Genomic DNA, 112,022 nt, shown 5'->3' with positions numbered 1-112,022 from the left:
AAAAGAGACGGATGCGTCAACGCCATGGCTTTATCAGGCGCTCTCCACGGGCAAGACGCTGAAGTCTGCAGAGCTGAAATTTTATCGCATCAATCACGCAGGTCAGGAAGAAGAGTATTTTAATACCCTTCTTGAGAACGTTAAGGTTGTTACCGTGCTTCCTTTGATGCATGACGTAAGAAACCAGAAAAAGAGCCAGTTCAATCATATGGAGGCGGTGGAACTGCGCTATGAAAAGATCACCTGGCATTATCTGGACGGTAATATTATCCACTCGGATAGCTGGAACACACGAAAAATGGTTTAACAGGTCGCTGCACCAAACCCGACCGTCCGCAAAAAGTAGTGCGCGGACGGTCACTTCTGAAAAATGGCATTACACGGAACGGTAAACCGGCTCCGCTGATTGTCTCAGCAACGGGTGACCTTGTTTTGATACGCTGCATTGCTAAATTCAGGACGACTGGTCAACGCCAGAAGCAGGATAATCAGCCGTCGTACGTGGGCGCATTCCCCCAACCATCTGTTCACCCCCTCCTACCTTTTTTCGCAGTTTTATTCGTCCGATCCCCCCACACCGCTTCTTGTATAATCGACGCACTATGGCAGGGATATCAGGAACAATAATGACAAAGGCGCCGGTTTTAGGGATCGACCTTGGCACAACCAACAGTGCGGTCAGCCTGTTGCAGGAAGGTAAGCCCGTATTGATCCCCAATCAGTGGGGAGAGGTGTTAACGCCGTCGGTGGTGGGGCTGGGTGACGAGGGCGAGATCCTCGTGGGGCGTGCGGCCCGGGATCGTTTACAGAGCCATCCGCAGATGACGGTGGCCAGCTTTAAGCGCTATATGGGCACCGCCGTTCAGCTCTCTCTGGGGTCGCAGCTGTTTCGGGCGGAGGAGTTATCCGCCCTGCTGCTGCGCCAGCTAAAAGAGGACGCTCAGGCCTGGCTGGGGCAGGCGTTAACGGAGGCGGTGATTACCGTTCCGGCCTATTTTAACGACGTTCAGCGCCGGGCGGTGAAGAACGCTGCCAGGCTGGCGGGGTTAAGCGTGGCCCGCCTGCTGAATGAGCCGACCGCGGCGTCGCTGGCCTTTGGTCTGCTGGAGAACCGCGAGCAGAAGTACCTCACCTTCGATCTCGGGGGCGGCACCTTCGACGTGTCGATTATCGATATGTTTGAAGGGGTGGTGGAGGTCCGGGCCAGCAGCGGGGACGTGCGGCTGGGCGGGGATGATTTTTCAGAGGCGATCCTGCAGTGGATGCTGGCTCAGCATCCTGAACTGAAGGCCGCCTCTTTGTCCGTCAGGGCGGAGCTGCTGGCGAAAGCCGACGGTATCAAGCAGGCCCTGAGCCATCATCCTGAGGCGGAAGCGACGCTGGAGTGGAACAACCAGAGCTGGCACTGGCGGATGGATGAGGAGCAGCTTGCCGCCTGCTGTAAGGCGCTGCTGACGCGGCTGCAGCGTCCGGTGCAGCAGGCCCTGCACGATGCGCGTTTTTCGCTGCACGATCTCGACCATATTCTGCTGGTGGGCGGCGCGACGCGGATGCCGCTGGTCCGGCAGACCGTGGCCCGGCTGTTCGGGCGCTTCCCGCGTCACGACCTGAATCCCGATGAAGCCGTCGCGCTCGGGGCGGGCGTGCAGGCCGGGATGGTGATGTCGGACGCCGCCGTGGAGGATATTATCCTCACCGATGTGATGCCGTTCTCACTGGGGCTGGAGGTGGCCAAACGTCATCAGAGCCAGCTGGAGTCGGGCTTTTTCCTGCCGCTGATTGAGCGCAATACGTTTCTGCCGGTGAGTAAGACCGAGACGGTGAATACCGTTGAGGATAACCAGACTCACGTCCTGCTAAAAATTTATCAGGGTGAAGGGCGGAAGGTGCAGGATAACGTCTTCCTCGGGGAGATGCGTATCGATGTTCCGCCCCGGCCTGCGGGCGAGGTGCTGCTCGATGTGCGTTTCACCTACACCCTGGACGGGCTGCTGGAAGTGGAGTGCCACCATCAGGGCAGTCCGGCGGTGTCGCGCCTGGTGATTGAGAAAGTACCGGGGCAGATGAGCGAGGAGCAGATCGCCGAAAGCCTGCGTCGTCTGGCCGATCTGAAACAGCATCCCCGGGACAGGCCTGAGAACCAGGCTCTGCTGGCGCGCTGTTCGCGTCTGTATGAGCGTCTTCTGGGCGAGGAGCGGGTCTGGTTAGATCAGGGCCTGACCGCGTTTGAGCAGGCGCTGGACAGCCAGGATCTCCGCCGTATTGCCACGCTGCGGCAGCAGGTTGAGCAGTTCCTCGAACGCTATGAGGCGGGGGATCTGCTATGAGTATCTGGCAAACTCTGGAGATTGCCCCCACCCGCGATGAGTCAGAAATCCGCCGGGCCTATGCGCGACGGCTGAAAGTGTGCCGTCCGGACCGCGATCCCGCCGGGTATCAGGCATTACGCGAAGCCTTCGATGAGGCGAAACAGTGGGCGAGCAACGACCTTGTTTTTGTTGAAGACGAGATACTGCTGACGTCGGAGCCGGAGCCGGAGCCGGAGCCGGAGCCGGAAGAGCATGATGCGGTTGTTTCGCTTTTGCCGCCGGAACCTGTGGAGACGCTGCCGGAGACGACCGTTTTTTATAGTGAAAGCGATATCCAGGCCCTGGCGAGCCAGCTGGTCGCCACCGAAATGACGGGCATTATCCGGCTAACTCAACTCTGGTCGGCAATCGCCGACAGGGGAAGTCTGGGGCAGCAGCAGCGTTTTCATCAGGATCTGGCCTCCGCCCTGGCGGAAGAGCCCGGGCTGACGGAGGGGCTGCTGGAACGCGTAGCGGGGATGCTGGAGTGGCGGCTGGAGGACTACGACAACAGCCATATTATCCCCCAGCATATCCAGTATGCGCTGCAAAACCAGCTCCGGGAGACCGAGCTGGCACGCGCCCGCAGGCAGATGGACATTGATGAGAAGCACGGCTCCATTCTGAACCGGATCGCACTGAGACTGATGCGAAGCGAGCGGCAGACCGTCCCGTTCTGGCTACGTCTGGTGCCGGGCGCTATCACCCGGCTCTCCCGGCAGGTTAATGAGATCCTCTACTACTACCCGGAAATGGCTTCGGAGCTGAACCCGACCCTGCTGGCGTTTTTGCAGCAGCCGAGGATGGCGCTGAGCTGGCAGGGAATTTTTCTGCTGGGGTTCTGGTACGTGGTATTTAATGGCGTGCTGAAGCTCTCTGAGGTCAGTACGGCGGTTGGCGCTGTGGCCGTCGCGATAGTGCTGTTTTACCTCTACGTCAGCGATGCCATCATGATGGGGCTTGAGTCGAGACCGAAACTGCTCGGGCGCTTCCTGGTGGCGGAGTGTCTCTTCTCTGTCGGGGTGATACTGCTCTTCTTTGGCGGGCTGATGGGCGCGGCAGCCCTCTCCGTGCCAGCGACCGGACACGGGCCACTGGCGCTGGTCGCGGTGATTTATATGCTGTTAGTGATGATTGTGTTCTGGGCGGCGTGGCCGAAGAATGTTCCCCTTATCCGCAAGCCGGGGATCGTGATGAGCCGTATTTTCTCCAGCCCGTGGGGGATGATGGTCTGGCTGAATTTCGCCTGGTTTTCGCTGCTCTGGGTGGTGATCTACTGCGTATTGTGCACCGTTGTTTTTGCGGAACTGCTTAAGCCGTTTTCCTGATTGATTAGGCATTACAACGACGCTAAGGGCTGTTTATGCCCTTAGCATCGCATCACTTACAGAACGTCAACCCTGCTTTCAGGCAGCGTAATCACGCCAGGAACGCGTTTTTGTGGCAGGATTTTTGCCACGTCTTCAAACCCAGACAGGCTCTGCCATACGCGCGGATCGCCAATAACAAAAAAATGCTTTTTGGCCCGGGTGAGGGCGACGTTCAGGAGATTGGGTTTGCTGGACGCCCATATTGCCCCACCGCTATTCTGTTCATCGCACCCAAGTACAAAAATAACAATGTCGTTCTCTTTACCCTGGAAGGTATGGACGGTGCCGATACCGCGCTTTTTCCATTCGTTGATGTGTTTACTTTTTAGCAGCGGCGCGTAGCGCTGCCACTCTTTCAGACTGCGTTGCGCGATAAGTTCTGATAGCGCCGACTTAACGGCTTTAAACGGAGTGATAACGTAAATTGACTGCAGCGCGACCTGCTCTGATAGCAGGAGGTCTATTAACGCCAGCAGGCTGATACCATGGCTGTCACGGTACTGTTTGCTGCCCTGTCCACCTGCTGATATCAGCCAGTGGTTCTCCAGTTGTGCAGTGACAGGCTGGCTCCGGATTTTTTCTGCATCAAGGCCATGAATCATTCGGTTGTTATAGGCCATCTTATTGGCCAGGCTGAACATCGGTTCAATACAGCGGCGATGTACCCACAGGGGAATGCCAACCCTGATATTGATATTCATGACTTCCAGTTCACAGCCCCAGCGGTTGGCGCGGTCGGCGATTTGCTGTACGGATAACGTTGCCGGATCCCAGTCATTAGCATGTTCATGCAGGACATCCTGACAAAGACGTTTTACCAGGGCAGGAGAGGCCGTGAAGACGGGTTCAATCTGTAATGGATCGCCGACGACTAATACGCGCTTTGCGCGCCAGATAGCGCCGACGGCCTGTTGTGGGGATGCCTGACCGGCTTCATCGATCATAAGCCACCCCAGCTCTTCTCCTTTGACACCCTGTAACATGCGTCCGACGGAGGCGAAGGTTGTCGAGAGGACCGGAACAAACATCGATAATGTTTGCCACCAGCGTAACGGACGGGTTTCTAAATGAGGTTGGCTTAAAAAATTGCCTAACCTGTAGATATTATTTCTGAAACGCTCGATCCCCATCGCCTCATAAAGCCAGGCCTGATGTAATTCAATTGCCGCTACAAACAGTCTGGAACGCAGGCGGTTTATGTCTGCGTTTTGCCAGAATGCGCGGCGCTGTAAGTCCGGATCGTTGATTGCTTTCCCGCTATCGGGTAATGCCATACCTGAAAACTGCTTTTTCAGCGCCAGCAGGGTCTGATTTTCATGGGCAATGTGTTCGATATCCTGCTGGAGACTGCGTTTACGGGCTTCTGTCTCATTAAGACACTCACGTTGAGCTGCAACGTGCTGTGTCTTCTGCGTCAGCTCCCGCGTTTGTGTTAACTGGAGCTGCCGGAGCGTACGTAGCTGTTCCTGATAGGTACGATATTTTTGCCGTTTTAGCAGAACGGACAGCCAGCCAGGGGCGTTTTCTTCCAGCGCTTTTAACTGCTGCGCGCTGTATTGCACCTGGGCCGCAACCACATCTCGTTCCGCCTCAGCCTGCAACAGTTTTTCATGATATTCGGCGCGTAACGTTTCCGTCTGCGCCAGATTGAGTAACAGCGTTTCGCGTGAGGTTTCCGAGTGTTTATTCAGCAAGTTGGCAAAGGTTTTTAACTGATTTTGCAGGTCTTCAACCTGTTTCAGGCAATCCTTAAAATGCATTTTCGCTGCGGCAAAAGAGGTTGCGCGATGTAACTCTTTCCAGCGCCACAGAGTGAGAAAGTTTTCATTAGCAGGGCGGGCGTCTTCAGCGGGTGTTTTACGCAGGAAATGTTCATTAATCAGCAGTCGCTGCGCGAACTGTTCGCGGTTTGCTTTTTTCCCCAGGGCGGCTGAAATTAAACCCCAGCACTGTTTTTCTTCCTCCAGAGGGCGAAAAAGATGGTAATCGCGCTCTTTGTCTTCGCCATTTTTACCTCTTTTTTGGGCATCTTTGGCAAGGCGTTCTGCTGCGATTTGATTTGCTGTTGGTGCAAGATAATCAAGAGAGCGGAATTCTTCCGCAAGGGATTTCTTTTGCGGTAACTCCCTGGATATATTTTCCACTGCGGCATTGTTTGACGATGCAACAATCATTTCATAGCCGGTGAGCCGGGAAACGATAAAACCTTCGCGATCCAGCGTGGCATCGACATTATTGAATTCACAAAGTATTTTTGCGCGTTCAACAACATTATTGGCCACCAGGTCGCGGAGTAGGGTCGTTTTGCCCGTCCCCGGAGGTCCATTTACTGAGAGTAATCCCCCCTCCGCGAGCTCTTCTATCGCCGTATTGATCGCAAATTGCTGCATAAGCGACATGGCATGCTCAGGTTCAGCAGGCCAGCGCCCCATGGGCATCTTATCAGGATGTAACTTATCAATAATGGCGCTGAGCCCTTCCGACGAGTAGAGGTCCGTCTGCCTGGGTACAGGCTGCGAAAGGTACGCCGTGAGAGCTTCAGGCTTCTCAATATGAAAAGTCCTGATGGTTTTTTCCAGGTCCTCAAAGTAGAAGCTATTCAATATGGGAAGCGCCAGGGCTTTTTCACCCTCGCTCAGGCTCTCTTCCTCTTCACTCTCTTCTTCCTGAGGGGAAACGTTGGTGTCTCTGCTGCCACCAAACCAGTCGATTTGCAAAGCGCACTGCCATTCTGGCGAAAAATCTGCCCATTCGGTTAAATGCGTCGTTAATAGTGTCAGAATATCGCTGGCCCGGAGTACCCTGGGACCTTTTTCACGAGCCGGCTTTAAGGTGATCGAGAAATTTTTAAACGTATTCGCAAGGTGCATACAATCAGCTGCAAATATGCCGGATTCCAGCTGTTGAAATCGTTGTTTATCCAGATGACCCAGCGCCCAGGGAAGTGAGCTGACCGAGAATGTATCCACTATCGGTGCACCTTCCTTATCCAGCTGCAGCTTAGCAAAACAGGTTGTTCCTTCCTGGTTCAGACGCTGTTCACACTCTTGTTCATCATGCCCTTCGTTTGGGCCAAATACGCGAAGGCTAATGGCATTGGCGATGCTTTTCTCAAACAAGCCAATATGCAGCGTAAACGACGCTTTGGGCGGGATTTCATATAGCTGACGTAACTCTGCGGAAAGCCAGGGGAGGGCGTTATCACCCGCGCGTAAAAGCTGGCTCATTGGGATACGCAGGCTTTTATCTTTTTTTTCAAGAGGGTATGGCTGGAAAAACTCAATGCGTTGCCAGGCACGAAGGATATTACTCGGGTGAGGGGTCATGTCCATATGAGCTCTTTGGTCATTGCCTATAAAATATCAATGTCAGTGAGGGTACTCCAATCTATACAGGTTTTACAGTGCAGACTCTGATATCCATTTACCCGTCACAATCGCCATCAGGTATGTTTTTCCGGGCATAAAAAAGCCGGGTTTCCCCGGCCTGATCGGCTTTAGTTAAACCGCGCGCTCACCGCCGCAATCCGCTCGCCAAATTTCACCGCCGTGTCCAGGTCGCCGGAGGCCATCGCCTCGACGCCCGCATCGGACGGGGACTGGACCAGCAGCCCGACGGAGCCGCCGAGGTTGTTGAGATCCTGACGGGTGGCCGCCTGGGTGTTGGCCGGCAGCATCCCGAGGCTAATCCAGATCCCGCCGTGCTGGGAGGCGAGGGTCTGCAGATACTGGAGGGAGACCTGCTTGTCGCCGTTCAGGCTGGCGCTGTTGCTGAACCCGGCGAAGAGTTTGTCCTGCCAGGCGCGGCTGAACCAGGGTTTGGAGGTGGCGTCGGCAAACTTCTTAAACTGCCACGGAACGCCGCCCATATAGGTCGGTGCGCCGAAGATAATGGTTTTCGCTTCGTTAAGCTGCTGCCAGTCGCTTTCCTGGATATCGCCGTTGTTATCGATGGCGATAAGGCTGGCGTTTGCCCCTTCGGCGACTCGCTCCGCCACGACTTTGGTATGGCCATAACCTGAGTAATACACCACAACAGTTGTCATTTTGTCTCTCCGTTGATGAATTGACTGCTTACTTTTCTTTTCCGCCGAAGAGGGCGTATTTGCCCGCGCCGAGGAACATGATGCACAGCCCGCCGAGGAAATAGAGGGCTTCGTTTTCCAGACCCCACGCGCCAACTTTAGTCAGGGTGAAGAATTTATCCATCCCGACCAGCAGCGTGGCGACCAGCAGGTTAAACGCATAGATAAACGCCGCCTGGCGGGTGAAGAGGCCGATAATAATCAGCACCGGCGTAATAATTTCCCCGACAAAGACGCCGTAGGCGATAAAGCCCGGCAGCCCTTTGGCAATCAGCATAGCGGCGATCCAGTCGACGCCGTGCTCAATCTTCGCCACGCCGTGGAACAGCATCAGAATACCAAAGGTGAGGCGCAGCAGCAGCTTGCCAAAATCCGGGTGGCTGGTGGCGCGAATAAATGCGTTATTTAGCGAAGCGATCATGCCTTTTTCCTTAAAAGCCCTGGCGGGCGGCGAGAGTTTTTGCCATTTCTGGCGCCTTAGTATCAAATAGAAACCTTGCTCAGGGTTATACACGGCCCGTCCGGCTTGCGAAAGAAGGCACCCGGAGGGCACTACGTATCCTCAAGGAAACCTGCTAAGAGAGTTGGCCGTCATGACAAAGCCGTTTATGCCGTACGATATTTACGATAACCGCTGTCCGACGCGCGATATGCTGGCGCGTCTGGCGGATAAGTGGGCGCTGCTGGTACTGGCGCGTCTGGAGAACGGGCCGATGCGTTTTAACGGCCTGAAGCGCGATATCCGCCAGATCACGCAGAAGGTGTTAACCCAGACGCTGCGCAAGCTGGAGCGCGACGGCATTATCGCCAGAGAGGTGTTCTATACGGTGCCGGTGGCGGTGGAGTACAGCCTGACCCCGCTGGGCCGCACCCTGACCGAGACGGTGTCGGTCCTGGCCCACTGGGTGGAACATAATATGGATGCGGTGCTGGCGGCGCAGACGGCATACGACGAAGCGAATCGCCCGCAGGCTGCGGGCTGAGAGACAGTTAGCGGCGATTGCGCCTTGCCACGCGTCGGTACAGGCGTTTTATGTGGCAAAGGATCGGACGCAGCAGGGTTATCGCGTCCCTGAAGGTGAATAATCGTCCGCGTGGGTTTTCCTGAAATTCCATATTTCCTCCTTGTTGGTTCTCTGCTATTCCTTTAGTCGATATCCAGCCGGAACAGGCGCTGCAGGGCGCGCCTGCCGCCGTCGGTGATGCTGACCTCCCGATACCCCGGGGTTCGCTCTATCCAGCCCTTTTGCTCCAGCAGCGTCAGCAGGGCTGAACCGGCATCGCCGCCCAGGTGGAAGCGTCGTTCGCTCCAGTCCAGACAGGGGCAGCAGGCTTTGCGACGTGGGCGCGGATCAAGGGCTGCGCCGAGATCCTGAAAGTGCGTTTTGCCCAGCGGCGTCAGCGCGGTTCCGTCGGCGGTCAGCCATTTTTCATCCAGCATAAAGGCGTAAATCTTCACGGCGACCTCCCCGGCCAGATGGTCATAACAGGTCCGGGCATGGCGGAGATGGCGGGGTGTACGGGTCGCTGGCGTCCGACTGGGGCGCATGGAGATGCCCATCAGATTTTCCAGCAGTCCGGCGATCTCATGCCCGGCCAGGCTGTAATAGCGGTGCCGTCCCTGAGAAAGGCAGCGAATCAACCCGTTGTTGAGCAGTCGCGTCAGGTGCCCGCTGGTGGTGGATGGTGCGATCCCGGCGACGGCACTGAGTTCGGTCGCGGTCCAGGCCCGGCCATCCATAAGGGCGCAGAGGATACTGACCCGGGACGGGTCAGATATCGCGGCGGCGACGGAGGACATCGCTTTTTCCAGGGAACCCTGTGGCTCCTTGTCATCATCGGTTGTCAGAAGACTCATTCCGCTGTGATTTCCCATTGGCGCGTCACTTCACCTGCCCGGACGTCATCTTCCGTAAGAAGGATCAGCCGGTTACTGTGATCGCTGTACTGTACCAGGATGCGAATGCCGCTTTGGGCAATCGCCTCCGCGATGTCGCCCAGCTCACCGGGGCGTTTTTGAGGAAGCTTTCTGATCAGCGGGCGGCAGACGTTTTTAACATTGAAACCGGCATCGGCCAGCACCTGAAGGGCTTTTTCACCGTCCTCCACCAGGAAATGCGCGTGCCCGCCTTCCGGCGTCGAAAATACGCCTCCGCCCTCCAGACCGACGCCGTTGCGGCCCAGCAGTTTACCGAGTGCGGCAAGCGATCCGGGCGCATGGCCGAGAACAATATGAATATCATACATGGTGGTGGGTCTCCTTATCCGATGTGTAATCCCTGAACACGCGGGCGACGCGTATCCGGTAAAATGAAAAAATCGAGGTCTTTCCTTCCTGCTGCGCGGCCTGATGCATCAGGTTACCTTTCCAGCGGGCCACGGCGGCCTCGTCTTCCCACCAGGAAAGCGACAGGATCTTGCCCGGGGCGCTCAGGCTTTGAAAGCGCTCAATGGCGATAAATCCCGGCACGTCGGCCAGTAAAGGTCCCAGCTCAGCGGCGATCTGGAAGTAACGCGCCTGCGCGTCGGGGCGGGCTTGTGCTTCAAAAAGTACGGCAATCATCTCTTCACTCCGTAGGGCATCTGTCGCCAGCATAGAGCGGCCTGATACCCCTTGCTTCGGCCAGGACCGAAATATGCCCGGCCATGAGTACTGCTTTGTTCCCGACGGCCAGTAAGTTATGCTCCGTATCGATACTAAAATTCGTTCACTGCGGCTGGCTTCGCCGCCGTTGAACGCTGTGCAAAATCAAGGATTTGACGAGAATAATGACGGACAGAGGATCGACGGCAAATACCGTGCAGCGTAAGCCGCAGCATAACCAACGGCTCAAGGCGCTGCTTGAGCAGGCCGCGCAGGATATTGAAGCGGCAAGGTCTGAGGACCAGCTGGTGGCCGTGATTGAGCGGGTGAAGGCCTTTGATGGTCCGCTGGTCTATCATTTTGTCTGGTCTAAAGCGCTGATGATTGTGCCCTGCGTGATTGCTGGGCTGATGAGCCTCATTCATATCGCTATTGCCAGCCCTTCGATCTCCGAAGAGTTCCTGCTGACGATATGGTTCCCCTGCGGCGTGATTGCGCTGTGCGGCTTTATGTATATGTCGGGTAAAAACGGACGGATACGCAAGCTGAGCGAACGGCTTTATATCCGTAATTTGCTGCTTGATAACCGCCTTCGGGAGCTTGGGGCGGAGCTGCCCGCGCTGCAGCAGCGGCTGCTGACAGATTTTTTTGAGCTCCGGCGTGGGAATCACTCTCGTCAACTGAAGGCGGGCTATGAGGGATACTATCAGGGCCATACGCACGCGTTTACCTACCGTTTTTACCATCTTCACTATGTGGACAGGCGTACGGAAACCTATACCGACAGTAAAGGGAACAGGAAAACGCGCACGGTCGATACCCATTTTGACCGCTACGGCATTGTGATGCCGTTCCAGTTTGTCAGCCAGATGGCGATCCTCAGCACCCGAGTTGATGGGCTAAAAGGCGTCTCTTATCAGCCTTCATCTAACCGCTTTAACCGGCAGTTTAAGGTGCTTGCGGGCACGGAAATGATCGCGGCACGCTTTTTAAAACCGACAATTGTGCTGGCCTGCGAAGAGGCGGCCAGCCGCTTTAAGGCCTTAAACCTGGAGTGTAATGCCCAGGCCAGTCTGTGCATGTCCTTCGGCAACGGCGAGTGGATCGCCAGCGCCCGACAAAAATATGACTTTAAGACGCCTGACGCCTTTATTGCCGAAGTGAAGGAGCACACCGTGCTGCCTGAGCTTCATGCGGCGTTAGATTTTATCCATACCTTGATGGTGTATTCAGACAGCAATTTTCAAAAGGCAGGTGAATAATGGACGTGATTATCCTGGGTGGGCTGGCGGTAGTGATACTGCTGGTGGTAGTGATTTATAACGGTATTATCAAGCGCATGAACGCCGTTGCGCGGGCCTGGGCCGATGTGGTGGTTCAGGAGCGGCAGAAGAACAATGTGATCCCGGCGCTGGAAAAAATCGCCGGCGAGTACAAAGAGTATGAGGCGTCCATCATGACCCAGGTCACCGAGCTGCGCGCGTCCCTGAAGCGGCTGGATACCCGGGAGGTGGATCTCGGAACGCTGGCGGAAACGCGGACCAAAACGGTATCGCTGCTGAGCGGTCTGTACGCGGTCGCGGAAAACTATCCTGACCTGAAGGCGTCGGATCTGTTCCGCAATCTGATGACGGAAATCACCGAGCAGCAGGAGAATGTCGGCGCGGCGGTGCGTATTTTTAACCGCAACGTCGAGGACTTTAATAACGGGATTGAAACCTTCCCTAACTCTCTGGTGAACGGGGTGCTGAATAAGAAGAAGAAACTCGATACCTTCAGCGACTCTCAGGCCGAAAGCGGTTTCGAATACCGGCCGAATATCCACTGATTGTCCTGTATCCCGCGGCAATATCGCTCCGACAGGTCGGACGTGCTGCCGCCATTTCCCCTTCTTTTTGTAAGTATAATCCGAATATTTCCCTTAAGTGGCTAACACTATGTTTTTAATCGACAATTAAACCGATCGACTAAAGACGGGAGCCGCAATAGATGGTTTAATAATGTACTTTACCAGCTCGCCGCAGAGGGAGAAGTATGAAAAGGATTGTCGCACTGGCCATCGGTCTGGGAATGAGTTCGTCCGCACTGGCCTGGGCTATTGCTGAAAAACCACACTATGAGCGCCAGGAGTCCGTCGAGTACGTTCATGGTCAAAACGATGATGATGATAAAACACAGGCAGTCCATCGTTCTGACCAGGACCGTAGTACCGGGCGCTATCACAGCGGTCAGCGCTTTGGCTGGCAAATCCAGAATGAGCAGGATCAACAGCAGCAGTAGCCCGTCTTAAATCAGTTTAATTCCGCTATCGGTGATGTGGTGCTCTGCCGGGCTGTCGTCCAGCCCGAGCAGGTTGATAAACTGGTTGAGCTCCGCATCCCCCCGCGCATCAAATTTCTCCATCAGCCGGTATTTATGCGTATACACGGTTTTGGCCGACACGCGCAAAATGCGGGCGATACACTGAATGCTGTAGCCCTGTCGCAGATACTTCACGATTTGCAGTTGATTACGCGACAGGTGGCGGCATCGACACCTGGCGCAGCTCGGTGGCGAAAAGGTGCAGGATGTCCCCGCTCGCTGTCGCATCAGCCTCTGCGTCAGGCGTGTCCGAAGCCGGGACCGCGCTTCATCGCGGCGGACAATAATGATGTCCTGAAAGCAGGAAGGTAAATCCTCGCTGAGGAGGATTCCCTGCTTGTTATGCAGGCTAATCAATACACTGTGCGGTTTTCTGAACCGGAAATTTGGGTGGCAAAAATAGAGCAGCAGCGACGGTGAATTCATCACGATAATGTCTGCCTGACTGATACCGGCCGCGGAAAAGTCATCGCTTATCCGCAGGTGGGTTTCAGGCCCCATAACGCTGCGGATGATGGCGATTAATCCGTTCATCAGGTAGTAATTGTCATTCTGGCTGAGTATCAGCACATCATCGCGGTATGTCATCGTCTCTATGCCCGCGTAAACTCGTCTTCGTGGCTGAGGCGTCCTCTTTCCAGCGTCAGTTTTCCGCTGTCTTTTAGCTCCTTCAGTACCCGGCTTATCGAGCTTTTGGACAGATAAGAGCTGTGCTCAATCAGGTACAGGGCGGAAAAACGTCGTTTTAAGTGCGATGGGATCTTTTGCCAGCGGTCGAGCAGCGCGATGACCTGGTCATGTGAATTGCTCTTGCTGAGCAGGATGTAATTCATCAGGTCGGTATACTGACCTGACATGATCGACATCACGTCGTCGAGGAGGTCTTTTTCCAGCACCCGTTTCCAGAAAAAATCATACTCGACATAGCTCACTTTGCCGTAGTCCACTCTCTCCAGATAGAGGGGAGGCGCGTCCAGCGACGGGTTGACGCCCATCACAAAGGGGGCTGAAAGAATATTTAATATCTTATTTTCGGTCTGCAGCTTAAGTAAGAAATCGCCTTCAAGGATAAAAAACACCCGTCGTGCATCACCCTGACAAAAGTGGTAGCGGCGCTTTCCGCGTGATATTTCATCCGGATTGGCTACCTGCGCGTGACCGGCAAAGTAATCAATCACGCTTTCATGATTCTTAATCACTCTGTGCATATTCCACACTCCATACGGTCATCCTTAATTGCGGATAATATGAAATTAGCCATCAGATAATACCTCATGTTCGGTGTCATTAATTACACACTATTCTTAGTGTGTTTTTGAATGTTTCGCATAAAAGCTTATACACGCAGATTATTAAATCGCGTATTAACCGCTGGTGTTGTAAACCTATTCTGATTTTAGAATGGGTATTTGGGTGCATTTAATCAGCCGGGCACGATTTTCGCCACCCTCCACAGCATCAAATTTTATATTGCCATAATAGATCCCGTGTTGTTGCTTTGTTTAATTGAGAGCAGACCAACAGATTTTCGTATGACAACCTTTAATGATGACAATATACAATCCATTTTGGGGTGAGATGTTAAGTTGCGTATTCGCACCTCATCGATGAATTTGTTCGGGGTGGCAAGCTCACGGGGTATACGCTAGCTAAAATTGACGGCATGGTAAACGTTAATTCTAAATTATTTCCATATTCATTATTTTAAGCTGGCATGATTGTCATAATTGACTTTTTGTCCCGTTCGCTCTGCGGCAAGAGGGTCAGGGACGGGCGACCCGGCGTACTATCGTACTCGGCCGCGATTGTCGAGGAAAGCGTAGCGTCCCGCCCTGGGAAATAGTCGCTTCCTTTTTGGGGTTGCTGTTATCGTCTTGTATGTAAAAACATTATAACTTATATAAATCAATGCATTACTTGCATTTGATTCTGCGCTATTTCATTCTTGCGCTCGCGCTGGCAGCCAGTGATGCATTCCTGGTGACGTCGCGTATACTCTCTGTACTTCCGCCACTTTTTATTCGCAGGTAGCTGAATGCTTTACACTATTTCCGAGGCGATCGTCTTTAATTCCGATGACGGGACGCTGACCCGAGTCCAGGATAATGACGTCGTTAAGCTCAGTATTCCTGCCGGCCGCCTGCTGGAGGTGCTGCTGAATGCGCCAAATGGCTTTATCGATCGCGAATCCCTGTTAACGGAAGTCTGGGATAATTACGGACTGCGCGGCTCGCACGGCAACCTCAATCAATATATCAGCATCCTGCGTCGTACCCTCGCCGCCATGGGGTGTGAAGAGCTGATCGTGACCGTCCCCAAAATGGGGTTCAGGATCAATCCGGATATTCCCGTAACGGTGACGGAGCCCGCTCTGCCCGCTCTGATTGATGCGCCGGTAGACGCGATGCCGGACGCACAGGTTATTGAACCGCTTAAGGAGCAGGCCGTTATCGCGGTACCGCCCCCTTCGACGTCATTTCTGCGACGCCAGCTTGCGCCGATCCTTCTGTTCGCGCTGGTGCTTGGCCTTGCCGGTTTTGCCGCGATCAAGCACCGGGAGTGGTCCGTTCGCGAGATTATACCGATTGGCAGCAGGATAGATGAAAACTGCCGGGTGCTCTATTTGCAGAATCTCGGGCCGAAGGACCGGGAGAAGATGAATACTCAGGTAAAAGCGATCTTCACGGAAAATGCGCTGGTCTGCGATAAAACCCGGCTGGTGCTGGTGGATAACTACACCTCTGAATCGACAACCAACCTGGGACGAACCTTACTTTCCTTCTGTCGGATAGGTTCGAACAGAGAGGTGGTGGATTGCCAGAACTTTTACTATTACGACCGGAGGATCCAATGAGCAAAGCCAGACCCTTTATTCTGGCAGGCCTGGGGATTCTGGCCGCGCTGCTGGTTGCCTATTTAGGCTATGGCTACAGTCGCTACCCCAGCATGCCCTTTAAATGCACCACCTTTACCGTTTACGACCTCAGCCGCGATCGCCAGGCGTTAGTCCTGCGACTCTCTCAGGATCTGCGCTTGCAGGATCGGGATTCAGGTTATTTCCTGGTGAAGGGATATGCCCTGAGCCAGGGAACAACCCTGGTCGTCAATCGCATGCTTAACCTGAAGGATGGCGGTCCGGTGGATAGTGATACCTTCCGCTACCGCATCAGCGATATCACCAAAGGCCCAAACGACACGCTGCCGGATGCGCTATTTGAACAGTGGCTGAGTGAGATTATCACCCGGCCCGGCGTGTTTCAGATCGACGTGGTGGAAGCGCCATCCGGTGCCTGGCTAATTGGGAGTCCGGTGTCATTTTTGTTTACCTGCAAACCTTATTGAACGGATATGGATATTGAGGGGTAAATTCATCAGGGCAGCTTAATAATTACGAGTGCCTCCGGAGGTGATGTTAATATCAACCTGCGGAGGTTTTTTACCTGTGTAAGTAAGATCTTAATTCCAGGCTCTTTCAACGTTTCGGGTGCCTGGGGGTTAAGTTAGAGATGAAATTAATATTCATTTAAAATGATATTTTCACTTTTTTACCTCACTAAAATGATGGGGTTGCCCCTTTTTTTCAGTAAAATATTGCACTTGTTATTAGGATATTCATTCCCTAACCTATTAACGCTTTTAATTAACAGGAAGTTGAGAGGGAACTTATGCGTAAATGTATTTTACATTCAGCTATTGCTATCATTACCGGCTCCGCATGCATGGCGGGTTATGCCGCAAATTCTGCCAGCCTGTCCATTACCGGGACGATTAATCCGGTAACCTGTGATGTCACCTTAAGTGCGCCATCCATTGACCTTGGCATTATTCCGGCATCAACCCTGGCGCTGAGGAACAATATGCTGGAGGGGAACGACGTGACGGTCGACGTTGACTGCGGTGGCCCGGCGACCATTGCCATCCAGACGACGGATAACCGTCGTACCAGCGCGATGACCGTGGCGGAGGTTGCGGACGAATTTGGTACTCAGTCGGCTGCTTTTAGTGACCCGATGTTCTTCGGTTTAGGGGTCGACAGCGCCAGCAAAAAAGTGGGCGCGCTGATGCTGGGGCTCACCGCCGCAAGCGTGGATGGCGCAACCAACGCCCATATTCTTGTCGGCACGGATAAACTGGCCTGGACGAAGAAAACCGCCTCAACCACTACCGCGCTGTTCCTGGATAAAGACGCGTACTTCGCCTCGGCGGCCGATGCGAATGCCAGCGAACCGATGGCATTTACCCGAGCGGCCTACACGCTCTCTTCGGGTATTTTTCTGAGAAATGCCGATAAATACCCTGCCGGTGAAGTCGTCAATATCGATGGCAGCATCACCTTCTCCGTCGTCTATTTATAATCACTCAACCGCCCGGTGAAGGTGATAAACCCTCGCCGGGCGCGGGCACGGCTATGTCTATTCTGATTAAATTTCTCTCGGCGTTTTTTCTGAGCGCTTTGCTGATGACCGCTGCCCGGGCGGCCGGGATGCGGCCGGAAGTGCCGGTCGTGTTTCTCGACGACGGCCTTCGCGAGGCCACCATTACTGTCATGAACACCGACAGCAGTCCGGCATTGCTCCACAGCAGTCTGCAAACCCTCCCTGAAGATCGTGAAAATCGGCTGATTATTACGCCACAGCTGGTTCGCGTGGACGGGGGCAAAAAACAGCAGATACGCGTGGTGTTGAAAGACGGCATTACGCTGGATACACAGCGAATGCAGCGGATTCAGTTTACCGCCGTCCCGCAGGATGACGGCAAGACCAACCGGACGCGGGTGCTGATTGGCCAGAATATCCCGGTGATCATTTCCCCGGCGGATTTGCCCCTGAATACCACCCCGTGGACCGGGCTGACACTCCGGCGCGTGGGTTCATCGCTCAGCATTGCTAACCCGACGCCGTATATCGTGCGCTTAACCCGTGAGGTTGATGTGCTGCCGGGCCGGCACTCGGTCACGCTGCCGAAAACCTATATTCTGCCGGGTGAACGCTTTTCCCTGCCGCTGCCCGACGGCGCGCTTTCCGTTCGTCTGCATCCGGTGACCCGCTTCGGGATCCTGACGACGCCGTTTGACGTCCGGCTGTGACGGGAGCGGCCGTCGGTGATAAAAAAGATCCTGTTCTTCAGTACGTATCTGGTTTCTGTCGCTGCCGCGGGCGGCAATCACTACGATCGCGAAATGCTCAGCGCGCTTGGCTACGATACCCAGGCGGCAGATTTACTGGATGCCGGGACGCACTTTCTGCCCGGTGAGCATCCCACCCATATTGTCGTTAACGGGCAAAACAAAGGTCTGCACCGCATTACCTTCGGCCAGGCCGGTGTGCCCTGCTGGTCCGCTGGGCAACTGCGTAAGCTGGGTATCGATCCGCACAGTTTTGATGTTATTGACCAGACCTGCCTGACGCCGTCGCCCGGCAGCAATATCCGTGTTACGGAGCAGGTCGAACGCAGCAGCCTTGAGCTGCAGATCCCCGCGAATAGCCTCCTGAGCGATGTGCAGTATGCGACCGGCGGCAGGGCGCTGATGGTGAACTATGACGCCAGACACTATGCCTGGCAGGCCCGTTCCGGTGGGGATCACAGTGCGCAGACCCTGACGTCGGAAGTGGGGGCCAATATCAACCACTGGATTATCCGCAGCGGCCAGAGCTACACCCGGCAGGACACGCAACGTCACTTCACCCGTCTCTATACCTGGGGCCAGCGCTCCATTCCCGGCTGGGCCTCCGTGTTGCAGATCGGCGAAATCACGACTGACGATCCGTTATTCTCCGGGATTGCCCTGACCGGGGCGCAAATCGTGCCGGAGCGGGCGCTGCAGAACGGCGGTGGCAATCGGGTCTCCCTGGATATTCTGCTATCCCAGGCGGGAACCGCCGAGGTCTGGCAGGGCAATATTCTGTTGAAAACCTTCCCGGTCACCGCCGGGATGAACCGGCTGGAGGGGATACCTGCGCTGAACCCGCAGGAGGATTTTGTAGTGATCAGTCATGACGAGACCGGCAGCCGTCGGCAGCAGACGATCCCCTGGATTCAGGCCCGGCCTGATAACGCGATGATGGTCACCGGCACCTCACTGGCGGTGGGGCAACTGCGCTTAACCCGGCAGGACTGGCCGCTGCTGCTGGGGTCTACCGGGGTTTATCACCGTCAAAACCTGGACGTGGCGGCGGGCGGACTGATTGCAGAAACCCGGCAGGCCGTCTCCTGGCGGGCCAGTATGCGCCTGACCGAACGTCTGCTGGCTACCCTCTCTCAGACCGGGACGCTGGCCCGCGACGGGAGAAAAAGAAAAGGATTTAGCCATCAGCTTGGTCTTGGCTATCCGGTCACTCAGCGGCTCTCCCTGTCCGCCTCTGCGAATTTCCGCAGTCGTGATTATGTGGAGGCCGGCAGCGCGTGGTCGGTACAAAACGGAACGGGAACGGGGCAGGTCAAAGCGCAATATGCCGCCGGAGTGAACTATAGCCAGCCCTGGCTCGGGGCGTTTTCGTTTTCCGGTAGCCTGTCGCAGACCCGGCAGGGGACGGAAACGATGGGCTATACGCTGGGATGGGGAAGAACCTTCGGCAACGTTAACCTGAATCTGGGCGTGCAGAAAAATCGCCTGGCGGACGACCGCGGCCGGCATGATACGCACTACGTTTCTCTGAATATCGCCATTCCTCTTGGTCCGGGCCGCAGCCTGCGAAGCTGGGTCACTCATGACGGCGAACGGACGCGGACGGGAATGGGCTACGACCAGACGCTCAGTGACAAATTTGCCTGGAGCCTGTCGGGCGAAAAAGGTCAGCGGCAGGCGTCCTCGATTGCCAGCTCCGCCCTCTGGACCAACACATACAGCCAGCTAAGCGCTGGCGTTGCCCGCAGCGACAGCAGCGTCCGCTATAACCTGGGCGCACGCGGCGGGGCGGTACTGCACGATGAGGGGCTGACGTTCACGCCGCGTAAGGTGGGGGACACTTTCGGGGTGATTTCCCTTAACGGTCCCCGGCCAGACGTGGAAATCCGTACCCCGGCGGGGAAGGTCTGGAGCGACGGTAGCGGTCACGCGATCGCCTCATGGACGCCGTGGCAGAAGAATACGCTGCAGATCAACAGCCACAGCCTGCCGAAAAACGTCCAGGTTCTGAGTGGGATTGCCGACGTGACGCCCTGGCGCGGGTCGGTGGTGCCGGTATCACTCCCGGCGTTCACCGTACGCCGGGCGCTGGTCACCTTTCCGTCGGGTGAAGGGCCGGCAGCCGGCAGTGCGGTGAAAAATAAGGGTGGCGCGCTGGTTGCCTTCGTCAACGAAGACGGCAGCCTGTTCTTTGACGATTTACCGGACGGGACGCTGTTCGGGCAGTTGCAGGACGGTACGCGCTGCGCTATCCAACTGACCTCGCCCTGGGTGGCGGACCCCGGCTCTCTTTATGCTTCACTTTCCGCGAGATGCGTCTTATGAATCCTTTATCCCTGCTGCTGACCGTTGGGTTGCTGAGTAGCGCCGCCGCCTGCGCGGAATGTGATATCCAGCTGAGCGATGCTCAGGTGAACTATGGCCAGACGACTCGCAGCGAGTTGCTGGCTCAGTCGGGGAATAGCTTCTCCTCCGGTGAGTTGCGTGTTGGCGATGCGCGGGAGCTGGAGGTGATGGTCAGCTGCGATCGCCCGACGCCGCTGACCCTGCAGTTTATCGGGCCGGAAAAAGCGAGTGACAGCTATCGCTTCGGCGCATCCGGTCGCGTAACCCTGGTACTGCACGATGTGATGATTGACGATCGACGGGCAGAGATGGTTCGCGGCGAGACGCGCGACGCGAAAATGGCCTTTCGCGCCGGTCAGCCGCTGAGTTTCTGGTCTGCCGGTAGCCCGGCCAGCGGGCGCGTTCTGCGCGCCAGCCTCACCGTCACCGCCTGGATGCCCTCGGCGGCGACGCGGGTGACGGATAGCGAGCTATGGCGACTGGACGGCAGCATAGTGGTTGGGGGGACTGAATAACCGACGTTTCAGGCCTGGGTTGTCGCCAGATAAGAGAAGGTGCTCAGCAGTCGGATAAGGGTCTGCATATTCTGTGCCTCGTAGCTGACGGTTACGCCATCTTCCCGCACCACGCCGGGGACCAGCTGGAACAGATCCGCCAGTACCGGACGTGACGCCAGCAGCTCCAGGCGGTAGGGCGCGGTAATGCGGGTGGTGTTCGTGGCGCTTATCTCATGCAGCGCCTGCTGGGCGGCTTTGCGTATCCGGGTCTGCGCCTCGTGGGGGCTGAGCGACTCGGCGGCGGTATGGGCGATGGCCCGCTTTACGCAGGCGTAGCCGGTTGTCGGGTAGTGCTCGGCTATCCAGCCCTGGAGCACATCATCCCCGGAGACCAGCAGCAGCGGGACGCCGTGTTCCGCGCCCGCTGCGGCGTAAATATCGGTTTCGCCCATCACCAGGCCATTGATCTTAATCCGCCAGAAGGCACGGCCATTAATGGTATGGGCCAGCACGCCATGCTCCCCGGCCGCGCTGTGATAGCCAATAAACATCATCCCGTCGAAGCCGCCCTGTTCAAGGCCATCCACCATCGACAGCAGGCGCGGTTTGCCCTGCACCAGCCGGGCGCGGGCGTCGATATTCTCCGCCCGCAGGTTGGTCATCTGCGCATGGCTGTCCGCTACCACAACCTCGGTTGCGCCGCCCATAAACGCGCCCTCAATGGCCGCGTTGATCTCCTGCTCCATCAGGCCACGGGCAATCTGATACTCCGCATGGCCGGGCGAACACTGCTCCGGGCGCATCACGCCGGCAATGCCTTCAATATCGGCGGAAATAAAAATCTTCATGGTTTATCGGTCCTTATCAAAGAGTAGAGGCCAGGGTATCAAGCACCGTGCGCAGGCCGGGACGGTGATGCTGGCGAAAGCCGGTGACCGCATCGGCGCTAAGCAGAGCGTCCAGCACCGCAAATTCAGTGGCCTCGGAGGCTGCGGCCAGCATTGGCTCAAGCGCCGCATCGTCCGGTGGCACAGGCTGCCGCTGGGTGGAGAAAGCGACCGCAATATCACCGGAGCCGTGGCCCCAGTAGCTGCCGGTACGACCAAGTCCCGCTCCGGCGCGGCGGGCAATGCGTTTGAGCTGACGGGTATCGAGCGGGGCGTCGGTCGCCATCACGATAATAATAGAGCCAGCGTCCCGCTGCGGCGCCAGACCCGGCAGCAGGGGCGCAATACGATCGCCCATCGGCACGCCGCCGGGCGTAAAAGCGTTCAGGGCGCCGTAGTTGGCCAGCACCAGCACGCCGAGCGTGGCATTCAGCGAGGGGATAAGACGTGAGGCGCTGCCGATCCCGCCTTTCATCGCAAAGCAGCTCATCCCGCGTCCGGCACCGACGCTGCCGCGGGCAAAATCCGCCCGCGCGCTGTCCAGCGCTTCCAGCGCCATTGTCTCGCTGACCGCGAGGGCCTGAATGTCGTTCAACCAGCCGTCATTGCACTCCAGCGCCAGCGGGTTCACCGTCGGCAGACTGCGACCCAGCTCAGGATTGCGGGCGATCGCCTGTTTGACCAGGGTGGTAAACAGGGTGCCGACCGCCAGCGTATTGCTCAGCAGGATTGGGGTCTGCAGCAGGCCCAGCTCCTCTATTTGCACCAGTCCGACCGGCTTGGCAAAGCCGTTCAGCACGGCGGCGGCGCAGGGCAGCGGCGCGGTAAACAGATTCTCCTTCGACGGCATAATCGCGGTGACGCCGGTCTGGATCTCGCCGTCGGCCAGCGTGCTGTGGCCGACGGTCACGCCCGGCACATCGCTGATGCGGTTATGCCCGCCCGGCGCGGTACGCGGGTGGCCCAGCGTGCCTTCCTTCCGCCACTGTTGCAGCAGAAGATCCTGCTGCTGGCGTAAAAACTCCGTCATGATTAGCCCCGTGATTTTGGATCGAGCGTATCGCGCAGGGCGTCGCCCAGCAGGTTAAACGCCAGCACGGTGACAAAAATGGCCAGTCCCGGGAAGACGCTGACATGCCACAGACCGGCCATCATCATACTGCGGCTCATCGCCAGAATATTGCCCCACTCCGGCACGTCCGGCTCCGGACCGAGGCCGATAAAGCTGAGTCCCGCAGCGGTCAGAATACTGGTGCCAATACGCATGGTGAAGTAGACAATAACGCTGGAGAGCGTGCCGGGCAAAATATGGCGCAGCAGGATCACCCGGTCGCGGGCTCCGGCGCAGCGCACCGCTTCCACGTAGGCGGCCTGTTTTAAGGACAGGGTCGAGGCGCGGACGATGCGGGCGAAGACCGGCACGCTGAATACCGCCACCGCGATAATCACGTTGTTCAGCCCCGGCCCGAGGATGGCCACCACGGCGATAGCCAGCAGCATGCCCGGAAAGGCGAACAGCACGTCGGAGCCGCGCATAATCAGCATATCGACCCAGCGGCCATAGTAGCCCGCCAGCAGGCCGAGCAGCACGCCGACCACCATGCCTAACGTTACGGAGACCACGCCGACGTACAGCGAGATCCGCGCCCCGTAAATAATCCGGCTTAAAATATCGCGCCCCAGCTCGTCGGTACCCATCCAGTGCGCGGCGGACGGCGGCGCGGAGAGCGCCATCCAGTCAGGCGTCATTGGGTCCGAGGGCGCCAGCCAGGGGGCAAAAATCGCCACCAGCACCAGCAGAACAATAAAGCCGCCGGAGACCAGCGCCATCGGGTGGCGCAGAAAGGTCTGCCAGAAATCACGCCACGGGGAACGGATAGTTTCCGGGGCCAGGGACGTCACGGGGAGGGGGATTCCGGGTTGACTCATCACGACTCCTGCTGCAAACGGATCGCCGGGTTCACTACCGCATACAGCAGATCCACCAGCAGATTGATAACGATAAATTCAAACACGAACAGCATCACCAGGGCCTGGATCACCGGCTGATCCTGGGTTTTGATCGACTCGATCAGCAGCCAGCCCAGACCCGGCCAGTTAAAGACGCTCTCCACCACAATCGAGCCGCCGAGCAGAAAGCCGAACTGCAGACCGAGCATGGTGATCACCGGGATCAGCGCGTTACGCATAATATGCTTCCACACCACCAGCCGACCGCGCAGCCCTTTAGAGCGGGCGGTGCGCACATAATCTTCCTGCGAAACCTCAAGGAAGGAAGAGCGGGTAAAGCGCGCCATCACCGCCGCCACGCTGGCACCGAGGGTGAGGGCGGGCAGGATGATATCCGCAGGCTGATGGAAGCCGCCGACGGAAAAAATGCCGAAGGGCATCGCCACAAACTGGATCAGCAGCAGCCCCAGCCAGAATGTCGGCATTGAGATGCCGCCAACGGCGCTGCTCATCAACAGCCAGTCGAGCCACTTTCCGCGCTTTAGCGCAGAGATCACGCCCACGCCCAGGCCCAGCACCACCGACCAGGAAAACCCGGCCAGCGCCAGCCAGAAGGTCGGCATAAAGCCCTGACGGATCACCTCGACGACCGGCTGCTGGGTGCGGAAGGTCACGCCAAGATCGCCGCGAAACAGTCCCGCCAGCCAGTTAACATACTGCTGAGGCAGCGGATCGTTGAGGCCAAGATGTTCCCGGGCGGCGTCGATCGCCTCCCGGCTCGCGTCCGGCCCGGCATAGATCATCGCCGGATCGCCGGGGAGTAATTTAATAAAGCCAAACACCAGCAATGAGACCACCAGCAGTACCGGGATCATTTCCAGAAGGCGTCGGATAATGTAAGTCACCATGGTGGTTTCTATCCTGTTACGGATGCCGCGATCGGGGCCGATCGCGGCATAAGGTCTTATTTAAATTCGGCCTGGGTATAGAGCAGGTTGCCGTCCGGCAGCATCGAGACGCCGGTCAGGTTTTTGCGCTTGCCGACCAGGTTATCCGGGGTGCCGAGGAAGGTAACCGGCGAGGCTTTCCACAGCAGCTGCTGGGCGGTCGCGTAGGCGGCTGCGCGCTTCTCCGGGTCCGCCGTCGCCAGTCCGTCGGCAATGGCTTTATCGACCGCCGGATCGCTGAAGTAGGAGGCGTTATAGGATTTCGGCACCCAGGATTCGGTGGCGAACAGCGGGCGCATGGCCCAGTCCGCATCCCCGGTCGAGGTGGACCAGCCGCCGTAGTAGAGATCAAACTCGGCCTTTTGCGGGTCGCTGACGCTCCACAGCTTGCTGTTGCGGGTCCCGGAATCCATTGGCGTGACCGTCACGCGAATACCCGCGGTGGCCAGCTGCGCTTTCAGGAACTGGGCCGCCCGCACGCTGGCGGTGGCGTTGGTGCTCCACAGCTTCAGATCGATCCCGTTCGGATGTCCCGCTTCTGCCAGTAGCGCTTTGGCTTTGGCCGGATCGTAGCTGTAGTGCGGCTCCGCCTGCTTCTGATAGAACTGCACCCGCTCCGGGATCGCCGAGGTCGCCGGAGTGCCCATACCGGCAAACACCACCTTCAGCCACAGATCGCGGTCAACGGCGTAGTTCAGGGCCTGGCGCACGCGGACGTCGGCGAGGGTCTTATTGCCGGTGTTCACCGCCATATAGTAGAGATAGATGCTGGGATCGCGCTGAATACTCAGCTTGCTGTCGCCCTGGACACTATTGACCAGATCCGACGGCAGGGGATAGATCGCATCCACCTGGCCCGATCGCAGCGAGGCGACGCGGGTCGCATCTTCCGGGCTGGGGGTAAAGGTGACGTTATCGACCTTCGGCCAGCCTTTATTCCAGTAGTTTTCGTATTTGGTGAAGCGCACTTCTTTGCCCGGCTGCCAGCCGACAAATTTAAACGGGCCGGTGCCGACCGGGTGCAGACGCAGCTGGGATTCCTGTGGATACTGTTTCAGCACCGCCGGGCTCCACATCACCGCCGACGGGTGGGCGAGGGTGTTAATAAACGCGCCAAACGGGCGGTTGAGGGCGATCTTCACCCGATCCGGTGCCAGCACGGTGACCGTCTCGATCATGTTATACAGGCTGTTGCGCTTCAGGCCTTTGGACTGATCCGCCAGACGATCAAGGTTGGCTTTTACCGCTTCGGCATCGAAAGGCGTGCCGTCCTGGAAGGTCACGCCCTGGCGCAGGGTGAGCGTGAATTCGGTGGCGGTGTCATTGTTCGTAAAACCCGTTGCCAGCCACGGCGTCAGCTTCATGGTCGGATCGAACTGAAACAGTCGCTCGAACATGCCGCTTTGCACGGAATAGCTGACGTTATCCGAGGTGTCGTGCGGATCCAGCCCGGTAATATCGGCATACATAGAAATACGCAGATCCTGAGCGTGGGCGACAGCCGCCAGACACAGGGACAGCCCGAGGGCGAGAGAACTGCGGCGAAAATGTTTCATGTCGTCTCCTGATGCGAAAAGGATGAAGGAAAAGAGAAAGCGCCGTCGATGACCCAGTGTTCCGGGCCCACCTGACGGTAGGGGGGTTTTGTGACCACCTCTCTGATTTTGCGCAGCGGCGAGGGCGGCTCATGGTCTTCGAACTGACGCTCCGGGCGCTGCGTCGGGTCCGCCACCGGCACCGAGGCCAACAGGCGGCGGGTATAGGGATGGGCGGGATGATTAAATACCGCCTGGCGCGGGCCGGTTTCCACAATCTGGCCGAGGTACATCACCGCCACGCGGTTGGCGATACGCTCCACGACCGCCATATCGTGGGAGATAAAAATCCACGCCACGCCGGTCTTCTGCTGCAGATCCATCATCAGGTTGATCACCTGGGCCTGAATCGACACGTCCAGGGCGGATACCGCCTCGTCGGCAATAATAATTTTCGGCTTCAGAGCCATGGCGCGGGCGATGGCGATACGCTGACGCTGGCCGCCGGAAAATTCATGCGGGTAGCGGCGGGCATGTTCCGGCTGCAGGCCCACGCTTTTCAACAGGGCGTCGACCTGCGGCGTGGCTTCCTCCAGCGAGGCGACCAGACCGTGCAGCAGCAGCGGTTCGGCAATGGTAAACCCGACGGTCAGGCGCGGGTTCAGGGAGGCGTATGGATCCTGGAAGACCATCTGAATTTCACGACGCAGGGGCTGAAAATCAGCGCTGCTGAGGTTGGCAATCTCTTTACCCTCGAACCAGATACTTTCAGCCTCGCTTTTCAGCAGGCGCATCAGGGCGCGGCCGGTGGTGGATTTGCCGCAGCCACTCTCGCCGACGATGGCCAGGGTTTCGCCCGGCCAGAGGGTAAAATCGATCTGCTCCACGGCGTGGACATGGTGGGTCAGGGCCGAGAAAATACCGCTGCGCACCGGGTAGTAAACCTTCAGGCCGCGTACGTCCAGCAGGGGTTTTTCATCGTAGCGGGCGGTCTGCTGGCTGCCCTGCTGCTGCGCCTGGCCGGGCAGGGGAAAACGCTCCGGCCAGCGGGTTTCTTTCATATCGCCGAGCTTCGGCACCGCCGCCAGCAGCGCCCGGGTGTACTCATGCTGCGGGCGATGAAAAACGTCCTCCACGCGGCCCTGCTCCACGACTTCCCCGCGCAGCATCACCACCACCCGATCGGCCACTTCCGCCACCACGCCCATATCGTGGGTGATAAACAGCACCGACATAGCCGACTGCTGCTGCAGGTTTTTCAGGATCTGCAGAATGCGCGCCTGGACGGTCACATCCAGGGCGGTAGTGGGTTCATCGGCGATCAGCAGGCGCGGCTCGCAGGCCAGGGCCTGGGCGATCATCACCCGCTGGCGCATTCCGCCGGAAAGGGAGTGCGGGTAGCTCTCCATGACGCGATCGATATCGGCGATCTTCACCTGGCGCAGCAGCTCGCGGGCGCGATCCTGAGCCACCTTACGTGAACAGAGACGATGATCGAGCAGGGCTTCCGTCAGCTGATCCCCTACCTTCAGGACCGGGTTCAGGGAGGTCATCGGCTCCTGGAAGATCATGGCGATCTCCCGGCCCCGCTGCTGACGGCGCTGCTCTTCCGACAGGGTGAGCAGATCCTGTTGAGTGCCCTGGCGCGACTGCCAGAGGATCTCACCGCCATTAATAGAGGCCGAGTCGGCCAGCAGCCCCATTACCGCTAACGAGGTCACGGATTTTCCGGAGCCGCTTTCGCCGACCACCGCCACCACTTCCCCGGCGTGAATATCCAGCGAGACGCCTTTTAGCGCCTGGCTGGTGCCGCTGCGTCCGTGAAAGCTGACGTCCAGATGGCGGATCGACAGCACGGGCGTATTTTCGGAATCGGCGTCCGTCATAGGATTTCCTCGTTGGGTTACAGCCAGATCTGGCCTTGTGAGTACGTCAGAAAAGGGGAACTGTCGGCGGCCAGCCAGATGGGGCCGTCGAGATCGACATGCTCGGCAAAGACGGCCACCGGCAGGGCGGCCTCCATCGCCAGGGACGAGCCCAGCATGCAGCCGACCATCAGGCGCATGCCGCACGCTCTGGCCGCTTCCACCATCTGCAGCGCTTCCGTCAGGCCGCCGCACTTATCGAGCTTGATATTGATCATCTCGTAGCGATCCTGCAGGGCGGCAATATCCTCGCGGGTATGGCAGCTCTCGTCGGCGCAGACCGGGATCGGGTGCGGGAAATCGGCCAGCGGCCTGTCTTCTCCGGCGGGCAGCGGCTGCTCGATCATCGCCACGTCGTACTGCTGCAGCGCCTGAAACAGCGGGGGAAGATCGAGCCCACCCCAGGCCTCGTTGGCGTCGATAATCAGCTGCGCCTCGGGAGCCGCGGCGCGAATGGCGGCGACCTTGTCGAGGATCTGCTCATGGTTGAGTTTGATCTTCAGCAGGATCGCCCCGCGTGCGGCCGCGTCTCCGGCGGCGGCGGCCATATTCTCCAGACCGTCGAGGCTAAGCGTTTCTGCGGTCACCGTTGATGTCGGTGCCGGGAGCGCCAGCCGCTGCCAGAGCGTCTGGCCCGCGAGGGCGCACTCCAGCCGCCACAGGGCGCAGTCCAGTGCGTTGCGGGCGGCACCGGCGGGCATTAGCTGCTGGAGCGCTTCGCGGCTGGTCCCTTCTTCAATAGCCGTTTTGGCCGACTGGAGCTGGGCGGCGACGGATTCCGGCGATTCGCCGTAGCGCGGCGTGGGCGTGCATTCGCTCAGCCCGATAAAGCCATCCTGCTCCAGGGTGACCCGCACCACGGTCACGGCGGTGCGGGTGCCACGGGCGATGGCAAAGGGACGCGCCAGCGGCAGGGCAAGGATCTCGACCTGCATATCCCGCATCTTATCCGTGCTCCTTCAGGCGCAATGCGATGTCGGCGATGCCGAAGCGCACCGGATCGGTGGCCGGAACGCCAAACTGGGCGCTAATCGTTGCCAGATAGTCGCGGGCTTCCTGCTCGCCGTAGTTGGACGAGTTGATGGCGAAACCGGCCAGCTCAACTCGCTCGCTGGTCACTTTCGCCACCCGCATATTCGCCTCCACGCACTCCTCAAGGCTCACCATTGGCTGGTGGGGCAGGTGACGCATATGCGGACGGCCCATTTCATGACACATCAGCAGCCACTGGGGCTGGGCGCCGTGGATAAGCCCGGTGCTGACGCCCGCGTAGGACGGATGGAAAAGAGAGCCCTGGCCTTCGACGATATCCCAGTGGTCATCCTCGTTAGCCGGAGAGAGGTATTCGGCGGCCCCGGCGATAAAGTCGGCGATCACCGCATCAATGGCGATCCCTTCCCCGGCGACCAGGATCCCGGTTTGCCCGGTGGCACGGAAGTCGGCCTTCAGACCGATCTCGCGCATTGCCGCTTCCAGCGCCAGGGAGGTGTACATCTTGCCCACCGAGCAGTCGGTGCCGACGGTGAGCAGGCGCTTGCCGCTGCGTTTTTTGCCGCTGCCGACCTGCAGTTCCGGGCGCATATGGCGGATGTCGAACAGTTCGACGCCTTTTTCCGCTGCGAGGGCGCTGAGCTCTGCATCGTCGGCCAGTCGGTAGTGCAGGCCGCTGGCGACGTTCATGCCTGCCTCAATGGCGGCGCGCACCGTGCCTTTCCAGTGTTCCGGCAGAAAACCTCCGGCGTTGGCGGTGCCCAGCACCAGGGTCTGCGCCCCGCGAGCTCTGGCGGTGGCGATATCCAGCTCGTCGAGGCCCAGCGACACGGTGCCGCCCGGCAGGCGCATTTCACCAATGCACTGCTCCGGACGCCATACGCTAATGCCCCGCGCGGTTTTCGCCGCTAGAGGGTCGGTGACATCGCCGAGAAATAATAAATAAGGCTGAGGTATGATCATGGTTTATCCCAATCCAGTCGGTCATAGAGTTATTTTGAAAATTCCATTTTTCATCCACAAAAACAAATTCAAAAATGTCGCAGGGGTATAACCTGACGTTATAGCCATATTCAGCGATAAGAAATTTATGCTGTGAATACGTTTTTATTTAATTATTTACCCAATAAATTACTTTAAAATCTGCGAGTTATGAAAATAACACGATTTCAGGCTTCACATTTTTTGTTTTTACTGAATATGATGTTAATCACCTAAAACATTATTCATGGAACATTATGAAACCCGTTATTGTTATTCACGGCGGCGCAGGAGCATTAACGCGTCAGGCGATGAGCCCGGAGAAAGAACTGCGCTATCTTGCGGCCCTGCAGGACATTATTTGCCAGGGCCAGCGTCTACTGACAGCCGGGGCATCGGCGCTGGATGTGGTGACGGAGGCGGTAACCATGCTGGAGGATTGCCCGCTGTTTAACGCCGGGCGCGGGGCCGTGTTTACCCATCAGGGCACGCACGAACTGGATGCCAGCATTATGGATGGCCGGACGCTGGAGGCGGGGTCTGTGGTCGGTGTGCAGCGTATTCGTCACCCGATTCAGGCCGCCCGCAAAGTGATGGAGCATAGCGCGCATATCATGTTTACCGCCGCAGGTGCGGAGGCGCTGGCCCGTGAACAGGGGCTGGAGATGGTCGAGCCGGACTATTTCTCCACCGACGAGCGCTATCAGCAGCTGCTGGCGGCGCAGCAGGGCGCGGGGAAGGTGTTGCTCGATCACGATGCGCCCCTCGATCCCGAGCGCAAATTTGGCACCGTCGGGGCCGTGGCGCTGGATGCTGAGGGCAACCTTGCCGCCGCCACCTCGACCGGCGGCATGACCAACAAACAGGTTGGCAGGGTCGGGGATTCGCCGATACTCGGCGCGGGCTGCTATGCCAGCAACCGCACCGTGGCCGTCTCCTGTACCGGCACCGGGGAGACGTTTATGCGTACGCTTGCCGCCTACGATGTGGCGGCGATGATGGAGTACGGCGGCCTGAGCCTGGAGAAGGCCGCTGACCGGGTGGTGATGGAAAAAATCACTTCGCTTGGCGGCAGCGGCGGGCTGATTGCCGTCGACGGGCAGGGCAATATCGCCCTGCCGTTTAACAGCGAGGGGATGTATCGCGGCTATGGCTATGCCGACGACAAGCCCGTGGTGGCGATCTACCGTTAAGTGCACGGGGATGGTGCAGGCGCACCCTGTTCGGGCGGGCAGGTGACGCCCGGACCGCAGAAACCCGCGATACACGCGGGTGGCGAGATTATTGCATAGCTTTTTGCCGATCCCCGTCCGGCATCCTGCGGGCGGCGTTATGCAAGGATGACGCTATGCGTTTACGCCATATCGAAGTATTTCAGGCCATTGTTCAGACCGGCACCATCAGCGCTGCCGCCCGGGCGCTGAACGTGTCCCAGCCCAACGTCAGTCGGGTGCTGAGCCACGCCGAGCAGCAGCTCGGCTTCGCCCTGTTTGAACGCGGCACTCAGGGGATGACGGTGACCGAAGAGGCGACCCGGCTGATGCCGATGGTGGACGATCTCTACGCCCGCCTGCAGGCGATTACGGCCCTGACGGAAAATATCCGCCGGGCGCAGGAGCAGCGGGTACGGCTCGGAGCGGCCCACGCCTTTGGTCAGATGATTGTTGCCCCCGCGCTGGTGGCGTTTCATCAGCAGGCGCGCAGCGTCAACGTCGAGCTGGTGACCGAGCATTTCAGCACCCTGTGCCAGAATATCCTTCAGCGCGAGCTCGATTTTGCCCTGGTATTTGGTCAGCAGGTCCCGGCGGATCTGCTGGCGGAGCCGCTGTTTCAGTCCAGCATGGTGGCGGTGGTGCCGAAAGACTCGCCGCAGAATGGCCCGGTGTCGCTGGAGTGGCTGTGCGATAACAATTTGCTGATGATGCAGCCGCAGGATCCGTTGGGTCAGGTGCTGCATCGGGCACTGCGCAACAAAGGGCTACGTCCGGTAGTCTCGCTGTCGATCAAAACCTATTCGGTGATCGCCGATATGGTGCTGGCGGGCGGCGGAACCGGCGTGGTCGATCTCTTTACCGCCTGTCGCTATGCGGATCAGCTCAAGATCCTGCCCGTCGATCAGCCCCTGCCGTTTGAAGTGATGATTATTGGTCGCCGGGATACGCCCCAGTCGCGGGAGGCGCTGCAATTGAAGAAAGTGCTTAAGCAGAAACTGCGCGATCTGGCCCTGCAGTGTTCGACCCTGATGCATCGCGACGTGCTGCCGCTGGCATCGGTATAGCCCCGCCGGGAGGCGGGGCCATTGATTGTCGGTCAGAAATCCATCTTAACCGTAAACTGCACTTCACGCGGATCGCCGATCTGGTTGCCCAGATTGTTGGTGCCGATAGACGAGGTGTAGTAGGTCTTATCGAAGAGATTCTTCACGTTCAGCTGGAGCGTTACCGGATACTGCAGCTTCATTTTGTACGCCGCGAAGGCGTCCGCCACAAAGTAGCCCGGCAGATAGTAATCCGCCCCGTTGGTCGCCGAACGACGGTTTACGCCGTGGCCGCCGCCGCCCAGGGTCAGGGTATTGTTGCCAACCAGGTTGTTAATGTCGTAGGTCAGGAACAGGGAGCCGGTATGGCGCGGCACGTTCGGCATCGGCTTCCCGGCGTATTTCGGGTCGTCCGTCACCTTCGCCGCCGTGTAGCTATAGCTGGCGATCAGGTTCATATTCGGCGTCAGCGCCCCGGCCACATCCACTTCCAGGCCACGTGAGCGCACGCGCCCGGCGGTTTTAGCGACCGTCTCATCGTTGACGATTTCGCTATACATTACGTTGCGCTTATGAATATCGAACAGGGAGATATTGGCGGTCAGCCCGTCGAACAGGTCAAACTTGGCCCCGATATCGTAAGCGTTGGAGGTTTCCGGCGGCAGATCCCCGATATAGTTGGCGATGGAGTATTGCGGCATAAAGGTCTGAGAGACGTTGCCGAACAGGGAGACCGACGGCGTCAGTTTGTAGACCATACCGAATTTCGGCGTCAGCTTCTCATCTTTGCTGTCGGTGTTAACGTTAAACGGACGGCCCTTCCCGGCGTACTCGGTATAGGACTGGTAGCGCGCCCCGGCGACGACAATCCACTTATCCGTCAGATAAAGCGCATCCTGAACGTAGGCGGAGTAACTCTCTTGCTTGATGGTCTGATCGCTGTCGGCGGCGGAAACCTGGGTACATTCGCTCAGATTGCCGTAGGAGGGGTTATAGATATTAAAGCCCTTCACGTTCTTGCAGCGGATCATATCGGTGCGCAGCAGATCGTAATTCTCGTACGAGATCCCGGTCAGAACTTCGTTATAGAACCCGCCAATCGTCACATTCCCCTGCAGATCGGCGCGGGTGCTGTGCATCCGCTGGGTCGAGCCCTGGGTGGCGTCCACGCGGCGGGTCAGGTTGCCGGTCGCGGAATCATAGGCCATCACGCGGGCCTGGTTATCGCCGTATTTGTCCTGACTAAAGCCGTAGTCAAAGCGGGCGGTCCACTCGCTGTTAATGCGGTATTCGGCATTCAGCTGCGCCAGATCGGATTCGCCGTCGGTGATGTTAAACGCTTCATCAAAGCGGGTTTCACGGCTGACGTTAACCGGTTTTTTGGTCGTCAGATCGAAGATGGTTCCGCGATCGAACGGCGTCTTGTAGCTGCGATGGCTGTAGAGCACGTTGACCGTGGCGTTATCGCCAAACCAGGTCAGGGACGGCGAGATAAAGGTGCTTTTCTCTTTGCCGAAATTGCGCCAGTAATCTTCATTCTGGTATTCGCCGATCAGCCGGTACGCCAGACGGGTGCCTTCAATCGGGCCGGTCACGTCAAACTGGCCTGTGCCGCCGCCGAAGCTGGTGGAGGTAGCAGAAATGCTGCCGCCAAAGGTGGTTTCCGGGCGTTTGGTGACCACGTTGATCAGACCGCCGGGATCGAGGATCCCGTAAAGCGTGGAGGCCGGGCCTTTCAGCACTTCAACGCGCGAGGTAGCGGCGTTAAAGCTGCGTGGCACCACGGTGCGCAGGCCGTTGGTCATAATCGACCCGTCGCGGTTAGCGCCGAAGCCGCGGCGGACAAAGGCGTCCTGGGTGCCGCCGAGGGTGTTGGTCTGTACCACGTTGCTGACGTTATACAGGGCTTCATCAAGGCTGGTGGCGTGCTGATCTTCCAGTACCCGGTCGCTGACGGTATTGACCACCTGCGGGATATCGAGCATGGGCATCGACGTCAGGGTTGCGGTAGAGGAACTCAGCGGCTGATAGCCGGAGGTCGCCGGACGGTCGGCATTCGCATCGGCGATAACCGTCAGGGTGTCGCCCTCTTTAAGAGGATCGGTGGTTTTTTCCGCAGCCTGCGTAAGCGGCGCAAACGCGACGCCTAAAAAGAGCGACGAGAACAGCGCACGCCCTTTCATCCCAGAAAAACAAGAAGTTAACTTAGCCATTTTATGTGTTTTCCGCAAAAACGCCCCGTGATAAGCGACGGGGAAAAGGTTTTTTAAATCATTGCCCGAACTTCACGCCGTGTGCAGCGCCATCCGTTAAGCCGTCAATCTGCCGTCAGATGTGTAATTGAGAATCATTCAATCACGAGAAAATGTAGTAGTAAACGTAAAATAACAAAAAATCACTACATCAAAGCTCCGACGAAAAAGACGGAGAAATAGCAGGGTTTTTATGGTTTTAAGATATTGAAAATAAAGTGCTTATTATTAAAATATCGGCGATGGTGAATTGCGGTAGCGGCTGAGATTAGCCGCTTTTACGGTCGGGTCTTATCAACTTGACTACTACAGCCTCAGGCGGCAATATCGCAAAGCGAATGAGAGTTATTTTTATTTAATTATTGATGCAGCGTGCGCCGGGTTTTTTGGCTGCTGCGGCGCGGGAGTCAGGATGCCACAGCAAGTGGAAAACGGAGCCGACGGACAGGGGATTGTTCTGCAACAGCTGTCGGCGGGCTATCACAACAAGGTGGTGATCGACGGCATTGATCTGACGATCCCACAAGGACGTATGACCGTGCTGGTCGGGGCGAACGGCTGTGGTAAATCGACTCTTTTGGGGACCATCGCCCGGATGCTGAAGCCGCTGGGCGGCAGCGTCACCCTCGACGGCAAATCGATTCATCAGCAGCCCACCAAAGCGGTGGCGCGCCAGCTCGGCATTCTGCCTCAGTCTCCGCTGCTGCCGGAAGGGCTGACGGTCTTTGAGCTGGTTTCTCGTGGGCGTTTTCCCTGGCAGGGGATGATGCGCCAGTGGTCGGAGGCCGACGAGCAGGCGGTACAGCAGGCTCTCGACCTGACCGGCACCGCGGAATTTGCCCATCTCCCGGTAGACAGTCTTTCCGGCGGTCAGCGTCAGCGCTGCTGGATCGCCATGGCGCTGGCCCAGCAAACCCCGACGATCCTGCTGGATGAACCGACCACCTTCCTCGATCTCCGCTATCAGGTGGAGATCCTCGAACTGCTGCACGACTTGACCCGCCATCATGGCCGGACGGTGGTCGTGGTTCTGCACGATCTCAATTTTGCGGTGAACTACGGCGATACCCTGGTTTTCCTCCGTCAGGGACAGCTCGAAGGCGTGATCCACGAAGGCCAGCAGTGTACGCCTGAGCTAATCAAGCGGGTGTTTGACGTTGAGGTCCAGATGTCGCTCAATCCGCTGACCGGCAAGCCCTTCTTTATGCCGTTCCGTCGCCAGGACGCTCGCTCGTGACGGGAATGCATCGCTTACCTCTGCGCCGGACCGGCGCGGCCATGCTGGTTTTGCTGGCCCTTCTGCTGGCGGCGGCTATAGCCCATCTTGGCTTCGGGGCACGAACCGTTGCGCCGGGCGTGGTGATCCAGGCCCTGCTCGATTTCAATCCGCGCAACTTTGACCATAAGGTGGTGGTTGAGCTGCGCCTGCTGCGGCTGACGGCGGCGCTGTTAACCGGGGCCGCGCTGGGCGTGGCCGGGCTGCTGCTGCAGGCGGCGATCCGTAACCCGCTTGGCGAGCCGCATATTCTCGGGCTGAACGCGGGTGCAGCTCTGGCAGTCGTTGCTACCACCGCCCTGGGCCTGACGCCCGTTGGGCGACCGCTGATCGCTGCGGGCGGTGCCGCACTACTGTTCTCGCTGGTGCTGGCGCTTGCCGGGGCCGGACGCGCCGGTCTGACGCCGCTGAAGGTCACCCTGTGCGGCGTGGCCCTGTCGGCCTTTGCCTCTTCGATTACCTCCGCGATCTTAATTCTGGATGAACAAACGCTGCTGTCGATGCGCACCTGGCTGGCGGGCGATCTGGCCGGGCTGAACTGGCCTATGCTGCGCAGCGCCAGCCTGGCAGCCTGCGGCGGGCTGGCGCTGGCGGTAAGCGTTGCGCCGTCGCTCAACCTGCTGGCGCTGGGGGATCGGGTGGCCTGCGGTCTGGGCGTTAATCTGCCGCGCACCCGGCTGCTGTCGCTGCTGGCGGTGGCGCTGCTCTGCGGGGCGGCGGTGTCGATTGCCGGGCCGATAGGCTTTATCGGCCTGCTGGTGCCGCATCTGGTTCGCCGTCTGGTTACCGACGACCTGCGTCTGGCGCTGCCGCTGTCCGCCTGCGGCGGTGCGGTCCTGCTACTGCTGGCCGATCTGGCGGCGCGCACGCTGCTGGCTCCTCAGGAGCTGGCAACCGGGGTGATGACCGCCCTGGTGGGCGCGCCGGTCTTTATTGTGCTTGCCGCGAGGTTCTTTAAATGAGTCGCCTGCTGGAACGTAACGGCCTGCGCGCCCTGCGCCTTGGTGAACGCTCCTGGCTGCTGCGTCCGAAAGCGCTGTGGGTCGGCGGGCTGCTGGCCATGCTGGCGACGGGACTGCTGCTGGGCGGCCTGACCCAGGGATCGCTGCCGATCCCGGTCTCCGCGATTGGCCGGGCGCTGTTTTACCCCGAGGTGCTGGCGGAGCAGCAGCAGTACATTGTGTGGGATATCCGCCTGCCGCGGCTGCTGATGGCGATACTGTGCGGCGCGATGCTGGGGATGGCGGGCGCGGCGATGCAGTCCATCACCCGTAACGGTCTGGCCGACCCGGGCCTGATTGGCGTCAAAGAGGGCAGTAGCGCGGTGGTGCTGGTGCTGATCCTGCTGTTTCCTGCGCTGGGGCTGATGTGGCGTCCGCTGGCCGGGATGGCGGGCGGCCTGCTGGTCGCCGCGCTGGTCGCGGTACTGGCCCGTGATTTTTCCCGCCCGCGCTTTGTGCTGATCGGTATCGGCGTCTCCTGGGCGTTCTCGGCGGCGATTGGCGTCTTTATGACGACCGCCGACGTGCGCGATGTGCAGACGGCCCTGCTGTGGATGGCGGGCAACCTGCATGCCGCCAGCTGGCCGCTGGTGACGGTGGCGTTCTGCTGGGCGCTGCCTGCCGCCGTGCTGTTGTTAATGACCGCCAGAGCCTCCGACGCGGCGCTGCTGGGGAATCAGGCCGCAACCGGTCTGGGCGTCTCCCTTGCCCGGCTGACGGTGCTGCGCTTTATTGCGCCGGTGCTGCTGACGGCGGCCAGCGTCTCCTGCGTGGGGAGCATCGGCTTTGTCGGGCTGATTGCCCCGCACATGGCGCGTTTTCTGCTGCGCGGTGGCCAGGTCGCACTGCTGTGCGGCAGCGCGCTGCTGGGATCGCTGCTGGTGCTGCTGGCCGACAGTATTGGCCGACTGGCTTTTGCGCCGCTGCAAATACCCGCCGGGATTGTGATCTCCCTGATTGGCGGCCCCTTTTTCCTCGCCCTGCTGTGGCAGCGGCGGGACAGGTTATAAGGTACTAAGGAGTTCTATGCGTATTCTTCTCTCTCTGCTGGTGCTGTTCAGCGTAGGTGCTGCGGCGGCAGACACGCAGTCGTTCACCGACGATCTGGGCCGCACGGTGACGGTCCCGGCGCATCCGCAGCGTATTGTCTCCCTGCACGATCTCGACATTACCATTCCGCTGATCGAACTCGGTGTGCCGCCGGTCGCCAGTCACGGGCGCACCCGCGCCGACGGCAGCCATTTTCTGCGTTCCGGGGCGCTGCTGACCGGGGTGGATTTTGATAACTCGACGATCCGCTTTATCGGTACCGCCGATATTGATATTGAAGCCGTTGCCGCGATGAAACCGGACCTGATCATTACCGAGCCGAACCGCAATACGCCGGTGGAGCAGCTGGAGAAAATCGCCCCGACGGTGAGCATCGATCATCTCGATGGCGGTGCGCCGCAGATCTACAGCAAGCTGGCCCGGCTGACAGGGACCGAAGCGCGTCTGGCGATTCTGGATCGCCGCTACCAGGAGCAGATCAGCCAGCTTAAGCGGGTCATCGATACCCGTAATATCACCGTCTCGGTCTTACAGGCGAATCAGGGCAAAATCAACGCGCTGCATACCTACCACTCTCTGGGACGGGTACTGCGCGATGCCGGATTCCGCTTCCCGCCGCTGATTGACGCCATTCCGGAAGGCGGGCGTATCGACGTCAGCGCCGAACGGCTGCCGGAGCTGGATGCCGACTATGTCTTTGCCACCTGGCGCGCTGATACCGGCGGTAAGCCGCAGGATGAGCTGGACGCGATGAACGCGGTTCTGCCGGGCTGGTGTGATTTCCTCAACGCCTGCCACAGCGGGCGTTATATCCTTCTGTCACGGGATGAGGCGATCTCTAACTCCTATGCCGCACTGGCGCTGATGGTGGCGCAGGTACAGTCCCATATCGCCGGGCGGCCGCTGCCGACGGCCAAATAACCCTGTGAGGAACGGATGCTGAGCACAAGAACGAGCAAGAGCCGCGTCGACGTCTACGGTGAACGCTTCCGGGTGAGAGCGCCTGCGCTGTCGCCCCGGCTGCAGGCGGTGGCGCGCTATATTAACGATCACCGCGAGGCGGTACTGGAGCAGACCGCGATGGAGATCGCCGCCGTGACCGACACTTCGGATGCCACCGTGGTGCGGGCCATTCAGGCGCTGGGTTTTGCCGGTCTGCGTGATTTAAAGCACACCCTGGAGCACTGGTTCGGGCCAGCGGTCACCTCCGCCGAGAAGATGACCACCACGGTGAATGCGCTAGCCTGCGACGTGAATACCGGGATCGATTTTGTGCTGGAAGGGCATCAGCACACCTGTGAAGTGCTCTCATCTGCCCCGAACCGCTACGCCATCGCTCAGGCCGTGGCCATGCTGGTGGAGGCGCGGCAGGTGGCGATTTTTGGTATCGGCGCGTCCGGTATCCTTGCTGAATACACCTCCCGCCTGTTCAGCCGGATCGGCATGCCGGCTAACGTGCTAAATCAGACCGGGATCGGGCTGGCAGAGCAATTGCTCGTGCTACAGCGTGGCGATGTCCTGATTATGATGGCGCAGAAATCCGCCCATCGGGAAGGGCAGACCACCCTGCGTGAAGCGAAACGCCTCGGTATTCCGACCATCCTGTTGACCAATGCCCTGGACTCTCGCTTCAGCAAAGAGGCGGACGTGGTGATCCACGTTCCACGCGGCGGCGAGAAGGGCAAGCTGCCTCTGCACGGCACGGTGCTGCTGTGCCTGGAGATGATCATTCTCTCCGTGGCCTCCGCCACCTCCCAGAGGACGATCAAGTCGATGAAGCGCATTCATGAATTTCATCGCGGGCTGAAACCGGGTAGCAAGAAAGGCTAGTTCGTGGTAACTCTCTGATAAGGCAAATCACAAAGGAGAGGCGACATGCACGTCAGACGGGCAGTACCCGAAGAGGCTGAAACGCTGTGGGAAATTCGTAATCAGGCGATTCGTTCCGGCTGTAAAGAGAGCTACGGGGAGACGGTTATTCGCAACTGGACGCCGGAAGCCATGCCGGAAGGCTACCGTCATGCGGTTGCGGCCAACCCCTTCTTTGTCGTCGATGGTCCCTCAGGCCAGCCGGTTGCCACCGGGTATCTCGATCTCGCCGAAGGCAGCGTGGAAGCCATTTTTACTCTGCCTGCGTTTAACGGTCAGGGGCTGGCCGGGCGTATTCTCGCGGCCATCAAACAGGAGGCCCGCGAGCGAGGGTATACGCAGCTGACCCTGGCCGCCACGCCAAATGCGGCAGGCTTTTATCAGCGCCAGGGCTTTACCGTCATCAAAGAGAGCCTTTATCCGTCGGCGCTGGCGCAGACCTCACTGCGCTGCGTTGAGATGTCCCTGATCCTCTGAGAGCGACTCTTCCATTGCAATCCGCACCGCCTCGCCCATTTTTTGCAGCGCGAGGCGGTTCTCCTCGGTGAGCGGCAGGGCGCAGTTAAGGCGCAGGCAGTTACGGTACTTACCGGAGGCGGAAAACAGCGAGCCCGGCGCCAGCAGGATTTTCATCCGGCACAGCTGACGCGCCACGCAGACCATATCCACCTCTTCCGGCAGCTCAACCCACAGCATAAAGCCGCCCTGCGGCCGGGTGACGCAGATCCCGCACGGGAAATACTGACGGACCCAGCAGGTGTAAGTGTCCATATGGTGGCGATAAATCTGCCGCATACGCCGGACATGGCGGTGGTAGTGGCCGTCGCGAATAAAGGCTGCCGCTGCCAGCTGTGTGGCCGGAACGCTGGTGCCGCTGGCGGCGTACTTCATATGCAGAACCCGGTCGAGGTAGCGTCCTGGCGCAATCCAGCCGACCCGCAGCCCTGGCGCGATGGTTTTGGTAAACGAGCTGCACAGCAGCACGCGGCCATCGATATCCCAGGATTTAATGGTGCGCGGGCGCGGATACTCGGTTGCCAGCTCTCCGTAAATATCATCTTCAAAGATGGCAATATCGTGGCGCTGGGCGAGGGAGAGCACCGCGCGTTTGCGCTCGTCCGGCATAATAAAGCCCAGCGGATTATTGCAGTTGGGTACCAGGATCACGGCTTTGATCGGCCACTGATCCAGGGCCATCTCCAGCGCTTCGATGCTGATCCCGGTTTGTGAATCGGTCGGGATCTCGATGGCCTTAATATCAAAGCCGCGCAGGAGCTGCATGGTGCCGTGGAACGAGGGGGATTCGACCGCCACAATATCGCCGGGCTTGCAGACGGCGAGCAGGGCAAGGGCCAGCGCACCGTGGCAGCCGTTGGTGATCACCAGATCCTCGGCGCTGACCACCGTTCCGCCGTCGAGCATCAGGCGGGCGATTTGTTCGCGGAGCAGGCGCCTGCCGGGGAGTTCGTCATAGTTGAAGACATCGCCGATCTGGTGCTGTACCAGGCGGCTCATTTCGCGCCACAGGGGTTTCAGGCTGGGCTGATTAACGTCCGGCGAGCCGCTGCCGAAGGCGATCACGTCTTTATCCTGGCGGGCATCCAGCAGCGTCAGGATCTGATCCCACTGGGTCACCTCCACCGGGCGCTGAACCGGGCGCGTCATCGCCGGGACCGGCGGCTGGGCCTTACGCGGCGCAACAAAATAGCCGGAGCGAGGCTGGGGCGTAATCAGCTGCAAATTTTCCAGCGTCTGGTAGGCCTGCTGCACGGTACTGATACTGACGCCGTGCTCCTGGCTCAGGCTGCGCACCGAGGGCAGTTTTTCACCGTGGCGATAAAGACCCTGCTCTATACGTTCCGCCAGAATATTGGCCAGATGCTGATAACGCGTCATGCTGTATCCCTTCCTTTCACCATACAGATTAATAAACCAGTACAGATAGCGCCGTTTTACGCCATTCAGACTCTGTTTTAGCGGATCTGTATTCCAAACAAAAGCTATTTCTGAATCTGTATTGTTGTGGGCGATCTCCGCAATCATAGGTCATCGGACAGGGTGAGGAGAGAGCGGATGGAATTTTATGAAAACCGGGCAAAGCAGCCCTTTTTTGTCTTTGTACTGATCTGGCGGGCGTGGAAAAAATGGCTGCTGCAACGTCAGACGCGTCGCCTGCTGCAAGGGCTTAGCGATGCCGAGCTGCGCGATATCGGACTGAACCGGAACGATATTGGTTAAATGGAAAGGGAGCCTGCAGGCTCCTTTCTCATTTTGGGAGTCATTAGACTTAATTTCGCAATCCATGCGGTATAGTTTCCTGTTTCTTGATACTTACCCTGATAAGTATTATTTTGCCCATCGCTGAAATCCGGGAGGCAGCGATGAGCGAAGACGAGAAATTTTCCCGCAGACCGATGGGGATGCGGATGGCGATGGTGATCCGCCAGTGGCGTGCGGTGATCGACCATGCTATTACCGATACCGGCCTGACTCAGTCCGGCTGGATGGTGATGATGCAGCTGCATCAGCTGGGGGATAATGTCTCCATCAGCGAACTGGCGGACGTGGTCGGCATTGAGCTGCCGCCGCTGACGCGCACCCTGAATCAGCTGGAAACTCAGGGCTATCTGTTACGCTCCGTCTCGCCTTACGACCGGCGCATCCGTCTGCTGACGCTGACGCCGCAGGGCCACGCCATGCAGCAGCGGCTGGCGCAGACCATTGCCACCCTGCAGTCCCGTATTTCGCACAATATAAGCGCTGAAAACCTGGATGTTTTCAGCACCACACTGAATCAGATCGCCTGCAATTTGCGGACACTCCGCGAAGAAGAAAACCACAATAATTAATCATGATGACTCCTGAACAAAAGTTTGCCCGCTGGGTGCGGATCAGTATGGCCTCGTTCGTGCTGATGTTTGCCTATTTTATCGTCGCCGATCTGTGGATCCCGCTGACGCCTGATGCCACCGTGATGCGCGTGGTGACGCCGGTTTCTGCCCGCATCTCCGGCTATGTAGCCGGGGTCCAGGTGCAGAATAATCGCCAGGTGAAGAAGGGCGATCTGCTCTATACCCTGGATCAAACGCCGTTTATTAACCGGGTCGATGCCGCGAAAATCGACCTGCGCCAGGCCGAACTCGACAACCAGCAGCTGGACGCGCAGATCGCCGCCGCCCGGGCTAATCTGCAGACGGCGCAGCTTACTGCCCGCAATGATAAGACCACCTTTGAGCGCTATCAGCGTTTGAGTACGATGCAGAATGTGTCGCAGCAGGACGTGGATAAAGTGCGCACGGCCTGGCAGACCAGCGAACAGTCGGTCACCTCCCTGCAGGCGACCCTGCATCAGCTGACCATCGCCCGCGGTGAGCGGGACGAAGGCGGCAACGTCACCCTGCAAAAGTACCGCAATGCGCTGGAGCAGGCGCAGCTGGATCTCAGCTGGACCGAGGTACGGGCGGAAACGGACGGCACGGTCAGTAATATGCAGCTTAGCCCCGGACTTTACGCCAGCGCGGGTTCGCCGCTGCTGGCCCTGGTCAGCGATACGCCTGATATCGTTGCCGATTTCCGCGAGAAAAGCCTGCGTCATACCCGCCCGGGCACCGACGCGTCGGTAGTCTTTGATGCCCTGCCGGGGAAAGTGTTCCACGCCAGGGTCACGGGGCAGGATGCCGGGGTGCTGGCCGGTCAGCTCGCGGTCAATGGCCAGCTGTCGCAGCCGGAGCAGTCCAACCGCTGGGTGCGCGATGCGCAGCGGATGCGTATCCACGTCACCCTGGATGAGCCGCTCGAACTGCCGCTGCCGACCGGGGCGCGGGCAACGGTACAGCTCTATAACAGCGAAGGCTTCTTTGCGCGCATGTTCTCTGGCCTGCAGATCCACCTGGTCAGCCTGCTGCACTATGTCTACTGATATGTTTACTGATTATGTCTATTAATACCCTCGCCCGCGTCTTTACGCCTCACGGCAACGTGGTGTTCACGGCCAATGACTTCCGCCAGACCCTGCGGATCGTCTTTGCCGGGATGATCGCCCTGAGCGTGTCGAGTTTCTATAACACCCAGTACGGGGTGTTCTACGTGGTGTACCCGATTATGCTGCTGTCGCTGGTGCCGGTGTTTAACCGCCACGTGGCGAAGCAGTTTGTCTCCAGCGCGGCGGTGAACTGCATCGAAATGGTGATTATCGTCGGCTACCTGGCGCACTGGCCGCTGATCATGACCCTGGTGGTGTTTGCTCTCTATGTGACGCGTTTTCGCTTTATGAGCCAGGGGCCGCTGTTTCTGTTTGGCTCGACGGGGGTTGTCTGTCAGAGCGTGATGCTCAATTTTATGAGCTATCCGACCAGCGACTGGCATACGCTGCTGTTCTCCAATATGGAAGCCAGCGTGATGGCGGTGTGCCTGAGCGCTCTGATGCACTATCTGATCCCGGACGTGGAACCCCGCGCCCGTCCGCCGCTGATTGAGAAAAACGCCGCCCGCGTGCGCCACGAATCACTGCTTTCCGGCACGGTGGCAACGCTGATTTTTGTGGTGTTTCAGGTCTGTAGCCTGAGCGATTCGCTGTCGGCGCTGATGGCGGGGATCCTGATCCTCTTCCCGATGCACTATCGCGGCGCGGTGCTCAGCTCTCTGTGGCGCGTGGTGGGCGTGGTGCTGGGCTGTCTCTATATTCTGCTGGTCCAACTGGTGGTTTACGATCACAGCAGCCATATGGTGCTGATGATGCCGCTGATTGGTCTTGGCCTGGCCTACAGCGCCCGCCTGCACGTGATGGAAAAAGTGGGTGCCGGGGTCGGGTTTTCCAGCATCACCACGATTGGGATTATGTTCGGCCAGAATATGCAGCCGGACCAGGATCTGGTGTTCAGCGATCTCTACCGTATCGTCTCGGTGACCGTGGCGCTGCTGGTCACCTTAACCCTCGTCTGGCTGGTGCATCTGATCCTCAATCGCTTTGCGGCGACGCGCTATGTGATTGAGAGCTAAGGTTAGAGCGGCAACAGGGCCGGAATAGACGAAAGCAGATACAGTATCAGACCTATCGCCCCGCCGACCAGGGTGCCGTTGATACGGATAAACTGCAGGTCTTTGCCGATATTCAGTTCAATTTGTCGGGACATATCCGCCGTATCCCAGCTTTTGACCGTATCGCTGATATGCCGCGTCAGGAAGGTGGCAAACTCCGGGGCGACCTTATGCGCCGCCTGCTCCAGATGCGCATTCAGGGAGGCGCGTAACGCCCCGTCCGCCACCAGAGTTTCACCAAACCACTGCCCGGCCTCGGCAATACGCTGCTTCAGGCGAGAGCTGTCGCTTTGCATATCTTCTTTCAGCCAGCGACGCATATCGCCCCACAATTCGCTCAGATAGCGGTTAAACGCCTCGTCATTTTTCAGGTAGCTCTTCACGTCTTCGGCTTTTTCGGCCATCTGCGGATCGCGCTTAAGATCGTCGATCAGCGAGCGAACGGCGCGATCGAAGGCCTGGCGGATCTGGTGGGCGCTGTCGTGATTAATATCGTCCAGCAGGGTATTCACCGCGTCGGTAATCGCCTCCGCGCTGTGCTCGCCGAGCCATTCAGTTGGCAGGATCATTGCCTTGCGTGGGTGCTCGGTTTCCAGCCAGTGCACCACCTGACGGGCAATAAAGGCGCGGGTATTGTCGCGCTGGAGCAGGGCAATCAGCCGGGCAATCACCGCATCCAGCAGGCGCTGGTGGCGATTATTGCGGGTCATGCTTTCCAGCATCATGGCGCTGGTTTGCGTCAGATCGACCTTATCAATGGCCTTATGCACCGCACGTTTCAGCAGCAGCTGAATGCGCGAATCATCGGTCAGTTCGAGAAAGCCGCTCATCACCTGCAGCAGATGCTGGCCGACGCGCTGAGCGTTGTCCGGTTGGCTGAACCAGTTTCCAATCAGCAGAGCCGGTTCATGACGGCGGATCAGCCCCACCAGGGACTGAGTATCGAGGAACTTCTCCTGCACGAACTGCCCAAGATTGTCGCCAATACGGTCTTTATTACGGGGAATAATCGCCGTATGTCGGGAGATAAACGGGATCGGGATGCGACGAAACAGCGCGGTGACCGCGAACCAGTCCGCCAGCGCCCCGACCATCGCCGCTTCGGCAATGGCCTTAAGCCCGCGCACCCAGAAGTTGGGCGGCAGGAACAGCGTGGCGACGAAAATCGCCGCCGCCGCCAGCAGAAGCGAGAGCGCGAGTCGTCTGGCGCGTTGAAGTTCAGCAAGTTTATCCATGACTTAAGCATATCTCCGGATGACGGGAATACAACTACGAGTCGGTCAGCGCACTCTGCTTATCGCGAAAGGCGTTGTGCAGCAGTCGCCACATATGGTGCGCCGCAGGCGTAAAACGGCGATCGGAATTACGCAGCAGATGGCACTGGGCGCTGCTGGCGATCGGATGCGCCAGCGGTACGGCCACCAGCAGACCCTCGGCAATCGCTTCCCGGGCAGCATATTTTGTCATAAAGGAGATACCCAGCCCGGCCTGGCTGAGGCTCATGGCGGTAGAGAAAAGGTTGCAGCGATAGGCCGGGTGAAACTGCAGCCCCTCGCTTTTAAACATCGCGTTCATATGGCGCTGTAGACCAAAACTCTCTGAGAGGGCGATCAGGCGATGGTCGGTCAACGCGGGGATGGTAATGGTGGTCAGAGCAGCGATGGGGTGCAGCGGCGAGACCACGGCGCAAATCGGTCCCCACTGAAAGCTGTGGCGCTTCAGTTCCGGGGTACCTATCGGGCCAAAGGCCAGCGCCATATCCGTCTCACCGCTGGCGATATCGTTAAGCATCTCCTGCATACTGCCGACGGTAATATCGACAAAGACGTTCGGCCAGGTACGGGCAAAGGCGCACATCACCTCTTCAATAAAGGTAGTGACCAGCCCGCCGCCCAGTCTGAGTGAGACGCTGCCGCCGCGCATATGGCGCAGATCCTTCAGATGGTTTTCCAGCTTTTCGCGCCGCTGTCGGCTTTCGTAGTGGTCCTGCGCCAGCAGGCGTCCCGCCTCCGTCAGCACCACGGTTCGCCCTCTGCGCTCCAGCAGCGGAAGCTGTAGCGCCCGCTCAAGCTGGGCTATCTGGCGGCTAATGACCGACGGGTTGATCCCCAGCATATCCGCGGCCCTGCGGATCCCACCCTGGAGACCAACCTCATAAAGGTAGCCTACTGGTTTGTCATGCAACATGCGTTATTCCCTTCACCGTTGACCTTAAGTCAACAATAACATCCATCAGCAGGCATTTATCATCCCGGTTGGTTATAGATAATCAAAATTGCGGATAGGTAATATCACGGAGGTCAGCCAGGTAAATAAAAATAAATGGCGCAGATCTCACTAAATAACAATTCTGACAGACGGGTTTATGTGAGGGGATAGGGTATGAGTGAATATAAAATGCTGGAAGGTTCCTCCAGTGAAGTGAATGATGAATGGAAAGTGGGACCGGGGGCCTGGATCTCATTAATCATTGTACTGCTGGTGTTTTCCGGCTTCTTTTTTAAAGTCGAAGGGATGGCATGGCTGGGGGCGTTTGATTTTACCACCCTTGGCGGCGGGTTTGGCACCATGAAAACCCCGGAGAGCAATACCTTCCTCGGCAGCGGTGGGATCAGCGCTAAAGCGGGCTTCCTCTTTGCGCTCTCGCTGGTGCCGACGGTGATGCTGGCGCTGGGGCTGCTGGAGATCTTTACCCACTATGGCGCGATCCGTGCGGCGCATAAGCTGCTGACGCCGCTGCTGCGTCCGCTGTTAGGGATCCCCGGTTATACCGGGCTGGCGCTGATTACCGATCTGCAAAGTACCGATGCAGGGGCAGCGTTAACCAAAGAGCTGTACGACAGCAAAAAAATCAACCGTAAAGATGTGGTCATTATGGGAGCCTGGCAATATTCCGGTGCCGGGCTGATTAATAATTATTTCTCCATCGGCTCGGCGATGTTTGCTTCCTTAACCATCCCAATCATTATCCCGTTGTTATTAATGTTCGTGCTGAAGTTTGTCGGTGCGGCAGTGGTGCGCTTGACGTTGAATACGGTTTATAAAAAGGATTTCGCTAATGAATAATCAAGTAAAAGCTTCAGGTAATCCGTTTGATATTTTCGTCATCGGCGCACGGAAAGGATTTAATATCGCCATCAATAATCTGATGCCGAATGTGCTGATGGCCTATGTGATCGCTGAAATGCTCAATTTGCTCGGCATTATGCAGATTATCGGTCATGTCTGTGCCCCGCTGATGGGGCTGTTTGGGCTACCCGGTGAAGCCATTACCGTCCTGCTGACGGCCTGGCTCTCCTCTTCGGCGGGTACCGGGGTGGCGGTGAGCCTGCTGACCCAGGGGACGCTGGATATTACGCAAATTACCATCCTCGCCCCGGCCATCTTCCTGATGGGGTCCCAGCTGCAGTATATGGGACGCCTGCTGGGCGTGGCCGACGTGCCGAAGAAGTACTGGCCGCTGCTGATGGCGGTCAGCATCCTCAACGCCGCGATTGCTATGCTGGTCATGCGCGTATTCGCCTAAAAAATAAAAGGAGTAAGACGTGTCGCGAACCTTAGAGCACTTTAATTACCTGCATCAAATCCCGGAGCTGGGATTCGAGGAGTTTAAAACCGCCGCCTACATCGCCGATGCGCTGGTATCGTCTGGTTTTCAGGTGACCCGTAACGTTAACGGCACCACCGGCATTGTGGCGGAGCTTAATAGCGGAGAGCCGGGACCGGTGCTGGCGCTGCGCGCCGATATGGACGCACTCGGGCATATGATCGACGGGCGGCTGGAAGCACGGCATACCTGCGGTCACGATGGTCACTCGTCGGTTGTGCTGACGGCCGCCCAGGAGGTGACTGTCGAAGGGCTGGTGAAAAAAGGGCGGCTGAAAATTCTCTTTCAGCCCGCCGAAGAACTGGGCACCGGAGCCATCGCCCTTACGGACGGCGGGGTGCTGGAGGATGTGGATATGCTGCTCGGTTTTCATCTGCGGCCCATCGAAGAGTGCCCGATGGGGAAGGCGGTACCGGCCATGTACTATTCGGCATCGGCAACCGTGGAGGTGGATTTTAACGGCAAGGCTGCCCACGCCGCACGCCCGCACCTGGGGATTAATGCGCTGGATGCCGCTGCGCTTGCGGTACAGGCGGTAAACGGGCTCCACCTTTCTCCCTCTCTGACCTGGAGCGCAAAGGCGACCCGCTTCCTGTGCGACGCAGGCGTGACCAACTCGATCCCGGCCACGGCGCGGGTCTGCTGGGATCTGCGCAGTGCGGAAAACGAGGGGATGGCCGAACTGAAAACCCGGGTGCTGCGCGCCATTGAAGGCAGCGCAGCGGCCCTGGGAGCCACCGCCGATATTCGTATTCTTAAGGAGATGCCCGCGGCGATTATCGATGACGAGGCCACGGAAGTGATCCGCGAAGCCATTGTAGAAGTGCTGGGTGAAGAGGGACTGACCGACCCGAAAAGCACGCCGGGCAGTGAGGATTTCTTCCACTATCTGCGCCTTCGCCCGCAGGTTAAGGGCGGGTTCTGGGGGCTGGGCGCAAACCTGACGCCAGGATTGCACCATCCGGATATGCATTTCGATCGCGAGGCGCTGGCGCTGGGGGTTCAGGTGTTTAAGGCCTGCGTACGTCGCGTGCTGGGATAATCGTTACCTCAGCACAAACCGCACAATCATCCACAGGGCAAAGGCAATCAGCACCGCGCCTGCGCCACGCTCGATAAGCCATACGCCGCCTGCCAGGCGGCGTTGCACCTTTTGCAGCCCGATAACCTTAACCAGCAGCAGATCCCACAGCAGGACCACGGCAACCATCCAGATCCCGGCGACGGTTTGCTGGAGCAGCGTGACGCTGGCGCCGGAGAGCGTGGTCATCAGCGCCAGATAAAACAGCGCGTTTTTCGGGTTCAGCAGGGCCGAGCCGATCCCCAGCATAAACTGTTTTTTCAGGGAGGGTGCCCCAGAGGCGGCCCCGTCCAGCACCAGCGTGCCGGGCTGGCTACCCATCAGACGATAGCCAATCCACAGCAGCCAGGCCGCGCCCAGCAGCTCGATCAGCGTAAACAGCAGCGGGGCGTGGCGCAGGGCGCTCCAGCCGGTGATCGCCAGCGCGATATAGACGGCGTTACCGGCGGCAATGCCAGTGGCAATCCCGACGCTGCCGCGCAGGCGGTAGCGGATGGCGTAGCCGGTCAGCAGAAAAAAATCGGGGCCGGGACTCAGCAGGGCAACAAAGTGGGAAAGCGCCAGCAGCACGAACGTGGCGGGAAAAAGCGTGGAGAGCAGTTCCATAACGACCTCAGCGAGTAAGACTGAGGTCATCCTGAGGTAAGTGAGCGCTTATTTATTGTCGGATATTGATCTTCCGGTCGCATACTGACGCGGCGTTGCGGCGGTGTAGTTCACAAAGGTTTTATGAAAGTGGCTCTGATCGGCAAAGCCGGTCTGATACCCGACATCCGCCAGCGTATCACCCGCCCGCAGCCGCGCCCTGGCCTGCTCGATACGTGCCATATTAAGAAAACTGCCCGGCGTCAGGCCGGTATCCTGCTTAAAGGTGCGGATCAGCGTCTCTTTGCGCAGGCAAAATTCTGCCGCCAGCGCATCCAGCGTGGGCGGTGCCGCGAGGTTTGTTAGTAAGCGCTCGCTTAATTTCTGGCTGGTGCTGCGCATCGTGCCCAGGGGTTCGGACTGTAGCGGCAGGGCCTGCAGCAGGTCGATCAGCGGCTGCGTTACCGCCTGTTCCTCGCCGCGATAAAGCTGTTCGACCAGTTGAATGACCTGATGAAACCGCTGCGGATCCCGCACGACCGGCTGCGGGCAGGAGAGCGACCCGCCCGCAGCCAGCTCAGGCAGATGCGACAGGCACCAGGCCTTGTCCAGCCACAGCATATGGTAGCTGCGCGGCCGTCCGGCAATCGGGTTGCAGCTGTGCGGCGCATCGGGGGCGATAACAATAAGATCCCCCGGCTCCAGCAGGTACTCCTGGCCGTCGCACACGCAGCGGGTCCCGCCTTCTACAATCGCGCCCAGCGACAGCTGTGGATGGGTATGGCGTTTATAGGCCTGGCGACTTTGCCAGGTCGAGCGCAGCTCCACCCACGGCAGTCGTGGTGAACGCCAGAAAGTCTGCGGTACGGTGCGGGGTGTGGGCATGGGCGTCCTCATCGGCTATGGAAATAGCATTTTTTGTCTTTCGCTATATCTGCGCATTCTGCGCAACTTCTTGCTCAACTTTCAGCACAAATCACTTTTTTGGCAATAAACGCCGTGAATCTGAATGGTTTGCGCAACTTCTTGCTCAAAAGGTCGTTTGAAAAACTAATTTATTTTTTTATTTTGTTAAAAATCAATGCCTTAAAAATTGGCACGCAAATTGCTTTCTACATCGTGAGTAGTTAAACCCACGTAAAAACAAGCAAGGAGCATATTATGCCAACCCCATGTTATATCAGTATTGAAGGTAAAACTCAGGGCAACATTACCGCCGGTGCCTTCACCTCCGACTCCGTCGGCAACATCTATGTCGAAGGTCACGAAGACGAGATGCTGGTCCAGGAATTTAAACACGTGGTCACCGTTCCGACGGACCCGCAGTCCGGCCAGCCGTCCGGCCAGCGCGTACACAAACCGTTTAAATTTACCGTCGCGCTGAACAAAGCCGTTCCGCTGATGTACAACGCCCTGGCCTCCGGCGAGATGCTGCCGACCATCACCCTGAAATGGTACCGCACCTCCGTGGAAGGTAAGCAGGAGCACTTCTTCTCTACCACCCTGACCGACGCGACCATCGTGGATATCGACTGCCAGATGCCGCACTGCCAGGACCCGCAGAAATCTGACTTCACTCAGCTGATCGAAGTTTCCGTGGCCTACCGCAAAATCGACTGGGAACACACCGTCGCCGGCACCTCCGGCTCTGACGACTGGCGTGCGCCGATCGAAGCGTAAGCCATGCTCCCGGGCTGCGGCCCGGGATTTTCTTTTACCGCGATATAAGGAGATAAACGGTGGCAAACCTTACGGGACTTCAGTTTACGGTGACGCTGGGCGACCTGCCGGCGAGCACCTTTGTCGTTGTGGATTTTGAACTACGGGAAGCGCTGAACACGCCCTTTTCCCTGTCGATTAATCTCGCCAGCCCCCAGCCGGGGATTGATTTTGGTCTGATCCTCGACCAGGCATGCGAACTGCAGGTGTGGTACGACGGCATCCTCCAGCGGCGTATCAGCGGCATCGTCAGCCGCTTTACCCAGGGCGATACCGGCTTTCGCCGCACCCGCTATCAGGCGGAAGTGCGCCCGGCCCTCTGGCGTACCAGCCTGCGCACCAACGCCCGCATCTTCCAGGCCAAAAAACCGGACGAAATTATCAGCAGCCTGCTGCAGGAAGCGGGTATCACCGATTTTGCCTTTGCCCTGCGCCATGACCATGCGGCGCGGGAATACTGCGTTCAGTACCGGGAGAGCGACCTCGACTTTATCAACCGCCTGGCGGCCGAAGAGGGCATGTACTGGTTCCATGAGTACGAGGCAGGGAAACACCGGGTGGTCTTCTCTGATGACGCCGGAGCCCTGGAAAAAGGCGAGCCGCTGTTCTTTAATCTCGCCAGCCAGGGCCTTGCCCACGGGGCCTTTGTCCGTCGCTTCCGCTACGCCGAGGCGGTCAGCACCGCAGGCGTGGAGCTGAAAGATTACAGCTTTAAAACCCCGGCCTACGGTCTTTCTCATAAAAAAATAAGTAACAGCCTGGACCATCAGCGGGAACAGTACGAACACTTCGACTATCCCGGTCGCTTTAAGCGGGATCCGAGCGGGAAAGCCTTTACCGGGTTCCGCCTTGACGCCCTGCGTAACGATGCCGCCACCGGCCAGGGTGAATCCAACTGCGCGGCGCTGCGCCCGGGCTACGGTTTCCTGCTGACTGAACATCCCAGCCTGACGCTGAATATTGCCTGGCAGGTGGTGGGCGTGGTGCATGTGGGCCGCCAGCCGCAGGCCCTGGAAGAGGAAGGTGGCAGCGAGCCGACCACCCTGAACAACAGCTTTGACGTGATCAAAGCCGCCAGCACCTGGCGACCGCAGATACCCCACAAGCCGATGGTCGACGGGCCGCAGATCGCTGTCGTTACCGGCCCGGCAGGAGAAGAGATCTACTGCGACCAGTACGGACGGATCAAAGTCCAGTTTCCGTGGGATCGCTACGGCACCAGTGATGATCAGAGCTCATGCTGGGTCCGCGTCAGCCAGGGCTGGGCGGGCGGCCAGTACGGGATGATGGCGATCCCGCGTGTCGGACACGAAGTGGTGGTGAGCTTCCTCGAAGGCGACCCGGATCAGCCGATTGTGACCGGGCGCACTTTTCATGCCACCAATCTCGCGCCTTATCCGCTACCGGCGGGTAAAACCCGCACCACCCTGCGCACCCAGACCCACAAAGGGACCGGGTTTAACGAACTGCGCTTTGAGGATGAAGCGGGTAAAGAAGAGATCTTTATCCACGGGCAGAAGGACATGAACACCGTGGTGCTTAATAACCGCAGTACCTCTGTCAATGTCGATCACACCGAAAATATCGGTCAGGACCAGACGGTGATCGTCCAGCGCAATCAGACCGTCTCCGTAGTGCAGAACCAGGTCACTGAAGTTCAGGGCGACCAGACTATCGCCGTCAGCAAAAACTTAACCACCCTTGTCGACGACAACGCTTCGCTACAGGTGAAAAACGATATCGCCATTCAATCTCAGGAGGCGGGGATCCTGGTTGCCACTGCCGGGGGATATATCGCGATAGATAACGAAGGCAACATCTCGATCACCGGCAACAGCATTGTGCTGAACGGCGTACGCATCGATTTAAACTAAGGAGAGTGTATGTACCAGATGAATGAAGGATCTCTTGCTATCCCGACGGGCTGGCGCGATGAGTCGCTGCATGTCTTTGTGATGCCGGGGGATACCGCCAACCTGGTGGTAAACCGCACGCCGGTCGAGTTCGGCCTGTCGCCGGAAACCGTCTATCAGCAAACTCTGGAGCAGTTTTCCGCCCATCTTAAAGGTTACAAAGAGCGGGCCAGCTGGGAACTGATGCTGGATCAGCAGCCCGCGCGTGGCCTTGAGTACAGCTGGCGCTCACCGGAAGGGCCTATGCACCAGGTGGTGATAATGCAGGTGCGCGGTGAGCTGCTGCTGACCTTTACGATCACCGCCGCAGGGGAACTGCGCGATGAGCAACGCGATGCGCTACTGGCGATTATCGAGACCTTTAAAGCCGCATCCTGAAAGGAGTCACGATGCTCAACGACATCATCAACAGGGTCGCCCGCGTCGGGGCGATCCACGCCGGTAACCGGCCTAATCCGCCCACCGATCGTCCAGCGCCCGGCCAGGGGAAGCCGCCGACCTCGCCGAAGAAAAAAATCAAACATAAAAGCTTTCTCGGTGCGATGGCCGGAGCGATTGCCGGGGCTCTGGTCGCCGCCGCCGTGGCGGCGGTTGCCGTTGCCCTGATTGGCGTAACCGGTGGGCTGGCCATTGCTGTGGTGGGGGCGGTGGCCGTCTTTGCTGCGGGTGATTTGATCTCCTCCGTCTCAGGCAGAGTATCGGCGATGGTGGACAGCGTTACCCCGGATTTTGGCACTGTCGACAGTGGCTCTGACAACGTGTACGTCGAGAAGCAGCGGGTATCGCGCGCGGAGGTCGATGTTGTTATCTGTACCAAACATAACTCCCCGCAGCTTATCGCGCTGGGCAGCGATAGCGTCTATGTCAACGACCATCCGGCGGCCCGTGTTGACGACCAGGCCGTCTGCGGTGCGACCATTAAAGAGGGCGCGGCGACGGTCTTCTTTGGTGCCGGTCAACAGAAATGCCTGGATGTCGCAGATGAATTCAGCTGGTGGGAAAAAGCGCTCCTGATCGCGGTGGAGTTTCTGGTTCCCCCCAGTCGGGGGTTGTTCAAAGGCCTCGGCAAGCTGTTTATAAAAGGCCCTCGAGCCGTGGTTAAAGGGGCGCGAGCAGGGGCCACATTTATTGCCCGGCGGGCCGCGCAAAAAGCCAAATGTGCCTCGAAGGCGTTTATGAAAAATAAAGGCCTGGCACGCGTAAAAGAGGCCGCCAAAGCCTTCAAGAAAGACCCCGTCTACATCGCCAGCGGGGAGGTGATCGAACAGCGCATTGATTTTGAACTCGGACAAACATTGCCGCTGGTCTTTGAACGAACGTATCGCACGGGATCGGCCCATCAGGGGCTGCCCGGTAAAGGCTGGCATGACAGCTGGAGCGAGGCGGCCTGTGTCAGTCGGGAAGGGCTGGAGGAGACCGTTGTCATTACGCTCGCCGGTGGGTATGACATCGACTTTACCTTCCATCAGGATCAGCAGCGGGTCTTCAGCCCTCACTATCCGGAGTTTGTCCTTGAGCGGCGGGAAGATGGGTTCCATCTGTGGAATCGGGATACGCGCAGCTGGCGTGCCTTTACGGTACCTGAAGGCGATCGGCGACTGCTGTCGGCCATTTATGACACCCATGAGAACCGCATCGAGTTTATCCGCGATCGCCAGGGCTTCCTGCGCCACGTCCGTCACAGCGACGGTATCGAGCTAACCTTGATATGGCAGGGAGAGTATCTGCAGCGTATTACCCGCAGCGATGGCGCTCAGAATATCTTCCTCGCCAGCTATACGCAGGACGACAAACACCAACTGATCGAAGCGGATGCGATCCACGCCTGGCACCTGTATTACGAGTATGACCGCGCAGGGCGTCTGACCCGCTGGCATGATAATGACAAGACCTGGGCGCGCTATGAGTATGACGCGAAAGGACGATGTGTCTATACCACCTGTGCCGGTGGTTTTTTAACTGCCCGCTTTGATTATTTACCCGACCGGGTGGCGATGACCGACGGCCAGGGCCAGCGCAGCGAATATGGTTTTAACGATCTTCATCTGATGAGCTGGGCGAAATCTCCTCTCGGTCATATCACCCGCTACGAGTATGACGACTACGGCAATCTGCTGCGGGAGGTCTCTCCGGCCGGTCGGGTGGTCGAGTTCAGCTATCTGGAGGAGTCCGGCCTGGTCACCACCTTTACCGACGGTAGCGGCGGGGTCTGGTCATACGATTATGATGAGAATGAACGTCTGTGCGGCTTCAGCGATCCGCTCGGGCGCAGCTGGGACTGGGTATTTGACGAGGCCGGTAATCCGGAAAAACTGACCGGCCCGGATGCCGGTGAAATGCGCTTTAGCTGGAACCGGTACGGGCTGCTGACCGAAGTCAGTGACCAGGCCGGGGACGTTCAGGCGCGTCTGAACTACGACCACCGCAGGCGCCTGCTCAGCACCACGGATGCGGAAGGTCGCACGCAGCAGCTACGCTACGACAGGCAGGACCGGGTCGTGCAGTTGCAGGGACCGGACGGCGCCCGCTTTGGTCTGGGTTACCGGCGGGAGAGCTGGAAGCTTCCGGAGCAGCTGATCCGCCCGGATGAGCGTGAAGAGCGGCGACACTACGATAAACATCACAACCTGGTGAGCTATACCGACGGCAACGGCGCGCTGTGGCGGCAGGAGTTTGGCCCGTTCGACCTGCTGGTGTCACGGACCGATGCCGAGGGACGTTGCTGGCGTTACGACTACGACAAAGAGAGTCAGCAGCTGACAGCGGTCATCGGCCCGGACGGGAACCGGTGGCAGTGGTGGCTGGATGCGGCAGGCCAGGTAGTGCGCGAGCGGGATATGGCCGGGACGCAGACGCGCTATGAATATGATGAGGACGGACTCTGTATTGCGGTCATTAACGGCGAAGGCGAATCCCGGCACTTTGTGTATGACGGTCGCGGCCTGCTGCTGCGTGAAAGTAGCGGTGATGAGAGTACGGATTATCAGTACGATACCGCAGGCCGCCTGACGGCGGTGACGTCGGGAGAGAACGAGAGCCGGTTTGAGTATGACGACCGCGACCGGGTGGTGGCGGAGTGGCATAACGAACAGCATATCCGGCGTGCGTTTGACGACACGGCACGCACGGTGAGCCGGACGCTGCAGTGGTCCGAAGAGGACGCAGAGCTGACCAGCCTGTACCGCTACAGCAAAACCGGGGAGCTGCAGGAGGTCGTGCTGCCGGACGGGGCGGCGCTGACGCTGACCCGGGATGCGGCGGGCCGGGAGGCAACCCGCAGCGCAGGCGAGTTTGCCCGCGCCAGAGAGTATAACCTGATGGGCTGGCTCACCCGGGAAAGTAGCGGCCAGCAGCAGGACGGACGACTCCAGGCGGACCAGACCCGGGAGTATCGCTATGATGGTGCGGGGAACCTGAAAGCTGTCCGCCATAACCGCCAGGCGACGGGGTTTGAGCTGGATACCAGCGGACGGGTGCTGTCGGTGTTCACGGCGGGACCGGACCGCAATACCACGGTGGAAGAGCGGTATGGCTATACCCGCAGCGGCCAGCCGCAGGATGCCGGACGGCTGGCGGACTGGCAGGCAGGACGGCTGGTTCAGCAGGATGATACCCACTACCGTTACGACCGGGCCGGAAGGCTGGTCAACAGACAGCGGGTGCAGCCCGGTTTCCGGGGGCAGGCCTGGCACTACCGCTGGGACAGCCGCAACCAGCTTCGACAGCTTGAGACCCCGGACGGTAAACGCTGGGAATATCGCTATGACAGCTTTGGCCGCCGTATCAGCAAACGCTGCGGAGACGAGGAGGTGCGTTTTCTGTGGGATGGCGACCAGCCAGCGGAAGTTCGCCACTACCGCAATGGGGAGTGTGTTTCCCGCCGTCACTGGGTGCATAACGGCTGGGAGCTGCTGGTTCAGCAGAGGCAGATTACCCCCGAAAAATGGGAAACGGACTTTGTTACCAGCGACCAGAACGGTGCGCCACAGGCGCTCTATGGTGATGACGGGGTGCTGCGCTGGCAGCCGCCGAAGGCGACGCTGTGGGGTCGCCGTACCGTCAATGATGACAGCCCCGATCCGGGCCTTGGCTTTGCCGGGCAGTACCGTGACAGTGAAAGTGGGTTATGTTATAACCGATTTCGTTATTATGACCCGGACGGTGGTTGCTATATCTCGCCGGACCCGATAGGGGTACTGGGCGGGGAGAGTAATTACGGGTATGTGCATAATCCGGTGGGGTGGGTTGATCCTTTTGGGTTGGCGGGTTGCCCATTAAAAAATACTGAAACTTACTATAGGTCGATGCATCCTGATGACTTTAAGCATTTGCTAAAAACCGGAAAATTACGAGGCACCTCGGAGACATTCCTTTCCCCAACTAGAGCATTTTCGGAAGGATATAAGGGAATATTAGTTCGTTTTGATTTGAAATCTGGTACAACTGATGCTTTGAAGGCCATCGGTGTTAGAGATAACTCTAAGATCACAAGAGCATTTTCTGATATGCCATTTGTTTCTACCATAAAAGATGGGTGGAAAAATTCTTATGCATATTTCAAAGGTGAGCGTGGGCAGTTAAACATTGGGCTTGGTACAGGAAAAGCTCTTGATGTGTTCAATGCTGGAATAGATAAATTTACAAAAATAGCAGAGATTTTGAAATGAATGAAAATAATACAATGTTATTAGAGGGTTTTTACTCTCAAAAAATATCAGGGGATGAGTTGAAGGAACGATTTTCTTTGGAGGGGAAAAGTACGTCTGAATTTATAAGTAACCTATTGATAGAGGCTAGTGATAATAAAGATCCAGATTTGCTAGAAGATGGGATTACATTGATCTTTATTTTTAAAGATGTGAGGTATCCAATCAAGGAATTAAATTCTTTATTGTTGGAGTCGTGGCATTACAAACATGAAGATATAGCTAGTTTATTACAGGATGCAAAGTCCCCGACTAGCATTGATGCGCTTAACAAGGCTATTGTGAAAAAATTTGACTATCTAGATTTTGATGATAGTTACGCTTTAGCAGTGAAGTGTATATGGGCTCTAGGGGAGATTGGAACGCCAGAGGCTATAGATAAACTGACTAAACTTTCAATATCAGATAATGATGTTATTAGAGATAATGCAATAAATCAATTGAAAAGACATCGGTTATTATAAATGGAAATAGCCCTGTAATATAGGGCTATGTGTATTTTGCTAAAAGTTAGTGAAGTCGTAATGTTTTTCCTTGGGTAACTTAAAATTAGCTTCTTCTATCCTACCGTTTAACACTAAATTATGAATGTCATGTGAAAGATTCGTAATGTCTGAAATGTTTAAAACCCATTCCTGGACGTATTTTTGGACTGCATTACCTCTTAGTCCCACTTGAATTGTGCGATAATTTAGTTTGTTCAATTGTATATCTCTTTCTGGATCCCATTGCACAACAACATTACTTTCTCTGATTTTATTTTTCCAAGTGTAAGGAGAATTGTAGTTTTCAGGTAGGAAATGATTTGTGATACCCTGTTCTAATATTTCTTTAAAGCCATTGTGTGATATATCAATTGCTAAAATTCTTTTTTGATCTTTGTCTTTCATCCCCCATCCTGCACGGTACATCATCCATAAAAAGGATGGTTTAATCCAGGTCATTCTTGTCATACTAAAAGGTGGTGAAACGAATGTTCCATTTTCTAAAGCGCTATCTGCAATAGTGTCTGAATACGCCTGATATACTCTGACAAAATCTTTAGTATAAAACGCACGTATCTGTCTTTCTTCGGAAAAACCACTTCTTGTCATTTACCATCCTCCTTTTATTTGGTTTGCTGTTTTGCAAGCTAAATTAATATTATATCTCATGCTTTATTGCAATGAAAGAATATCTTAGTTTGCTTGGTAATGTGTGGGAAATACTGATGTTGATTGTTTTCAATACTGACAGTTACCTTGGCCATTCTGTAGATAAAACTACCGAGGTATGGCGGTAGAATATGAACTATGATGCTTATTTTTGTGTGATTTAAAACCGAATCTGATATTATGAGCCATGGAAGGACCGGATTCGCATCTGGACCCGATAGGGGTATTGGGTGGGGTGAGTAATTACCAGTACACTCCTAATCCTATTACATGGATCGACCTGCTGGGGTTATCAAAGTGTAGGCTCAACCCTAAAGATATTCATTACATGCAGAGCTCCATTAAAAATCAGACAGAGGCGCATACGGTACTGGATAACGCTACCGCTTTGTCTAACGGAACTCTTAAAGCGGCTGATCTTCCTGCTATTAAGGTTTTACAGGATACTGCAGGTAAAATATAGACTCTGGGTCATCGAAAGTTAGCTGCATTTAAAATAGCTGGTTTGGATAATGTATCTGTTCAATGGGCTACATCCAGGGAAGTTGCTGATCAGATGTGGAAAATGACAACAAGGATAGGCGGTGAAAGCATTATCCTGTAATTAGGTAATGGTATTAAGTAAATAATAGGCGGATGAAATGGATAGAGGCTATAATTCTGCTAGCACTAAAGATGAGTTAATCAAGTTGATTTATTCTTTGGTTTCTGAAATAAAAAGTAACCCTAATAAATGGGAGAGCAATGATCTTCCATCTTTTTTGGAAGCAATGGCTTCATGGATGGAGGATATGGAGGGCTTCTATGAAAATATGAACAAACCATATCCTGACGATGTTAACTGGAGTGTATTAGGCGATATATTGATGGCTGCCAGAGTTTATGAGTAATTTAGTCGCCGGGGCCTGGTCTGACACTGTCGCAACCAGCTTCGACAGCTGGAGACCCCGGACAGCATCGCTATGACAGCTTTGGCCGCCGTATCAGCAAACACCACGGAGACGAAGAGGTGCGTTTTCTGTGGGATGGCGACCAGTCAGCGGAAGTTCGCCACTACCGCAATGGAGAGTGTGTTTCCCGCTTGAAAACCTCCAGCCCTTAAACCTTATCTGATGTTCTGACGCGCTGAGGCGGGTAATCATGTAACCCACAGTCTTATTTATCTGAGGGTTACATTTGCTGGTAAAATTTAAGCGTTCGCGGTCACACGACGAAGACAGAAGACTGGCCCTGTGGCTCGCCACCGCAGCCGGACTCCTCAATGCCATGGCGCTTGGTGCCTTTGGTTTTTTCCCGTCTCATATGTCGGGAAACACCTCCCAGTTGTCCAGCGAAGTTTCCACAACCGACATTCGCAGTATCATTTTCTTTGGCACCATCATTATCGCCTTTGTCTTCGGATCGGTTGTCTCGCGACTGAGCGTTATCTGGGGGCAGATAAAAAACGTTCGCACTGTTTTTTGTCAGGTGCTTATGCTCGAAGGCCTGGCGTTAATCGCTATTTCTTTGTACGAAATCTACAGCCACTCGCCGACCTCGAACCGCGAAATCATCGTGTTACTGTGTTTCCTGATGGGGGTGCACAATTCAACGTCATCTCAGTTGTCCAATGGTCGGGTTCGTTCGACGCATATCACGGGGACGCTGACGGATGCAGGCATTGCATTTGCCTCTGTGCTGGCGGCTATGCTGCGTCGCGATTTTTCTCGCGACAGCGAAGGCCAGAGAAGTCAGTTGCTGACGCATACCGTCACGATCGGTTCATTCCTCACCGGCGGGATCGCCGGGCTGGTGCTGTTTCAGTGGCTGGCCTTCAAAGCTATCACCGGCGTTGGAATCATGCTGATATGCGTTGCGCTGGGGTCGATTATTTCTATCAAGCGACGTGTGAGGTCGCGGATACAGAAATGACTGAGCTGTGACGACACCTTTCCGTGCGCCGATAACATATTGTTATTCCCGCTTTAACCCCGCTGGGCTATGCTTAACGCCATCACCAGAATGGAGACACACAGAATGCACTTTATCACCAGCAAAGAAGACGACGATAAAAAGGGCGCGGACGCCACCAACGCCAGCCAGTTGATGCAGCAAAAGCTGCTGGATGCCCGCTCGATCATTATCTCCGGTGAAATTAACCAGGCGCTGACCGAGAAGGTCGTGACCCAGCTTCTGCTGCTGCAGGGGATCAGCGACGCACCGATTAAGATCTATATCAACAGTCAGGGTGGTCATGTCGAAGCGGCGGACACCATCCACGATATGATCAAGTTTATCACCCCGGAAGTGCACATTATCGGCACCGGTTGGGTAGCCAGCGCCGGGATCACCATTTTCCTCGCGGCGAAAAAAGAGCACCGCTACGCGCTGCCGAACACGCGCTTTATGATCCATCAGCCGCTGGGCGGCGTGCGCGGTCAGGCCAGCGATATTGAAATCGAAGCCAGAGAAATTATCCGTATGCTGGATCGCGTGAACCACCTGATCGCCGACGCTACCGGCCAATCCGTTGAGAAAGTGAAGCAGGATACCGACCGTAACTACTGGATGAACACGCAGGAAGCGATTGATTACGGGATTGTTTCCCGCGTCGTGAAAACCTACGGCGAGCTGAACCTGGACTAATCCTCCCGGACCTTCTCCCTCGCGGGGGAAGGTCTCCTCCTGCCAGAAATAGCACTTTCCTCCCTTCTCTGACTTCTTCACACTGTTGGCTCTGACATAAGGGATCAATGGTATGAAAAACGGTTATTTCACTGCCCTGGCGCTGCTTGCCGGACTCAGTGCCCCTGCGCTGGCGCAGGAATATGGCGTGACCTTCGAACATAAGGACTGGGAAGTCGTCTGCGACAATACCCTGGCCTGCCGTGCGGCGGGCTACAGCACCGAAGACGACGCCAGCGGCTCGGTACTGCTGACGCGTGAAGCCGGGCCGAATACGCTGGTTACGGGGCAGGTGCGACTGGCAGAAGCTGGAACTTCGCCGACAAAGGTAACAATGTGGGTCGACGGTCAGTCCGCTGGTGAGCTGAAACCCCTGGAGGATGAAAGCTGGCAGCTCTCCGATGCCCAGACGCGAAAAGTGATCACGGCGGTGAAAGGCAGCGGCCGCGTGGAGTTTACCGGCGGTGAGAAGCCGTTTGTGCTCTCGGGCAGCGGGGCTAACGCCATCTTCCTGAAGATGGATGCATCTCAGGGGCGTCTTGACTCTCCCGGTGCGCTGATTAAACAGGGGCACAGGCCTGAAAGCGGCGTGTTCCCGGCACTTGATGCTCCGGTGATCCAGCGAGTAAAGGTCAACGACCTCCAGATGCGGCCGCTCACCACCCCGGAAATGGCGGTGGTGAAGCCGAAACTGCTTACTGCACAGCGCAAAGATGAGGAGTGCGAGCTGCTCGCATCACCGTCGGAATTTGCCCAGCCAGGAGATAATGACATCCTCCTGACGCCCGTCGATGATCGCCACGTTCTGCTCTCCACGCTCTGCTGGCGGGCGGCGTATAACGAAGGGTATGGCTACTGGGTGATGGACAGCGCGTTAACAGGAGACGCTGACCTTATCACCACATCGGGCCTGTCATATAGCGACGGCATGATTGCCCAGGGCCATAAAGGTCGCGGGCTGGCGGACTGCATGTTTACCGCAGAATGGGTATGGGACGGCAAAACGTTTATCCAGAGCCGGGAAGCCATGACCGGGATGTGTCGTTCTATTCGCGCCGGCGGAACCTGGGATCTGCCAACGTATGTGACGAATGTGAACCAGGACAGCAGAAAGTGACGTAAACTTTGTCTCCTCGAAAAAATGAACACTATAATTTCCATAATTATTTTTTTTGGTAAGAATAGTGTTCATGATTGCTATCGAAAAACGCCGCGCCGTTGTTTTTCCTCGTAACCAAAAGATCCTGGCACAGCTGGAACAGGAACGTATGGCTCCGGCGTTTAATATTTGATTTGATAAGCCCATAGCCCGAAACCCTCCGGAAAACACTATGCTGAAAAACCTGAATCATCTGACGCTGGCGGTGAGCAAGCTGGATCACAGCATTGTTTTTTATCAGCAACTGCTGGGGCTAAAGCTGCATGTGCGCTGGGATAATGGGGCGTATTTGACCTGCGGTGAACTCTGGTGCTGCCTGTCGGTGGATGCCTCGCGGCACTTTGTGTCACCGCAGGAGAGTGACTACACCCACTATGCCTTTAGCATCGCGCAGGAGGATGTGACTGCGTTTATCGCCAGGCTCGATCAGGAAGGCGTAACATGCTGGAAAGAAAATAAAAGCGAGGGCTTGTCTTACTATTTTCTTGACCCGGACGGACATAAGCTGGAAGCACACGTCGGCAATCTGGCGCAGCGACTGGCTGCATGTCGGGAAAAACCCTATCAGGGAATGGTCTTTTTTGACTAACGGGCGTAATGGCGGCAGCATTTCAGAGGCTTCTGGCTCCGGGGCTTTGACGGTCAGCACAATGCAGCCCTGCATTCCACAATACAATAGGTGCCAGCCGTGACAACGATTAAATCCAATAGAAATGTATTGGAAAGGTGGAGTAATAAAGTCATGTAGCGAATGAGTTTATTAACATTCATTCATATTACACCTAATCCACTCGGGTTATTTGTTTGTTGTTATCAATCCAGAAAATAATATTCTTATACGTGATGCCGTGTTTCCAGGGCGCCTCTTTCGTGTTCAGCCAGCCCACAACAATCACCTCTTCCTTCGCTTTAAATTTCAGCAGCGTTCCAGATGTGTGAGAACGTAGCTCCGGGCAGAAAAAATCTTTCTCACCATCCTCTTTGGATACCCTGCAGGTTTCGCCTTTAGCCGTGAAAAAAGCGCCGTTGGCTACAGGGGTTTCTTCTTTTTCGACGGTGAGCGCAATCGCGACGGGATAATCAATTTTCGACGCTTTTTTGAAAAGCGTGGGATAGCGATTTTCATCAAAGAAAAAATCATTCCAGCTCACTTTTTTCTTATTAAACATGATGGTGACTAGCTTGCTAAGCTCTTCTTTATCTTCACTATCTTCTATTCTGGCGCGCAGCTTTGCGATTCCCGCAGCGGAATTAAAATAGTCGGTCAGCTTTTTCTCTGTTCGCTGGTAGTGGGTTCGCTTACGCTCTTTTTCACTGTCTTCAGCGGCTTCATCAAGATCCTTTTGAGCCGATTTCAACTCGCGTACGGCATCGACAAGCACATTCATTCGGAAAACATAGTTCCCGTTATCCTCTGCGAAAACCTCCTGCGCATCCTCAATATTGGTGGATTCCGCGACAAGAGCATCGACCAGCGATTTCATCGTATTTTTGCAGCCCGGTTCATGGGCGGTATTCGGCCAAAGGCGCAGATAGGCAGGGATGTTTTTACCCAGACGTTTAAAAGAATCAACCCAGACGATTCGGGTCGCGCAATAGCGGCAGATCAAATAATCCTTATCTTCTGGCGCGATCTCAGAAATATGCATTTTTTTATTCTGCTTCCCGGTATGGCGGGCATAAAACATTTTTAGTCCAGCTGCCATGATATCACTCCCTTTAACGTTGCCATCTCGTTCGATAAATCCATTCTATGGGATGTAGTACGGAGATGAAAGGATCCGATTACGTTGTAAATTATCAGAGTCTGGCGTCTATTTATGAAAGAAATACAGGTGAAATAAGAGGGGCCGGTCAGTTTCTCCACCCAGTCTGGTCCATACACATTCAGAAACCTCCGTATATACCCATCTTTACGCTTAAAGCCAGCTGTCTCTACTACTCTTAATACCCTAAGCAAAATTTTTAACCCGCATATACGGCAAAAAGGAGACAGTGATATGGCTTACCAGACGGTGAATCCTGCCAATAACCAACTTATTAAAGAGTATCCGGCTCACAGTGATAAAGACGTCGAGGCGGCGCTGAAAACCGCCGATGCGCTCTACCATTCCGAATGGGCAAAAGGGGATCTCGGCCAGCGACTGCCGGTGCTGCATAAACTGGCGGACCTCATCGATAGCCGGTCAGAGGAGCTGGCGAAGATTGCCAGCCAGGAGATGGGTAAGCTTATCGAGCAGAGCCGGGGTGAGGTCAAACTCTGCGCGCAAATCGCCCGCTACTATGCCGATAACGCCCCGCGTTTTCTGGCCCCGGTGACCTACAAAACCGAGCTGGGCAATGCCTGGGTTGAGCATCATCCCATCGGCGTGATCATGGCCGTTGAGCCGTGGAATTTCCCTTACTACCAGTTGATGCGCGTCCTGGCGCCAAACCTGGCGGCCGGTAATCCGGTGATCGCGAAACATGCCAGCATCGTACCGCACTGCGCGGAAACCTTCGCCCATCTGGTGCGGGAAGCGGGTGCGCCGGAAGGTGCCTGGACCAATCTGTTTATCTCTTCGGATCAGGTTGCGAATATTATCGCCGACCCGCGCGTTCAGGGTGCGGCGCTGACGGGGTCTGAAAAAGCCGGGAGCGTGGTGGCCGCCCAGGCGGCGAAACACATTAAGAAATCGACCCTCGAACTGGGCGGCAATGACGTTTTTGTCGTGCTGGATGACGCCGATCTGGAGAAAGCCGTGGAGACGGGCGTCGAGGCGCGCCTTAATAACGCCGGACAGGTCTGTACCGCCGCGAAGCGCTTTATTGTGCATCAGCGCGTGGCCGGACAGTTCCTGGAGAAATTTACCGACGCCTTCCGCAAGGTGAAAATCGGCGATCCGCTGGATGAGAGCACCACCCTGGGGCCGCTCTCCTCGAAGGATGCGCTGGAAACCCTGACGAATCAGGTCAACGAGGCGGTGAAAAAGGGCGCGAAGCTGCATCTTGGCGGCAAGCCCGTCTCGCGGGAAGGTAACTTCTTTGAGCCAACGATCCTGACCGGGATCTCGCGGGAGAACCCGGCGTACTTTGAAGAGTTCTTCGGTCCGGTGGCGCAGGTCTACGTGGTTAACGATGATGACGAGGCGGTACGTCTGGCTAACGACTCCCACTACGGCCTGGGCGGGGCGATATTCAGTCAGGATATTGAACGTGCCAAAAAAATGGCCTCGCGGATCGAAACCGGGATGGTCTATATCAACTGGCTGACCGATACCGCAGCCGAGCTACCATTTGGCGGCGTGAAACGTTCCGGCTACGGCCGCGAGCTGTCGGATCTGGGGATCAAAGAGTTTGTGAACCAGAAACTGGTGGTGGTGCGGGAATAATTCTCTGATTCCCCGGTAACCCTGTGTTGCCGGGGAGGCTGACATCTTTTTCCACTTATCCTGCAAACGCCTGCTCCCGTTGCATCCGTCTCTGAATTTGCCTTCCATTTTCGATACCACACCACTCACGCTTAATGACGTCCTCAGATGAATTGTATATTCTTTTTTGTATATACAAACAGGGAGGGCCAGAGCATGCAAGGCGGACAAAAAAAGAGAAACGGTATGAGCAACGTTAAACATAAACGCGGTGAAGCTGCCGTGCTCCGTCCGGAACGGGAGGCTGAACTTAACGCCCTGGCCAACAAGCCGGATGAAGAAATTGATTACAGTGATATTCCTGGCACAGGCGATGAGCAGTGGTCCGGGGCGGTGCGCGGTAAATTTTATCGCCCGCTCAAAACCCAGGCTTCGGTGCGTATCGACGCAGACGTTATGGCATGGTTAAAACAGCCGGGCAAAGGATATCAGACGCGCCTGAATGCGATTCTGCGTGAGGCGATGCTGCGCGATCTCAGCAAAAAATAGCCGGGCCGCCCTGCGCAGCCCTGACTTAACATGCGTTACTTCTTCAGCCCCGCAAACGCCGCCCGAATCTCTTCTTCCGGCAGCTGAACCCCGATAAACACCAGGGTGCTGTGCGGCGCTTCATCGCCCCACGGGCGGTCCCAGTCGGCGCTGTAGAGGCGCTGCACGCCCTGGAACAGCAGGCGGTTCGGTTCACCGTCGATCCACAGCATCCCTTTATAGCGCAGCAGCTTCTCGGCGGATTCCAGCAGCAGGTTTTCCATCACCCGTGACACGTCGCTGATATCAACCGGGTAGTCGAGCTGCAGTACGATGGAGGTGATGTCGTTCTGCTTGTCGGCCATAAAGTGGAAACGCGGTTTGGCCGGGAGCACGTTCTCTTCCAGCATAAACCCGTTGGTATTAAACAGCAGGGCCAGATCGATGTCCCCATGGTTTACCGTATAGAGCGGCGCACGGGCGTTGATCCGCGCCAGACGTTCACGCAGTTTCTCACTGTCACCCGCGACGTCGGTTTTACTCAGCAGAATGCGATCCGCGTAGCCAACCTGCGACTGGGCGAGGGTGAACTGGTTCATCTGCTCATCGGCATGGACGGCATCGACGAGGGCAATCACGCCATCGAGCAGGTAGCGCTGGCAGAGGATCTCATGGGAGAAAAAGGTCTGAATGATCGGACCGGGATCGGCCATGCCGGTGCACTCGATCACCAGACGGTCGAATTCAATCTCGCCACGATCCAGGCTGTCGAGCAGATCCAGCAGCGCATCTTCCAGCTCGTTAGAGCGGCTACAGCAGATACAGCCGTTGGTCAGGGTTTTGATCTGGGTGGCGCGGTCGCCAATCAGCTGGTCGTCGACGGAAACTTCACCGAATTCGTTTTCGATAACGGCAATTTTGTAGCCGTGCTCTTCGTTGAGAATATGGCGAAGCAGAGTCGTTTTGCCCGCGCCGAGGAAACCGGTAAGTAGGGTGACTGAAATCGGTGTCATGGGTCTCTCCGTTTTAACAGCAGCGTATGCCGCCTTCACCACCTCCGCCGTAGCGCGCTTCCTGGCGCTCACGGAAGAATTCGTTATAGGTCATACACGGCTTATCCGGATGGTTGGTCTTCATATGCTCAACATAGTTGTCGTAGTCCGGAATACCAATCAGCATCTTTGCCGCCTGACCGAGATATTTTTTAGCTTCGCCTAAATTACCAAACATATTCAATCCTGATAAGAACAAAGCCCCGCCGAAGCGGGGCCTGATGGGACCAGATTAGTGGTGTGAAGAGGTCTTCACGCCGCCTTCCGGTACCGGGACATACGGTGTTTCAGCATCGGAACGTGTCGTGTTGTTACGCACGTTCAGCCAGGTTTTGATCCCGTAGAAGATAATGCTGTAAACCACGATCAGGAACAGAATGCTTAAGCCCGCGTTGGTGTAGTTGTTCACCACGATATGGTTCATGTTGGCAATCTGCTGTGCGGTCAGTTCGCTGCCGCCGGTCGCAATCTTCTCTTTGTACTGGCTGGCCATATAGAAGAAGCCTTCCAGCTGCGGGTTGGTGCTGAACAGTTTCAGACCCAGCGCCCAGGTGGTGCAGAGCAGCAGCCACAGAGCCGGAACCACGGTAACCCAGATATATTTGGTGCGCTGCATTTTAATCAGCACAACGGTACCCAGGACCAGCGCCACGGCAGCCAGCATCTGGTTAGAGATACCGAACAGTGGCCACAGGCTCTTCACGCCGCCCAGCGGATCAACCACGCCCTGATACAGCAGGTAGCCCCACAGGCCTACGCAGCCCGCGGTCGCGACGATACCGGCAACCAGAGAGTCGGTTTTCTTCAGGAACGGAACGAAGTTGCCCAGCAGATCCTGCAGCATAAAGCGGCCTGCGCGGGTACCGGCGTCCAGTGCGGTCAGGATAAACAGCGCTTCGAACAGAATACCGAAGTGGTACCAGAAGCCCATATCCGCCATCGGCAGGACTTTATGGAACACGTGAGCGATACCAACCGCCAGGGTCGGTGCGCCACCGGCACGGTTCAGGACGGACGGTTCGCCGATATCCTTCGCAGTCTGCAGGATCTGCTCAGGCGAGATCACAAAGCCCCAGGAGCTGACGGTCGCTGCCGCATGGGCACTAACGTCTTTCAGCTGCGCCATAATCACGGCCGCGTTTTCGCCACCCATTTCATGCAGGTTAGGCATGGTGATGCCCAGGCCGGCCGGCGGGGTGTTCATGGCGAAGTAGAGGCCTGGCTCGATAATCGAAGCCGCAACCAGCGCCATAATCGCAACGAAGGATTCCATCAGCATTGCGCCGTAGCCGATAAAGCGGGCATCGGTTTCACAGGCCAGCAGTTTCGGTGTGGTACCGGAGGCGATCAGCGCGTGGAAGCCGGAGACGGCGCCACAGGCGATGGTGATAAACAGGAACGGGAACATTGCCCCTTTCCACAGCGGACCGGTGCCGTCAATGTACTGCGTGACCGCAGGCATTTTCAGTTCCGGGTTGAGGATCACAATACCCAGCGCCAGACCGACGATAACGCCGATTTTCAGGAAGGTTGCCAGATAGTCGCGCGGTGCCAGAATCAGCCATACCGGCAGCAGGGCAGAGACAAAGGCGTAGCCAATCAGCGCAAAGGTGATGGTGGTGTCTTTAAAGGTCAGCGCCGGGCCCCAGTACGGGTCATGGGCGATTACGCCGCCGAACCAGATGGACGCCACCAGCAGCACAATACCGATAACCGAGATCTCACCCACGCGGCCCGGGCGGATATAGCGCATATAGATACCCATAAACAGCGCAATCGGCACGGTGGAGCAGACGGTGAACACACCCCACGGACTTTCCGCCAGCGCCTTAACGACGATCAGCGCGAGTACCGCAAGGATGATGATCATAATCAGGAAGCAGCCGAACAGGGCAATGGTACCCGGTACGCGACCCATCTCTTCCTTAATCATTTCACCGAGAGAGGCGCCGTTACGGCGGGAGGAGATAAACAGCACCATAAAGTCCTGTACCGCACCGGCCAGTACCACGCCCGCCAGCAGCCACAGAGTACCCGGCAGGTAACCCATCTGCGCGGCGAGAACCGGACCGACCAACGGACCGGCACCGGCGATAGCGGCAAAGTGGTGACCGAACAGAACGTTACGGTTGGTCGGAACGTAGTTAAGCCCGTCGTTATTGATCACCGCTGGGGTGGCACGGGTCGGGTCGAGCTTCATCACCTTCTGGGCGATGTAGAGGCTGTAGTAGCGATAGGCAACCAGATAGACCGACACCGACGCGACGACGATCCACAGGGCGCTAACGTGTTCGCCGCGACGTAGCGCGACAACCGAGAGGCAGAAAGCCCCGATGATCCCAATGATCATCCAGGGTATGTGCTTGAATAGCTTTTTAATATCCATAGTAAACCTGGCTTTATAAGCAAATATAAGCAGCCGAAGCCGCGTGGGTATGTGAGGAGTTAATTGAATAAAATGCTGCCGACGATCATGCCAGATGCGCATGCTGGCAAGGGGGAGAGTTACGTGAGTGGTCGAATACGAGGGGTAAGCGGTTTGCCCGCTGGCTAAGCGGTTGTCCTTACCGACCTCAGGGGATAATTATGTGATTGAGATCACTATTAAAATCCCCTCAACGGCGGGTAAACAGGTGGAGTAAAAGTCGTAAGATTAAATATCCCTGTAGCATGATTTACCATAAAGTTTTCCTGGTTTTGGCCGAAAACTCTGTTATCTGCCTATAGGAAAGAGAAAAAATGTTAAACCGTATGAAAATTGTAACCAGCTTGCTGCTGGTTCTGGGAATTTTTGGTCTTTTACAGCTCACGTCCGGCGGTTTGTTCTTTAACGCGCTGAAACACGACAAAGAAAACTTCACCGTTCTTCAGACTATCCGTCAGCAGCAGTCGACGCTGAACGCCAGCTGGGTTGCCCTGCTGCAAACCCGTAACACCCTCAACCGCGCCGGTATCCGTTATATGATGGATCAGAGCAATATTGGCAGCGGCGCAACGGTGCAGGATCTGATGCAGATCGCCACCACCACCCTGAAAACGGCGGAAAAGAACTGGGCTGATTATCAGGCGTTGCCGATCGATCCACGTCAGAGCCAGACTGCCGCACAGGAAATTAAACGTAACTACGATATCTACCACGGTGCGCTGGCCGAGCTGATTCAGCTGCTGGGTGCCGGTAAAATCAATGAGTTCTTCGACCAGCCGACCCAGAGCTATCAGGACGGTTTTGAGAAGCAGTACAACGACTATCTGGTCCAGAACGACCATCTGTACGAAGTGGCCGTTGAGAATAACAACGACTCCTACGCTCAGGCGATCTGGGTGCTGATTAGCGTTCTGCTGGCCGTACTGGCGGTGATTATTATTGCCTGGCTGGGCATTAAGAAAGCGTTGATTGCTCCGATGCTGCGTCTGATCGACAGCATCCGTCATATCGCCGGTGGCGATCTGGTGAAGCGTATCGATGTTGAAGGCACTAACGAAATGGGCCAGCTGGCCGACAGCCTGCGTCATATGCAGGGTGAACTGGTGCGTACCGTCAGCGACGTGCGTAACGGTGCTAACGCGATTTACAGCGGCGCCAGCGAAATCTCTTCCGGTAATAACGACCTTTCTTCCCGTACCGAGCAGCAGGCTGCTTCTCTGGAAGAGACCGCTGCCAGCATGGAAGAGCTGACCGCGACCGTGAAACAGAACGCCGAGAACGCCCGTCAGGCCAGCAATCTGGCTCTGAGCGCCTCTGAAACCGCGCAGAAAGGCGGTAAAGTGGTGGATAACGTGGTGCAGACCATGCGTGATATCGCCGGTAGTTCGCAGAAAATTGCCGATATTATCAGCGTGATCGACGGTATTGCCTTCCAGACCAATATTCTGGCGCTGAACGCCGCGGTCGAAGCCGCACGTGCCGGTGAGCAGGGTCGTGGCTTTGCCGTGGTGGCAGGGGAAGTCCGTAACCTGGCCCAGCGTAGTGCCCAGGCAGCTCGCGAAATCAAAGGCCTGATCGAAGATTCCGTCAGCCGGGTTGATGTCGGTTCTACCCTGGTGGAAAGCGCCGGTGAAACCATGGATGAAATCGTCAGCGCGGTGACCCGCGTGACCGACATTATGGGCGAAATCGCCTCTGCGTCCGATGAGCAGAGCCGTGGTATCGACCAGGTCGGTCTGGCTGTTTCTGAGATGGACCGTGTGACCCAGCAGAACGCCTCCCTGGTGGAAGAGTCCGCAGCAGCAGCAGCGGCGCTGGAAGAGCAGGCGAGCCGCCTGACCCAGGCGGTTTCCGTGTTCCGCGTGATGCATGAGCAGGGTGCAAAATCCCGCAGCTATACCAGCAATGTCAAAGCCGCCCCGGCCCCGGCAGTCAGCCGCAAGCCTGCGACGGCAGAAGCGAGCGACAGTAACTGGGAAACCTTCTGATGTCCTCACCCCCGGCTTTGGCCGGGGGTGACCCCTCCTGCCACTTCCCCAGTATCAGATCGCGCAGACCAGCAGCGGCGAATAGAAATTACTGAGGATCAGTGCATTATCCGCCGTTTTCTCAATTTTTAGCTGTCGCTTTTGTCCTGGCATTAGCCCAGCAACGTATTTCTCCAGCACGCCGTCGGGCACTTTATCGTGGCCGAAACGCTCGATGCTGACGATGGCGATATCGTAAAAACGTTCCTGCGTGTGGCGCCAGCTGAAGCTTTCCTGTCGTGAAACGGGCCAGACTTCTCCGGCGGCGGCAATATTGCCGTTCAGATTAACGCTGCCGCTGCCGTCGGGGCTGAACTGCATGACCACCAGGCCTTCAAAGCGAAACTGGCTGTGCTGGTTGCTGTCATTGAAGCTCAGATAGCCATGGCAGTTAAGGGAGAGCTGCTCCTGCTGCTGATGCCAGAGCACCGCCGTCAGGATAATCCCCAGATTGAGCAGCAGGACGATCAGCAGGGAGGTTTTCGTCATTGTGCTCACCACCTGTAGTAATAGAGCGTGCGGCAGGCGCTGGCCCGGCCCCGGGAGTGGGCGCACTGGGACAACACCAGACGGCCACTGTCGCCGTAAAACAGAGCATCCTGAATATGCAGGTAGAAGACCCCATCGCCGCTGCAGGTGAAGGTTCCCTCCCGCTGTATGGCCTGCGCCAGGACAATTGCCCGGTCGTGGAAAACGTCCGCCAGCGGCGCAAAGGTGTAGACCGGGCAGCGGCCAATATGGGAAAGCAGAAAGACATCGCTTTGATTTTTATGCTGCTTCCAGGCCAGCAGCGAGGCGCAGACGACCAGCGTGATTAAGGTGCCGAGCAGGGCCAGCCAGTGGGGATCGCGACGTGCATGGGCTACGGGGGCAGCCAGGGTCAGGCGGACAACGCGCAGGTCCGCACTCAGCATAAAACCGGTTTTAGGCACGGTAACGATAAATGAGGTTTCCGGCACCATGGCCGCCAGCATTTTGCGCAGAATGCTGATGTACTGGTTCAGAGAGTTATTCGACCCCTGCAGCCCGCGCCGATCCCAGACCTCACTCAGGAAGGTATCACGTTCAACCACCATACCTGCGTGCTTCACCAGCAGGCTAAAGATGGTGTTCGCCGTGTCGGTTAGCCGCTGGCTTTCAGCGCTGTCCATGAGCGTGAGCGTGGCATCGTCATCGTTATAGATGAGCGTATCGGCAAGTTGGTATTTCATGGCTGATCGCAGTGGTTTCGCAGAGGAAAGGCGCATCCTGAAGGCTAAAACCGTATTTTAGTTTTATTTGTTACCGATAACATTGATCCAGATTGGCTAATGCTCAGGTTAATAATCGCACGATGACGATGCTAGGGTTGAAACGTTTCCAGCGGCATCAGGCTGATTTTACGGTGGAAATCCACCAGCGTATGGCTGTGAAACTTGTCCATTGCGTTGCGTTTGTGGGTGTGAATCGTTTTGGGTGATTTTCTCAGTATTCTGGCGATCCCCCCGACGGTGAAGCCTTTGATAAACAGTGAACAGACGCGCATCTCGGCGGGGGTTAGCGGCGTTCCCCGGGGAGCAATATGGCTGAAGTCCGGGACTTTTAACCGCTGTATAAGCTGTTTTAACGGCAGATCGGAGGGGACAAGGCAGACGCATTTATGGGGCAGAAAGAGGCGAAAACTCTCTATCTGCTGGCGCTCCGCAAAGGCGATCCATTTTGTCTGCGGGTTGGGTTCCAGCACCTGTTTGCGCAGGCGTAAAAGGCTTTCGGCCCCGGGGGTTTTGATCCAGGCAATATCCGGGCGAGGCGTCATGTGTTCGCCTATCAGGTGCCGAAGTCCAAGGTTGAGATAGTAATTGTCGCTGAGGATCAGGATCTGATACGGCGAGGGTAATGTTGTCGGCATCATCTGCGTTTCTTTCCACCAGTATGGGAGGGGGCAGTGTAGGACTGGATGCGACAAGCGGATATTTATAAATACAATTTGTAAATATATGAGATAAAAATCTGGTATATAGCGAGCATATAGATTTATATTTCTGAATTGCGCCCGGCTCGGCCGCCGGGCGACAGGCTTTTATTAGCCTTCTGCAGCGACAATCTTGATTTCGACCATTCCTACACCCAGTTTGCGCGGCGCGTGGCCGAGGATATTGCCCTCGTTGGTTGCCTGCGGAGCGGGCGGAACGATCTCGAGTGTATTGCTGCGCGACGGGTTATCGAAATGCAGGGTGGTGGTGGTGACCTCATGTCCGAGCGTCAGGGGCTGCTCCTGGCCGCCGACGCGGACCGGGATCGGCTTACCGGCGTTCTGGCCAAAGGCTTTGGCGGTGATGACCAGGTCGAATTTTTCCGGGAGCGGATCGCGATACTCAATCTTCACCGCTTCGCCAAGCTGGGCGTTAGACCAGCGTCCCCAGCTTTCTGGCCGCGAGATACCGCTGAACTGTTTCACCTCTTCCGGCGCACCGGCCACGTTAAAGACAAAGCTGTCGGCCTGATAGCGCACATCGTTGTCGCCGACCTTCAGCATCTCGACGTTACGCTGGAAGCGGGCTGAGTCGATCACCGTGTCTTTAAAGGCGGTTTTGCCTTTCCAGTGTGCGCTGTCGACGTGCTGTACCTTCTGCTCGCCGCCGAGCTGGCCCTGGGAGACGCACCAGTCGGTGGAGAGCGCCAGTTCAGGTGACCATAGCTGCGCCATTTTGTAGCAGCGATCGACCCAGACAAAGTTATCGCGTGGGGCAAAATCCGCCAGCTGGAAACGCAGCGGCGCGGAGTATTCACTTTCCGGCAGCGGCTCGACGCGTTTATCCGACACCCGTAACAGCAGCGGCAGGCGGAACTGGCTACCGGAGAAGGCCAGCATGTTCTTTTCCCGATCGACGGCGAATTCTTTCATCTCTTTCGGGAAGTTCCACAGGCGGATAATGTCCGGTTTCCACGCCAGGGTCTTCTCTTTCATATTGAGGAACACTTCGGACAGCGACTGCCCCGAAATGCTGCTGCGGCCCAGGCCGATAAAGTTATCCCCACCGAGGATATCCAGCACCGTGGCGCCGTTATCCATGGTGTTGCGCTTCACCGCCAGCGTATCCTGCTGCGGCTGGTCGCCGCGGATCACAAAGAACAGGTTGCTGCGATCCTGTTGATTGAGGTATTTCCACGCCGTATTGTTCATCGCCAGATGATCCGACGACACCACGATCACCGTATCTTTAAACCAGGGCGAGGCTTTGATTTTATTGATAAACGCGGCGATATGCTCCTGGCTACAGCCGACGGCGCTAAAGGACTGATTGGCCTTGCCGTCAAATTTATACTCTTTGCGGTTGCAGGTACGGGAGATAAAGCCGTCCGGGTGATGGGTATCCACCGTCAGCGTAAACAGGGAGAAGCGCTCTCCGGCGCGGGAGAGTTCTTCAAATTTTTGCCAGGCGGCGTCCAGCACCGTGTCGTCATAAAAACCCCAGTCGTTGCGGTAGGTCGGGTCCGCGACCGTGCTTTTTAACTCTTCCGCGCCGTACAAATGATCAAAGCCGTGGGACTGCAAAAAGACGTCTTTTCCGGCAAAGCGCAGGTTGGCGCCCTGGACGAAGTAGTTGGCGTAGCCGGAGTTTTTCAGGATATCGCCGAGGCAGATATTCTGCGGGAAGAAGCTGGATACCGAGGCCGAAGCGTTGCCTTCAAAAGGGGCGAATAGCGGAATGCCGCACTGGGAGGCGACCATCCCGGCAATCGTATAATCCGTGCCGGGCAGCTGGGCGGTATGGCTGAAGTCCAGCCCTTCATTTTTTAATGTGCTGAGCTCCGGGGCCAGGTCGGGAAAGGCGTCGTTGTCGAAATACGTTCGCTCCAGGCTTTCACCGTAGATATAAACCAGGTTGAGCTTTGGATTGGGGATGGCTTTCGACGGCTCCTGATAAAACGCGGCAAAGTCGGGATCGCCTTCGCGGGTCTGGGATTTAACCAGGTCCGTAATCTGGGTAAACGCCGGGCTGGCGTCCACCGACGCCAGGGCGAGAACCAGCGCCACCAGGCTGTAGCCCAGATGGTGCGGATGATGGCGGCGACGGCGGAGGATCCAGCCGAGCGCGGCAAAGACCGCCACCAGCGCCAGTACCAGTCCGACGCCGGGCAGAAGGTATTTACCGAAGCCTGCGCCGGTCAGGCTGTTGGTCAGGGTGTAGAGGACCGCGTCATTGATACCGTCGCCGGTAAAATAGTTACTGGCGTACAGGGTGATATTCAGCACCACAAACAGGCCAAGCACCGTAAGGGTTGCGGCAAACCACCAGGTATTACGTCCGGCTTTCCAGGCGTAAATCACCACGGAAGCCAGAAACAGGGCAATGGACAGCAGCTCCGACACAGATGTTCCTCAGTCATGCCAGGCCACGCCCCGGCTTCAGGTATCACAATGTAAATGTGATGTCACGCAGCTGCAATTTTAGTGTCATTAAATTGCCTTGTTGTTCAGAATTGGTTTAGAAATGGCGTAATTTGACGGCGATCGCAGTCGATTGTCGAGAGAGAATTATGCGCCTGCTTCCGTCAGAAGCAGGCGAAATGCGGGGTATTGATCAGGAGAGGAACTTAACGCCCTGTTTGAGGACCAGATCGCAGGCTTTCGTTTTGACCTTCTCAGCCAGCGGGCTGCTGCCAAGCTGGCTGAGGTTCAGCTGTTCGCCGTTCTGGCTGTTCAGCAGGCCCTGCAGGCCATCCAGGTAATTCGTATCCTGTTTCTGCTCCTGTGCACCGAGGCCCAGCTTATCCAGTACCTGGTTTTTGATGTTCTCCGTGCTGGTGACGGAGGCCAGTTTCTGCTTCGCACAGTACTGCATGATCCCGGCGGCATTGTTCATATTATCGGCGCTCAGGGCTTTACCACCGCCGTTCAGCAGGCCGGTGAGGGAAGAGAGCGACAGGCCGCCCTGGCCGGTTGAGGATGCGCTGTCATTGCTGAGCTGGCTGGCGGCGCTGGAGAGCGACTCCTGCCAGGAGGCAGCAAAGGCGGTGGATGACAGCAGCGTGCCTGCGACAATCGCGCAGCACAGGAGCGTTTTGACTGGTTTCATACATCTGATCTCGTGGGCCGGAAAGCGTCAGTATACCTCCGGCCGACCTCAGAAGAATCTCAATACTCTTTCCCGGTCACCCGGCTACGGTAGCTTTCCCAGGTGAAGTTCACCCACAGGCTGTTACCGAGACGCATCCGGTCCATCACCCGCTCACCGAGCAGTTTGGTCATATCCGCCACGTTATGGTTGGTCAGCATGCCGGTGGGGCGTTTCGACGAGGAGCGACGATCGACAATCTGGTTGATGATCACTTTCTCGTAGCGGGATTCTGTCTGTACGCCGATCTCATCGATCACCAGGAGATCCACAGAGCTGAGATCGTTGAGGAGCTGCTCTTCGCTGGTTTCCCGGTTGCTGAAAGTATCTTTCATCGCCGACATAATATCCGCCACGGTAATAATCAGCACCGATTTGCCGCGCAGCAGCAGCGCATTGCAGATGGCCGCCGCGAGATGGTTTTTGCCGGTGCCGGGCTGGCCGGAGAAGATAAAGCTGGCGATGTTACCGTCAAAGGCATCCACATACTGGCGCGCTTTGCTCAGGGCATTCATCTGGCCTTCGTTTTCAACGTGGTAGTTATCGAAGGAGCAGTTCTGGTGCAGCGGACGAATACCGGAGCGGTTAAACGTCCGCTGCATTTTCATCGCCCGGTTTTCCCGCGCCAGAGCGGCAGCGCGGATCTCGCCCTGCTCCTTTTGCCATGCCAGCAGCTCTTCACCCGTTTTAAACGCAGGCTTAACCCCGGCGGGCATCATCTTCTGCAGGCGGCTCATTAACTCGCTGACGTTTTTCATCGTTAACCTCTGAAGCCCGGCGGGATCTGGTTGTCGGGTTGTGAAAGGGAATTAACATCGTGCCTCGGCTGGCCGCCGTTCGCCGCACGGCCCATCTGCAGGCTGCGCGCCAGCTTCTGCTGCCACTGCACATGATGGAACACTTTGCCTTCCGCCTGCCAGTAGGCCACAAAAGAGGCCAGCTCTTCCGGCGTCACCGGCTGGGCGAGCGCAATGCCCCAAAGCGCGGCCAGGCGCTGAAATTCGGCGTCGGGCTGCCAGCCATCGTACATCGGAAACTTGCCCATCGGAACGGCAACCGGCGCGTCGGCAGGCTCTTCATACAGCTGCGTATCCAGCATCACATCGCTTGCCGGACGCGACAGGCGGGCTTCGATTTCCAGTAACTGCGCCAGACGTTCGGGCGTGAGCGCATAAAAGGCCGGGGCATTGTCGGCGAAAATCGCCACGGCGCCGCCTTCGGCGTTGCTCAGTACGCCGCGAGGATCGCTGATAAAAGCATCAATACCGGCGATGCGGGTGGTCAGAACTCTGGAAGACATAGCACTTTCTCTACTGGATTACGGCGGGCGCGATATCAGCACATAGTAGCACAGAGAGAAGGGGGGAATGAATGTGTGGCGGTATCCGGCCCCTTCTCAGGGGCCGGATAAAAGGCAGGACTTAGGCGATGATATTCAGGGTCACATCGATGTTGCCACGGGTCGCGTTAGAGTACGGGCAAACAATGTGCGCCGCATCGACCAGTTTTTTCGCTTCAGCAGCATCCATACCTTCAACGTGAATATTCAGTTTCGCTTCGATACCAAAACCGGTCGGCAGCGGCCCGATACCCACTTCGCCTTCGATGAAGGCATCTTTCGGCAGAGCGATTTTGTCACGGGCGGAGACAAACTTCATCGCGCCGAGGAAGCAGGCGGAGTAGCCCGCAGCAAACAGCTGTTCCGGGTTGGTGACGTCGCCACCCATGCCGCCCATCTCTTTCGGTACGCCGAGCTTCACGTCCAGAACGTTGTCGGAAGAGGTGGCACGACCATCACGGCCGCCGGTGGCTTTGGCTTTTGCGGTATAGATTACTTTTTCTAAAGACATGGCAGGTTCCTCAGTTTGTCTATTTTGCGCTATAAAATAGTGTGCTATTTAAATGCTTCATTAATGCCTCCGTCAGGAGGCGATTCAGGCGCGGTGCAGCTGTTCGCGCAGGTATTCCAGTTCTTTCTTCAGGGCCGACATCGTGTTTGCGTCACAGGCGGCGGCGCAGCCGATTTCTTCAGGAATCGAGACTGCCTGCTGCTGTAAGGCCCGACCGGCATCGGTCAGGGTTACGGCCACCTGGCGCTCATCCTGGCGTGAACGCTGGCGCAGCAGCAGTCCGGCGCTTTCCAGACGTTTAAGCAGCGGCGTCAGGGTCGCGGAGTCCAGAAACAGGCGTTCGCCAATACCGGAAACGGTGAGATCGTCCCGTTCCCACAGCACCAGCATCACCAGATACTGGGGGTAGGTCAGGTTAAGCGGTGCCAGCAGTTGCCGGTACAGCTTGTTCAGCGCCAGGTTTGCCGAGTACAGGGCAAAGCAGAGCTGATTATCCAGATGCAACGGCTGGTCGGCCGTGCGAGACGATGTCGTTTTCATGGAATTGAATATAGATAGTGCGCGATTTAATTGCAAGTTAAATTTTTATGAATCATACCCGCGGACGTTTCCGGTATAGCCACAGTCCCGGAATCGACAGGCCGATCGACAGGGCGCCGACAATGGATGACGCCTTCAGGAAGTTGCTGAGCAGGGCAATCATCAGGTCTTCATTATAGCCAAAATGGCTGATCTTCACCGCCGAGATCATCGCCGTGTAGGCTGAGATACCCGGAAACATCGGGATCACCGCCGCGACGGTAAAGACCTTAGGATGGGCCAGATACCAGCGCGACCACTGAATGCCAATACAGCCGATCAGCATCGACGCCATAAAGGTAGACCACTCGATATTCAGGCCGACGCTCATCATTACCATTCGCGAGCCGTGTCCCAGCGCGCCGAGCAGCGCACACCAGGGCAGGGCGCGGGCCGGGACGTTAAAGACCATCGCAAAGCCGACGGCAGGGATCGCCGACAGCACCATGTCCTGCGCCAGCGCGAGGAGAAAATGCATTATGCCCATCCGCGCAGCCCCCAGATGGTCATCGACATCACCACGCCAACGCAGGTGGCCAGCGTCAGCAGGCTGGCAATCGCCCAGCGCGCCAGGCCGGTATTGATATGGCCTTTAAACATATCCGCCACCGCGTTAATCAGCGGGAAACCGGGCACCAGCAGCAGGACGCTGGCGGCCATCGCCACCGTTGGCGTAACCGAAAAGGTGGGCATCAGCAGAAGCAGGCCGGAGACCGTTGTCGCGACAAAGGCGGTAATGCAGAAGTTGATTTGCGGGTGCAGATGGCGCTGGGCCAGCAGCTGGCGGATATGCATCGCAACGGTACTGCCGCAGAAGGTGACAAACGCCCCGTCCCAGCCGCCCTTGTTGAGCTGGCAGAAGCAGGCGCAGGACAGCCCAACCATCAGGGAGACCAGCCAGCGCGGGTAGCGCAGCGGTTTAATCTGCGTAAAGCGTTTCTCGACGTCTTTATAATCGAGCAGCTTATGCTCCGCCATAATGACAATATGCTGCACCTCGGTAACGACGTGCATATTAATGCCGCGATCCTGATTTTTGCGCGTTGAGGTCAGGCAGTGGCCATCCTTAATGGTCGCCAGCACGATGGCGTTGGAGGAGATGGCGCTCTCCACCGAATCCATGCCTAACGCCAGCCCGAGCCGGGTCGAGAGTTCATCTACCAGCGCGCTTTCCGCGCCGTGCTGTAAGAGAAAAAGCCCGCACTGAATACACAGGCGCGTCACCGCGCGCTGCTCTGTCTGTTCTGCCTGCATGGTTGCCCTGGTCGCTACGTGTAAATCGAAACACGAAACGCTAGTTTTACCACGAAGCCCCTGTCTGCTGGCGCTGGCTAAGATCAATCTTTGTGCAAAAAAAGAACCGGGTGGCTTGTCCGGTGAAAGTGTGACAGGCATGGCGCGGATATATGAGAATCATTAATAAATCTCGATCCTCTTCACAATCGATGCAACCGGTTACAGTAACCGGTTGCAGTGTAAGAGGCGGAGATTAATACTCTTTTTTGACGCTTTCCTCTGCCTCAGATAATAAGAGCCGTGCTCTGAGCCTGCCCGCGCCGGAGCATGAATACAAACTCAGCCGCTGTACCTTATAGATCGACAGGAGTGTTGCTATGTCTGCTAACCACGCTGCGTTTAACGTGATATTTCGGTTTGTGGAGAACTATGTCAGTCCCATCGCCGTACGCGTGTCGTCCCAGCGCCACGTGATGGCCATTCGCGACGGTTTTATCTCCGCGATGCCGTTTATGATTGTCGGTTCGTTCCTGCTGGTGTTCGCCTATCCGCCGTTTGCCCAGGATACGACCCTGGGATTCGCCCGGGCCTGGCTTGACCTGGCAAAGCAGTATGAAAGCCAGATCCTGATGCCCTTTGATATGACGATGGGCATTATGTCGATCTATATCTGCTCGGCAATTGCCTACAACCTCGGCAAGCACTACGTCAAATCACACCAGCTCGATCCCTTTATGTGTGCGCTGCTGTCGTTGATGGCCTTCCTGCTGGTCGCCTCTCCGAAAACCGACGGCGCGCTGCCGGTGCATAGCCTCGGCGGGACCGGGATCTTTACCGGGATTCTGGTGGCGGTGTTCTGCGTGGAGATGATGCGTTTTCTGCGGGCGCACAATATCGGTATCCGCCTGCCGGATCAGGTGCCGCCGATGATCAAAAACTCTTTTGATTTACTGATCCCGGTGCTGGTGGTGGTGCTGACGCTCTACCCGCTGAGCCTGTTTATCCAGGCGCAGTTCGATATGCTGATCCCGCAGGCGATCATGTCCATCTTTAAGCCGCTGGTTTCCGCCGCCGACTCCCTGCCGGCGATATTAATTGCCGTGCTGATCTGCCACCTGCTGTGGTTCGCCGGGATTCACGGTGCAACCATTGTCTCCGGGATGCTGCAGATGTTCTGGCTGACCAACCTGGGCATGAACCAGAGCGCGCTGGCCGCAGGGACGCCGCTGCCGCATATCTTTATGGAAGTGTTCTGGACCTTCTTTATCGTTATTGGCGGCTCGGGCGCTACGATGGGGCTGGTGATGTGCTATCTGCGCAGCCGCTCCGCGCACCTGCGCTCGATTGGTCGTCTGAGCATTGTGCCCAGCGTGTTCAATATTAACGAGCCGGTGATTTTTGGTACGCCGATCGTCATGAACCCGGTGTTCTTTATTCCGTTCCTGCTGGCGCCGATGGTCAATGCGGTGATTGCCTGGGGAGCAATGAAAATGGATCTGATTGGCCGGGTGATCTCCGTGGTGCCCTGGACCGCACCGGCGCCGATAGGCGCGGCCTGGGGCCTGGGCTGGGATTTCCGGGCGGCGATTCTGGTTGTGATTCTGGCGGTGATATCGGGCATTATTTACTACCCGTTCTTTAAAGTGTACGAGAAGCAGCTGCTCGATCAGGAAGCCGAAGAGGCCGCACGGGCCGAACAGGAAAATCAGGTCGCGTAAGCAGGAAGACAGAGGGCGAAAGCCCTCTGTTTATTTCAGGGTGCAGTCACCGCACTGCTGCACATCCGGCAGGCGATAGCGCTGACAGCAGGTCCGCCGCACCAGCAGGCCGTCTCGCGGCACCACGGTGCGCCACAGCGGGTTATCGCTGCCGTCGGCGAGCTGCTTTTCGAAGAAGCAGCGACGACGCAGGGTATCGACTTTCTCATCGCCCAGCAGGGCTTTCATCTCGCCAAAACACCAGTTGATCAGATACCCGGTGTTGCTCCAGATAAGCTTGCCGTTAATGTCGCCGGTTGCTTCCAGCGCGTCCACCACCGGGATAAGCGCCCGGGTAATCAGCGTATCGATACGGGCCTCGGGCGGCAGAGCGGTCGCCGTCCGGTCCTGATAAACATCAATCCAGAATTTGGCCGCGCGGCCGGTCTCATGAAATTCGACGTGAAAATGTTCCGGGGAGACGTCAAGCGCCGTGGGTTGGGTAAGCAGCGCCAGCAGCAGAGGCGGCACCATCAGACCGATATACCACTGGGCCCAGAGGGAAATCAGCGGCTTGTTTTCACGCGGCTTATCGAGATTATCGCGATAGATATGGTTTGAGTAGCAGGCCAGCAGGGAGCGGAGCTCAGTGCCGGTGGACCATTCCCCGAGGGTCAGCGCCTGAGACGGATGCGCCTCGTTAAAGTACGTAAAGTCGAGCAGGTATTCCCGCTGGTCGGCAATGGCATCACGCACGGAGTCCGCCAGCGTGTCGTCCCGGGAAACCAGGGGCGTACGCCAGATAAGATCGTCGATAAGTGGGGCGGAGCGGTATGCCATAGCGCTAAACTAAACAAGAATTGGAATGATAATGATAACCAATCATTGCAATAGATAAAAGCGTTCCGGGCGTTTATCGCCGGATTTCAGGCGAGCGTGAGGTCTTCGCTGGCAAGGATATTATTGCGACCCAGATTTTTCGCTTCATACAGAGCCTTGTCGGCTTTTTCCAGCGCGCCGTCCATCTCCTCACCGGCCAGAGACGCAATACCGATACTGACGGTGACGTTGGTCGCCACGCTCTGGTTAAACATATGCGGGATCTTCAGATCGTAGACGCGCTGGCGAATACGCTCTGCCGCCAGCCGAGCCTGGATGGGGTCGGTATTGGTCAGGATAATCATAAACTCTTCCCCGCCGTAGCGGGTGACGATATCCCGTGAACGCACCGCGTCGCGGATAGCGGCGGAGACGCGGATCAGCGCCTGGTCGCCCATCATATGGCCGTAGTGATCGTTGTAGGCCTTGAAGTGATCGATATCGAGCAGCAGCACGAAGTGTTTGCTGGTATCCAGCGCCATCAGCGTGTCGAGCCGGCTCTGCAGCCCGCGTCGGTTATAGAGGCCGGTCAACGGGTCAAGCATACTCAGATCGCTGAAGGTTTCGCGCTCCTCCAGCAGCTTGTACATCAGGCTCTGGGCAAAATTATCATAGCGCTTCTGAATAATATTCTGGATGGTGATCCCCACCACCGGCAGGGCGAAACAGTAGAGCATCCCGGTCCAGTAGGCACCTTTGCTGAGCCACAGGCAGACCAGGATGGTCGGCGCGGAGTGCAGAGCAAATGCGCTGATATTATTAGAGAAAGCAATAGTGCCAATAAATAATACCCCTAATAACGCGACGATCAGGTAGCTGGTGTCATTATTCGCGAGCCGGGCAAATTTAATCGTTATATGCCACGCCCACAGGCAGCCAAATAAAATGGAGATCAGCGACATACTTATTTTTTGCTGCTCAAATTTCCAGTGCCAGACCAGCAGCGCAACGCTGCCCATGGCGATCGTGCAGAGCGGGATCGTCATCGATGGGGCGGTGTACAGCGGCTGGAGCAGTGAGAACAGCGCGCATATCGCGTTAAGAAACAAAAATAGCCGTAAGGAAAGCTGATATTTTTTGGCACGCAGAGCGCGCCAGGATTGTGCTGTCATGAGTAAATTCGTTGAATATCATCGAGAAATAAACGGTGTAAAACGAAAATGAAAATAACGCACTGAAAAGTCAGTCGCGAAAATATGCAAAAAGCTTTATGTATTTTTTGAGGTGCACAATTTATCACCTTCATGAAAGCCTGTCATCAGTCGATGAATAATCTTCATGCAGGTTGTTGCTCGCGGGCTGACAAATGAGAAAACTTATCATATGATATTAGTTATCATTATCAGTGTGAGAGACGAAACCATGTTGCAACGCGCATTAGGAAGCGGTTGGGGAATACTGCTGCCGGGTGGCATTATCGCCGTGCTGGCCTTTGCGGGACTGTCGCTGGACGCGTGGCGTATTCTGATTGTGCTGGGTTTAGTGCTGACGCCCGCCATGCTCTATCATCGTCGGCTGAGACATTTCGTTTTGCTGCCGTCGGGTATCGCGCTGATCGGTGGAATGATGCTGGTGGTGATGAATCTGAGAGTGTTGGGATAAAACAGGAAAAATCAGGGAAGAGAAAATAAGAAAGCTGGTGCGAGGGGGGGGACTCGAACCCCCACATCCTAAGGACACTAACACCTGAAGCTAGCGCGTCTACCAATTCCGCCACCTTCGCACAGATATCTTACTTTTTTACTGCTGTATCGCCTCGTTGGTGCGAGGGGGGGGACTCGAACCCCCACATCCTAAGGACACTAACACCTGAAGCTAGCGCGTCTACCAATTCCGCCACCTTCGCACAGTGCGAGCGATACATTTCGTGGATTATGGTGCGAGGGGGGGGACTCGAACCCCCACATCCAAAGGACACTAACACCTGAAGCTAGCGCGTCTACCAATTCCGCCACCTTCGCATACCATATCGACACTTATATCAAAGTATCGGTACCACGGAGGCGCATTCTAGTGGTTTTATACCGCACGTCAACAGTTAATTGCAGGACGAATTTTCAACTGCTGTAAAAAGCGACATCCGCCGGACATAGAGTGACATCCGGCGTCGGGCTTAGCGTTTCGCCTGACGAGTCAGCACCGTACGGTAAACTTTAAAGCGTCCGGTCTGGGCAATCACCTCATGGAAACCAAAGGTTTCATCCAGCACCTGCGGGTAGGGAAGGAAGGCGTTGGCCACAATACGCAGCTCGCCGCCGGTGCCCAGATGACGTACCGCGCCGCGAATCAGCGTTTGTGCGGCTTCAAGGCTGGTCTGCAGGCCATCGTGGAACGGCGGGTTGGAGATGATCATATCGAAACGGCCCTGCACCTCGGAGAAGACGTTGCTGGCCAAGACTTCACCTTCCAGACCGTTGGCGGCAAGCGTTGCGCGGCTGGCTTCTATCGCCGGAGCGCTTACGTCGGTAAGCGTTAAACGCACTTTCGGCGAGTGGCTGGCCAGCACGGCAGAGAGCACGCCCGCACCGCAGCCGACGTCCAGCACTTTGCCTTTGGTGTGCGGCGTCAGGGTGGAGAGCAGCAGTTTACTGCCCACGTCCAGCCCGTCGCGGCTAAACACGCCCGGCAGCGTTTTGATGGTCAGCGCATCCAGCGCGTAGCTGTTCCAGTAGCTTTCGGCATCGAAGGTCGGCTGTGTTTCCAGACGGCCATGATAGAGGCCACAGCGACGGGCGCTGTCCACTTTGGTCAGCGGGCTGTAGTCGGCCAGCATCTGCTCCGCGCTGCGCACGCCGCTGCGGTTTTCACCGATCACAAAAATATCGCTGCCCACCGGCATCAGCGACAGCAGGTTCATCAGCTGGAACTGGGCTTCAGGCTTATTCTTCGGCCAGTAATAGACCAGCGTATCACTGTCGGCAATATCGCTGGCGTCCGCCGCCAGCGAGAAACGTACGTGTTCGCCCATCTGGCGTTCGAGTACCTGCCAGTGGTGCAGCTGCTGGGTATGGGCACGGCTGGCGGCCGTTTCAAAACGGGCGGGCAGGTCATCCTGCATATCACCGGCAAACAGCACGCGGCGTTGGGCGAAATCATCACTGTGGCGCAGCAAGACTTCACTTGCCGGGGTAAAAGCAGACATGCATTGAATCCTCAAAAAATAACGGCGCCGATTATAACCCGGTCGTCGGGCAACTTACATCCTTGACGGCGAGATTGTCGCGGTGGTTGGCGCACAATCGCCGGATTTGCTATATTTGCGCCCTTAATAAAAAGGAAGGTTTCGTTATGACATCCCGTCGAGACTGGCAGCTACAGCAACTGGGTATTACGCAGTGGTCGCTACGCCGACCCGGCGCCCTGCTGGGTGAAATCGCCATCTCACTTCCCGCGCATATCCGTCTGGTGATGGTGGCGTCGGAGCCGCCGTCGTTAACGGAACCGCTGATTGGCGACGTTTTACGCGCCTTAACGCTGAGCGCCGATCGGGTGCTGCTCCTGACGCCGGACCGGGTAGAGATGCTGCCGCAGGGCAGCCGATGCAATAGCTGGCGTCTGGGAAGCAGCGAGCCTCTGGCTCTTGACGGCGTGCAGTTATCCACGCCGTCGCTGACGGAACTTAAAGCAAATCCGGCGGCGCGCGCCGCGTTATGGCAGCAGATCTGCACACATGAACATGATTTCTTCCCTCAGCACGACTGATTTGCCCGCGGCATACCGGATTGAAACCCGCGCCCATGCGTTTCCCTGGAGCGAGAAAACGCTGCTTAGTAACCAGGGCGACCGCTATTTCAACCTCAAGCTCAGCGTCAATGAGGAGATGGCCGCGTTTGCCGTAACGCAGGTGGTGCTGGATGAGGCCACGCTGTTTAACATCGCCGTCGATCCGGCGTTTCAGCGTCAGGGCCTGGGACGCAGCCTGCTGGAGCACCTTATCCGCGAGCTGGAGCAGCGGGATGTGCTGACCCTGTGGCTGGAAGTGCGTGCCTCTAACGCCGCCGCCATCGCCCTGTATGAAAGCCTGGGCTTTAACGAGGCGACCGTGCGTCGCAACTATTACCCGACGGCCACCGGCCGCGAGGATGCGCTGATTATGGCGCTGCCGCTTTAATAAAGAAGGTAAGTAATGAACTGGGACTGGATACTCTTTGATGCCGATGAAACGCTCTTTACGTTTGATTCCTTCGGCGGCCTGCAGCGGATGTTTCTCGATTACAGCGTGACCTTTACCGCGCAGGATTTTCAGGATTACCAGGCCGTGAATAAGCCCCTGTGGGTCGATTACCAGAACGGCACTATTAACGCGCTCCAGCTTCAGCACCAGCGTTTTCAGGGCTGGGCCGACCGCCTTAGCGTCGCGCCAGGCGATCTGAACGACGCCTTCCTGAACGCGATGGCCGAGATTTGTGCCCCGCTGCCGGGTGCCTTATCTCTGCTGAATGCCCTGAAAGGGAAGGTGAAGCTGGGGATCATCACCAACGGTTTTACCGCGCTGCAGCAGCGCCGCCTTGAGCGCACGGGGCTTCGCGACTATTTTGATTTACTGGTCATCTCCGAAGAGATCGGGGTGGCAAAGCCGGATCCGCGCATTTTTGACTATGCGCTGGAGCAGGCCGGTAACCCGGCGCGGGATCGCGTCCTGATGGTCGGCGACACTGCGGCATCCGATATTCTTGGCGGCATGAACGCCGGTCTGGCCACCTGCTGGCTGAATGCCCATCGCAGTGAGCTACCGGCGGGGATTACCCCGACATGGACCGTGACTTCGCTAAATGAACTGGAGCAACTCCTGTGTAAACATTGATTGTCTGCTTATCACGGTTGAGTACAATAGCCGCATTTTCCCGGATTAACGCTGCGTGGCGTCTGCCGCGCACCTGCACAGAAGATTAATTATGACGTTGTCTCCTTATCTGCAAGAGGTGGCCAGGCGCCGCACTTTTGCCATTATTTCTCACCCGGATGCCGGTAAGACCACCATCACCGAAAAGGTGCTGCTGTTCGGACAGGCGATCCAGACTGCCGGTACGGTCAAAGGCCGCGGCTCCAGCCAGCATGCGAAATCCGACTGGATGGAGATGGAAAAACAGCGTGGGATCTCTATCACCACCTCGGTGATGCAGTTCCCGTATCGCGAAAGCCTGGTGAACCTGCTGGACACCCCGGGTCACGAAGACTTCTCGGAAGATACCTACCGTACCCTGACGGCGGTGGACTGCTGTCTGATGGTTATCGATGCCGCGAAAGGGGTTGAGGATCGTACCCGCAAGCTGATGGAAGTCACCCGTCTGCGCGATACGCCGATCATCACCTTTATGAACAAACTCGACCGTGATATCCGCGATCCGATGGAGCTGCTGGATGAAGTCGAGAACGAGCTGAAAATTGCCTGCGCGCCGATTACCTGGCCTATTGGCTGCGGCAAGCTGTTCAAAGGCGTTTATCACCTTTATAAAGACGAAACCTACCTCTATCAGACCGGTCAGGGCCACACCATCCAGGAAGTGCGCATTGTTAAAGGTCTGAACAACCCGGATCTCGACGCTGCCGTGGGTGAAGACCTGGCGCAGCAGCTGCGTGACGAGCTGGAGCTGGTGCAGGGCGCGTCGAACGAGTTCGACGAAGAGCTGTTCCTGGCGGGTGAAATCACGCCGGTCTTCTTCGGCACCGCGCTGGGTAACTTCGGCGTAGACCACATGCTTGACGGTCTGGTGCAGTGGGCTCCGGCCCCGATGCCGCGTAAAACCGACACCCGCGAAGTGACGGCGGATGAAGAGAAGTTCACCGGCTTCGTCTTTAAGATCCAGGCCAATATGGACCCGAAACACCGCGACCGCGTGGCCTTTATGCGCGTGGTATCCGGCAAGTATGAGAAGGGCATGAAGCTGCGCCAGGTCCGTATCGGCAAAGATGTCACCATCTCCGATGCGCTGACCTTTATGGCCGGTGACCGTTCCCACGTGGAAGAGGCGTATCCGGGCGACATCATTGGCCTGCATAACCATGGCACCATCCAGATCGGGGATAGCTTTACCCAGGGCGAAATGATGAAGTTCACCGGTATCCCGAACTTCGCCCCGGAACTGTTCCGTCGCATTCGTCTGCGCGATCCGCTCAAGCAGAAGCAGCTGCTGAAAGGGCTGGTGCAGCTCTCGGAAGAGGGTGCAGTCCAGGTATTCCGTCCGCTGATTAGCAACGATCTGATCGTGGGCGCGGTCGGGGTGCTGCAGTTCGACGTGGTGGTTGCCCGCCTGAAAAGCGAATACAACGTTGAAGCGATTTACGAATCGGTCAACGTGGCGACGGCCCGTTGGGTGGAGTCCGGCGACGTGAAGAAGTTCGAAGAGTTTAAGCGTAAGAACGAAGTTCAGCTGGCGCTGGACGGCGGCGATAACCTGACCTATATCGCCCCGACCATGGTTAACCTGAACCTGACTCAGGATCGTTATCCTGACGTGACCTTCCGTAAAACCCGCGAGCACTAATCCTCTACGGAGCGCGGCTGACGCCGCGCTCCGTCATTTTCCCTGCGTTTTTTCCTCCTGCGGAATGTTCTTAATTCCTCGCGTTTTTCTGTTCATTGCCTGTTTTTTAATCACTTCGGCAAGCGAATTTACAATCCTGTTCTATATTTAACAAAGCGATGACAACTTTGGTGGGTTTATCAACTGCTCAATATAACTATTGTAGTTTGTTAGCCCAAGTTCCCATGTTATCGCGGGATGAATAACTTCACGGAGCGGCCTGTGGGTAATCCTGCACTACGCAGGATAACGTGAACATAGTGGTCGCCCCGGCTCAAATTGTGAGCAAACAACAGGAAGAGATCGATGATGACTAAACTGAAGATTTCACAATCCGTACTGGCAGTGATGCTGGGTAGCGTACTGGCCAGCGGCTCTGCCCTGGCAGCCAATACCACCACTGAAAGCGCAGGCCAGAAAGTCGATAGCTCGATGAGTAAAGTCGGCAACTTTATGGATGACAGTACGATAACGGCGAAAGTGAAAGCAGCCCTGGTCGATCATGAGTCCATTAAGAGCACCGATATCTCCGTTAAGACCGAACAGAAGGTCGTGACCCTGAGCGGCTTCGTTGAAAGCCAGGCCCAGGCGGAGGAAGCGGTAAAAGTCGCTAAAGAGGTGGAAGGCGTGACGTCGGTCAGCGATAAGCTGCACGTCCGCGACGGGAAAGATCAGTCGGTGAAGGGTTATGCCGGTGATGCCGTTACCACCAGTGAGATCAAAGCCAAACTGCTGGCGGATGACATCGTGCCTTCCCGTAACGTGAAAGTCGAAACCACCGACGGCCTGGTTCAGCTTTCCGGTACCGTGAAAAATCAGGCGCAGAGCGACCGCGCCGAGAGCATTGCCAAAGCCATTGACGGCGTGAAGAGCGTGAAAAACGACCTTAAGGTTGAATAAGCAGGATCCCAGAATGCGTTCCCCGGCGCGTTGTCCGGGGGCGTAAGTAGCACATAAGAGAAACGCGTCTGAGCGGTCTTAACGCTCGATTATTAACTATGGTTAAGGAGAGTCTTATGTTTCGTTGGGGCATTATATTCCTCGTGATTGCACTGATCGCAGCGGCCCTGGGCTTTGGTGGCCTGGCCGGTACCGCAGCGGGTGCAGCAAAAATTGTCTTTATCGTTGGTATCATCCTGTTCCTGGTCAGCCTGTTTATGGGACGCCGACGTCCATAGCGAAATCGTGCGCTTTACACGAAAGCCAGTCCTCGGACTGGCTTTCGCTGTTTAAGCCCGGCGCAAAGTGCGTTACTTTGGTGTGACGATAAAAACGAAAACAGGCAGGATACAGGGTGGGGCAACGCATTCCGGTAACGCTCGGTAACATCGCACCGCTGGCGTTAAAACCTTTTCGTCCTGGACGGCTCGCGCTGGTGTGCGAGGGCGGCGGGCAGCGTGGGATCTTTACAGCTGGCGTGCTGGATGAGTTTATGCGCGCGCAGTTTGACCCCTTTAGCCTCTATTTTGGCACCTCCGCCGGGGCGCAGAATCTTTCCGCCTATCTCTGCCACCAGCCCGGCTATGCGCGTAAGGTGATTATGCGTTACACCACCCGACGCGACTTTTTCGATCCGCTGCGCTTTGTGCGCGGCGGCAACCTGATCGATCTCGACTGGCTGGTCAATTCGACCGCCACGGATATGCCGCTGGCGATGGATCGTGCCGGGCAGCGGTTTGCCGACGGCAGCGACTTCTATATGTGCGCCTGCCGCCAGGATGACTATACGCCGGGCTACTTTGCCCCGACGACGGATAACTGGCTGGATCTGATCCGCGCCTCCAGCGCGATCCCGGGTTTTTATCGCCAGGGCGTCGCCCTCGACGGTATCAGCTATCTTGACGGTGGGATCAGCGATGCGATCCCCGTCCAGGAAGCCGCCCGGCGCGGGGCAAAAACCATTGTGGTGATCCGCACCGTGCCGTCGCAGATGTACTACACCCCGCAGTGGTTTAAACGTATGGAGCGCTGGGTGGGCGAGAGTAGCCTGCAGCCGCTGGTTAATCTGGTGCACCACCACGAGGCCAGCTATCTGGCGATCCAGAAATTTATCGATGCGCCGCCGGGTCGGCTGCGCATCATCGAGATCTATCCGCCGAAGCCGCTCAACAGCATGGCGCTGGGCAGCCGACTTCCGGCGCTGCGCGAGGACTATAAAACCGGGCGGCTGTGCGGGCGCTACTTCCTGGCGACGATCGGCAAACTGCTGGCGGAACAGCCGCCGCTGATACGTCATATCCCGCGTATTAACACGCCTGCGCCGCTGGTGGTGCCGCCTGCCGCCGTGGCGAACGATGCGCTTGCCCGACCGGTGATTGATGTGCCTCAGGCCAACGATCCCACCTTTAGTAAAGAGGACCTGGCGTGACCTTGCGCTTTATCGATACCCACTGTCACTTTGATTTCCCGCCTTTTACCGGCGATGAAGCCGCCAGCATTGAACGGGCTGCGCAGGCTGGCGTAGAAAAGATTATTGTCCCGAGTACGGAAGCGGCCTGGTTTGAACGCGTGATGGCGCTGGCTGAAAACCATGATGCACTCTATGCGGCGCTGGGCCTGCATCCTATCGTGATTGAACAGCATACGGATGAGAGCCTGGAGCAGCTGGAGCGTTGCCTGGCCTCCCGGCCGAAAAAGCTGGTGGCCATCGGCGAGATTGGCCTCGATCTGTATCGCGACGATCCGCAGTTTGAGCGCCAGCAGACCGTGCTGGATGCGCAGCTTGTGCTGGCAAAACGCTACGATCTGCCGGTGATCCTTCACTCAAGACGCACTCACGATACGCTGGCGATGCACCTCAGGCGTCATAAGCTGCCGCGTACCGGGGTGGTTCACGGTTTTGCGGGGAGCCTGCAACAGGCGCAGCGCTTTATCGAACTGGGATATAAGATTGGCGTTGGCGGGACCATTACCTACCCGCGTGCCAGCAAAACCCGCGAAGTGATGGCGCAACTGCCGTTGACGTCCCTGCTGCTGGAAACTGACGCGCCGGATATGCCGCTCAACGGTTTTCAGGGCCAGCCGAACCGGCCCGAGCGGGCCGCACGCGTGTTTGAGATCCTGTGTGAACTGCGGCCGGAACCTGCCGAGAAGATTGCCGATACGCTCTTCAGTAACAGCATCCAATTATTTGAAGGCATATCATTAGGCTGATTTTTGTGATTTGCATCTCGTTATCATGTTTTGATCTCTCTTTTTTGCGCAGAATCTGTGAGCTATTTCGTTACCGATAATTACATCTGGTTATAATCGCCCCCTTCTTAATGCATCACGCTACCAACCTTCCAGTACACAGGGAATCTGTATGCAAATTGTTATGGGGCTTGTGGGCATGGTGGTCCTGCTTGCGATCGCTTTGCTTTTATCCAGTAACCGAAAAGCCATTAATCTGCGCACCGTGCTCGGCGCGTGGCTTATCCAGCTTGGCATCGGGGCGCTGATCCTCTACGTTCCTGCCGGACGCCAGCTGCTGATGGCCATTTCCGCAGGCGTGGCCAACGTTATTGCCTACGGTAATGAAGGCATTGGCTTCCTGTTCGGCGGCCTGGTTTCGGACAAGATGTTCGAAGTCTTCGGCGGCGGCGGTTTTGTCTTCGCGCTGAGAGTTCTGCCGGTTATCGTTTTCTTCTCCTCACTGATTGCCGTGCTCTATTACCTCGGTATTATGCAGCTGGTGATCCGCGTGCTCGGCGGCGGCCTGCGTAAGCTGCTGAAAACCTCCCGTACCGAGTCTCTGTCAGCGACGGCGAATATTTTTGTCGGTCAGACGGAAGCGCCGCTGGTGGTTCGCCCCTATATCGCCACCATGACCCGCTCCGAGCTGTTTGCCGTGATGTGTGGTGGCCTGGCGTCGGTGGCCGGTTCCGTACTGGCGGGCTATGCCCAGATGGGCGTGCCGCTGGAATACCTGATTGCGGCGTCCTTTATGGCGGCACCTGGCGGCCTGCTGTTCGCTAAAATTATTATTCCGGAAACCGAAACCCCGAGTGATTCCCCGGATCTCGAAGTACCGGATGATATTGATCGTCCGGCCAACGTGTTGGATGCGGCGGCGTCTGGCGCGGCATCCGGGATGCAGCTGGCGCTGAACGTCGGTGCGATGCTGCTGGCGTTTATCGCCCTGATCGCGATGCTGAACGGCATCCTGTCCGGGATTGGCGGCTGGTTTGATTATCCGCAGCTCTCCCTGGAGCTGATCCTCGGCTGGGTCTTCTCCCCGCTGGCGTGGGTTATTGGTATTCCGTGGAACGAAGCGACCATTGCCGGTTCGTTTATCGGCCAGAAGCTGATTATCAACGAGTTCGTTGCCTATATGAACTTCGGGGAATATCTGAAGGAAGATGCGGTTGTCGCCGCAGCGGGCCTGCAGGTGCTGTCCGATAACACGAAAGCGATTATCTCCTTCGCGCTTTGTGGTTTTGCTAACTTCTCTTCGATTGCGATTCTGATCGGCGGCCTGGGCGGTATGGCCCCGAATCGTCGTCAGGATATCGCCCAGCTGGGCCTGAAAGCCGTGGCGGCCGGGACGCTCTCTAACCTGATGAGCGCGACCATCGCCGGGTTATTCCTCGCCCTGTAACCTCTCACGGGGAGCCTTCCGGCTCCCCGTTCACTTCGCTCCCTTCTATACTTTCTCCATTGTCGTCCCCATTTATGGGTCGTTTGTTTGTTGTACTGTATGTTAGAATTCTAACATTCCGTACCGGACGCGCTTTGTGTTTGTTATCCCCGCTCCGGGCAATAAATTCCGATCTGCATCACATTGCAATTGAATGAACTTATATTGCTGTTTCATTAAATGTGATGGGAGTCGAAGTGTAACCACGACGCAGTGTTACAATAGTCACATTACGTCGCATTTAGCTTACTGGAGAAAGACGATGACCGATTTAACCGCAAGCAGCCAGCGCGCGCTGCAGCTGATGGACCTGACCACCCTGAACGATGACGACACCAATGAAAAAGTCATCGCCCTGTGCCATCAGGCGAAAACCCCGGTGGGTAACACCGCCGCTGTTTGTATCTACCCGCGTTTTATCCCGATTGCGCGTAAAACCCTGAACGCGCAGGGCACGCCGGATATCCGTATCGCGACGGTGACCAACTTCCCGCACGGTAACGACGATATCGAGATTGCGCTGGCCGAAACCCGTGCGGCGATCGCCTACGGCGCGGATGAAGTGGACGTGGTGTTCCCGTACCGCGCCCTGATCGCCGGTAATGAGCAGGTTGGCTTCGAGCTGGTGAAAGCCTGTAAAGACGCCTGTGCGGCAGCTAACGTACTGCTGAAAGTGATTATCGAAACCGGCGAGCTGAAAGAAGAAGCGCTGATTCGTAAAGCGTCTGAAATCTCTATCAAAGCCGGCGCGGACTTTATCAAGACCTCCACCGGTAAAGTGCCGGTTAACGCGACCCCGGAAAGTGCGCGCATTATGCTGGAAGTGATCCGCGACATGGGCGTGTCCAAAACCGTGGGCTTCAAACCGGCCGGTGGCGTGCGCAGCGCGGAAGACGCACAGCAGTTCCTGGCGATTGCCGACGAGCTGTTCGGTGCCGACTGGGCCGATTCCCGCCACTACCGCTTTGGCGCGTCCAGTCTGCTGGCTAGCCTGCTGAAAGCGCTGGGCCACGGCGATGGCAAAAGCGCCAGCGCCTACTGATTCCTTTTTAGCGGCGGGTAACCGCCGCATTCAATCCGATTACGCAGGGGGTAACCTTGTTTCTCGCGCAAGAAATTATTCGTAAAAAACGTGATGGTCATCAGCTGAGTGACGAAGAGATTCGTTTCTTTATCAACGGCATCCGCGATAACACCATCTCCGAAGGGCAAATTGCCGCCCTGGCGATGACCATTTTCTTCCATGATATGAGCATGCCCGAGCGCGTCTCGCTGACCATGGCGATGCGTGATTCCGGGACCGTACTGGACTGGAAAAGCCTCAATCTCAACGGCCCGATTGTGGATAAACACTCCACCGGCGGCGTGGGCGATGTGACATCGCTGATGCTGGGGCCGATGGTCGCGGCCTGCGGCGGTTATATCCCGATGATTTCCGGGCGTGGCCTGGGCCATACCGGCGGCACGCTGGATAAACTCGAAGCCATTCCGGGCTTTGATATCTTCCCGGACGATAGCCGTTTCCGCGAGATTATTCAGGATGTTGGCGTGGCGATTATCGGCCAGACCAGCTCGCTGGCTCCGGCGGATAAACGTTTCTACGCCACCCGCGATATTACCGCGACCGTGGACTCCATTCCGCTGATCACCGCCTCGATCCTCGCCAAAAAACTGGCGGAAGGGCTGGATGCGCTGGTCATGGACGTGAAAGTGGGCAGCGGCGCCTTTATGCCGAGCTTTGAACTTTCTGCGGCGCTGGCCGAGGCTATCGTGGGTGTCTCCAACGGTGCAGGCGTGCGCACTACCGCGCTGCTGACCGATATGAACCAGGTCCTGGCCTCCAGCGCCGGTAACGCGGTTGAAGTCCGCGAAGCGGTGCAGTTCCTGACCGGCGAATACCGTAACCCGCGCCTGTTTGACGTGACCATGGCGCTCTGCGTGGAGATGCTGATCTCCGGTCGTCTGGCGAAAGATGATGCCGACGCGCGGACGAAACTGCAGGCGGTGCTGGACAACGGCAAAGCGGCGGAGATCTTTGGCCGGATGGTTGCGGCGCAAAAAGGCCCGAACGACTTTGTCGAAAACTACGCGAAATACCTGCCGACCGCCACCCTGAGCAAAGCGGTGTATGCGGAATCCGAAGGCTTTGTCTCGGCGATGGATACCCGTGCGCTGGGTATGGCCGTGGTATCGATGGGCGGCGGACGTCGTCAGGCCTCTGATGCTATCGACTATAGCGTCGGCTTTACCGATATGGCCCGTCTGGGTGACAGCGTTGACGGACAGCGTCCGCTGGCGGTGATCCATGCGAAAGATGAATCCAGCTGGCAGGAAGCGGCTCAGGCGGTGAAAGCGGCAATCAAAATTGACGACACTGCGCCCGAAGTCACACCGACGGTCTATCGCCGAATCACCCAATAGCGGTATACTGATCTGATCGCTTTTTCATAACGCCATGCGGCGTTAGCAGCGCATAACGTACGGAGAAAATATGAAACGTGCATTTATTATGGTGCTGGACTCCTTCGGCATCGGTGCGACTGAGGATGCGGATCGCTTTGGCGATGTCGGCTCAGACACCCTCGGCCATATCGCAGCAGCCTGTGCCAAAGGCGAGGCGGACACCGGCCGTAAAGGTCCACTTAATCTGCCTAACCTGACCCGTCTGGGTCTGGTAAAAGCCCACGAAGGCGCGACGGGTTCCGTTGCGGCGGGCATGGACGGCAATGCGGAAGTTATCGGCGCGTACGCCTGGGCGCATGAGCTCTCTTCCGGTAAAGATACGCCGTCAGGCCACTGGGAAATTGCCGGTGTGCCGGTTCTGTTCGACTGGGGCTACTTTTCCGACAAGGAAAACAGCTTCCCGCAGGAGCTGCTGGACAAGCTGGTAGCGCGTGCCGGGCTGCCGGGCTACCTCGGCAACTGCCACTCGTCGGGTACGGTCATCCTCGATCAACTGGGCGAAGAGCATATGAAAACCGGCAAGCCGATTTTCTATACCTCTGCCGACTCGGTATTCCAGATTGCCTGCCATGAAGAGACCTACGGCCTCGACAAGCTGTATGAGCTGTGCGAAATCGCTCGTGAAGAGCTGACGGAAGGCGGCTACAACATTGGCCGCGTTATCGCGCGTCCGTTTATCGGCGACAAAGCCGGTAGCTTCGAGCGTACCGGTAACCGTCACGATCTGGCCGTTGAGCCGCCGGCAGCGACCGTGCTGCAGAAGCTGGTCGATGAAAAAGACGGGCAGGTGGTATCGGTCGGTAAAATTGCCGATATCTACGCTAACTGCGGGATCACCAAAAAAGTGAAGGCCACCGGGCTGGATGCGCTGTTCGATGCGACCATCAAAGAGATGAAAGTGGCGGGCGATAAAACAATCGTCTTCACCAACTTCGTCGATTTCGACTCCGCCTGGGGCCACCGTCGTGACGTTGCAGGCTATGCCGGTGGGCTGGAGCTCTTCGACCGTCGTCTGCCGGAGCTGATGGAACTGATTGGGGAAGATGATATCCTGATCCTCACCGCCGACCACGGCTGCGATCCGACCTGGACCGGGACCGACCATACCCGTGAACACATTCCGGTGCTGGTATACGGCCCGAAAGTGAAGCCTGGCTCGCTGGGCCATCGCGACACCTTCGCGGATATTGGTCAGACCGTGGCGAAATACTTCGGTACCTCGGATATGGAATACGGCAAAGCCCTGTTCTAATCGTCTGTTAAATACGCCAGGCTGGCCCTGCCGCCTGGCGTAAACTCAAATTAAGGAAAATGTATGGCTACCCCACATATTAACGCTGAGATGGGCGATTTCGCTGACGTTGTGCTGATGCCGGGCGACCCGCTGCGCGCTAAACACATCGCAGAAACCTTCCTGGAAGATGCCCGTGAAGTGAACAACGTACGCGGCATGCTGGGCTATACCGGTACCTATAAAGGCCGCAAAATTTCCGTAATGGGCCACGGTATGGGTATCCCGTCCTGCTCCATCTATGCGAAAGAGCTGATCACCGATTTCGGCGTCAAGAAAATCATCCGCGTCGGCTCCTGCGGTGCGGTGCGTGCAGACGTTAAGCTGCGCGACGTGGTTATCGGGATGGGTGCCTGCACCGATTCCAAAGTGAACCGTATGCGCTTTAAAGATCATGACTTTGCGGCGATTGCCGACTTTGACATGGTGCGCAACGCGGTTGACGCGGCTAAAGCGCTGGGCGTTGATGCCCGCGTGGGTAACATCTTCTCTGCCGACCTGTTCTACACGCCGGACCCGCAGATGTTCGACGTGATGGAAAAGTACGGCATCCTGGGCGTGGAAATGGAAGCAGCCGGTATCTACGGCGTGGCGGCAGAGTTCGGTGCGAAAGCCCTGACCATCTGCACCGTATCTGACCATATCCGTACCCACGAGCAGACCACCGCTGCCGAGCGTCAGACCACCTTCAACGATATGATTAAAATCGCGCTGGAATCCGTCCTGCTGGGCGATAAAGCGTAATTTTCCGGGGCGTTTCGGCGCCCCTGTTTTCCCTCCGTCTCTCTGGTTTTCGTCAAGCTGCAAATTCTCCTGGCTGCCTTTTCCCTCCCACTGCGTTATTCTCGTAAAATCTGACTACATTTTTTTAACTATCTGTACATAAAAGGAATTTACGGCAATGAAATTTTGGTTAGGCGCTCTGATTTTGCTCAGCCCTTTCTGTCAGGCCGCGTCTTTTGACTGCGCGTCAGACAAGCTCTCGGCAACGGAGAAAGCCATCTGCGGCGATGAGTATCTTTCCGGTGCGGATAACGTGCTGAACCGGCAGTGGAGCGCGGCATACGGCAACTCGCTCTCCCGCGGCTTATTAAAGGCGCAGCAGCTGGACTGGCTCAAACAGCGTAAGGACTGCAATGCGGACGTGAACTGTATCAAGCAGGCTTATCAGCGACGCATCTCTCAGCTCTCCTCGCTCACCGCTTTCTCACCGCTGAGTAAATACTTCAGTGCCGATAAGATCGATCCGCCGATGGCGCAGGGACTGGTGTCGGAAGGCGGCTACCAACTGCGTGATAACCCCTGGCTGATTAAGCCCCTGACGAGTGAGTACGCGCTGGCGTTTGCAGCCGAAAAACGCAAGGAGGATATCAGCGGCTATTATGTGGTGGGCCATGCCGTTGCCGATGATAACCTCTTCATCTACCTCGTGGTGGAGATGAACGAAGGCAATAACCAGTTGATTGAGGTTAACGATCAGGGGCACGCCCGCCATATCCGAATGATCTCATCCGAGTACAGTGCCTATGCCGATCCCGACGGGCAGGATACTCCCGGGAAAATGCACTTCTATCTTTATAATTCAGCGACATCGACCCTGCGCGTTGCGATGGACGTTGTGGCAGACGGTGCAGTAGTGGACTCGGAGGAAGAGACATCGGTCGCCGGGCCGTTACCTCGCTATGAACGTGGGACCTGGCAAGGCTTTTGTTCCGACGTGCCGTGTCACAGCTACTCTCAGTCACCGTCGGAAAAATGGCGCGTCGCCTCCGGGAATTTTATGTCCACGGATGAACGCGATGGGGTCTACCTGTTTGAAGCGAACCGCCCGGATTCCGGCGTAAACGTGTTTAGTCAGAAGGCGAACGACCGGATAGAGAAAGACTTCTCCTATATGCGCAATTTTGTCTGGGGAGAAGGGGAAACCTTCTACTTCGATAACGAAGGCGGTATGGCCTGCGTCTGGCGTACGGATATCACCAGCAAAACCACCGAGCGTATTATTCCGGTCGAAAGCATTAAGTATCCGTACTATCTGAAATACCGTGGACGCGAGATGGTGGTGGCGACGGATACCGACGAGCACGGCAGCCTCTATATTGCCACGTCTGAAGTGAAGTAAGTCTTGTTTATAGCCCTTTGCTGGCAGCAAAGGGCTATGCCTGGATTAGCGTACGGCAGCGGCAATCCACGCCGAGAGTTCGCGCAGTTCCGTTTCCTGTTCCGGGAAATCACCCAGTAGCGCATCACACTCCTGTGCCAGCGCATCCGCACGGTACAGGCAGCCCTGTAAGCGTGCCGCCAGCGCTTCTAACGGCGCGGGATTCAGGCTATCGGTAAAGACCTGAGTACGCGTGATATGGCCGTGCTCTACGTCAAAGTGCAGCTCCACGCCGCCCCAGGTAAAGCGCTCATCCAGCAGATGACTAAAGGCCGGTGCCTGGCCGAAGTTCCACTCCCAACTGCTCTGGCGAGCGAAGGTTTCCGCAAACCCCGGCAGATCCGGCGTCTTATCCGGGGAGATCACCTCCGCCGTCACACGCTCGCCAAAGTGGCTAAAGAAGGCTTCGGTAATCGCCTCGCAGATCGCTTCATGGCTGATACCGGGCAGCAGATCCACCAGGTTCGCCACGCGACCGCGCACCGAGGTGATCCCTTTGGCCTGCAGCTTTTTCTGGTCCGGGTTGAGGTAGTTCGCCAGACGGCTGAGATCGGCATTGAGCAGCAGCGTCCCGTGGTGGAATCCGCGATCCCGTGTTTCACGATAGGCCGAGCCGGAGACTTTACGGTCGCCTTCCGGGGTCTTAACCACCAGATCGTTGCGTCCTGAAGCTTCCGCTGTCGCGCCCAGCGCGGTCAGGGCATTGAGCACAATCCCGGTCGAGACGCTTTTATCGTACTCCGGCTTACCGGCCATAAAGGTAAAACAGGTATTGCCGAGGTCGTGGAACACCGCGCCGCCTCCGCTGCTGCGGCGGGCCAGACGCACGTTGTCCTCTTCCATCCGCCGGGTATTACACTCTTTCCACGGGTTCTGTGCGCGGCCAATCACCACCGTATCGGCATTACGCCACAGGAACAGCACGCGCTGGGTGGCGGGCATCTGGCGGAAAATGCACTCCTCCACCGCCAGGTTAAACCAGGGATCGTATGAATCAGAGAGCAGCAGACGTAACGTCGACATAGCAGATGTCCTTTCTTTTATAGGGGATCACTCAACTTTCTTCTCATTCTCTTCCTCTTCCGGCACGGCCTTATTGGCGGTCAGCAGGAAGGGGGACTGCTGCCAGCGGGTACGTTTCCCCTGCAGCAGAGTGCGGGTCAGTACCACGCCGATAGCCAGCGATAGCAGAATCATCAGGCGTAAAATATTGGTGGTGTTATCCACCTGTTTGGCCTCGGTGGCCAGGGTATGGGTATCCAGCGTCAGGCGCAGGTAGCCCAGCGGCCCGTTTTTGCCGTCGATAGGTTCAACGATCTGCTGGTTAAAGTAGCCGCCCGCTTTTTTGCCGTCGAGGGCCAGACGGTCGCGCACGTCGACGCTTTCACCGGCGCTGGCAATCCGGCTGCCCTGCTCGTCATAGACGCCCGCGTCGAGAATACGGCTCTCTTCGGTCAGCTGGGTCAGGATAGCGTTGATACGGTTTGCATCGGGCGACTCGGTCCGCATCAGCGGGGCGAGGTTTAGCGTCACCTGGCGGGCAAGGGTACGCGCCAGCTCTTCCATCTGCGGATTACGCTGTCGCTGATGGTTCTGGCTGAACCAGGAGGCACCCTGCATCAGGGCGACCAGCAAGGCGAGACAGATCAAGACAATGACGGCGCGATGCAGCCGGAATTTCAGTTTTGCTCGGGCCATATTCCACCTGTTGAAAATTTGCAGCTTAATGTTGCCAGAAGCGGCGCTTACAGGGTAGCCTCATGCGGAGTTTTTACCCTGCATATTCCCCTACAGGAGCTTCAATGCCTAACAGTCTGACCTGGTGCGACCTGCCTGATGATGTGTCTCAGTGGCCAGGGTTACCGCTCTCTTTAAGTGGCGACGAGGTGATGCCGCTGGATTACCACGCGGGCCGCAGCGGCTGGCTGCTGTACGGGCGCCAGCTTGATAAGGCGCGACTGACGCAGTATCAGCGCAAGCTGGGTGCGGCGATGGTGATTGTTTCCGCCTGGGACGTGGACGACTATCAGGTGCTCCGCCTGGCCGGGTCGCTGACGCCGCGTGCAACGCGCCTGGCCCACGATGCGGGGCTGGACGTCGTACCGCTGGGTAAAATCCCGCACCTGCGCAGCCCGGGTCTGCTGGTGATGGATATGGACTCTACCGCGATCCAGATCGAGTGCATTGATGAAATTGCCAAACTGGCGGGTACCGGCGAGATGGTGGCGGAAGTCACCGAGCGGGCAATGCGCGGCGAGCTGGACTTTACCGCCAGCCTGCGCCAGCGTGTAGGAACCCTGAAAGGGGCGGATGCCAATATCCTCCAGAAGGTGCGCGAAAAGCTGCCGCTGATGCCGGGGCTGACCCAGCTGGTGCTGAAGCTGGAATCTCTGGGCTGGAAAGTGGCCATCGCCTCCGGCGGGTTTACCTTCTTTGCCGACTACCTGCGCGACAAGCTGCACCTGACCGCTGCGGTAGCCAACCAGCTGGAGATTATGGACGGCAAGCTGACCGGGGAAGTGATCGGCGATATCGTCGATGCGCAATATAAAGCGAACACCCTGAAAAAGCTGGCAGAGAAGTATGAGATCCCTCACGTGCAGACCGTGGCGATCGGCGACGGCGCTAACGATCTACCGATGATCAAGGCGGCGGGTCTGGGGATCGCCTTCCACGCCAAGCCGAAGGTGAATGAAAAGTCGGAAGTCACTATCCGCCATGCGGATCTGATGGGGGTATTCTGTATCCTGTCCGGCAGTCTGAATAAAAAATAAGAGGTTAACGTGGCGAAAGCTCCAAAACGCGCATTTGTCTGTAACGAGTGTGGTGCGGACTATCCGCGCTGGCAGGGGCAGTGCAGCGCCTGCCATGCCTGGAACACCATCACCGAAGTGCGCGTCGCGGCGTCGCCGACGGTTGCCCGCAATGAACGTCTTAGCGGCTATGCCGGTAGCGGCGGCGTGGCCAGAGTGCAGAAGCTGGCGGATATCAGCCTCGACGAGCTGCCGCGCTTCTCTACCGGGTTTAAAGAGTTTGATCGAGTGCTGGGCGGCGGCGTGGTGCCGGGCAGCGCCATTCTGATCGGCGGTAACCCCGGTGCCGGTAAATCGACCCTGCTGCTGCAAACCCTGTGCAAGCTCGCCGAGCAGATGAAAACCCTGTACGTTACCGGAGAAGAGTCGCTCCAGCAGGTGGCGATGCGCGCCCACCGCCTGGGCCTGCCGACCGCTAATCTGAATATGCTTTCGGAAACCAGCATCGAACAAATCTGCATGATTGCTGAAGAAGAGCAGCCGAAGCTGATGGTGATCGACTCCATCCAGGTGATGCATATGGCGGATATTCAATCCTCGCCGGGCAGCGTCGCCCAGGTGCGTGAAACGGCCGCTTATCTGACCCGCTTTGCCAAAACGCGCGGCGTGGCGATTGTGATGGTTGGCCACGTTACCAAAGACGGCTCCCTGGCCGGCCCCAAGGTGCTGGAGCACTGTATTGACTGCTCCGTACTGCTGGACGGCGATGCCGACTCTCGCTTTCGCACCTTACGCAGCCATAAAAACCGCTTCGGTGCGGTCAACGAGCTGGGGGTGTTTGCCATGACCGAACAGGGGCTGCGTGAAATCAGCAACCCGTCGGCCATCTTCCTCAGTCGTGGGGATGAAGTCACCTCCGGTAGCTCGGTGATGGTGGTCTGGGAAGGCACACGTCCGCTGCTGGTGGAGATCCAGGCCCTGGTCGATCAGTCGATGATGGGCAACCCGCGCCGGGTTGCGGTGGGCCTGGAACAAAACCGTCTGGCGATCCTGTTGGCGGTGCTGCACCGTCACGGCGGGCTGCAGATGGCCGATCAGGACGTCTTTGTTAACGTCGTTGGCGGGGTGAAAGTCACCGAAACCAGTGCTGACCTGGCGCTGTTGCTGGCGATGGTCTCCAGCCTGCGCGATCGTCCGCTGCCCCAGGATCTGGTGGTCTTCGGCGAAGTCGGTCTGGCCGGTGAAATCCGTCCGGTGCCGAGCGGCCAGGAGCGTATCTCTGAAGCCGCGAAACACGGCTTCCGCCGGGCTATCGTTCCGGCGGCCAACGTGCCGAAAAAGGTGCCGGAAGGCATGCAGATTTTTGGCGTGAAGAAACTCTCTGATGCACTTAGCGTGTTTGACGACTTATAATCATACTCATCGCATGAATGTTACTGGCTTTACCGGAGGGAACCTGTGTCGTCATTTGACTATCTTAAAACCGCCATTCGTCAGAGCGGCTGCACGCTACAGCAGGTTGCCGCTGAATGCGGCATGACCAAGGGCTATCTCAGCCAGTTACTGAACGCCAAAATCAAAAGCCCCAGCGCCCAGAAGCTGGAGGCGCTGCACCGTTTTCTCGGCCTGCCGTTCCCGCGCCAGCAGAAAACCGTCGGCGTGGTGTTCGGCAAGTTTTATCCGCTCCATACCGGCCATATCTACCTGCTTCAGCGCGCCTGTAGCCAGGTCGACGAGCTGCATATTATTCTCGGTTACGACGAGACGCGTGACCGGGCGCTGTTTGAAGAGAGCGCCATGTCCCAGCAGCCGACGGTCAGCGACCGCCTGCGCTGGCTGCTGCAGACCTTTAAGTATCAGAAAAACATCCGCATTCACGCCTTTAACGAAGAGGGCATGGAGCCTTATCCGCACGGCTGGGATGTCTGGAGCCGGGGCATCAAAGGCTTTATGGAAGAGAAGGGGATCTACCCGGATCTGATCTACACCTCGGAAGAGGGCGATGCGCCGCAGTATCTGAAGCATTTAGGCATCGAAACGGTGCTGATCGATCCGAAGCGCACCTTTATGAATATCAGCGGGGCGCAGATCCGTGAAAACCCGTTCCGCTACTGGGAGTACATCCCGACCGAAGTAAAACCCTTCTTTGTGCGTACCGTGGCGATCCTTGGCGGCGAGTCCAGCGGCAAATCCACCCTGGTGAACAAGCTGGCGAATATTTTCAATACCACCAGCGCCTGGGAGTACGGCCGGGATTACGTCTTCTCGCATCTTGGCGGGGATGAGATCGCGCTGCAGTACTCCGACTACGACAAAATCGCGCTCGGACAGGCTCAGTACATCGATTTTGCCGTCAAATACGCTAATAAGGTCGCCTTTGTCGATACCGACTTTGTCACCACCCAGGCCTTCTGTAAAAAGTACGAAGGCCGCGAGCACCCCTTTGTGCAGGCGCTGATCGACGAATACCGTTTTGACCTGGTGATCCTGCTGGAAAACAACACCCCCTGGGTTGCCGACGGGCTACGCAGCCTCGGCAGTTCGGTGGACCGCAAAGAGTTCCAGACCATGCTGGCCGATATGCTCAAGGCGAATAATATCGACTTTGTCCACGTGGAAGAGTCAGATTACGACGGACGTTTCCTGCGCTGCGTGGAGCTGGTGAAGGGGATGATGGGAGAGCAGGGGTAAATCTTGCTACAGCCCAAAATCTTCGCGCAGGCGTTCAATCTGGTGCATGCGTTTGTGTAGCAGGGTCACAATACCAATATCGCCATTGGAGAGCTTTCTCCAGTAAACGGCATGTTGCTGGTAGTGGAAGGAGAAGCCATCTACTCCGAATGCATCGGGTACCGGGCGAGAAATAAGGGCAGGCGTATCGATTCTGGAAAATGCTTCAAACAGGCCGGTTACATAGCGATTGGCCTGTTCCGTTCCCCAGTTATATCGTGTGTAGCGATAGATGTCGTCCAGACGTTCCGAAGCCGCTTCCTGTATGCGGATACCGCGCATAAATTTACCCCTTGTTGCGTGCGATAATATCGGCTGCCGTCAGGGTGATATACGAGGATTCTGGTTCGGCGAAAGCACGGCTTAACTCAGTTTTTAGTCGTTCAAAGGTTTCTGCTTCCGTGCGTTCTTTATCCCGCCGAATCAAATCGCGGATGTATTCACTGACGTTGTCATAAGCACCGTTTTCGCCAATTTTGTCGGCCACGAAGTCGCTTAACGGCCCTTTAAGCCGGACGGTCATGGTGGTGATTCGTGACATAAAAGGCTCCATTACTGTCATGATGTATTAGATATAACCAAATAATAATACATCCTGCAACGCAAAAAGTATTGCTGGTCGCATCAAAAACAAAAGGCCGGAAATAAATTTCCGGCCTTTACTATGCAGATTTTGCAGCGTTACTTCGCAATACGCTTGTATTTGATACGCTTCGGCTCCAGCGCATCGGCACCGAGGGTGCGTTTCTTATACTCTTCGTATTCGGTGAAGTTACCTTCGAAGAACTCCACTTTACCTTCATCCTGGTAGTCCAGAATGTGGGTGGCGATACGGTCGAGGAACCAACGGTCGTGCGAGATAACCATTGCGCAGCCCGGGAACTCCAGCAGGGCGTTTTCCAGCGCGCGCAGGGTTTCGATATCCAGGTCGTTGGTCGGTTCATCGAGCAGCAGCATGTTGCCGCCAACCTGCAGCAGCTTCGCCAGGTGCAGACGACCGCGCTCACCGCCGGAGAGTTCGCCAACGCGTTTGCCCTGGTCGACGCCTTTAAAGTTAAAGCGGCCAACGTAGGCACGGCTCGGCATTTCGGTGTTGCCCACGCGCATAATATCCAGCCCGCCGGAGACTTCTTCCCACACGGTTTTGCTGTTATCCATCGCGTCACGGAACTGGTCAACGGAGGCCAGCTTCACGGTTTCACCCAGTTCGATGCTGCCGCTGTCAGCCTGCTCCTGGCCGGACATCATACGGAACAGGGTTGATTTACCCGCGCCGTTCGGACCGATAATACCGACGATAGCGCCTTTCGGTACGGAGAAGCTCAGATCGTCAATCAGCAGGCGATCGCCGTAGGATTTACGCAGGTTGCTGACTTCAACCACTTTATCGCCGAGACGTGCGCCTGGTGGAATAAAGAGTTCGTTGGTTTCGTTACGCTTCTGGTATTCGGTGTTGTTCAGCTCTTCAAAGCGGGCCAGACGCGCCTTACCTTTAGACTGACGGCCTTTGGCACCCTGACGCACCCACTCCAGCTCTTTCTCAATGGATTTGCGACGGGCGGCTTCCTGAGAAGCTTCCTGCGCCAGACGCTGATCTTTCTGCTCCAGCCAGGAGGAGTAGTTGCCTTCCCACGGGATACCTTCGCCGCGGTCCAGTTCGAGGATCCAGCCAGCCACGTTGTCGAGGAAGTAACGGTCGTGGGTAATCGCCACAACGGTCCCTTCGAAGTCGTGCAGGAAGCGTTCCAGCCAGGCGACGGACTCGGCATCCAGGTGGTTGGTGGGTTCGTCGAGCAGCAGCATGTCCGGCTTTTCCAGCAGCAGACGGCACAGCGCGACGCGGCGACGTTCACCCCCGGAGAGGTTAGCGATTTTCGCATCCCAGTCCGGCAGACGCAGCGCATCGGCGGCGCGCTCCAGCTGAACGTTCAGGTTATGACCGTCATGCGCCTGAATAATCTCTTCAAACTTACCCTGCTGGGCGGCGAGCTTATCGAAGTCGGCATCCGGCTCGGCGTACTTCGCGTACACTTCATCCAGGCCTTTCAGCGCGTTAACCACTTCGGAAACGGCCTCTTCCACGGATTCGCGGACGGTGTGCTCCAGGTTGAGCTGCGGCTCCTGCGGCAGATAGCCGATTTTCAGGCCTGGCTGTGGGCGTGCTTCACCTTCGATGTCGGTATCGATACCGGCCATAATGCGCAGCAGGGTGGACTTACCGGCACCGTTGAGGCCCAGGACGCCAATTTTTGCTCCCGGGAAGAAACTCAGCGAGATATTTTTCAGAATATGACGTTTCGGCGGAACCACTTTGCCGACACGATGCATGGTATAAACGAATTGAGCCACGTGGACTTCGCCTCTTTTTTATCATGATGAGAAGGGTATTCAACCCCGAAGTGTAGCTGTTTTCGTCCTGCAATCCCAGCCACCAGATACCACAGCGTGAAACGTGGAAAGAAAAGTAAAAATTTGTTCCGGACATGGCATCAAACGGGATGTCTGGTTAGCATAAAACCAGCGTGTGGCACGAGGCTGCATTGAGGTAAACCGACAAGAGGTAGAGCGGGTGGAAAAAGCCAAACGAGTAAGCAGGATTTTGCTGGCCGCTGGAGCATGCCTGCTGTCCGTCAGCGCCGCACGGGCTGACTCCCTGGACGAGCAGCGCAGTCGCTATGCACAGATCAAGCAGGCCTGGGACAAACGACAGATGGACGTGGTGCAGCAGATGCTGCCCGGACTGAAAGATTACCCGCTGTACCCGTACCTGGAATACCGCCAGATTACCGACGATCTGCAGAACCTTCCTGCCGTAACGGTGAGCAACTTTATCCGCGCTAACCCGACGTTGCCGCCAGCCCGTACGCTGCAGTCGCGCTTTGTCAACGAACTGGCAAGGCGCGAAGACTGGCGTGGCTTGCTGGCCTTTAGCCCGGACAAACCTGCGGCTACCGAGGCCCAGTGTAATTTCTACTATGCCAAATGGAATACCGGCCAGACCCAGGACGCCTGGGACGGGGCGAAAACGCTCTGGCTGACCGGTAAGAGCCAGCCGAACGCCTGCGATAAACTGTTTGGTGCCTGGCGTGCATCCGGCCAGCAGGATCCTCTGGCGTATCTTGAACGTATTCGTCTGGCGATGCAGGCCGGAAATACCGGGCTGGTGAAGGTGCTGGCCGGACAGATGCCGGATGATTATCAAACCATCTCCAGCGCGATTATCTCCCTGGCTGATAAGCCGGGCAGCGTGCTCGACTTCGCCCGCGCCACCGGGGCGACCGACTTTACCCGCCAGATGGCGGCGGAAGCCTTTACCAGCGTGGCCCGTCAGGATGTGGATAACGCCCGTCTGATGATCCCGACTCTGGCGCAGGCCCAGAAGCTTAATGATGCGCAAATCCAGGCCCTGCGCGATACGGTGGCGTGGCGGCTGATGGGCAACGATGCCACCGCCGAGCAGGCGCGCTGGCGTGATGACGCTACGATGCGGACTGGCTCTATCTCACTGCTGGAGCGTCGGGTGCGTATGGCCCTGTCCAGCGGCGATCGCCGCGGTCTGAATACCTGGCTTTCACGCCTGCCGATGGAGGCCAAAGAGAAAGATGAATGGCGCTACTGGCAGGCCGATCTGCTGCTGGAGCGCGGCCGTGATGAAGAGGCGAAAACCCTCCTGCGTGGCCTGATGCAGCAGCGCGGCTTCTACCCGATGGTCGCCGCTCAGCGGCTGAATGAGCCCTACACGCTGAAGGTCGACAAAGCCACGCCGGGCATCAGCAATACGCTGGTGCAGGGCGCGGAAATGGCGCGTATCCGCGAGCTGATGTACTGGAATCTGGATAACACCGCTCGCAGCGAGTGGGCCAATCTGGTCACCAGCAAGAGCCAGCAGGAGCAGGCCCAGCTGGCGCGCTATGCCTTCGACCAGCACTGGTGGGATTTGAGCGTCCAGGCGACGATCTCCGGTAAGCTCTGGGATCATCTGGAAGAGCGATTCCCGCTGGCGTATCAGGAGCTGTTTACCCGCTATACCCGGGATAAAGCCATTGCCCCAAGCTACGCGATGGCGATTTCGCGCCAGGAAAGCGCCTGGAACCCGCAGGTGCGCTCGCCGGTAGGGGCCAGCGGTCTGATGCAGGTGATGCCTGCCACGGCAACCCATACGGTGAAGATGTTCTCCCTCGACGGCTACCGTTCTCAGGCCCAGCTGCTGGAGCCGGAGATGAATATCAATATCGGCACCAGCTATCTGCAGTACGTCTACCAGCAGTTTGACGAGAACCGTATCTTCGCCTCGGCGGCCTATAATGCCGGGCCGGGCAGGGTGCGTAGCTGGCGCAATATCAGCGGCGGGCAGATTGATGCGGTGGCCTTTGTGGAAAGTATTCCTTTCTCGGAAACCCGTAACTACGTGAAGAACGTCCTCGCCTACGATGCCTACTATCGCTACTTTATGGGGCAGAAACCGGTGCTGCTGACGGACAAGGAGTGGCAACAGCGTTACTGATTTCTGTGGGCTGTGTTATTATTGTACTCGCTAAAGAGTACAGCGGCGGGTGACACTTGCGTCATCCGCCCCAACACAGGGCCTGACCATGACCTCACCATCCCCCTATTCAGCCGAAGTTGCCGAACAGCGTCACCAGGAGTGGCTACGCTTTGTGTCGCTGCTGCAGGAGGCTTACGCCCAGGACCTGCATCTGCCTCTGTTAAATCTGATGATGACGCCGGACGAGCGGGAAGCGCTGGGTACCCGGGTACGTATTATTGAAGAGCTGCTGCGCGGCGAGATGAGCCAGCGGGAGCTGAAAGGCGAGCTGGGTGCCGGTATCGCCACCATCACCCGTGGTTCGAACAGCCTGAAAGCGGCGCCGGTTGAGCTGCGCCACTGGCTGGAACAGGTGCTGCTCTCTTCTCAGCGATAAACCTCGTTGTGGAAGGGGCTGAGAGCCAGCATCACCGCCTGCTGGTAAACGCTGCTTCGGGTCAGTTTACCGGCGGTAAAGATACCGATGGCGCCCTCTTTGCGTCCTGGCTCGTCGATGCCGCTGAACTGCGCCATCACCGGGCCTAACGCTTCACCGGCATACACTTTTTCAAGAATGACCTCCGGCAGCGGCAACGTTGCCGAGCGGGCTTCTCCGCGCTGTTCCGCACTCTCGATCACCACCCAGCTAAAGGTACTGCCTTCGTCGATCCCGGCTTCAATGGCGACCCAGAAATCGGCTTCTGGCTGCGCCTTGCGGGCATTGACCGCGCGATTTCGTGCGCCAGCCCGCGTTTCTTCGCTGCCGAAAGGCTGTTCCGAGACGCCGCTCTCGACGGAGACGGACTCGATATGGCAGGATCCTTCCCCGAAAATCTCGTTGAATGCCTGCAGAATTGCCTTAATTTTGGCGGGATTAGTGGTAGCTGAGACAACATGGTGCATAATCTATACAGTCTGCGTTGCGTAACGGCTACCTGGCCGTAGGGCGACACAGCTTCCTCCTATAAGAAATTG

General features: G+C 57.1%; 110 protein-coding genes and 3 tRNA genes (1 of these 113 cut by a window edge). 62 read left to right on the top strand and 51 right to left on the bottom strand.

What is annotated here, in order from left to right; genetic code table 11:
* The 3 genes from EDF81_RS14030 to EDF81_RS14020 form a co-directional block, all read left to right on the top strand.
* Positions 1 to 307: the 3' portion of a type VI secretion system tube protein TssD gene (locus tag EDF81_RS14030; protein WP_123348733.1), read on the top strand. It extends 185 nt beyond the left edge of the window; only the last 307 of its 492 coding nucleotides appear in the window; its start codon lies beyond the left edge, outside the window; its stop codon occupies positions 305 to 307.
* A 319-nt stretch (positions 308 to 626) separates the two neighbouring features.
* Positions 627 to 2,327: an Hsp70 family protein gene (locus tag EDF81_RS14025; protein ID WP_123348732.1), complete on the top strand. Its 1,701-nt coding sequence runs from the start codon at positions 627 to 629 to the stop codon at positions 2,325 to 2,327.
* Positions 2,324 to 3,676, top strand: coding sequence for a J domain-containing protein (locus tag EDF81_RS14020; RefSeq protein WP_123348731.1), 1,353 nt, complete (start codon positions 2,324 to 2,326; stop codon positions 3,674 to 3,676). Before EDF81_RS14025 ends, EDF81_RS14020 begins: the two co-directional genes overlap by 4 nt.
* Before the next feature lie 56 nt (positions 3,677 to 3,732).
* Here EDF81_RS14020 and EDF81_RS14015 read toward each other — a convergent pair whose 3' ends face one another.
* From EDF81_RS14015 to EDF81_RS14005, 3 genes are all read right to left on the bottom strand, one after another.
* Positions 3,733 to 7,050 (bottom strand): ATP-binding protein, encoded by a 3,318-nt coding sequence (locus EDF81_RS14015; RefSeq protein ID WP_123348730.1) that lies wholly within the window; start codon positions 7,048 to 7,050, stop codon positions 3,733 to 3,735.
* Between the two features lie 164 nt (positions 7,051 to 7,214).
* Entirely contained in the window at positions 7,215 to 7,763 is a 549-nt protein-coding gene (locus EDF81_RS14010) for a flavodoxin family protein (protein WP_123348729.1), read from the bottom strand.
* A 28-nt stretch (positions 7,764 to 7,791) separates the two neighbouring features.
* Positions 7,792 to 8,223, bottom strand: a complete 432-nt coding sequence (locus EDF81_RS14005; protein ID WP_123348728.1) for a DoxX family protein — start codon at positions 8,221 to 8,223, stop codon at positions 7,792 to 7,794.
* A 172-nt stretch (positions 8,224 to 8,395) separates the two neighbouring features.
* Here EDF81_RS14005 and EDF81_RS14000 point away from each other — a divergent pair, with 172 nt between their 5' ends.
* On the top strand, positions 8,396 to 8,785 hold the full coding sequence (locus tag EDF81_RS14000; RefSeq protein WP_123348727.1) for a helix-turn-helix domain-containing protein: 390 nt from the start codon (positions 8,396 to 8,398) through the stop codon (positions 8,783 to 8,785).
* 7 nt (positions 8,786 to 8,792) lie between these two features.
* Here the strand turns inward: EDF81_RS14000 and EDF81_RS24270 are convergent, their stop codons facing one another.
* Genes EDF81_RS24270 through EDF81_RS13985 form a run of 4 tightly spaced genes read right to left on the bottom strand, consistent with a single transcriptional unit; the run spans position 8,793 to position 10,365 of the window.
* Positions 8,793 to 8,918, bottom strand: coding sequence for a hypothetical protein (locus EDF81_RS24270; protein WP_260232706.1), 126 nt, complete (start codon positions 8,916 to 8,918; stop codon positions 8,793 to 8,795).
* Positions 8,919 to 8,949: 31 nt separating this feature from the next.
* Positions 8,950 to 9,660: an ArsR family transcriptional regulator gene (locus EDF81_RS13995; RefSeq protein ID WP_123348726.1), complete on the bottom strand. Its 711-nt coding sequence runs from the start codon at positions 9,658 to 9,660 to the stop codon at positions 8,950 to 8,952.
* Positions 9,657 to 10,049: an amino acid-binding protein gene (locus EDF81_RS13990; RefSeq protein ID WP_123348725.1), complete on the bottom strand. Its 393-nt coding sequence runs from the start codon at positions 10,047 to 10,049 to the stop codon at positions 9,657 to 9,659. The genes EDF81_RS13995 and EDF81_RS13990 overlap by 4 nt, the downstream gene beginning before the upstream one ends.
* The gene (locus EDF81_RS13985; protein ID WP_123348724.1) at positions 10,042 to 10,365 is read right to left on the bottom strand and encodes an antibiotic biosynthesis monooxygenase; all 324 of its coding nucleotides are present in this window, start codon (positions 10,363 to 10,365) and stop codon (positions 10,042 to 10,044) included. The genes EDF81_RS13990 and EDF81_RS13985 overlap by 8 nt, the downstream gene beginning before the upstream one ends.
* Positions 10,366 to 10,571: 206 nt before the next feature.
* On the opposite strand from EDF81_RS13985, the gene EDF81_RS13980 reads away from it, so the two are divergent.
* The 3 genes from EDF81_RS13980 (at position 10,572) to EDF81_RS13970 (ending at position 12,666) form a co-directional block, all read left to right on the top strand.
* Positions 10,572 to 11,648, top strand: coding sequence for a hypothetical protein (locus tag EDF81_RS13980; protein WP_123348723.1), 1,077 nt, complete (start codon positions 10,572 to 10,574; stop codon positions 11,646 to 11,648).
* Positions 11,648 to 12,214, top strand: coding sequence for a LemA family protein (locus EDF81_RS13975; RefSeq protein ID WP_123348722.1), 567 nt, complete (start codon positions 11,648 to 11,650; stop codon positions 12,212 to 12,214). Before EDF81_RS13980 ends, EDF81_RS13975 begins: the two co-directional genes overlap by 1 nt.
* 206 nt (positions 12,215 to 12,420) lie before the next feature.
* A complete protein-coding gene (locus tag EDF81_RS13970; RefSeq protein WP_123348721.1) occupies positions 12,421 to 12,666 on the top strand; it encodes a hypothetical protein in 246 nt (81 codons plus the stop codon).
* Positions 12,667 to 12,672: 6 nt separating this feature from the next.
* On the opposite strand, the gene EDF81_RS13965 is transcribed toward EDF81_RS13970, so the two are convergent.
* Together EDF81_RS13965 and EDF81_RS13960 are read right to left on the bottom strand one after the other, a co-directional pair.
* The gene (locus EDF81_RS13965; protein WP_123348720.1) at positions 12,673 to 13,335 is read right to left on the bottom strand and encodes a helix-turn-helix transcriptional regulator; all 663 of its coding nucleotides are present in this window, start codon (positions 13,333 to 13,335) and stop codon (positions 12,673 to 12,675) included.
* Between the two features lie 5 nt (positions 13,336 to 13,340).
* The gene (locus tag EDF81_RS13960; protein WP_123348719.1) at positions 13,341 to 13,955 is read right to left on the bottom strand and encodes a helix-turn-helix domain-containing protein; all 615 of its coding nucleotides are present in this window, start codon (positions 13,953 to 13,955) and stop codon (positions 13,341 to 13,343) included.
* A gap of 827 nt (positions 13,956 to 14,782) precedes the next feature.
* Here EDF81_RS13960 and EDF81_RS13955 point away from each other — a divergent pair.
* From EDF81_RS13955 to EDF81_RS13930, 6 genes are all read left to right on the top strand, one after another.
* On the top strand, positions 14,783 to 15,601 hold the full coding sequence (locus EDF81_RS13955) for a winged helix-turn-helix domain-containing protein (RefSeq protein ID WP_123348718.1): 819 nt from the start codon (positions 14,783 to 14,785) through the stop codon (positions 15,599 to 15,601).
* Positions 15,598 to 16,089 (top strand): FidL-like protein, encoded by a 492-nt coding sequence (locus EDF81_RS13950; protein ID WP_123348717.1) that lies wholly within the window; start codon positions 15,598 to 15,600, stop codon positions 16,087 to 16,089. The genes EDF81_RS13955 and EDF81_RS13950 overlap by 4 nt, the downstream gene beginning before the upstream one ends.
* 377 nt (positions 16,090 to 16,466) lie before the next feature.
* Positions 16,467 to 17,102 carry a DUF1120 domain-containing protein gene (locus tag EDF81_RS13945; protein WP_184999505.1) on the top strand — a complete coding sequence of 212 codons (636 nt, stop codon included), beginning with the start codon at positions 16,467 to 16,469 and terminating at the stop codon, positions 17,100 to 17,102.
* A 53-nt stretch (positions 17,103 to 17,155) separates the two neighbouring features.
* Positions 17,156 to 17,833 carry a fimbria/pilus chaperone family protein gene (locus EDF81_RS13940; RefSeq protein WP_123348715.1) on the top strand — a complete coding sequence of 226 codons (678 nt, stop codon included), beginning with the start codon at positions 17,156 to 17,158 and terminating at the stop codon, positions 17,831 to 17,833.
* Between the two features lie 15 nt (positions 17,834 to 17,848).
* The gene (locus tag EDF81_RS13935) at positions 17,849 to 20,197 is read left to right on the top strand and encodes a fimbria/pilus outer membrane usher protein (RefSeq protein ID WP_123348714.1); all 2,349 of its coding nucleotides are present in this window, start codon (positions 17,849 to 17,851) and stop codon (positions 20,195 to 20,197) included.
* Complete coding sequence (locus EDF81_RS13930) at positions 20,194 to 20,733, top strand: hypothetical protein (RefSeq protein WP_123348713.1); 540 nt, start codon at positions 20,194 to 20,196, stop codon at positions 20,731 to 20,733. The genes EDF81_RS13935 and EDF81_RS13930 overlap by 4 nt, the downstream gene beginning before the upstream one ends.
* 8 nt (positions 20,734 to 20,741) lie before the next feature.
* On the opposite strand, the gene EDF81_RS13925 is transcribed toward EDF81_RS13930, so the two are convergent.
* Genes EDF81_RS13925 through dgcN form a run of 8 tightly spaced genes read right to left on the bottom strand, consistent with a single transcriptional unit; the run spans position 20,742 to position 29,912 of the window.
* Positions 20,742 to 21,563 (bottom strand): M55 family metallopeptidase, encoded by an 822-nt coding sequence (locus EDF81_RS13925; RefSeq protein ID WP_123348712.1) that lies wholly within the window; start codon positions 21,561 to 21,563, stop codon positions 20,742 to 20,744.
* Positions 21,564 to 21,579: 16 nt separating this feature from the next.
* Positions 21,580 to 22,632, bottom strand: coding sequence for a P1 family peptidase (locus EDF81_RS13920; protein ID WP_123348711.1), 1,053 nt, complete (start codon positions 22,630 to 22,632; stop codon positions 21,580 to 21,582).
* A 2-nt stretch (positions 22,633 to 22,634) separates the two neighbouring features.
* A complete protein-coding gene (locus tag EDF81_RS13915) occupies positions 22,635 to 23,531 on the bottom strand; it encodes an ABC transporter permease subunit (protein ID WP_123348710.1) in 897 nt (298 codons plus the stop codon).
* On the bottom strand, positions 23,531 to 24,460 hold the full coding sequence (locus EDF81_RS13910) for an ABC transporter permease (protein WP_123348709.1): 930 nt from the start codon (positions 24,458 to 24,460) through the stop codon (positions 23,531 to 23,533). The genes EDF81_RS13915 and EDF81_RS13910 overlap by 1 nt, the downstream gene beginning before the upstream one ends.
* 56 nt (positions 24,461 to 24,516) lie before the next feature.
* Positions 24,517 to 26,055 (bottom strand): glutathione ABC transporter substrate-binding protein, encoded by a 1,539-nt coding sequence (locus EDF81_RS13905; RefSeq protein ID WP_123348708.1) that lies wholly within the window; start codon positions 26,053 to 26,055, stop codon positions 24,517 to 24,519.
* Positions 26,052 to 27,920, bottom strand: coding sequence for an ABC transporter ATP-binding protein (locus EDF81_RS13900; RefSeq protein WP_123348707.1), 1,869 nt, complete (start codon positions 27,918 to 27,920; stop codon positions 26,052 to 26,054). Before EDF81_RS13900 ends, EDF81_RS13905 begins: the two co-directional genes overlap by 4 nt.
* A gap of 17 nt (positions 27,921 to 27,937) precedes the next feature.
* Entirely contained in the window at positions 27,938 to 28,903 is a 966-nt protein-coding gene (gene dgcA / locus EDF81_RS13895) for an N-acetyl-D-Glu racemase DgcA (RefSeq protein WP_123348706.1), read from the bottom strand.
* Between the two features lies 1 nt (position 28,904).
* Positions 28,905 to 29,912, bottom strand: coding sequence for an N-acetyltransferase DgcN (dgcN, locus tag EDF81_RS13890; RefSeq protein ID WP_123348705.1), 1,008 nt, complete (start codon positions 29,910 to 29,912; stop codon positions 28,905 to 28,907).
* Between the two features lie 272 nt (positions 29,913 to 30,184).
* Here dgcN and EDF81_RS13885 point away from each other — a divergent pair, with 272 nt between their 5' ends.
* Together EDF81_RS13885 and EDF81_RS13880 are read left to right on the top strand one after the other, a co-directional pair.
* Positions 30,185 to 31,123 carry an isoaspartyl peptidase/L-asparaginase family protein gene (locus EDF81_RS13885; RefSeq protein ID WP_184999529.1) on the top strand — a complete coding sequence of 313 codons (939 nt, stop codon included), beginning with the start codon at positions 30,185 to 30,187 and terminating at the stop codon, positions 31,121 to 31,123.
* Between the two features lie 155 nt (positions 31,124 to 31,278).
* Positions 31,279 to 32,208, top strand: coding sequence for a LysR family transcriptional regulator (locus EDF81_RS13880; RefSeq protein WP_123348703.1), 930 nt, complete (start codon positions 31,279 to 31,281; stop codon positions 32,206 to 32,208).
* A gap of 32 nt (positions 32,209 to 32,240) precedes the next feature.
* On the opposite strand, the gene EDF81_RS13875 is transcribed toward EDF81_RS13880, so the two are convergent.
* Positions 32,241 to 34,400, bottom strand: a complete 2,160-nt coding sequence (locus tag EDF81_RS13875; protein WP_123348702.1) for a TonB-dependent siderophore receptor — start codon at positions 34,398 to 34,400, stop codon at positions 32,241 to 32,243.
* A 451-nt stretch (positions 34,401 to 34,851) separates the two neighbouring features.
* On the opposite strand from EDF81_RS13875, the gene EDF81_RS13870 reads away from it, so the two are divergent.
* The 6 genes from EDF81_RS13870 to EDF81_RS13845 are packed head-to-tail and all read left to right on the top strand — an operon-like array spanning position 34,852 to position 40,112.
* Entirely contained in the window at positions 34,852 to 35,676 is an 825-nt protein-coding gene (locus tag EDF81_RS13870) for an ABC transporter ATP-binding protein (RefSeq protein WP_123348701.1), read from the top strand.
* Between the two features lie 5 nt (positions 35,677 to 35,681).
* On the top strand, positions 35,682 to 36,677 hold the full coding sequence (locus tag EDF81_RS13865; protein ID WP_123348700.1) for an iron ABC transporter permease: 996 nt from the start codon (positions 35,682 to 35,684) through the stop codon (positions 36,675 to 36,677).
* The gene (locus tag EDF81_RS13860) at positions 36,674 to 37,726 is read left to right on the top strand and encodes an iron ABC transporter permease (RefSeq protein ID WP_123348699.1); all 1,053 of its coding nucleotides are present in this window, start codon (positions 36,674 to 36,676) and stop codon (positions 37,724 to 37,726) included. Before EDF81_RS13865 ends, EDF81_RS13860 begins: the two co-directional genes overlap by 4 nt.
* A gap of 16 nt (positions 37,727 to 37,742) precedes the next feature.
* The gene (locus EDF81_RS13855) at positions 37,743 to 38,687 is read left to right on the top strand and encodes an ABC transporter substrate-binding protein (protein WP_123348698.1); all 945 of its coding nucleotides are present in this window, start codon (positions 37,743 to 37,745) and stop codon (positions 38,685 to 38,687) included.
* Positions 38,688 to 38,702: 15 nt separating this feature from the next.
* On the top strand, positions 38,703 to 39,596 hold the full coding sequence (locus tag EDF81_RS13850) for a MurR/RpiR family transcriptional regulator (protein ID WP_123348697.1): 894 nt from the start codon (positions 38,703 to 38,705) through the stop codon (positions 39,594 to 39,596).
* A gap of 45 nt (positions 39,597 to 39,641) precedes the next feature.
* Complete coding sequence (locus tag EDF81_RS13845) at positions 39,642 to 40,112, top strand: GNAT family N-acetyltransferase (protein WP_123348696.1); 471 nt, start codon at positions 39,642 to 39,644, stop codon at positions 40,110 to 40,112.
* Here the strand turns inward: EDF81_RS13845 and EDF81_RS13840 are convergent.
* Positions 40,077 to 41,531, bottom strand: coding sequence for a PLP-dependent aminotransferase family protein (locus EDF81_RS13840; RefSeq protein WP_123348695.1), 1,455 nt, complete (start codon positions 41,529 to 41,531; stop codon positions 40,077 to 40,079). The genes EDF81_RS13845 and EDF81_RS13840 overlap by 36 nt on opposite strands.
* A gap of 177 nt (positions 41,532 to 41,708) precedes the next feature.
* On the opposite strand from EDF81_RS13840, the gene EDF81_RS13835 reads away from it, so the two are divergent.
* From EDF81_RS13835 to EDF81_RS13820, 4 genes are all read left to right on the top strand, one after another.
* Positions 41,709 to 41,873: a DUF1127 domain-containing protein gene (locus EDF81_RS13835; protein ID WP_123348694.1), complete on the top strand. Its 165-nt coding sequence runs from the start codon at positions 41,709 to 41,711 to the stop codon at positions 41,871 to 41,873.
* Positions 41,874 to 42,016: 143 nt separating this feature from the next.
* On the top strand, positions 42,017 to 42,484 hold the full coding sequence (locus EDF81_RS13830) for a MarR family winged helix-turn-helix transcriptional regulator (RefSeq protein ID WP_123348693.1): 468 nt from the start codon (positions 42,017 to 42,019) through the stop codon (positions 42,482 to 42,484).
* A gap of 2 nt (positions 42,485 to 42,486) precedes the next feature.
* Entirely contained in the window at positions 42,487 to 43,554 is a 1,068-nt protein-coding gene (locus tag EDF81_RS13825; protein WP_123348692.1) for an HlyD family secretion protein, read from the top strand.
* 14 nt (positions 43,555 to 43,568) lie between these two features.
* Positions 43,569 to 44,633, top strand: coding sequence for a DUF2955 domain-containing protein (locus EDF81_RS13820; RefSeq protein ID WP_123348691.1), 1,065 nt, complete (start codon positions 43,569 to 43,571; stop codon positions 44,631 to 44,633).
* Between the two features lie 2 nt (positions 44,634 to 44,635).
* On the opposite strand, the gene EDF81_RS13815 is transcribed toward EDF81_RS13820, so the two are convergent.
* Together EDF81_RS13815 and EDF81_RS13810 are read right to left on the bottom strand one after the other, a co-directional pair.
* The gene (locus tag EDF81_RS13815) at positions 44,636 to 45,907 is read right to left on the bottom strand and encodes a DUF445 domain-containing protein (RefSeq protein ID WP_123348690.1); all 1,272 of its coding nucleotides are present in this window, start codon (positions 45,905 to 45,907) and stop codon (positions 44,636 to 44,638) included.
* 34 nt (positions 45,908 to 45,941) lie between these two features.
* A complete protein-coding gene (locus EDF81_RS13810; protein WP_123348689.1) occupies positions 45,942 to 46,859 on the bottom strand; it encodes a LysR family transcriptional regulator in 918 nt (305 codons plus the stop codon).
* A 195-nt stretch (positions 46,860 to 47,054) separates the two neighbouring features.
* On the opposite strand from EDF81_RS13810, the gene EDF81_RS13805 reads away from it, so the two are divergent.
* Genes EDF81_RS13805 through EDF81_RS13795 form a run of 3 tightly spaced genes read left to right on the top strand, consistent with a single transcriptional unit; the run spans position 47,055 to position 49,321 of the window.
* Positions 47,055 to 47,738, top strand: a complete 684-nt coding sequence (locus EDF81_RS13805) for a nucleoside recognition domain-containing protein (RefSeq protein ID WP_123348688.1) — start codon at positions 47,055 to 47,057, stop codon at positions 47,736 to 47,738.
* Positions 47,731 to 48,198: a YjiG family protein gene (locus EDF81_RS13800; RefSeq protein ID WP_123348687.1), complete on the top strand. Its 468-nt coding sequence runs from the start codon at positions 47,731 to 47,733 to the stop codon at positions 48,196 to 48,198. Before EDF81_RS13805 ends, EDF81_RS13800 begins: the two co-directional genes overlap by 8 nt.
* 19 nt (positions 48,199 to 48,217) lie before the next feature.
* The gene (locus EDF81_RS13795; RefSeq protein ID WP_123348686.1) at positions 48,218 to 49,321 is read left to right on the top strand and encodes a M20 peptidase aminoacylase family protein; all 1,104 of its coding nucleotides are present in this window, start codon (positions 48,218 to 48,220) and stop codon (positions 49,319 to 49,321) included.
* 3 nt (positions 49,322 to 49,324) lie between these two features.
* Here the strand turns inward: EDF81_RS13795 and EDF81_RS13790 are convergent, their stop codons facing one another.
* Positions 49,325 to 49,966, bottom strand: a complete 642-nt coding sequence (locus EDF81_RS13790) for a LysE family translocator (RefSeq protein WP_123348685.1) — start codon at positions 49,964 to 49,966, stop codon at positions 49,325 to 49,327.
* 48 nt (positions 49,967 to 50,014) lie between these two features.
* Entirely contained in the window at positions 50,015 to 50,830 is an 816-nt protein-coding gene (locus EDF81_RS13785; RefSeq protein WP_123348684.1) for an AraC family transcriptional regulator, read from the bottom strand.
* A gap of 276 nt (positions 50,831 to 51,106) precedes the next feature.
* On the opposite strand from EDF81_RS13785, the gene EDF81_RS13775 reads away from it, so the two are divergent.
* The 5 genes from EDF81_RS13775 to EDF81_RS13755 are packed head-to-tail and all read left to right on the top strand — an operon-like array spanning position 51,107 to position 58,747.
* Complete coding sequence (locus EDF81_RS13775) at positions 51,107 to 51,625, top strand: Hcp family type VI secretion system effector (RefSeq protein ID WP_123348682.1); 519 nt, start codon at positions 51,107 to 51,109, stop codon at positions 51,623 to 51,625.
* A 59-nt stretch (positions 51,626 to 51,684) separates the two neighbouring features.
* Positions 51,685 to 53,538, top strand: a complete 1,854-nt coding sequence (gene tssI, locus EDF81_RS13770) for a type VI secretion system tip protein VgrG (protein ID WP_123348681.1) — start codon at positions 51,685 to 51,687, stop codon at positions 53,536 to 53,538.
* A 9-nt stretch (positions 53,539 to 53,547) separates the two neighbouring features.
* The gene (locus EDF81_RS13765; RefSeq protein WP_123348680.1) at positions 53,548 to 53,955 is read left to right on the top strand and encodes a DUF1795 domain-containing protein; all 408 of its coding nucleotides are present in this window, start codon (positions 53,548 to 53,550) and stop codon (positions 53,953 to 53,955) included.
* Between the two features lie 11 nt (positions 53,956 to 53,966).
* Complete coding sequence (locus EDF81_RS13760; RefSeq protein WP_123348679.1) at positions 53,967 to 58,244, top strand: RHS repeat-associated core domain-containing protein; 4,278 nt, start codon at positions 53,967 to 53,969, stop codon at positions 58,242 to 58,244.
* Positions 58,241 to 58,747 (top strand): HEAT repeat domain-containing protein, encoded by a 507-nt coding sequence (locus EDF81_RS13755; RefSeq protein ID WP_123348678.1) that lies wholly within the window; start codon positions 58,241 to 58,243, stop codon positions 58,745 to 58,747. The genes EDF81_RS13760 and EDF81_RS13755 overlap by 4 nt, the downstream gene beginning before the upstream one ends.
* Before the next feature lie 39 nt (positions 58,748 to 58,786).
* Here EDF81_RS13755 and EDF81_RS13750 read toward each other — a convergent pair whose 3' ends face one another.
* Positions 58,787 to 59,377, bottom strand: a complete 591-nt coding sequence (locus tag EDF81_RS13750; RefSeq protein WP_123348677.1) for a DUF4291 domain-containing protein — start codon at positions 59,375 to 59,377, stop codon at positions 58,787 to 58,789.
* Between the two features lie 701 nt (positions 59,378 to 60,078).
* Here EDF81_RS13750 and EDF81_RS13740 point away from each other — a divergent pair.
* The 5 genes from EDF81_RS13740 to EDF81_RS13720 all read left to right on the top strand — a co-directional run bounded on the left by EDF81_RS13740 (position 60,079) and on the right by EDF81_RS13720 (position 63,849).
* On the top strand, positions 60,079 to 60,327 hold the full coding sequence (locus tag EDF81_RS13740; protein WP_123348676.1) for a hypothetical protein: 249 nt from the start codon (positions 60,079 to 60,081) through the stop codon (positions 60,325 to 60,327).
* Positions 60,328 to 60,613: 286 nt separating this feature from the next.
* Complete coding sequence (locus EDF81_RS13735; RefSeq protein WP_123348675.1) at positions 60,614 to 61,348, top strand: YoaK family protein; 735 nt, start codon at positions 60,614 to 60,616, stop codon at positions 61,346 to 61,348.
* Positions 61,349 to 61,453: 105 nt separating this feature from the next.
* The gene (locus EDF81_RS13730) at positions 61,454 to 62,062 is read left to right on the top strand and encodes an ATP-dependent Clp protease proteolytic subunit (protein ID WP_123348674.1); all 609 of its coding nucleotides are present in this window, start codon (positions 61,454 to 61,456) and stop codon (positions 62,060 to 62,062) included.
* Positions 62,063 to 62,174: 112 nt separating this feature from the next.
* Entirely contained in the window at positions 62,175 to 63,218 is a 1,044-nt protein-coding gene (locus tag EDF81_RS13725; protein WP_123348673.1) for a DUF1176 domain-containing protein, read from the top strand.
* Positions 63,219 to 63,432: 214 nt separating this feature from the next.
* The gene (locus tag EDF81_RS13720; RefSeq protein WP_123348672.1) at positions 63,433 to 63,849 is read left to right on the top strand and encodes a FosA family fosfomycin resistance glutathione transferase; all 417 of its coding nucleotides are present in this window, start codon (positions 63,433 to 63,435) and stop codon (positions 63,847 to 63,849) included.
* A 193-nt stretch (positions 63,850 to 64,042) separates the two neighbouring features.
* Here the strand turns inward: EDF81_RS13720 and EDF81_RS13715 are convergent, their stop codons facing one another.
* Entirely contained in the window at positions 64,043 to 64,966 is a 924-nt protein-coding gene (locus EDF81_RS13715) for a hypothetical protein (RefSeq protein WP_148049929.1), read from the bottom strand.
* A gap of 294 nt (positions 64,967 to 65,260) precedes the next feature.
* On the opposite strand from EDF81_RS13715, the gene EDF81_RS13710 reads away from it, so the two are divergent.
* Both EDF81_RS13710 and EDF81_RS13705 read left to right on the top strand, forming a co-directional pair.
* Positions 65,261 to 66,631 carry an NAD-dependent succinate-semialdehyde dehydrogenase gene (locus EDF81_RS13710; protein ID WP_123348670.1) on the top strand — a complete coding sequence of 457 codons (1,371 nt, stop codon included), beginning with the start codon at positions 65,261 to 65,263 and terminating at the stop codon, positions 66,629 to 66,631.
* A gap of 225 nt (positions 66,632 to 66,856) precedes the next feature.
* Positions 66,857 to 67,159 (top strand): BrnA antitoxin family protein, encoded by a 303-nt coding sequence (locus EDF81_RS13705; protein WP_123348669.1) that lies wholly within the window; start codon positions 66,857 to 66,859, stop codon positions 67,157 to 67,159.
* Between the two features lie 35 nt (positions 67,160 to 67,194).
* Here EDF81_RS13705 and yjiA read toward each other — a convergent pair whose 3' ends face one another.
* Genes yjiA through btsT form a run of 3 tightly spaced genes read right to left on the bottom strand, consistent with a single transcriptional unit; the run spans position 67,195 to position 70,576 of the window.
* Complete coding sequence (yjiA, locus tag EDF81_RS13700; RefSeq protein WP_123348668.1) at positions 67,195 to 68,151, bottom strand: GTPase; 957 nt, start codon at positions 68,149 to 68,151, stop codon at positions 67,195 to 67,197.
* A gap of 13 nt (positions 68,152 to 68,164) precedes the next feature.
* Positions 68,165 to 68,368 carry a YbdD/YjiX family protein gene (locus EDF81_RS13695; RefSeq protein ID WP_123348667.1) on the bottom strand — a complete coding sequence of 68 codons (204 nt, stop codon included), beginning with the start codon at positions 68,366 to 68,368 and terminating at the stop codon, positions 68,165 to 68,167.
* Positions 68,369 to 68,422: 54 nt separating this feature from the next.
* Complete coding sequence (gene btsT / locus EDF81_RS13690; protein ID WP_123348666.1) at positions 68,423 to 70,576, bottom strand: pyruvate/proton symporter BtsT; 2,154 nt, start codon at positions 70,574 to 70,576, stop codon at positions 68,423 to 68,425.
* A gap of 353 nt (positions 70,577 to 70,929) precedes the next feature.
* Here btsT and tsr point away from each other — a divergent pair, with 353 nt between their 5' ends.
* On the top strand, positions 70,930 to 72,603 hold the full coding sequence (gene tsr, locus EDF81_RS13685) for a methyl-accepting chemotaxis protein (RefSeq protein WP_123348665.1): 1,674 nt from the start codon (positions 70,930 to 70,932) through the stop codon (positions 72,601 to 72,603).
* Between the two features lie 54 nt (positions 72,604 to 72,657).
* On the opposite strand, the gene EDF81_RS13680 is transcribed toward tsr, so the two are convergent.
* The 11 genes from EDF81_RS13680 to EDF81_RS13630 form a co-directional block, all read right to left on the bottom strand.
* Entirely contained in the window at positions 72,658 to 73,131 is a 474-nt protein-coding gene (locus EDF81_RS13680) for a hypothetical protein (RefSeq protein WP_123348664.1), read from the bottom strand.
* A gap of 5 nt (positions 73,132 to 73,136) precedes the next feature.
* Positions 73,137 to 73,853, bottom strand: coding sequence for a winged helix-turn-helix domain-containing protein (locus EDF81_RS13675; RefSeq protein ID WP_123348663.1), 717 nt, complete (start codon positions 73,851 to 73,853; stop codon positions 73,137 to 73,139).
* A gap of 131 nt (positions 73,854 to 73,984) precedes the next feature.
* Positions 73,985 to 74,533: a LuxR C-terminal-related transcriptional regulator gene (locus EDF81_RS13670; RefSeq protein WP_123348662.1), complete on the bottom strand. Its 549-nt coding sequence runs from the start codon at positions 74,531 to 74,533 to the stop codon at positions 73,985 to 73,987.
* 171 nt (positions 74,534 to 74,704) lie between these two features.
* Positions 74,705 to 76,996 carry a phosphatidylglycerol--membrane-oligosaccharide glycerophosphotransferase gene (gene opgB / locus EDF81_RS13665; RefSeq protein WP_123348661.1) on the bottom strand — a complete coding sequence of 764 codons (2,292 nt, stop codon included), beginning with the start codon at positions 76,994 to 76,996 and terminating at the stop codon, positions 74,705 to 74,707.
* A 211-nt stretch (positions 76,997 to 77,207) separates the two neighbouring features.
* Entirely contained in the window at positions 77,208 to 77,702 is a 495-nt protein-coding gene (locus EDF81_RS13660; RefSeq protein WP_123348660.1) for a DUF2501 domain-containing protein, read from the bottom strand.
* Positions 77,703 to 77,761: 59 nt separating this feature from the next.
* A complete protein-coding gene (gene dnaC / locus EDF81_RS13655) occupies positions 77,762 to 78,499 on the bottom strand; it encodes a DNA replication protein DnaC (protein WP_123348659.1) in 738 nt (245 codons plus the stop codon).
* A 2-nt stretch (positions 78,500 to 78,501) separates the two neighbouring features.
* Complete coding sequence (gene dnaT / locus EDF81_RS13650) at positions 78,502 to 79,041, bottom strand: primosomal protein DnaT (protein ID WP_123348658.1); 540 nt, start codon at positions 79,039 to 79,041, stop codon at positions 78,502 to 78,504.
* 121 nt (positions 79,042 to 79,162) lie between these two features.
* Positions 79,163 to 79,591 (bottom strand): organic hydroperoxide resistance protein, encoded by a 429-nt coding sequence (locus EDF81_RS13645; RefSeq protein WP_123348657.1) that lies wholly within the window; start codon positions 79,589 to 79,591, stop codon positions 79,163 to 79,165.
* Between the two features lie 84 nt (positions 79,592 to 79,675).
* Positions 79,676 to 80,131 carry a MarR family winged helix-turn-helix transcriptional regulator gene (locus EDF81_RS13640; protein WP_123348656.1) on the bottom strand — a complete coding sequence of 152 codons (456 nt, stop codon included), beginning with the start codon at positions 80,129 to 80,131 and terminating at the stop codon, positions 79,676 to 79,678.
* 52 nt (positions 80,132 to 80,183) lie between these two features.
* Entirely contained in the window at positions 80,184 to 80,657 is a 474-nt protein-coding gene (locus EDF81_RS13635; protein WP_123348655.1) for a threonine/serine exporter, read from the bottom strand.
* Positions 80,648 to 81,424, bottom strand: coding sequence for a threonine/serine exporter ThrE family protein (locus tag EDF81_RS13630; RefSeq protein ID WP_123348654.1), 777 nt, complete (start codon positions 81,422 to 81,424; stop codon positions 80,648 to 80,650). The genes EDF81_RS13635 and EDF81_RS13630 overlap by 10 nt, the downstream gene beginning before the upstream one ends.
* 359 nt (positions 81,425 to 81,783) lie before the next feature.
* On the opposite strand from EDF81_RS13630, the gene EDF81_RS13625 reads away from it, so the two are divergent.
* Positions 81,784 to 83,124 (top strand): PTS sugar transporter subunit IIC, encoded by a 1,341-nt coding sequence (locus tag EDF81_RS13625; RefSeq protein ID WP_123348653.1) that lies wholly within the window; start codon positions 81,784 to 81,786, stop codon positions 83,122 to 83,124.
* A 30-nt stretch (positions 83,125 to 83,154) separates the two neighbouring features.
* On the opposite strand, the gene fhuF is transcribed toward EDF81_RS13625, so the two are convergent.
* Complete coding sequence (gene fhuF / locus EDF81_RS13620; protein WP_123348652.1) at positions 83,155 to 83,943, bottom strand: siderophore-iron reductase FhuF; 789 nt, start codon at positions 83,941 to 83,943, stop codon at positions 83,155 to 83,157.
* Between the two features lie 86 nt (positions 83,944 to 84,029).
* The gene (locus tag EDF81_RS13615; protein ID WP_123348651.1) at positions 84,030 to 85,094 is read right to left on the bottom strand and encodes a GGDEF domain-containing protein; all 1,065 of its coding nucleotides are present in this window, start codon (positions 85,092 to 85,094) and stop codon (positions 84,030 to 84,032) included.
* Between the two features lie 211 nt (positions 85,095 to 85,305).
* On the opposite strand from EDF81_RS13615, the gene EDF81_RS13610 reads away from it, so the two are divergent.
* The gene (locus tag EDF81_RS13610) at positions 85,306 to 85,584 is read left to right on the top strand and encodes a DUF1435 domain-containing protein (protein WP_123349060.1); all 279 of its coding nucleotides are present in this window, start codon (positions 85,306 to 85,308) and stop codon (positions 85,582 to 85,584) included.
* 35 nt (positions 85,585 to 85,619) lie between these two features.
* On the opposite strand, the gene EDF81_RS13605 is transcribed toward EDF81_RS13610, so the two are convergent.
* The 4 genes from EDF81_RS13605 to rsmC all read right to left on the bottom strand — a co-directional run bounded on the left by EDF81_RS13605 (position 85,620) and on the right by rsmC (position 87,124).
* Positions 85,620 to 85,705, bottom strand: a tRNA-Leu gene (locus tag EDF81_RS13605).
* Positions 85,706 to 85,742: 37 nt separating this feature from the next.
* Positions 85,743 to 85,828 (bottom strand) — tRNA-Leu (locus tag EDF81_RS13600).
* A gap of 29 nt (positions 85,829 to 85,857) precedes the next feature.
* Positions 85,858 to 85,943 (bottom strand) — tRNA-Leu (locus EDF81_RS13595).
* Between the two features lie 152 nt (positions 85,944 to 86,095).
* Positions 86,096 to 87,124, bottom strand: coding sequence for a 16S rRNA (guanine(1207)-N(2))-methyltransferase RsmC (rsmC, locus tag EDF81_RS13590; RefSeq protein ID WP_123348650.1), 1,029 nt, complete (start codon positions 87,122 to 87,124; stop codon positions 86,096 to 86,098).
* A 146-nt stretch (positions 87,125 to 87,270) separates the two neighbouring features.
* Here rsmC and EDF81_RS13585 point away from each other — a divergent pair, with 146 nt between their 5' ends.
* From EDF81_RS13585 to EDF81_RS13520, 14 genes are all read left to right on the top strand, one after another.
* The gene (locus tag EDF81_RS13585) at positions 87,271 to 87,684 is read left to right on the top strand and encodes a DNA polymerase III subunit psi (RefSeq protein WP_123348649.1); all 414 of its coding nucleotides are present in this window, start codon (positions 87,271 to 87,273) and stop codon (positions 87,682 to 87,684) included.
* Positions 87,653 to 88,093: a ribosomal protein S18-alanine N-acetyltransferase gene (rimI, locus tag EDF81_RS13580; RefSeq protein ID WP_123348648.1), complete on the top strand. Its 441-nt coding sequence runs from the start codon at positions 87,653 to 87,655 to the stop codon at positions 88,091 to 88,093. Before EDF81_RS13585 ends, rimI begins: the two co-directional genes overlap by 32 nt.
* Before the next feature lie 15 nt (positions 88,094 to 88,108).
* The gene (yjjG, locus tag EDF81_RS13575) at positions 88,109 to 88,786 is read left to right on the top strand and encodes a pyrimidine 5'-nucleotidase (RefSeq protein WP_123348647.1); all 678 of its coding nucleotides are present in this window, start codon (positions 88,109 to 88,111) and stop codon (positions 88,784 to 88,786) included.
* A gap of 91 nt (positions 88,787 to 88,877) precedes the next feature.
* The gene (gene prfC / locus EDF81_RS13570) at positions 88,878 to 90,467 is read left to right on the top strand and encodes a peptide chain release factor 3 (RefSeq protein ID WP_123348646.1); all 1,590 of its coding nucleotides are present in this window, start codon (positions 88,878 to 88,880) and stop codon (positions 90,465 to 90,467) included.
* A gap of 348 nt (positions 90,468 to 90,815) precedes the next feature.
* Positions 90,816 to 91,406, top strand: coding sequence for a molecular chaperone OsmY (osmY, locus tag EDF81_RS13565; RefSeq protein WP_123349059.1), 591 nt, complete (start codon positions 90,816 to 90,818; stop codon positions 91,404 to 91,406).
* Between the two features lie 116 nt (positions 91,407 to 91,522).
* Positions 91,523 to 91,684: a DUF1328 domain-containing protein gene (locus tag EDF81_RS13560; RefSeq protein ID WP_007373037.1), complete on the top strand. Its 162-nt coding sequence runs from the start codon at positions 91,523 to 91,525 to the stop codon at positions 91,682 to 91,684.
* A 116-nt stretch (positions 91,685 to 91,800) separates the two neighbouring features.
* The gene (locus EDF81_RS13555) at positions 91,801 to 92,874 is read left to right on the top strand and encodes a patatin family protein (protein WP_123348645.1); all 1,074 of its coding nucleotides are present in this window, start codon (positions 91,801 to 91,803) and stop codon (positions 92,872 to 92,874) included.
* On the top strand, positions 92,871 to 93,659 hold the full coding sequence (locus tag EDF81_RS13550) for a metal-dependent hydrolase (protein ID WP_123348644.1): 789 nt from the start codon (positions 92,871 to 92,873) through the stop codon (positions 93,657 to 93,659). The genes EDF81_RS13555 and EDF81_RS13550 overlap by 4 nt, the downstream gene beginning before the upstream one ends.
* 151 nt (positions 93,660 to 93,810) lie before the next feature.
* The gene (locus EDF81_RS13545; protein WP_123348643.1) at positions 93,811 to 95,085 is read left to right on the top strand and encodes a NupC/NupG family nucleoside CNT transporter; all 1,275 of its coding nucleotides are present in this window, start codon (positions 93,811 to 93,813) and stop codon (positions 95,083 to 95,085) included.
* A 301-nt stretch (positions 95,086 to 95,386) separates the two neighbouring features.
* Complete coding sequence (deoC, locus tag EDF81_RS13540; protein ID WP_123348642.1) at positions 95,387 to 96,166, top strand: deoxyribose-phosphate aldolase; 780 nt, start codon at positions 95,387 to 95,389, stop codon at positions 96,164 to 96,166.
* A 56-nt stretch (positions 96,167 to 96,222) separates the two neighbouring features.
* Complete coding sequence (gene deoA / locus EDF81_RS13535) at positions 96,223 to 97,545, top strand: thymidine phosphorylase (RefSeq protein ID WP_123348641.1); 1,323 nt, start codon at positions 96,223 to 96,225, stop codon at positions 97,543 to 97,545.
* Positions 97,546 to 97,615: 70 nt separating this feature from the next.
* Positions 97,616 to 98,839: a phosphopentomutase gene (gene deoB / locus EDF81_RS13530; protein ID WP_123348640.1), complete on the top strand. Its 1,224-nt coding sequence runs from the start codon at positions 97,616 to 97,618 to the stop codon at positions 98,837 to 98,839.
* A gap of 63 nt (positions 98,840 to 98,902) precedes the next feature.
* Positions 98,903 to 99,622: a purine-nucleoside phosphorylase gene (gene deoD / locus EDF81_RS13525; protein WP_123348639.1), complete on the top strand. Its 720-nt coding sequence runs from the start codon at positions 98,903 to 98,905 to the stop codon at positions 99,620 to 99,622.
* Positions 99,623 to 99,779: 157 nt separating this feature from the next.
* Positions 99,780 to 101,000, top strand: a complete 1,221-nt coding sequence (locus EDF81_RS13520) for a lysozyme inhibitor LprI family protein (RefSeq protein ID WP_123348638.1) — start codon at positions 99,780 to 99,782, stop codon at positions 100,998 to 101,000.
* A 45-nt stretch (positions 101,001 to 101,045) separates the two neighbouring features.
* Here the strand turns inward: EDF81_RS13520 and lplA are convergent, their stop codons facing one another.
* Complete coding sequence (lplA, locus tag EDF81_RS13515) at positions 101,046 to 102,062, bottom strand: lipoate--protein ligase LplA (protein WP_123348637.1); 1,017 nt, start codon at positions 102,060 to 102,062, stop codon at positions 101,046 to 101,048.
* Positions 102,063 to 102,089: 27 nt separating this feature from the next.
* A complete protein-coding gene (locus EDF81_RS13510) occupies positions 102,090 to 102,737 on the bottom strand; it encodes a YtjB family periplasmic protein (RefSeq protein ID WP_123348636.1) in 648 nt (215 codons plus the stop codon).
* Between the two features lie 104 nt (positions 102,738 to 102,841).
* Here EDF81_RS13510 and serB point away from each other — a divergent pair, with 104 nt between their 5' ends.
* From serB to nadR, 3 genes are read left to right on the top strand one after another with little or no spacing between them, the layout of a single operon-like run.
* Positions 102,842 to 103,813, top strand: coding sequence for a phosphoserine phosphatase (gene serB, locus EDF81_RS13500; RefSeq protein WP_123348634.1), 972 nt, complete (start codon positions 102,842 to 102,844; stop codon positions 103,811 to 103,813).
* Between the two features lie 9 nt (positions 103,814 to 103,822).
* The gene (gene radA / locus EDF81_RS13495; RefSeq protein WP_123348633.1) at positions 103,823 to 105,205 is read left to right on the top strand and encodes a DNA repair protein RadA; all 1,383 of its coding nucleotides are present in this window, start codon (positions 103,823 to 103,825) and stop codon (positions 105,203 to 105,205) included.
* A gap of 45 nt (positions 105,206 to 105,250) precedes the next feature.
* Complete coding sequence (nadR, locus tag EDF81_RS13490; RefSeq protein WP_123348632.1) at positions 105,251 to 106,483, top strand: multifunctional transcriptional regulator/nicotinamide-nucleotide adenylyltransferase/ribosylnicotinamide kinase NadR; 1,233 nt, start codon at positions 105,251 to 105,253, stop codon at positions 106,481 to 106,483.
* A 6-nt stretch (positions 106,484 to 106,489) separates the two neighbouring features.
* Here nadR and EDF81_RS13485 read toward each other — a convergent pair whose 3' ends face one another.
* From EDF81_RS13485 to ettA, 3 genes are all read right to left on the bottom strand, one after another.
* Positions 106,490 to 106,804 (bottom strand): type II toxin-antitoxin system RelE/ParE family toxin, encoded by a 315-nt coding sequence (locus EDF81_RS13485; protein WP_123348631.1) that lies wholly within the window; start codon positions 106,802 to 106,804, stop codon positions 106,490 to 106,492.
* Positions 106,805 to 106,808: 4 nt separating this feature from the next.
* A complete protein-coding gene (locus EDF81_RS13480) occupies positions 106,809 to 107,063 on the bottom strand; it encodes an addiction module antitoxin (protein ID WP_123348630.1) in 255 nt (84 codons plus the stop codon).
* Positions 107,064 to 107,203: 140 nt separating this feature from the next.
* Positions 107,204 to 108,871 carry an energy-dependent translational throttle protein EttA gene (gene ettA, locus EDF81_RS13475; protein WP_123348629.1) on the bottom strand — a complete coding sequence of 556 codons (1,668 nt, stop codon included), beginning with the start codon at positions 108,869 to 108,871 and terminating at the stop codon, positions 107,204 to 107,206.
* A gap of 220 nt (positions 108,872 to 109,091) precedes the next feature.
* On the opposite strand from ettA, the gene sltY reads away from it, so the two are divergent.
* Positions 109,092 to 111,026, top strand: coding sequence for a murein transglycosylase (gene sltY / locus EDF81_RS13470; RefSeq protein WP_123348628.1), 1,935 nt, complete (start codon positions 109,092 to 109,094; stop codon positions 111,024 to 111,026).
* Positions 111,027 to 111,114: 88 nt separating this feature from the next.
* The gene (gene trpR, locus EDF81_RS13465) at positions 111,115 to 111,444 is read left to right on the top strand and encodes a trp operon repressor (RefSeq protein WP_123348627.1); all 330 of its coding nucleotides are present in this window, start codon (positions 111,115 to 111,117) and stop codon (positions 111,442 to 111,444) included.
* On the opposite strand, the gene yjjX is transcribed toward trpR, so the two are convergent.
* The gene (gene yjjX, locus EDF81_RS13460; protein WP_123348626.1) at positions 111,435 to 111,950 is read right to left on the bottom strand and encodes an inosine/xanthosine triphosphatase; all 516 of its coding nucleotides are present in this window, start codon (positions 111,948 to 111,950) and stop codon (positions 111,435 to 111,437) included. The two genes, trpR and yjjX, sit on opposite strands and share 10 nt — an antisense overlap.
* Positions 111,951 to 112,022: the final 72 nt, after the last annotated feature.

Origin of the sequence: Enterobacter sp. BIGb0383, from assembly GCF_003751845.1 — a bacterium.
Classification (GTDB): Bacteria; Pseudomonadota; Gammaproteobacteria; order Enterobacterales; family Enterobacteriaceae; genus BIGb0383.
This window is presented reverse-complemented; position numbering and strand designations above follow the sequence as displayed.

What these genes read in the sequence shown, in the direction of transcription:
- EDF81_RS13670 (WP_123348662.1), bottom strand. Translation starts at nt 74,533, where the DNA reads ATGATGCCGACAACATTACCCTCGCCGTATCAGATCCTGATCCTCAGC.
- EDF81_RS13960 (WP_123348719.1), bottom strand. Translation starts at nt 13,955, where the DNA reads ATGCACAGAGTGATTAAGAATCATGAAAGCGTGATTGATTACTTTGCC.
- EDF81_RS13675 (WP_123348663.1), bottom strand. Translation starts at nt 73,853, where the DNA reads ATGAAATACCAACTTGCCGATACGCTCATCTATAACGATGACGATGCC.
- EDF81_RS13725 (WP_123348673.1), top strand. Translation starts at nt 62,175, where the DNA reads ATGAAAAACGGTTATTTCACTGCCCTGGCGCTGCTTGCCGGACTCAGT.
- EDF81_RS13915 (WP_123348710.1), bottom strand. Translation starts at nt 23,531, where the DNA reads ATGAGTCAACCCGGAATCCCCCTCCCCGTGACGTCCCTGGCCCCGGAA.
- EDF81_RS13750 (WP_123348677.1), bottom strand. Translation starts at nt 59,377, where the DNA reads ATGACAAGAAGTGGTTTTTCCGAAGAAAGACAGATACGTGCGTTTTAT.
- EDF81_RS13730 (WP_123348674.1), top strand. Translation starts at nt 61,454, where the DNA reads ATGCACTTTATCACCAGCAAAGAAGACGACGATAAAAAGGGCGCGGAC.
- EDF81_RS13740 (WP_123348676.1), top strand. Translation starts at nt 60,079, where the DNA reads ATGGATAGAGGCTATAATTCTGCTAGCACTAAAGATGAGTTAATCAAG.
- EDF81_RS13965 (WP_123348720.1), bottom strand. Translation starts at nt 13,335, where the DNA reads ATGACATACCGCGATGATGTGCTGATACTCAGCCAGAATGACAATTAC.
- EDF81_RS13990 (WP_123348725.1), bottom strand. Translation starts at nt 10,049, where the DNA reads ATGTATGATATTCATATTGTTCTCGGCCATGCGCCCGGATCGCTTGCC.
- EDF81_RS13880 (WP_123348703.1), top strand. Translation starts at nt 31,279, where the DNA reads ATGCGTTTACGCCATATCGAAGTATTTCAGGCCATTGTTCAGACCGGC.
- EDF81_RS13975 (WP_123348722.1), top strand. Translation starts at nt 11,648, where the DNA reads ATGGACGTGATTATCCTGGGTGGGCTGGCGGTAGTGATACTGCTGGTG.
- yjiA (WP_123348668.1), bottom strand. Translation starts at nt 68,151, where the DNA reads ATGACACCGATTTCAGTCACCCTACTTACCGGTTTCCTCGGCGCGGGC.
- EDF81_RS13815 (WP_123348690.1), bottom strand. Translation starts at nt 45,907, where the DNA reads ATGGATAAACTTGCTGAACTTCAACGCGCCAGACGACTCGCGCTCTCG.
- EDF81_RS13805 (WP_123348688.1), top strand. Translation starts at nt 47,055, where the DNA reads ATGAGTGAATATAAAATGCTGGAAGGTTCCTCCAGTGAAGTGAATGAT.
- EDF81_RS13945 (WP_184999505.1), top strand. Translation starts at nt 16,467, where the DNA reads ATGGCGGGTTATGCCGCAAATTCTGCCAGCCTGTCCATTACCGGGACG.
- btsT (WP_123348666.1), bottom strand. Translation starts at nt 70,576, where the DNA reads ATGGATATTAAAAAGCTATTCAAGCACATACCCTGGATGATCATTGGG.
- trpR (WP_123348627.1), top strand. Translation starts at nt 111,115, where the DNA reads ATGACCTCACCATCCCCCTATTCAGCCGAAGTTGCCGAACAGCGTCAC.
- EDF81_RS13715 (WP_148049929.1), bottom strand. Translation starts at nt 64,966, where the DNA reads ATGGCAGCTGGACTAAAAATGTTTTATGCCCGCCATACCGGGAAGCAG.
- yjjG (WP_123348647.1), top strand. Translation starts at nt 88,109, where the DNA reads ATGAACTGGGACTGGATACTCTTTGATGCCGATGAAACGCTCTTTACG.
- EDF81_RS13785 (WP_123348684.1), bottom strand. Translation starts at nt 50,830, where the DNA reads ATGCCCACACCCCGCACCGTACCGCAGACTTTCTGGCGTTCACCACGA.
- EDF81_RS13625 (WP_123348653.1), top strand. Translation starts at nt 81,784, where the DNA reads ATGTCTGCTAACCACGCTGCGTTTAACGTGATATTTCGGTTTGTGGAG.
- tsr (WP_123348665.1), top strand. Translation starts at nt 70,930, where the DNA reads ATGTTAAACCGTATGAAAATTGTAACCAGCTTGCTGCTGGTTCTGGGA.
- EDF81_RS13585 (WP_123348649.1), top strand. Translation starts at nt 87,271, where the DNA reads ATGACATCCCGTCGAGACTGGCAGCTACAGCAACTGGGTATTACGCAG.
- deoB (WP_123348640.1), top strand. Translation starts at nt 97,616, where the DNA reads ATGAAACGTGCATTTATTATGGTGCTGGACTCCTTCGGCATCGGTGCG.
- EDF81_RS13765 (WP_123348680.1), top strand. Translation starts at nt 53,548, where the DNA reads ATGTACCAGATGAATGAAGGATCTCTTGCTATCCCGACGGGCTGGCGC.
- dgcA (WP_123348706.1), bottom strand. Translation starts at nt 28,903, where the DNA reads ATGCGGGATATGCAGGTCGAGATCCTTGCCCTGCCGCTGGCGCGTCCC.
- EDF81_RS13645 (WP_123348657.1), bottom strand. Translation starts at nt 79,591, where the DNA reads ATGTCTTTAGAAAAAGTAATCTATACCGCAAAAGCCAAAGCCACCGGC.
- EDF81_RS14020 (WP_123348731.1), top strand. Translation starts at nt 2,324, where the DNA reads ATGAGTATCTGGCAAACTCTGGAGATTGCCCCCACCCGCGATGAGTCA.
- EDF81_RS14025 (WP_123348732.1), top strand. Translation starts at nt 627, where the DNA reads ATGACAAAGGCGCCGGTTTTAGGGATCGACCTTGGCACAACCAACAGT.
- EDF81_RS13860 (WP_123348699.1), top strand. Translation starts at nt 36,674, where the DNA reads ATGAGTCGCCTGCTGGAACGTAACGGCCTGCGCGCCCTGCGCCTTGGT.
- rimI (WP_123348648.1), top strand. Translation starts at nt 87,653, where the DNA reads ATGAACATGATTTCTTCCCTCAGCACGACTGATTTGCCCGCGGCATAC.
- EDF81_RS13840 (WP_123348695.1), bottom strand. Translation starts at nt 41,531, where the DNA reads ATGACGCGTTATCAGCATCTGGCCAATATTCTGGCGGAACGTATAGAG.
- EDF81_RS13925 (WP_123348712.1), bottom strand. Translation starts at nt 21,563, where the DNA reads ATGAAGATTTTTATTTCCGCCGATATTGAAGGCATTGCCGGCGTGATG.
- EDF81_RS13560 (WP_007373037.1), top strand. Translation starts at nt 91,523, where the DNA reads ATGTTTCGTTGGGGCATTATATTCCTCGTGATTGCACTGATCGCAGCG.
- EDF81_RS13875 (WP_123348702.1), bottom strand. Translation starts at nt 34,400, where the DNA reads ATGGCTAAGTTAACTTCTTGTTTTTCTGGGATGAAAGGGCGTGCGCTG.
- EDF81_RS13900 (WP_123348707.1), bottom strand. Translation starts at nt 27,920, where the DNA reads ATGACGGACGCCGATTCCGAAAATACGCCCGTGCTGTCGATCCGCCAT.
- osmY (WP_123349059.1), top strand. Translation starts at nt 90,816, where the DNA reads ATGACTAAACTGAAGATTTCACAATCCGTACTGGCAGTGATGCTGGGT.
- EDF81_RS13980 (WP_123348723.1), top strand. Translation starts at nt 10,572, where the DNA reads ATGACGGACAGAGGATCGACGGCAAATACCGTGCAGCGTAAGCCGCAG.
- fhuF (WP_123348652.1), bottom strand. Translation starts at nt 83,943, where the DNA reads ATGGCATACCGCTCCGCCCCACTTATCGACGATCTTATCTGGCGTACG.
- EDF81_RS13610 (WP_123349060.1), top strand. Translation starts at nt 85,306, where the DNA reads ATGATATTAGTTATCATTATCAGTGTGAGAGACGAAACCATGTTGCAA.
- EDF81_RS13830 (WP_123348693.1), top strand. Translation starts at nt 42,017, where the DNA reads ATGAGCGAAGACGAGAAATTTTCCCGCAGACCGATGGGGATGCGGATG.
- EDF81_RS13910 (WP_123348709.1), bottom strand. Translation starts at nt 24,460, where the DNA reads ATGGTGACTTACATTATCCGACGCCTTCTGGAAATGATCCCGGTACTG.
- EDF81_RS13800 (WP_123348687.1), top strand. Translation starts at nt 47,731, where the DNA reads ATGAATAATCAAGTAAAAGCTTCAGGTAATCCGTTTGATATTTTCGTC.
- EDF81_RS13850 (WP_123348697.1), top strand. Translation starts at nt 38,703, where the DNA reads ATGCTGAGCACAAGAACGAGCAAGAGCCGCGTCGACGTCTACGGTGAA.
- EDF81_RS13705 (WP_123348669.1), top strand. Translation starts at nt 66,857, where the DNA reads ATGAGCAACGTTAAACATAAACGCGGTGAAGCTGCCGTGCTCCGTCCG.
- lplA (WP_123348637.1), bottom strand. Translation starts at nt 102,062, where the DNA reads ATGTCGACGTTACGTCTGCTGCTCTCTGATTCATACGATCCCTGGTTT.
- EDF81_RS13520 (WP_123348638.1), top strand. Translation starts at nt 99,780, where the DNA reads ATGAAATTTTGGTTAGGCGCTCTGATTTTGCTCAGCCCTTTCTGTCAG.
- EDF81_RS13660 (WP_123348660.1), bottom strand. Translation starts at nt 77,702, where the DNA reads ATGAAACCAGTCAAAACGCTCCTGTGCTGCGCGATTGTCGCAGGCACG.
- EDF81_RS13865 (WP_123348700.1), top strand. Translation starts at nt 35,682, where the DNA reads ATGCATCGCTTACCTCTGCGCCGGACCGGCGCGGCCATGCTGGTTTTG.
- EDF81_RS24270 (WP_260232706.1), bottom strand. Translation starts at nt 8,918, where the DNA reads ATGGAATTTCAGGAAAACCCACGCGGACGATTATTCACCTTCAGGGAC.
- EDF81_RS13825 (WP_123348692.1), top strand. Translation starts at nt 42,487, where the DNA reads ATGATGACTCCTGAACAAAAGTTTGCCCGCTGGGTGCGGATCAGTATG.
- EDF81_RS13480 (WP_123348630.1), bottom strand. Translation starts at nt 107,063, where the DNA reads ATGTCACGAATCACCACCATGACCGTCCGGCTTAAAGGGCCGTTAAGC.
- EDF81_RS13845 (WP_123348696.1), top strand. Translation starts at nt 39,642, where the DNA reads ATGCACGTCAGACGGGCAGTACCCGAAGAGGCTGAAACGCTGTGGGAA.
- EDF81_RS13720 (WP_123348672.1), top strand. Translation starts at nt 63,433, where the DNA reads ATGCTGAAAAACCTGAATCATCTGACGCTGGCGGTGAGCAAGCTGGAT.
- EDF81_RS13810 (WP_123348689.1), bottom strand. Translation starts at nt 46,859, where the DNA reads ATGTTGCATGACAAACCAGTAGGCTACCTTTATGAGGTTGGTCTCCAG.
- EDF81_RS14000 (WP_123348727.1), top strand. Translation starts at nt 8,396, where the DNA reads ATGACAAAGCCGTTTATGCCGTACGATATTTACGATAACCGCTGTCCG.
- prfC (WP_123348646.1), top strand. Translation starts at nt 88,878, where the DNA reads ATGACGTTGTCTCCTTATCTGCAAGAGGTGGCCAGGCGCCGCACTTTT.
- EDF81_RS13835 (WP_123348694.1), top strand. Translation starts at nt 41,709, where the DNA reads ATGGAATTTTATGAAAACCGGGCAAAGCAGCCCTTTTTTGTCTTTGTA.
- EDF81_RS13680 (WP_123348664.1), bottom strand. Translation starts at nt 73,131, where the DNA reads ATGACGAAAACCTCCCTGCTGATCGTCCTGCTGCTCAATCTGGGGATT.
- EDF81_RS14010 (WP_123348729.1), bottom strand. Translation starts at nt 7,763, where the DNA reads ATGACAACTGTTGTGGTGTATTACTCAGGTTATGGCCATACCAAAGTC.
- EDF81_RS13710 (WP_123348670.1), top strand. Translation starts at nt 65,261, where the DNA reads ATGGCTTACCAGACGGTGAATCCTGCCAATAACCAACTTATTAAAGAG.
- dgcN (WP_123348705.1), bottom strand. Translation starts at nt 29,912, where the DNA reads ATGATCATACCTCAGCCTTATTTATTATTTCTCGGCGATGTCACCGAC.
- EDF81_RS13995 (WP_123348726.1), bottom strand. Translation starts at nt 9,660, where the DNA reads ATGAGTCTTCTGACAACCGATGATGACAAGGAGCCACAGGGTTCCCTG.
- EDF81_RS13955 (WP_123348718.1), top strand. Translation starts at nt 14,783, where the DNA reads ATGCTTTACACTATTTCCGAGGCGATCGTCTTTAATTCCGATGACGGG.
- EDF81_RS14015 (WP_123348730.1), bottom strand. Translation starts at nt 7,050, where the DNA reads ATGGACATGACCCCTCACCCGAGTAATATCCTTCGTGCCTGGCAACGC.
- EDF81_RS13790 (WP_123348685.1), bottom strand. Translation starts at nt 49,966, where the DNA reads ATGGAACTGCTCTCCACGCTTTTTCCCGCCACGTTCGTGCTGCTGGCG.
- EDF81_RS13640 (WP_123348656.1), bottom strand. Translation starts at nt 80,131, where the DNA reads ATGAAAACGACATCGTCTCGCACGGCCGACCAGCCGTTGCATCTGGAT.
- EDF81_RS13485 (WP_123348631.1), bottom strand. Translation starts at nt 106,804, where the DNA reads ATGCGCGGTATCCGCATACAGGAAGCGGCTTCGGAACGTCTGGACGAC.
- dnaC (WP_123348659.1), bottom strand. Translation starts at nt 78,499, where the DNA reads ATGAAAAACGTCAGCGAGTTAATGAGCCGCCTGCAGAAGATGATGCCC.
- EDF81_RS13920 (WP_123348711.1), bottom strand. Translation starts at nt 22,632, where the DNA reads ATGACGGAGTTTTTACGCCAGCAGCAGGATCTTCTGCTGCAACAGTGG.
- deoD (WP_123348639.1), top strand. Translation starts at nt 98,903, where the DNA reads ATGGCTACCCCACATATTAACGCTGAGATGGGCGATTTCGCTGACGTT.
- EDF81_RS13695 (WP_123348667.1), bottom strand. Translation starts at nt 68,368, where the DNA reads ATGTTTGGTAATTTAGGCGAAGCTAAAAAATATCTCGGTCAGGCGGCA.
- EDF81_RS13630 (WP_123348654.1), bottom strand. Translation starts at nt 81,424, where the DNA reads ATGCAGGCAGAACAGACAGAGCAGCGCGCGGTGACGCGCCTGTGTATT.
- EDF81_RS13510 (WP_123348636.1), bottom strand. Translation starts at nt 102,737, where the DNA reads ATGGCCCGAGCAAAACTGAAATTCCGGCTGCATCGCGCCGTCATTGTC.
- EDF81_RS13940 (WP_123348715.1), top strand. Translation starts at nt 17,156, where the DNA reads ATGTCTATTCTGATTAAATTTCTCTCGGCGTTTTTTCTGAGCGCTTTG.
- EDF81_RS13820 (WP_123348691.1), top strand. Translation starts at nt 43,569, where the DNA reads ATGTCTATTAATACCCTCGCCCGCGTCTTTACGCCTCACGGCAACGTG.
- EDF81_RS13930 (WP_123348713.1), top strand. Translation starts at nt 20,194, where the DNA reads ATGAATCCTTTATCCCTGCTGCTGACCGTTGGGTTGCTGAGTAGCGCC.
- EDF81_RS13755 (WP_123348678.1), top strand. Translation starts at nt 58,241, where the DNA reads ATGAATGAAAATAATACAATGTTATTAGAGGGTTTTTACTCTCAAAAA.
- dnaT (WP_123348658.1), bottom strand. Translation starts at nt 79,041, where the DNA reads ATGTCTTCCAGAGTTCTGACCACCCGCATCGCCGGTATTGATGCTTTT.
- EDF81_RS13905 (WP_123348708.1), bottom strand. Translation starts at nt 26,055, where the DNA reads ATGAAACATTTTCGCCGCAGTTCTCTCGCCCTCGGGCTGTCCCTGTGT.
- EDF81_RS13950 (WP_123348717.1), top strand. Translation starts at nt 15,598, where the DNA reads ATGAGCAAAGCCAGACCCTTTATTCTGGCAGGCCTGGGGATTCTGGCC.
- deoC (WP_123348642.1), top strand. Translation starts at nt 95,387, where the DNA reads ATGACCGATTTAACCGCAAGCAGCCAGCGCGCGCTGCAGCTGATGGAC.
- serB (WP_123348634.1), top strand. Translation starts at nt 102,842, where the DNA reads ATGCCTAACAGTCTGACCTGGTGCGACCTGCCTGATGATGTGTCTCAG.
- EDF81_RS13545 (WP_123348643.1), top strand. Translation starts at nt 93,811, where the DNA reads ATGCAAATTGTTATGGGGCTTGTGGGCATGGTGGTCCTGCTTGCGATC.
- rsmC (WP_123348650.1), bottom strand. Translation starts at nt 87,124, where the DNA reads ATGTCTGCTTTTACCCCGGCAAGTGAAGTCTTGCTGCGCCACAGTGAT.
- EDF81_RS13775 (WP_123348682.1), top strand. Translation starts at nt 51,107, where the DNA reads ATGCCAACCCCATGTTATATCAGTATTGAAGGTAAAACTCAGGGCAAC.
- EDF81_RS13855 (WP_123348698.1), top strand. Translation starts at nt 37,743, where the DNA reads ATGCGTATTCTTCTCTCTCTGCTGGTGCTGTTCAGCGTAGGTGCTGCG.
- EDF81_RS13870 (WP_123348701.1), top strand. Translation starts at nt 34,852, where the DNA reads ATGCCACAGCAAGTGGAAAACGGAGCCGACGGACAGGGGATTGTTCTG.
- EDF81_RS13635 (WP_123348655.1), bottom strand. Translation starts at nt 80,657, where the DNA reads ATGGGCATAATGCATTTTCTCCTCGCGCTGGCGCAGGACATGGTGCTG.
- EDF81_RS13615 (WP_123348651.1), bottom strand. Translation starts at nt 85,094, where the DNA reads ATGACAGCACAATCCTGGCGCGCTCTGCGTGCCAAAAAATATCAGCTT.
- EDF81_RS13760 (WP_123348679.1), top strand. Translation starts at nt 53,967, where the DNA reads ATGCTCAACGACATCATCAACAGGGTCGCCCGCGTCGGGGCGATCCAC.
- yjjX (WP_123348626.1), bottom strand. Translation starts at nt 111,950, where the DNA reads ATGCACCATGTTGTCTCAGCTACCACTAATCCCGCCAAAATTAAGGCA.
- EDF81_RS14005 (WP_123348728.1), bottom strand. Translation starts at nt 8,223, where the DNA reads ATGATCGCTTCGCTAAATAACGCATTTATTCGCGCCACCAGCCACCCG.
- EDF81_RS13985 (WP_123348724.1), bottom strand. Translation starts at nt 10,365, where the DNA reads ATGATTGCCGTACTTTTTGAAGCACAAGCCCGCCCCGACGCGCAGGCG.
- EDF81_RS13970 (WP_123348721.1), top strand. Translation starts at nt 12,421, where the DNA reads ATGAAAAGGATTGTCGCACTGGCCATCGGTCTGGGAATGAGTTCGTCC.